We start from the raw sequence: 80,924 nt of genomic DNA, 5'->3' as shown, positions 1-80,924 counted from the left end.
CCCGCGGAGCGGGTGCCACATCGCTGCGCGATGTGCAAGCGAAACGCCTCGCTTCGCTCTGCGTGACCACGCTTCGCGTGGTCTGCCCGGCTCCGCCGGGCCAACCCCTCCGCTTCGCTCCAGGGTTGACGGCCGCCCATGCGGCGGGCTCCGCCCACCTCCAGGCGGCCCTGGGCCACTCGCTCCGCTCGGGTCCCGGCGGTGCGCTCCGCGCCCCGGACGGTTGCGGGAACAGGGAACCGGTACGGCCGGTGGTGGAGGCGGGCAACAAGCAGGCCGGCAGGGGGGGTGGCCGGCCCTGGGCCGGTGGGGGGGGTGGCCGGCCCTGGGCCGGTGGGGGGGGTGGCCGGCCCTGGGCCGGTGGGGGGGGTGGCCGGCCCTGGGCCGGTGGGGGCGGGGTTCGGGGGTGCTGGTGGATGGGGGTGGTCGGATTGGGGTGTGGGGACGGTCGGGGGTGGGCCGTGCGTGGTGGGGGCGGATCAGTTTCGGACAGTTCCGATCGTGGGGGTGATTCGGGGGTGCGTCAACTTTTGAGCTACGCTAACCTCTGGACTCAGACACCACCCCCGGAGCACACCAGCCCGGGGCAGCACATCGTCCCGGGATGGGGAGCGTCACAATCATGGTGGCGGTAGTCGAAACAGAATCAGAAGACGTAGAGATGGGATTTGATCCGCTGCCGCATCAGATTGAGGCGTCCGACGCGGCGGCGCGAAAACTCGAATTGCTGCCGGGCCAGACAATGCCCGCGCAAGGTCTGCGGACTCAGGTCATCGCGGCAACTGGTTCCGGAAAAACTTTTATGGCGGTGCTCACCGCGAAGAAGTTGCGGGCGGCCAAGGTTCTGGTTCTGGTTCCGACGTTGGACCTCCTGGCACAGATGGCGGCCGCGTGGCGGGCCGGCGGCCGCGGTGGTCCCTTCTACGGGATCTGCTCCCTGCGGGGCGATGACGCCCCGGGGCTGGCGTGCACGACGGACGTGGACGAACTGGTGGACTGGACCGCCGGCTTGGAGCAGGTGACGGTGTTCGCCACCTACGCCTCGGTGGGGCTGGGAACGCTCCAGCGAGCCCACCAGGCGGGGCTTTCGCCCTGGTCGCTGGTAGTGGTGGACGAGGCGCACCGTACAAGCGGCCGGGGCTCGAAGCCGTGGGCCGCGATCCACGACAACATCAAGGTGCCGGCCGACCGCAGGCTGTACATGACGGCGACTCCGCGGGTGTGGGAGGCCCCGGAGGCTGAGGAGGGATCGCGTTCGGCTCCGGTGCTGGTCGCGAGCATGCAAGACGACCCGGACGGCTTGTTCGGCAGCGTGGCGTACAAGCTGACTCTCTCGCAGGCCCGCAATCTTGGGCTGGTCGCGGCCTATCAGGTCGTGTGCGTGGACGTGACCGACCCGGAGCTCCAGGCGGCCGCGCTGCTGGGGATCGAGGCCAGGTCGGACAGCGTGCGCGGCTCCCGGCTCGCGACCTTGCAGACCGCCGCGGTGAAGGCCGCCGCCGACAAGGGCCTGCGCAGGATGCTGACCTTCCACTACCGGACCAGCGAGGCCGAAGCGATGTCGGCCGGGGTGCCGGCGGTGGCGCGGCGCCTGTGGGAGGACGATCCGGAGACGTACCCGGAGCCGGATCGGGTGTGGGCGGACTGGCTGTGCGGGGAGCACAAGCCGGGGCACCGCAAGGCGACGCTAGCCACCTTCGCGGACCCGGTCGGGACCCGCGTCGACGGCAACCGGGTGCCGATGCGGCTGCGGCTGCTCAGCTCTGTTCGGATTCTCGGCGAAGGGGTCGACACCCCGGGGTGTGACTCTGTGTTTTTCGGGGACGTGCGCGGCTCCGCCGTCGACATCCTCCAGATCGTCGGCCGCGCCCTGCGCATGAAACCGGGAGAGGGCAAGGTCGCCAGCTTGGTTGTGCCCGTTTTCCTGGGCAAGGACGAAGACCCGGACGCCATGCTGACCTCCAAGGGGTACGAGTCGTTGGCCCGGATTCTGGCTGCGCTCCGTAGCCACGACACGGACACCATCGAGGCCCTGGCGGAGCAGCAGTCGACCAGCCGGTACCGGAAGCGGTCGGCGGCGGAGATCATCGCAGCGGGCCGGGGCGAGGACGGGGTGACGTCGGCTCCCGCGCAGAGCCTCCTGTCGTTCTCCACCCCTCGCGATCCGGCGATCCTTGCGCAGTTCATGAGGTTGAGGATTCGCAGTCCCGAAAACACGTACTGGCGTCACGGCGTCCAGGCGGCGACCCGGTATGTGAAAGAGAACGGTGATCTGAAAGTTCCGTACAGCTTCGTCACGCCGGAGGACTGGCAGCCCGCTGACTTTCCCTTGGGGACGTGGATCGCGGATCAGCGGCGGTTTTACAACGCGGGCCAGATGAAGCCCGCGCGTGCCAAGGAACTCGAAGAGTTGCAGATGATCTGGTCGCATTGGGACGTCGCTTTTGCCGAGGGACTGTCAGCGGCGGAGGGGTGGGCGGCCGCCCACGGGCACTTCCTCCCGCCCAGCACGGCGGTCTGGAACGGGCACCCGGTAGGGGTATGGGCCAAGAATTTGAGGACGGCCGGTCGGAAGCTGGCGCAGATCGAGGCGCGGCGCGAACAGGGGCTGCCGCTCGGCTCCACCACGGGCGCGCTCACCGAAGAGCGCAGAGACGCGCTCGAGGCCATCGACCCGTCCTGGTGCCCGGCCTGGCCGGTCGCCTGGCAGCGCTGCTACAAGCTGTGCCGGGGCCTCATCGAGGCCGGCGCCCCGCTGCCCGCTCCGGGCGAGGCCACGGTGCAGGGCGAGGACCTCGGCGCGTGGGTCCAGGCGCAGCGCCTGGACTGGGACGCCCTGCTGCCCGCGCAGCAGTGGATGCTGGAGAACATGCTGCACCTCGGCCCGGCAGACCCCACCGAGAGGCCGCCGGCGGCCCGTACGCAGGCAGACAAGTGGGCGCTGAACATCCGGGCCGCCAAGGAGTTCCACGCCCGCGAGGGCAGCCTTCGGGCCGTTCCGCGCAAGGCCGTGGTCGAACTCAGCGAGCCGGACGGGACGGTGACCGCCGTGAAACTGGGGCTGTTCGTGGACAACTGCAGGCGCCGGGCCGACAAGCTGAGCGCGGAGCGGCGCGCGGAACTCGATGCGTTGGGGATGCGCTGGGCATAGGGCCGGGCTGGGTAGCGTCCCCGTGTTGGTTCGCCCCGCGACGACGGAACTGGCAGCTCGTTGAGCGAGCTGAGGACGTTGAGGTGGGGCGATGGACATCGAGAACCGGATGTCGGCAGCGGCTGTACTCGATAAGCCGATGGCCAGCGGTTTGTGGCGGATGGCTCCGCTGCGGGGAGAGATGACGCAGTCGTTCTTGGGCCGGCTGGCCGCGGGGTACGGCATGGAGTTCGGCTTTTTGCTGGCCGCCGTGGTCGATGTGGGCGGCCGGTCGAACACGATGGGGCGGGCCCGGCCGGACAGCGAGGTCTTCCTGAACCGGCAAGCGCGGGAGTGGGTAGCGGCGCTGTGCCGGGTTCCCGAGGATTATCTGGCGCGGACTTTGCCCGCCTGGACCCAGGAAGAGCCGAGGAAGCGATTCCCCGCGGGGCCGGCGGCGCAATTCCACCGCACGCCGGAGATGGTGCGGTCCTGGGGGCCGGCGTGTCCCGGGTGCGTGGCACGCCGTACACGGGTGGCGGGGTCTGCGCGCCTGTATCTGGGGCCACTGGATCGACTGTGCGGGTCGCACGGCTCATGGCTGCTGCAGGTTCCCGGCACCGTCGGTCTGGTGGTGGACGTGTCGGGGTATCGGAAGGTGGCCAGGGCGCAGCACCGTCATGCGAGGCTGCTGCGCCGGAGTCCGGTGGGGGCCGGCGCTTTCGAGGTGGCCCAGGCGGTGACCGCGTCGTGGTGGTGGCGGGCGTGGCCGCAGGAGCATCTGTGGCCGGCCCGGCTGCGGGCGCTGCGGCCTGGCACGGTGGACCGGGAGGTGTGGCGGGTGGTGGCGCGGGAGTTGGTGACGTATCCGGAGACGGTCGCGCTGGCCGTGCTGCTGGCCGACTCGGACGTGCGGCGGCGTGTCGTGGCCGGGGGTCGTGTCCCGTTCCGGCTGGGCGATGTGCCGGCGTTGCTGGCAGCTGTGGCCGGTGGTGTGGGGCGCCCATGGATGATGGAGGGCCTGGCACAGCAGACGTCGGGACCGCTGTTCGCGTGGGCGTACCAGTGCGCGCGCGCAGGAGGCGGAGGCGACGCGGGGCAGCCAATGTGGGCGGTGGCGCCGGCGCACCGCCTGGGGGGTGTGGCCGACGAGCTCGCCGAGCACGCGCAGGGCGGGCGGGGTGGCACGAAGGGCAAGCGGCGGCGGCGCGGGCACAGCCGGCAGTCCGACGACGCCTTCGCTGCTGGCCTGGCGCACGCCACCGGGTACGCCCGCGACCACGGGAGCCTCGCTGTACGGAAGGACGCCGTGGTCGGTTCCTTCAAGCTGGGGGAATGGCTCAGCAACCAGCAGGCCAGGGCCTGGGCGCTGGCCCCTGAGCGTGTGCAGGCGCTGGAGGACCTGGACCCGTGGTGGAACGTGCCGTGGCCCATGCAGTGGCAGCGCTCGTACTACCGTGCGCGTGACCACGCCGCCGTGGACGGGCCGCCCGATGCGGCTGCGGGGTTCCCTGGCACGGCGATGCTGAACGGGGAGTGGCTGTACCTGCAGTGCACCCAGTACGCGTCGCTCCATCCCGAGCAGCGGCGTCTCCTGGCGGACATCGGCATCACCGCAGCTGTGGCCCGCGCGGCCCGGCCGCGGCGGCGCAGTATCTGGGCAGGATTCGAGACTGCGTTGGAGCACGCCAGGTCCTACGTTGCCGAAAACGGCCACCTGGCGGTGACGAGAAAGATCGCCTACGAGGGGTACCCGCTGGGGACCTGGGTTGCGAGCCAGCGCAGCAAGGCACGCAAAGCGGCCGGGCCCACCGTCCGCTCCCGCGCCCTGGACGCTGTCGACCCCTGGTGGAACCCGCCTTGGCCACTGGCTTGGCACCGCACCTACGCCCACGCGCGCCGACTGGTCGACAACGGCCACCGGCTCGAGCCGGACCGCGGCTTCCCCGGTCTGGACGCGGACCTGGCCCTGTGGCTGTCGCAGCAGTGCACCGCCTACCAGACCCTGCACCCCGGCCAGCAACAGCTGCTGGCCGGCATCGGCCTCACCACCGATGCCGCCACCGCAGTGCAGATCCCGATCCCGGCGTCTGCCGCCGAGTCAGGGTGGAAAGCGGCCGCTGATCCTGGCAGAGCGGCCGGAATGTCGAGTGCTCGCTCCTTCGCCGCTGCCGCGGGCCACCTGGCGGTGCCGCACGGCCACGTGCATCACGGGTATCCGCTGGGCCAGTGGCTGGCCGAGCAGCGTGGCCAAGATCGCCGCTACCAACAAGCCCACGGCTCCGTCTCACCCCGCGGCCAGCTCCTGGCCGAGCTGGACCCCTGGTGGAACCCGCCCTGGCACTACACCTGGCAGCGGTACTACCAGCAAGCCCGCCACGAGCACAGAGAAGGCCGGCTGGTCGTGTCGCAGCCCGCCGGCCCGGCCGACCTCCACAGCTCAGACAGCGAAACCGCAGCCTGGTTGAGCCGGCAGTGCGCCCGCCACGACGCCCTGCACCCTGAACAGCAGAACCTCCTGGCCGACGTCGGCATCACCGCCACCCTCGCCCACGCCGTCAGTGCCGGCGCCCGCCACCAGCGCGTTGACACGGGGCTGGCCCACGCCCGCGCCTACGCCGCCATCCACGGGAACCTGGCCGTCCCCGGGCCCGCCCAGCACAACGGCTTCCCCCTGGGCGCCTGGCTCCTGCGCCAACGCCACCGCGCCCCCGAAGGCCGCACCAACCCCGCCCGGATCGCCGCGCTCAACGCCCTCGACCCGCACTGGAACCCGCCCTGGCCCCTGACCTGGCAACGCGCCTTCCACCGGGTGCGGACCACCACCGCGAACGGCAGCCCGACCAGGGCCGACCAGCGCTGGATCACCACCCAGACCCTGCTGTGGGACAGCCTCCACCCCGCCCAACAGCAACTCCTCACCCACCTGGGAGCAGGCCCCGCCCAGGCCCTGCCCGCTCCGGCCCCCACCTCCGCACGCCGCTACCCGGCCCCCGCCGGACTCCCCCACGCCCGCACCTACGCCACCACGTACGGGAACCTGGCCGTCCCCACACCCACCCAGCACAACGGCTTCGCCCTCGGGCGCTGGCTCCTCCAGCAACGCCGCAAAGCCCGCACCGGCCGGCTGTCCCCACGCACCCGGCAAGAACTCGCCACCCTCGACCCCTGGTGGAACCCGCCCTGGCCCTTCAACTGGCAGACCACCTACCACCAACACCACACCGCCCTAGCTGCAGGCCAGCCCATCACACCCCACCTACAACACTGGGCCCACAAACAAACCACCGCCTGGGACCAGCTCCACCCCCACCAACAAGCACTCCTGGCGGACGCTGGCATCCCCGGCGGTCCGTCCCCAAAGCGCCCGCGGTAACGATCTCCGTCTCAACACTCGGCATGCGCCGGTAGGGCGGCGGGGCGCCATGGAGCCGGGCTGAACACCTGAGGCTACTGAACCAGTCAGCATGCGCTCAGCTAGGTCGGGCGGCACTCAGGAGTGCTGATGTCAGTGGGTGGGGGAAGAATGACTACACGTGAAGGAGGGACTATGTCCATACCGGACAGAGAGCCTGCTCTGCGCATCCCAGAGCCTGGCGGATGTCGCTGGTGCGGTGTTAGCGAGCGGGATCACATGCAGCGTTGGAAGCCGCCGGTTGGATGGCATAAGTGGGAGGCGCCAACCGATGAACAGCGCAAGGAGCGCATGGTCGAGCGCCGTCGGCGGATGGCAGGGTCCGCTTCGAAACCCGCCGACAACGCTACTCGGCTAGCTTCCTGACCTGGGTAAAAACATCTCTGAGCTGCTGCGGCACCTGCAGTGGATCATTTAGTGCCAGAGCGAACCTGTACATCATGTCCGGCTTGCCACCAGGGCCGACGTCGCTTCCTGTCTGCAACATCTCTTCGACGACTTCGCTGAACTTCTTGGTCTCCCTGAGCTGTGCGAAGTCCTCGCTCGTCCACACTCCGTGGTTCTTGGGCCACACCTCGTTCGCGACTGTCGCCCACAGGTCGTCTCCGAACAGAGCCTCCAACTCCGGCACGTCGTCGGTGCCGTCGTCGCCGGTCTCGCCGATGAACTTGACATAGTCTGCGACCTTGGGCCCAAAGTGCTCGCGCAGCTTGTGATCCTTGAAGATGCTCTTGGGTAGATTGCGGCTGTCCGCATCGACTACCAGCATGAATGCTCGCTTGTGTTCGACCAGGTAGCGGGCTAGGTGAAGTGCGCCTTCGTTATTGAAACAAGCCCATAGAGCCACGCCTGCCCCCTGAAGTGACAGGGCTTCGCAGAGCCGGAACAAGATTGGGAACGCCCGCTGCTCGGTGTCCCCTTCCACGGCCAGGAAGCAGCGTTCATGGAGCAGAACCGAGTTGCGCAGCCCCAGCGATGTGGCGATCTTTCCTAGGTGCAGGTCAATGGCTGCTCCGAGGTCGTCGGCTCCGATACGCTCGCTGACAGTCCTGTGGTTTTCCAGCTTGAGGTGTACGACATCGGAGATGTCGACCCCATCGATCAGGTTCATGGAATGCGTGGCGACCATGACACTGACATGCTTGATCGCCGCCTGGCTTCGGATCAGCTGCATCACCCGACGCTGGTGGTGGTAGTCCAGGTGCGTGTCCGGCTCGTCGTAGACGACGATGGTCTGTACAGGCGGAGCTTCGGAGGCGCTAGGGTCCGACGCGGCCGGTTCGCTGGCTCCAGCTGCCTCGTCAGCTAGGAGTTCACTCGTCCACTCCCAGATAGCCAGCGAGATGCGACGGTTGCTGCCGAGCCCCGAGCGGTCAAGACTCATGGCTTCCCCCCGGACGCGGGCGATCCGCAGCGGGGCCCCGCGGAAGCCATGCTGAAACGAGACGTCCGGTTCGACGAAGACGTCAGCAAGGTCCGGGCAGCGCGTCTTGATGTGATCGCAGAGCGACTTGGCGTCGATGCGCAGACGCTCTTTCACCTCGTCCTCGACATCCCGAAGCTTGCCTTGGAGACCGGGATCCTCGATGTGCGTCTGAAATTTCTCGGCGAGCGCGGTCTTTACGGCTTGGTCGGGTCGGGCAGCCTTCCCGTCAAACACCAGCACCTTGGGCATCCTGCTACCCAACCCGGATGGTGCCGGCAGCCATCCCTCCCCTCGCGAGTTTCTCTCCCCGTATTCGCGCAGAGCCGTCTCGTAGTCCCCCTTTCGGGGCGTCCTCTCGGTGACAGGCTTGACGCCCAGTTCGGACGCCAGAGCCTTCAGCTCGGCGGCTGAATACCGAGAGAGCGATACGAGACGTTCGTCTTCGGGGAGGGCACTCCAGATCTCCAGCGAAACAGTGAGGTCCGCGTCCGCCTTGCGCCGCAGGCGGATCTCTGCCGGTAGTCCCAGGGTTTCCTGCTCCCAAGGATCGAGGAAGAAATTACCGGTCACGGTCGTTTCGGGGCATCGGTCGGCGGATTGGGCCTCAGTTGAATCGCCAGCGAGATAGCTACGGTCGTCATCCGCGATACCCCACTTCCCCAGCAGGAAGCCGAGCGCGTCCAGCAGCGCGCTCTTACCGCCGTCGTTGTGGCCAGCGATGATGGTTGGTTTGCTGACTGGGATGTCCGAGATGGCTTGCAGCGAGCGGAAGCCGCTGACAGCGAATTTCTTCAGGTGCACTGTAGGTCGACCGCTCCACGCCCTCGGGCCGCCAACCAACTTGACGGCACTGCCAGATGACGGGACACCAACATCGCCAACGGAGCGGCGGGGCGTCTCAGACACACCATCCTAGGACTTTACTGACTACCGCGCGGCCTTCCCGGAAACCGGGACACACGGCAGCACAAGACTCCAGACGACATTGGTGCTGCGAACGTGCGTCGGTACCGACGAGCTGTCGCCAACGAGCAGCACGGGCAACCTCGGTGGCCGCAACGCCGTGAGGCCCCTATTAATCGGCTCGGGGCCGGGAACGTCCAAGGCCTCCGCAGACGGGCGAGATCTCCGTCGCTGGCGGCCCGGCTCCGGCGGGTTTCCCCGCCACGGGAGTGACAGCGGCATCGGATCCCGTGTCAGGGGCTCGGCGGGCAGTTCCGGTATCGGTGGAGGGCCTGTGCGAACTGGCCGAACATTGCCGCCCGGTGAGCGCCGCGGGCACCGCGCAGGGACGCCAGCAGTCCGAGGAGCAGGAACAGCGGCCTGCCCCAGCGCGCGAGCAGGAACAGTGCCATGGCGGCAGGGGGCAGGCCGGCGAGCACGGCGGTCAAGGCGGTCGGCGTACTGACCAGCATGGTGATCGATTCCTTCCCGGCGTCGCTGTGCGCGGCGCCTGGCGCCATCTCCTCACACAGCTGGACGGCCTCCGGCTGAAACTTCGCGGGGCTGTAACCTGGGGCAGGTGACCCGCTCCGCGCCCTCCGGCGCCGATGCTGCGCTCATCGCCGCACTCGCCGACCTCGGACTGACCGTCTCCCAGGCGCAGTTGGAGCGGTGGCGGGCAGCGCACTACCTGCCGCCCCACCCCCGCGAGCACTTGGGGCGCGGCCGAGGCACCGCCTCGCACCTGCTTCCCCAAACCGTGGCCCGTGCCGCCTGGCTGGCCGCAGTCTCCCGTCAGGGCCGGGCACTGCCGGTCGCGGGGGCCTGGGCCTGCTGGGCAGCCGACGGCTCCCCGGGCGGTGTGGCCCGGCTGCGGACCGCGGTCGTGGACCAGCTCGACCGGTACGGGAAAAGGCTTGCGGCAGGCAACACCGATGATGACGACAGTTGGCAGCGGCGCCACAACGCGGCCGAGGCTGCCGCGCGCCGCGTGCCCGGCCTTGACCAGCACGCCCCGCTGCGGGCCATCGCCACCACCGCCGCCCGCGACCCGGCCGCGGTCGCGCCCCTGCCGCGCGTCGACCGCGGCCTCGCCCTCGTCCTGGGCCGGCTACTCGCCGGCGGCGGTGAAGATGTCGGCGAGGACGAACTCCTGGAAGCGCTGTGCCTGGTCTTCCCGGAGCAGGCCAGAGGACTGCGTACCGCGGCCGCGGCCCGGGACGCAGCCGGGCACGGCGGTACGTGGAAGGGCTTTCCACTGGCCGGAGGCTGGCCGGTACTGCAGGACGCGGTACAGGCCGCGCCCGACCAGGCCCTGGCCCGCGCGGTGGAACTGGTCACCGCCACCGCCGCCGCCCTCGAACTGGTCCTCGTCCGCCTCGGCCCCGCCGCCCAGGCGGGACTGCCCGCACCGCCCACTGGCCTCGATGTCGAAGCAGTCCCGGACGCCATGACCACGGCGCTGGCCGACCCCATGTGGGACGAGTGGGGCCGCCACATGCCCCTCCACGGCGACAGCCCCGCCTGGCCCACGGTCGCCGCTTTCCAGACCGCGCTCACTCTCCTTCTGCCCGGCCGGGCCGACGCCCTCGCCGGCTACCGAGAACGCACCGAACAACTCATCCGCCCGTCCAGCCGTATCCCTTCCCGGCCGCACGTCGTCCTGGGCACGCCCCGGCACCAGCGCAGGAGCAGGTGAATCATGACCGAGTCCACTCCCCCGGGCCGTGTCCCCGGCGCCAGGACGCAGGAGCGGCGCCCGGCACATACCGATCAGGCCGCCGGTCCCCGCAGCGCTGCCCAACCGGCCCTCCGGCCCGCGGTGGCCCGCGGTGCTGCGGGTCGCCCCGGTGGCCGGGGAGACAACGTGGTCGTACCTGTCCCGGATCGCCGGACGCTACGGCATGGAACCCGCCGCGCTCCTGCCCTGGTGGACCTGGACCGGCTCCCGGCCCAGGGACGATCTCGGCCCGCGCGACGACGCCGAGATCCTGCTCAACCCAGCAGGCCAGCAACGACTGGCCCAGCTCGGCGGAGTCAGCGAACGGGCCCTAGTCCAGGCGCTGCCCGCGTTCACCGGCGAACCGCTGCCACCGGCACCCGGTTCGCCGGCCCTGCGCGGCGAGGCGGCCGACTCCGGCAGACCGGCGGGCCGGTGGAAGGTCGCCTCGGCCGGGGAGCACGGGCCGGTGGCGTACGGGTGCGCGCTGTGCACGGCCGTCCGGTCCGGGCAGGACAGCGTGGTCGTGCGGTACGTCGCGCCGTGGCAACGGGTCTGTGCCCGCCACCAACGGTGGATGCTCACCGCCGGGGACAGGCACCGCCACCACCACCTGTACCTGCGCGCGGCCCCGGAGGTCGCCGCGGCGCAGCGGGCCTGGCCGAAGGTCGCCCGGACCGCGGCTGCGGCCGGGGCCGATCCGGGAAGGGTGTTCGCTCTGTCCCATGCGGTGGTGTGTGCGTGGTGGGAGCACGCCCTGGAGTGGGAGCAGGAGCAGATCTGGCCGGTTCGCCTGCACGCGCTCGCGGGCGGGGATGCCGGGCCGCGGTTCTGGTGGTGGCGGATCGTTGCCCGTGACGCGGTGGTCTTTCCCGAGACGGTGGCGCTGGCCGCCGTGCTGCTCGACCCCGGCATGCAGGAACGGATCTGGGACGACCACGGGCGCGGCGGGCCGGTTCACCCGTTCCGACCCGATGGGGCGTTCTTCCGCGAACTGGCGGTACGGCTGGGGCGGCCCTGGCTGGCCAACACCGGCCAGGCCCCGCAGACGGGGCTGGTGCTGGGCGGCCCGCTACATGCCGGGCCGCTGCTGGACTGCATGGGCGCGTTCACCCGCATACGCCGCGGGCAGCAGCACCCCAACGGGTACGGCCTGGACCCATGGTGGCTGCGCGCCGACCACCGCCCCGCCTCCGCTCGGGTCCAGCTGCGCGCCCTTGCCGAACAGGCCGGAGCCGCGCGCGGAAGCGGCAGCAACGGCGGCGGCGCGCCCATGGTCCGGCGCCTGTACCGCGACCGCCACGGCCGCGCCGCCATGGTCTCCTACCGGCGCGGGGATGGCTTCGACCTGGGCAGCCAGCTCGCCACCCGCCCTCGTGTGGCAGGTCGCGCCAGCTACTGAATGGAGGGCTGTGTCATTCGTTCGGGTGAAAGCAGCTGGACCGTGCTCGGGCGCGGTGAGCGTGGACTTGGCTGTCGGCTGTGGAGGGGAAACAGTCCGCAAGCCGAGAGGCAGAACGAGCAGGCCCCAGTGCCGCGGCCGGTGCCGGGGTGCTGCCTGGGTGGGCCGCTGACGTGGAGGCCCTGTTCGCCGGCGCGGACGGCGTGCTGGTGCAGCAGCGGTGGGAGCAGACCGCACCCGTGGTGCGGTTTGAGGATCTGCCGCCGGTGGCGGCGTTCCCGGTGGTGCCGGGGCGCAGGTGGGGGCCGGGCTGGTGGTGGTCGGCGACCACTGGCGGTCATGTGGCGCACGGATCGGTGGCGATGCGTACGCAGTTGATGGTCCTGGACCGGGACCCGGCGGTGACGGGGCTGGCGGCGCGTCCAGTGCGCATCGTGTGGCGCGATCCCGGAGACGGGAGGGTCCGTTCCTGGGTGCCGCAGTTGTTTGCCCGGTACGCCGACGGCACCGGGCTGCTCGCCGACTGCCCCGCGGCCCCGGGCTCCGGCGGTGCCCGGGCGCAGGGGGCCGCGCAGGTGCTCCAAGCGGCATGCGCGGCAGTGGGCTGGTCCTACCGGCGTCTCGCTCCGCCCGATCCGGTGACAGAGGCGAATCTGCGGTGGCTGGCCGGCTACCGCCATCCCCGCAACGCCGGCAGTCCGCAGCTGCGGGCGGCGGTGGCCGGTGCGTTCGCCGTGCCCCGGCCGCTGGCCGAGGGCGTGGCGGCAGTGGGTGATTCGCTGCAGGTGCTGCCGGCCGTGTACCACGCCCTGTGGTCGGGAAAGCTGACGATCCGACTGGACGAGCCGCTCCATGAACAGGCGCTGGCACACGCCGGTACGGGAAGCCCAGACGGTGCAACTGCCCGGCCGGCCGGTGCCGGCGGGCAGAGCAGAGGGAATGGCCGGCAGTGAGCACGATGGGGGGCGCGCCGCGGCGGGCGGCCGGTGGTGGAGGTCGGCGCGCACGTCGTCCACCTGGGGCAGACCTGGCAGGTCGCCGCGCTGCAGGGCCAGCGGGTGTACCTGCTGCGGGAGGACGGCAGCGAGAAGACGCTCCTGGCGGGCCGGCTGTTCGCCGATCCCGGCCTTGAGGTAGTGGGCGGGCGGGTCCCGGACGCGGTGCCGCAGTGGGGGTTGTTCGAGACGGTGCCGCTGACGGCGCAGCAGCGGGCGCTGGCGTGGCTGCCGCACATCCGGGAGGTGGAGACCGGCCTTCCACACCCCGCGGGCAGCCGCGAGGGCCAGAGCGGGCGGCCGGAGTACGACCCGCAGCGGTGGACGCTGGCTCAGCGGGATGAGGCCAAAGCCAGGGAGATGACCGCGCTGGGCTTCACCAGGGTGACGCGGACGACGGTGGAGCGGATGCGGCACGCCTACCGCAAGCAGGGCTTGTGGGGCCTGGTCGACAAGCGCAGTGCCAAACCCTCGAGCGCGACCGGGCGGGCGGACGAGCGGGTGGTGGCCGCGCTGTTGGAGGCGCTGCGGCGCCAGCGCGGACGGTCGAAGGGGACGGTGAAGGGCCTGCGGGTGCTGACCGGGCAGATCCTGGACCAGACCCACGGAACAGGGGTAGTGGTGCTGCCGCCGGCGTCGTCGTTCTACCGGCTGGTCAACGCACTCGCCGACCCCGCCGAACTGCCGGGCCGCCCCGCGCGCACGGCCACCGCGCCCGCCCGCGCCTCGAGCGCGCCGCTGGTGCTGCGGCCCGGCGAGCAGGTCCAGATCGACACCACCCGCCTGGACATCATGGCCGTCCTGGAAGACGGCTCCCTGGGCCGTCCGGAGCTGACCATCGCCGTCGACGTCGCCACCCGCTCCATCCTGGCCGCCGTCCTGCGCCCGCACAGCACCAAAGCCGTCGACGCCGCCCTGCTGCTCGCGGAGATGGCCGTCCCCCACCCCGCACGTCCCACCTGGCCCGACGCCCTCAAGCTGTCCCGGGCACAGGTGCCCTACCAGCGGATGCTGTCCCTGGACGAGCGCCTGGAGGGCGCGGCCGCCCGCCCCGTGATCGTGCCCGAGACGATCGTCGTCGACCGCGGAAAGATCTACCTCTCGCAAGGCTTCGTCGCCGCCTGCGAGACCCTCGGGGTGAGCGTGCAGCCCGCCCCGCCGCGGCGGCCGCAGGCCAAGGCCGTGGTGGAGCGGACCTTCGGCTCGATCAACGACCTGCTGTGCCAGCACGTCGCCGGCCACACCGGCTCCAACACCCTGCGCCGCGGCAAGGACGCGGCGGCCGAGGCACAGTGGACGATCCCGCAGTTGCAGGACTTCCTCGACGAATGGATCACCTGCGGCTGGCAGAACCGCCCCCACGACGGCCTGCGCCACCCCGTCCTGCCCAAGACCGCGATCACCCCCAACCAGATGTGGGCCGCCCTGGTCGCCCTGTGCGGCTACGTACCCCTGCCCCTGACAGCAGCGGACTACCTCGAACTGCTCCCCGTGCGCTGGCAGCCCATCACCGAACGCGGCATCCGCATCGACTACCGCACCTACGACCACAACGACCTGAACCCCCACCGCGGCCAGCGCTCCCCCGTCACCGCCAAGGACGGCCGCTGGGAGATCCACCACAACCCCCACGACCCCCGCCAGATCTGGGTCCGCCTGCCCGACGGAAAACTCCACGAAATTCCCTGGATCCACCGCGCCCACGTCCACCAGCCCTTCAACGACCAGATCTGGCACCACATCCAAAACGAAGTCGAGCAGCGTGGCGACCGCGACCAACACGAGGCCGACCTCGCCGACGCCCTCGACCAACTCCTGCGCCGCACCCGCGACACCGCCGGCAACGAACCTGGCACGAGCGGCAAGAGCGGCAAGAGCAACCGTCTCGGCCACCGCCCCAAGCAGGTAGCTGTGCTGCCCGATCTGATGGGTCTGCCCGGCCAACGGCACCCGGCTGGCCCGGAAGCCGACGCAGGATCTGACGCAGACCCTGCAGGGCCGCGGACCCGGGTGAAGGCCGGCCACGGCCCGGCAGCAGATCCGACGCCTCCCTCGCAGACCCAACCCGACGAGCCGGCGCAGTCGTGGGATCCGGGCGACAGCCTCGACGACGTCACCGGCACCGACCCGGACACCCAGAACGAGGGGAGCGGGCCAGGCCTGCAGGACAGCACAGCTCCCACCACGGCCGCGGCGGGCGGGCCTGCGCCCGGCGGATACGGACTGTGGGACGCCGAAGCGGAGGCCGAACAGTGGTGAACCCCCGACAAAGATCCGCCGCCGCACCGGCGGCCAGCCGACAGACGGCGGGCACGAACCGCCGCTCCCCCGGGCTCGCAGCGAACACGGCAGCCGTCGCGGTCAACAGCGTCGACCGCGACGGCGCTTCAAATGAAGGGACGCTCCAGGGGGCGGTGACGACCTGGGACGGCTTCGAAGCCTTCGTGACCGCTCCGGTAGCCGCCCCTCCTCTGCCCGGGGCGCCGCCCCGCACCCTGGACGAACGCCTCGCCTACCACTCGCGATTCGTGACCGTGCGCACCCCGGTCATCGAGGCGCTCGCCAGAGACGTCCGCACGCTGATGCTCCTCGGCCGGCACCAGGCGGTCACCGCCCGCCCGTCCCTGATCGTCACCGGCCCCGCCGCCGCAGGAAAAACCACCGCGCTGCTCCAGGTCGGCCGGGTCTGCCACCTCGCCCACACCCGCCGCCACGGCCCTGCGGCGGCCGGCCACGTCCCCGTCGCCTACGTCCTGGTGCCGCCCGCCGCCAGCGCCAAGACCCTGGCCGTGGAGTTCGCCCGCTACCTCGGCATCCCCGTCACCGACCGCATGTCCCAGGCACAGATCACCAACGCCGTCGTCCACACCTACACCGCCGCCCGCGTGCAACTGGTCATGATCGACGAGATCCACCGCCTCAACCCCCGCACCACCACCGGCGCCCAGACCGCCGACCTCATCAAAGACCTCACCGAACGCATCGGTGCGACCTTCGTCTACGCCGGCATCGACGTCACCGGCACACCCCTGTTCACCGGCGTCCGCGGCGCCCAACTCGCGGGCCGCGCCTCCCTCATCGACTGCGGCGCGTTCCCCGCCCGCCTCGGCCAGCACGAGCCCTTCCACGACCTGATCACCGCCATGGAAAACGCCCTCGACCTCCACCACCACACACCCGGCACCCTCCCCGCCCTGGCCGGCTACCTCCACCAGCGCACCGCAGGACGCATCGGCAGCCTCGCCCGACTCATCCGTCAAGCCTCCATCACCGCCCTGACCGACGGCACCGAACGCATCACCAAAACCACCCTCGAGACCATCCGCCTGGACCACCTCGCCGAACAGCACCACCGCCCCCGACCCCGGTGAGCAAGGGCCGGCCGGGTGCGGGGGCCGGGCAGCACAGAGGCCCGGGCGATCGCCCGGGCCTCTGTATCGGGTCTTGTGGCGGGAAGGAGCGAGGAGCACAACCTCGCCGACCCTCACCCAGCGTCCCGCGATCGAAACCGTTCTCCTGGCGGACAACTCTCGCGGCCTACCACAACTCACCCTGGAACAAGCCCCTGTGACCGCAGGGGTGAGGGGCACGACCTCTCCCCGCGGCCTCTCGGCTCGTCCTGAGAAGAAGTACAGCACGCGGAGGAGGGCGCTGCCAAGGCCATTGAGATTAGCGTCGCGTGTAGTCCCTACCTTAGCGACGGATGAAACTCGTTCCTGACCCGCTAGGTGGGCACCCTAGCGTCAGGCCTTACATACCTCAGCACCCGGCACTACAGTACTTACAGAACTAAATTCTCCTACTAACTCTAGACTGCGGGTGACCCGATGCAGGCGGAAACCTCGGCCCCAGAAACCGGGAGCCGGACGGCGGCAGCGCCGAGCGGCCGTGCGCTGAAGATGGCTGAGAGCGCCGGCAGGAGCGGGCGGCGCAGGGCACAGGTCCGCTACAGCTTTGTGGAGCGGACCTCACTCGAGAACGAGCCGCCACCGCTGGCCCGGATGCTCCGCGGAGGCGGGCGCGGCGGCCAGGTGCGCCTCAAGCTCTACCTGAGTTACCTCTGGCTCCAGCGTGAGGACCAGGCCCGTGAACTATCCATCAGGAACAGCGCCTGGGCCACCGTGCTCGATCTCCCCGACCCCGAGACCGCCGGAGCACGCCGCATCAGCGACGCCCAGGCGTGGCTGGAGGAGAACAAGTACATCAGCATTACCAGGACGGGCCGGCTCAACCTGGTGACCGTCCTGTCCGAGACCGGGAACGGTGAACCGTGGATCGCCCCCGGAGCCGCTGCCAAGAAGGAAAAGGAAGAAGGCCTTCTGGGCCTTGGGGCCGTCGTCCACCGCTACATCCAGATCCCCCAGGCGTTCTGGACCCGAGGCCATATCGCGGTGCTCTCCGGCGCCGGCGTCGCCATGTTCCTCGCCCTCCTGGCCGAGAACGGGGGCCTGGGCGGGCAGCCGCTGTGGTTCAGCCCCAGAGAAGCCGACACCCGGTTCGCCCTCAGCGAGGACACGCGAAGCAAGGGGCTACGGGAGCTGAAGGGCGCAGGGCTGATCCAGACCAAACGGCGCCCGGTCAACGAGACGGACTTCCAAGCAGAGGCCCTGCACATGCGCAACGTGCACTACCTCCAACTGGACCGCCTCAACGAGACCGCCGAGATCAAACGCCGACGCGTCGTCAAGATCACCAGAAAGAAACCGCCCACCGGCTGACAGCACCCCATGGCCCTCACAGCTCACCCCGGCCGAACCCCCACATCTGGCCCCCACCCAGCAGCCCGGCACGAGCCCGCCGGTGACCGACAGACGCACCATTACACCCGAGACAAAACCAAGATCATTCCCTCACAACTACAGAACCGCAGACCACCCATCAGAACAACCAAACCGAACACCCCACCAGCCCACGCCAACCACACCCCAACGCCGGCGCTCCCCCAGCTCCAGCTCCCAACCAAAAGACAGGACCCAAGAACAAAGCAGCCAGCCCCCTGAAGATCACTGCTCCGTCACAACACCGCAGCCAGCATCCACGGACAACTCAGGGACCGCGCCCCGGACAGCCCGCTCTTCCCCCTCATCACGGCTCAGAACGGCGAACAACTCCGCCTCACCGCAACAGGCATCCGCTACAGCCTGAAGCCCACACCGCAGAAGGCGACACCGGCGGCCCCCGTCCCCAACTGGCGGCACCCAGCCCCTGTCATCACAGCCCTGACCAGCGACAACACATCTCACGCTGTACCGACCGGCAACCAACTGACCAGCACCATCACCAAAAACGTCAGCACCAAATCAGCATCTATGTCACCACTCGAACCACTCACCGCGATCAGCTGAACAGCACGGACAGCGCACCTACCGAACTGACATCACGATGCCGAACCACCACCGACAAAACCCGCAGATCATCAGGCCCGCGCCGGGTCAGCGCACGGTGACGGGTTTTGCGGTGGCCGTTCCGTCGGTCCAGCCGTTGCGGTGGGCAGTGATCCTGAACGTGATCTTCTGGCCGCGGTCGGCCTTCACCAGGGCGTAGGCGGACTTCGTCGCACCCTTGACGGGCTTGCCGTTGCGCTTCCACTGGTACGTGTAGGAAGTGGCGGACGGCGACCAGGCGCCTCGGGCAGCGTTCAGCTTGTGACCGACCTTGACGGAGCCGGAGACCGACGGCGCGGTGGTGGCCTTCAGCGCGGGGCCGGCCTCGACCTTCCGCGCAGGTGAGGTGGAAGCGACCGAGCCCGCGCCGTTGCTGACCGTGACCCGGCAGGACACCTTGTGGGCGTAGTCGGCGGAGGTGAGGACACGGGTCTTGGCGGTGGCGCCGGAGATGACCGCGCCGTCGCGCAGCCAGGACAAGACGGCCTTGGCGTTGGTGCCCTTCCAGGCGGCGGAGCAGGTGAGGGCGGAGCCGGTTCGGGCCGTTCCGCTCACCGCGGCGCTGGCGGTGAGCTGTGGCTTGACCATCAACAGGGTCTGCGACTCGGACCACACCTGGGAGGTGTAGCCGCCGCTGGCGGCGTACTCGGCCTTGCGCCACAGCACCGTGGCCCGGCCGTCCGGTCCGGCAGCCACCTCTCCGGCGAGGGCGTCGGTGCCGGGGACGGCGGCGACGGGTGTGCTGTTCACAGCGGTGGCCCGGCTCCAGGTGCCGTCGGCGCGCACCGCCCACTCCAGGTAGTTGTCGTTGCCGTTGTCGATGCCCGGCGACTGCGGCCACACGACCTGCACGGTTCCGTCAGCGCCGATGGAGGCGTCCACCCGCCAGTTGACGTAGCCGGTGGACAGCGTCTTCGGCGCGGACCAGGTCCCGGTGCCCGCGGTGCGGGTCACGGTCTGCACAACGGGGACACCGGCGGTGGGGCTCCAGCCCGTCCACACATAGGTGACGTCACCGTTGGGCGCGGCCAACGGTTCGCTTCCGTCGCTGTAGCTGACGGCGGAAACGGCAGTCTGGGCTGCGCTCCAGCTACCCGAAGGAGCGGTGCGGGTGGCGGACTTGAGGTCGTCGGCGCCGTTGCGCCACAGCACGGTGGAGGCGTTCTTGGCGTCCATCGCCACCTGTACGTTGCTTGACGCGGCGTCGGTGCCGGGCAGCACGGAGACACTGCCCCAACCGGACCGGGCCGAGGTGCGGGTGGCGGTGGAGACCGTGTGCTCGCCGGTGAACCGGCTGAGTTCATCCCAGACCGCGGTGGCGGCGCCGCCCGGGGCCACCGCGACGTCGATGCTCCAGACGGATCCGGTCGTGGCGGAACCCAGCGTCCGGGGCGCGGACCACGCCCGGTCGCCCGGGGCGAGGACAGCGGTTCTCACATCGTAGTTCCGGTACCCGTCGCCCTGGTCCCATACCGCGGTGAAGGAGCCGTCGGCCGCCGCGGCCAGACGGGGCGTGGACATGTCCAGGCCGTCCCAGACAGCGAGGACGGCCGGAGCGGACCAGGCCGCCTGGGCCGGGTTCCAGCCGGCGGCCAGGGCGACCAGCGAACCGTCCGCACCACTGCCGTCCAGCCAGGACACCACGGCCCGTCCGTCGGCGCTCACGGCAAGGACGGCCGCGGAATTCTTGTCACGCCCGGTCGCCAGGGTGTGCGGCGCACTCCACGTCGCGGTTCCGGCAGGCCGCACGGCGGTCCGGAAGTCCCAACCGGTGGCCCCGGCGGCCTTGTCCCGCCACAGCGCGAACGCGGCGCCGTCACCGGCCGCCTGGACATCGATGAGACTCTGCTGGCCGTCCGCCCCGGTCAGGGCGACAGCCGCGCTCCACGGTCCCGCTGAGGCGGTGTACCCGGCGGCGGCCGAGGGAAGGGCGGTGCCCCACGAGACCGCGGCCACGGAGGCGGCGAGCGCCACGGCGGCAGTCTTCGGTCTGCGTATCTTCAGTGCCATTACCGCTCCTGTCTCAGGCGGGCGGGTCGTGCGCCCGGCATGCCCGCGCACATCGGAGCGGGGGGCGCAGCACCGGCGGAAGGCAAACGGCGTAGACGCCCCTGTGCGGACTACGACGGCGCCGCTCCCGCGCCGTGGTCATGATGACAGGACGGAGTAACGGACCACGATGCCGGGTGCACGTGAAGCCGGTCCCCTGGCTGGGATCGGATCCGGTTGTCAAGTTGTCTCACCCGGGCGCCCGCATCTCCGCAGGCGCCGGCCACTGGCCCTCGTGACCGTTGACCGCTCACCCGGGCAGAGCGGAATCCTCCGGTATCAGATGTCTTGCAGCGAATTTCGTGAATGCTTGAACGGCCGCAAAAATTCGTACGTACGATCGGCATTCATGAACACCGGACGACGCAGCCGATGCCGGTGAACTCCGCCTCGGGCTCCGCCGCGCGGGGGCCAGCAGCCGGTCGGAACTTCATGAGCGGTTTCCCACGGACGCCAGAGCAGTGAGGGCTTCCTGGCTGAGGTGTCTGCGGGGCAACAGCAGCGGCACCGTGCCGGTCGAGGCTGTCGCGGCGATACCGGCGGCGGCACTTCCGCCCAGTGCCGCCGCACTCATGGCTTCGTTCACGTTCAGCGGCAGCGTCTGCCGACGGCTTTGAGCAGCGGTCAGCGATCACCGGATCGATGAACGGTCACGGGTTTTGACGGCGCTTCACGTTGCAGTCGTGTCCGTCGCCAGGCAGGCCCATGACGTTCAACACGGGCTCCTCGCCCCCGGGGATCTCGAAGGTGAAGTTCGCTTGTGCCGGGATCGCCACGAGCGAGCGCTGGCCGCCGAAGGTCAGCGGCGGACAGGGCTCCCAGGAACAGCCGGCCCTGTCCAGGGCGGAAACGACGTCGGCGTGCTTGAGCCCTGCCGGGAAGATGCCGGTCCCCCCGGCAACCGACGGGGGGAGTTCGACGACGTCGCGCCAGGTCTGGATGCAGATGAGAGAGACCTTGCGGCAGCGGCAGACACTCAGTTCAAGGTCTCCGTAGGCGAAGAGCCTCGGCCACTTTCGGCTCCGGCTCATCGCCCCGATGTCCCACGGCTCGCCGAGAGCCGCGGTCACATCGCTCCACTCGGCTCCGCAGAACACCGGACCCAGCCGGCCTGTCTTCGCCATGCCGGCCAGGACATCGAGGATCTCCACAAGACGGAGAATGACAGGTGTCCTGACCAGCGGTCCAGGGGTTTCAGGGTCAGCCCGCTGCGGGCTCTTCGGTTCCGGCCCGGGTGCCGGCGAGGCGGCAGGAGTCGGTCCGTCTCGATGACCGCACCGTTGAAGGTGAAGCGGCCGACGATGGCCGCGCAGAACCGGCGACCGGTGAACGTCCCGGTCCAGCCGCCGCCCGTGACAGCACCAAGGGCTCAGTCAGCACGGCGGAGCCCTCGGCGGAGCCCTCGGCGGAGCCCTCGGCGGAGCCCTCGGCGGAGAAGGAGCCGAGAGCGAACCGGTCAGTGCCAGCCGATCACCAGATGGTGCGGCAGCACCTCGACGGCTAACCAGAAGAGCGCGCTGCCAGCCACCGCGTAGAAGGTAGCGCCGGCCTTGGAGACCGGATCCGGCAGCAACGAGCGGCGACGCGTGCTCATGCCGGCTCCTTCTCGCGCCCGGTGACCACGGTGCAGGCGTACCGGGGCATCGCCAGCACCGTCGTGGCGATCCAGACCCGGCGGGCACGGCGGCCGGGCATGTCCGCGAGGTAACCGCGCTGTTCCTCCAGCCACCCGGCACGCTCAGCCCACGGAAGCAGGAGACTCGCCAGCCGCAGCGCTCCGGTACGCCGCACCGGAGTCTTCCCGGCCGAGGGGCAGGCGGCATACTGCATGACGGTCTTCCGGGGCAGTCCAGTGTGAGGTACCGCTCTCCCGCAGACCCGCGGATCCGCAGCCTCCTCCTGCTGAGCAGGGTGACGGTCCAGGTCATATCGCCCTCGACACCGAATTTGCGGTCCGCAGCGTACGCGATGGCACGCCGGGCCACATCACTGCCTGCGGCAAGCGGGGTCTCCTTCATCGCCCACCCTCCACAAGCCCCGGAAGCATCACGCCGGCGGGGACGACAGAGGCCGCAGCGGCGGCTTCGGCGATCGACCGGGGAGCGAGTTCCGCACCCTTAGGGGTGATCTTGTAGAAGCGGCGGCGGGGCCGGCCCGCCCCTTCAGCGCTTTCGTCCTGCTCCCAGTAACGCTCGACCCAGCCGGCCTGCCGCAGACGCTCCAGAAGCGGGAACAGGGTGCCGTTGGGCAGTCCCGACAGCTTCGACAGCTCCAGGCCATACAGGCCGTCGGCGAGCACCGCCGCACGGCGCTCGCCATCACCTACCCGTCCCAGCAGTGCGTTGAGCACCGTCCGGGTGTGCGGGGTCATCCTCAGCTTCGACATGACAGCAGACTGCCTAAGCAGAAAAGATTCGTCTGCCTAGGTAGCCAAGATTACGGGATGCTCTCTTCCGGTGTCCGGCCGCGGACTTCGAGGCGGGCGAGGCCGGCACCGGGCGCCAGCCGGCCGGTTCCGACCGTCCAGCCGCGCACCGCGGCCGGCGACGCCGCCGCCGGCCGCGTCCAACCCGGCTTCCCCCCGCACCGGGCCCGGCGGAGCTGCCGTACGCGCCGACAGTCCGTGCCGCCGCGGCACTGCACGACGCCGCGGCGGATGCCCGGTGAGTCCTCGCGGCGGCCGGAGCCGATGAGGAAGACGCCCTACTCCGCCCGTACCGTGAACGCGATCCACCCGCCCGGCACCGCCGCGGCGGTGCCCTCCACGACCGGGCGCAGCCCGGAGGCGCCCGCCTGCCCGCCCGCCTGCGCCCCCGCGCCCGACAGCGGACAACCAGCCGCACAAGCCGACAGTCAACAAGACCGCTCCACGGACCAACGCAACACTGCCGCCGGAAATCCCGACGAAGGATAAAAGCCACAGTCACTCACGAACAGCCAGCCACAGAACACACGGGGCCAAAGGAAGCAGGCAGTGAGCACACCGGTCAGGAGGAAACAGGATGGCCTCCGTCACCCTCGATGACAGTACGTCCGGCATCCCCACCGCCAGGTTCTTCGACGATGGTCACATCCACCGCACCATCACCAGTGGTATCGAACTGGTAAAGATCAGGCTTGCCGTCACCAGTGGTGTCGGACATCCATACATCGGGTCTTCCGTCACCGTTCGTGTCGACACTCAGCAGAAGGTGATCCTCAGCAGGTATTCCACTCATCTCATCAGCCATAACACCCGCATGCCCCACGACCCAACCCCCACACCAACACACAACCCGCGCGCAGCCGACAGACAGACCCGCAAACACCCCACCACACCAGCACCCGGGAAGCACAGCCCAACCGCCACCGCCGCCCACGAGCAGCCCCGGCACCGGCACACCAGACCACAGACCCCCCCAGCAGCGGGGCTCCCGCCCGGACCCCGCCAACACCGGCCCCGACACCGACGGTGACGCAGACGGGAACTGCGCTGGCGACGGCGTTCACGCCGCAAGGAGCAGCGGGGCGGCAGGCTGAGGCCGGCTGTTCGGCCCCGGGCGAGGTTCTGGTGCTGTCGTGCCGGGCGGTGGCTCTGGGATCTGCCTTGGGGAGCGGGAGCCGCTCAGTCGCCCTGCCGGGCCCGGAGTCGTCGTCGCTCCTGCTGGAGGACCTCGCCAGGCGGAGGCGCTGTGCGGGGCCCTCACGGCGTCCGCCGCCCGTTGACGTACTCATGGGCCGCCCCAACCCCTGACCTGTGCAGATGCCGCGGCGCATGATGAAGCCGTGGCAGGCGACACGGCCGTGTCGCAGCTCCGTACTGACCCCGGCCCACGCCGCCCACCAGCTTCGCGGGCTACGGCCGGAAGCCCTCGGCCAGCGCACGCGCCGGACGGCGTCAGCGGGGCGGGATCGGCTGGGTGAGGTTCACCGGGTTGCCGTCGGGGTCCTGGATGTGGGCGACGCGTTGTCCCCACGGCATGTCGGCGGGGCCGCCGCGAACCGAGCCGCCCAGCGCTTCCACCCGCCCGAGCGTCTGACCGACGTCGTCGACACCGATGCTGAGCAGGATCCGCGGCGCCGCAGCCGTACCCGGGTCCGCCTTGGCTACCAGCCCGAGGTCGGTGTCGCCGATGCGCAAGCCGAGGTAGAAGGCCGGGCCTTCCGCCGGTTCCCGGAAGATCTCCTCGGCGCCGAACAATTGCGTATAGAAGCTGAGCAGAACGTCCTGGTTCGCGGTCACGATCACGGGCTGGATGGTGGACATGGCACTCCTGTCGAGAACGGTCGTGTCGCCGGGTAGACCGTTCGAGGACGGTGAACTCATCGGCAAAGCCGCCCCTCCGGACGGTCTGCGGCACGGACAGGCGTACGCGCGAGCGCCAGGACCGGCACCGGGCGGCCCTCCAGCCAGACACGGGACGGGGACAGGGCGGTGTCGAGCTCCACCAGGTCAGCGCGCAGGCCCGGACGCAGGGCGCCGCGGTCGGACAGGCCCAGCAGGCGGGCCGGGGTGGCGGACGACATGCGGACGGCGTCCGCGAGCGGCAGACCCACCGTAGTGACCGAGCGGCAGAACGCACGGGACACGAAGAGCGTCGAACCCGCCAGAACACCCGTACCGCGAAGGCGGGCCGCGCCCCCCGACACCGTCACCTCACGGTCCGCGAAACGGTACGTGCCGTCGCCCATGCCCGCCGCCGGCATCGCGTCGCTGACCAGGAGCAGGCGGTCGGCGCCTGCCGTGCGGTGGGCCAGACGCACCGTGTCCTCGGCCAGATGGTGGCCGTCGACGATCAGTTCGCAGGACAGCCGGGGGTCCAGGAGCGCCGCCGCGACCGGGCCCGGGTCCCGGTGGTCCAGCGGCGGCATCGCGTTGAACAGGTGGGTCACCGCGCGGGCGCCCGCGGCGGCCGCCCGCGCGAAGACCGCCGCGGACGCTTCGGTGTGGCCGAGGCTGATCACGAGGCGATCGGCGTACTCCCTGATCAGCTCCAGCGCGCCGGGCAGTTCCGGAGCCACCGTCATCGACACCGCATGGCCCCCGGCCGCCGTCAGCAGTCGCTCGACCACAGCACGGTCAGGCACCCGCAGCGCATCCGGGCTCTGCGCGCCGCGGCGGCCGGGCGACAGGAACGGGCCCTCGAAATGGATGCCCACCACGTTGGGCGCGGATCCGTCGTCGATGACCGAGGCGACCGCCCGCGCCGCCGCCTCCATCGCGGGCAGGGCGAGGCTGGCCACCGACGCGAGCATCGACGTGGTACCGCGGGCGAGGTGCCCGGCCGCGGCGATCCGCACATCATCGGGGTCGCCGGTGTAGACCGAACGGCCCGCCCCGCCGTGACAGTGCGGATCGACGAACCCCGGCACGACCAGCCGGCCCCGCAGATCCACCACAGGCTCCCGCACCGGCGGCGGACCACCCTCGCCCATCGCATGGATCAGACCGCCGCGGACCAGCAGCCACCCCGGCGTCACACCCCCGCCAGCCCGCGCGAACCGGCCGCCGGTCAGCAACTGCCCGCCGCCGGTCACCCGGCCGCCAGCAGCACGTCCACCGCTGCCCGCGCGCACACCCTGGAGGCGCCGAACGTCCGCACCCAGCCGCGGAATCCGCCGAAGTCGGCGCCCGGCACGCCCATGTCGACCACGACGCACTCCGGCCACCGGGCCAGAACCTCGTCCAGGACGGGCCGCTGCCAGGGGAAGCGGTGCGGGCTGCGGACCAGCAGCACGACGTCGGCGTCCGGCCCGAACTCGTCCAGGTACAGGCCGATCTCGGCCCTGATCACTCCCTCCGCGTTGTATGTGTCACCGGCCACCGCCACCGACTCCACCTCAAGGCCCGCCGCCCGCAACGGCTCCGCGATCCCCCATGACGCACCGCCCTGAGCGGGCGAATGCGTCGGATCGAGCCGGGCCACCATCACCCTCCGGCCGCGCAGCACCGGGTCACCGCAGACCTCGACCACCTCCCGCGCCAGCCGCGCGCCCACCGCGTCGTCATGCACGGCACCGGTCGCCCTGGGGCGCGTGCCGAGCCTGGCGATACGGGCGTTGGCCTCACGCAGCCGCTCCTCCGGGAGCCTGCCGTCCTCGACCGCCGCGACCAGGGCCGCCGCCGCCGCGTCCACGTCGTCCCCGAACGCCCACGCGCCCAGGCACAGCGCGTCCGCGCCCGCCGCGATCGCCCGGACCGACGCCTCGGGCAGCCCCGCCACATCGCTGATGCCGCGCATCTCCAGCGCGTCGGTGATCACGACCCCGTCGTACCCGAGCTCACCGCGCAGCAGACCCGTCAGAACCGCCGGGCTGATCGTGGCGGGCACCGTGTCGAGCCGCGTCAGCAGAACGTGGGAGACCATGATGCTGTCGACACCCGCCGCGATCGCCGCACGGAACGGGTCCAGATAATGGTCGACCAACTCCTGGCGGGAGAGGTCGACGGTCGGCGTGCCCAGGTGCGCGTCGGTCGAGCTCAGCCCGTGGCCGGGGAAATGCTTGGCGCACGCGCTCACCCCCGCCGCCTGGAGACCCGCCACCCACGCGGCGGCGTGCCGGGCCACCAGAGTCCGGTCCGCGCCGAAACAGCGGATGCCGTTCGGGCTCAGCGGATTGACCGCCGTGTCGACCGCGGGCGCCAGATCCCAGTCGATGCCGGCCGCCACCAGCGACAGCCCGATCTGGTACGCCGCCTCACGCGTCGACTCCGGATCGTCCAGCCGCCCCAGCGCGTGATTGCCGGGCACCGACGTACCCCCGTACGACTCCAGCCGGTTGACGTCACCGCCCTCCTCGTCCACCGACAGCAGCACATGCTCGCGCAGGCCGTGCAGGTCGGACGTCAACTGCCGGATCTGCTCGGCGGAGGCGATGTCCTTGCCGAACAGGACGAAGCCGCCGAGTCCCTCCTCGACACGGGCGCGGGCCCACCGGGGCACGGTCTTCCGCCCCAGCGCGGGGAACAGCACGCCATGGGCAAGGCGTGACAGCTCGGTCATGGAATCCTCACTCCTTCAATCAGTAAGCCCTACAAAGCGAAAGCCGGTCCGGTACGCGGCACGCGAGTCATCCCTTGACCGCGCCGCTGGTCATTCCGCCGACAAGACGGCGCTGCACCAGCAGGAAGAAGACCAGGACCGGCAGCGAGAAAATGGTGGAGGCGGCGATCATCGCGCCGTAATCGACGCTCTCCGACGTCTTGAACGACACCAGCCACACGGGAAGCGTGTAATTGCCCTGCGATTTCATGATCACGTAGGCGAACAGGTAGTCGTCCCACGCGTTGACGAACGCGAAGATGGAGGTGGCGACGATGCCCGGCATCAGCAGCGGCAGCAGCACCCGTACGTACATCTGGAACCGGCCGCACCCGTCGACCAGCGCCGCCTCCTCCAGTTCCACCGGGACCCCGTCCACGAAGCCGCGCAGCGTCCAGATCGTGAACGGCAGCACGAACGTCATGTACGTCAGCACCAGACCCGGTACGTAATCCAGCGCGTTGATCGAACGCAGCATCAGATACACCGGGATGACCATCGCCGCAGCCGGAATCATCTGGACCAGAACGAGAATCGCCAGCAGTACCTTTCGCCCCGCGAACCGGAAGCGGGCTATGGCGATCGCCGCGAACAGCGCGATGACCAGCGACAGCACCACCGACGACAGGGTCACCGTCAGCGAATTGCGTACGAACACCCAGAAGTGCGGTTTGGCCAGGGCCCGTTGGAAATTGCCCAGGCTGATCGGCCAGGGAATGAACTGCGGCACCGCGCTGAGGATCTTCCCGCGCGGCTTCAGCGCGGTGGCCACCATCCAGTAGACGGGGAAGAGCATCACCGCGGAGATCACCACGGCGATCGTGTTGTTGACGCCGCGGCGGCGCCGCGCCGGGCTCATGCGCATACTCATGCCGTCTCTCCCTGGTCGTCTCCCTGCTTCGCCGTCCTGCGGACGTAGGCGACGGAGAACACGGCGAGGATCAGTACGGTCACCACCGCGATCGTCGCGCCGCCGCCGTAGTCGTTGCGGCTGAAGGCGGTGATGTACGCGTACACCCCGAGCGTCGTGGTCTGCCCGTCGGGTCCGCCCTGCGTCAGCACCCAGATCGGGGTGAACGAATTCACCGACCAGATGACCTCCAGCAGGGTCAGGATCGCCAGCACCGGCCGCAGCACCGGAATCGTGATGTGCCGGAATGTCTGCAGCGTCCCCGCACCGTCCAGGCGCGCCGCCTCGTACAGCGACTCGGATATCTGCCCGCGTGCCGCGAAGAGCGTCAGCGCGACGAACGGCAGGCCCTTCCAGACCGTGAGCAGGATGACGAGCCCGAGCGCCTGGTGGGGATGGGAGAACCAGTCGTACGCGGTCAGGTCCCCGAAGACCCGCACCTTGGTCAGCAGCCAGTTCGCGACCCCGTACTGCGGCTGGTACATCCATTGCCACACCAGCGTCGCCGCGACCATCGGCATCGCCCACACCAGGACCAGCGACACGGTCGTGACCACGCGGGCCCACGCCGAGACGCCGGTCAGCAGATGCGCGATCAGGAAACCGAGCACCATCAGCAGTGCCACGCACACCACGGTGAAGACCACCGTGCGCAGCAGAACCGAGCGGAAATCCGCGTCCGAGAACAGGTGGGTGAAATTGTCGACGCCCACGAAATCGGCGTGCCCGGTGAACAGCGACCGGGGGCCGAAATCCTGCGTGGACAGCACCAGCAGCCGGATCAGGGGATACCCCTGGATCAGCAGCAGCGCGAGCGCCGCGGGGGCGATCATCGCCCACGGCAGCAGACGCCGCCGGGTGGCGCCGCCCCGGGCCCGCGGCCGGGGGCGGGCACCGGTCGGAGCGCGCCGGGCGCTCCGCTTTTCGGTCATTGCCATCGGGTTCCCCGAGGTCCTAGTGGAGCGAGTTGAATGCGTCGGTGGCGTGCTTGTCGTAGTCGGCGGACGCCTTGGCGATATCGGCGCCGCCTGCGATCTTCGAGAAGAACTGCTCGTTGTACCGCTCGGTCTCCAGCGTCGCCTCGCCCGGACTGGCCGGCAGCGGCTGGCTGATCTCCGCCGCCTTCGACGCGACGGTCAACTGCTCGGGAACACCGGTCGGGGTGAAGTCCGGCGAGATCGGCAGCAGGTTGAGCGTGAGCGCCATCTTCTGCTGGAACTGTTTGCCGGTGATGATCCGCAGCCAGTCCTGCGCGGCCTTCTTGTCGGGGCTGTTCGCCGCGATGCCGATGGTGGAGCCGGACACGATCACCGGCATGGCCTTGTCCGCGGTGTAGCCGGGCATCGCGAAGAAACCGATGTCGTCCTTGAGCGCGGGGTTCTTCTCCAGGACCGCCGCGGGCTCCCACGCCTTGACGTAGACCATCGCGGCCTTGCCGTCGGCGAAGAGCTGGTCCTGGTCGGGGCTGTCGGTGTTGACGCCGACCGAGGACTTGGTGGAGCAGGTGTTCTGGAAGGTGCGCCACGCGGCGAGACCCGCCTGGTTCGCCGGCGAGGACATCTCGGCCTTCCAGGCGCCGTCCTTCTGCGTGGCGATGGCGCCGCCCTTGCCGAACAGGAACGGCATGCCGTTGAACCAGTACTGGCCCGGCAGGTAGAAGCCGGAGAAATTCGCCGTCTTCTTGTTGGCCGCCGCCAGCTTCCCGCAGTTCTGCTGGAGTTCGGCGACCGTCGTGGGCGGCTGCTGGATGCCCGCGTCGGCGAAGAGCTTCTTGTTGTACATGACGACCTTCGTGCCGCCGTAGAGCGGTGTGGCGTAGAGCTTGCCGTCGTACTGAGACGGGCCGGACAGCCCCGCCAGCCACTTCGCCGAGTTCTCGAAGCCGGCCTTCTCGGCGGTGAGGTCGGCGAGGCCGCCGGAGTACGTCTGAAGCGGCGTCTGGGTATTGCCCATCTCCACGATGTCCGGCGGATTCCCGCTGGCCAGCGCCGTGGTGATCTTCGTGGCGATGCCGTCCCACTGCTGTATCTGGACGTCGACCCTCATGTCCGGGTGCTGCTTGGCGAACGCGGCGTTGACGTCCTTGATGAGCGCGTTGTCACCGGGGCCGCCGGTCATCATCCAGACCGTCAGCTTGCCGTCGGAAGCGGCGTCCGCGCCGCCGCTGCCGCCACAGGCCGTCAGCGCGAGCGCCATGACCGGGACCGACGTGACCGCGTACCGCCACCGTGCACGGTTCATCATTCTCACCTTTCCGCTGCTGGGGTGGGCTGGTCGCCCTGCGTGGTGCTGGTTGCGGGGCATGCGCCGAGCCGGTCGAGCACCAGGTGCCGGTCGACGTCGATGCCCGCGATGTGCTCGGCGCTGATGCCGAGCGACGTGTAGTGCCGGTCGAGGGAGGACGCCATGGCGCCGAGGAGCCCCGCGGAGTCGCCCAGGTCGGAGTGCCTGACCGCGCTGCGCACCCCGACGGTCTCCGCGACCTGGTCGCTGATGACCGTGAGCGCGTCAGCGCCGAACGACTCGGAGAACCCGCCGGTCAGCACCACGGTCTTCGGCTCGTAGGCGAGCGCGACGATCGACACGAGGTGGGCGAGGGACGCGTGCACCTCGGCGAGGAGATCGGCGTACGCCACCGGGTCGGCGAACAGTTCCTGAGCGCCGCGGACCTGGACGCCGCGGGTGCCGGCGTACGCGACCAGGTCCGCACCGGACAGCAGATCGCGCAGCCGCTCGGCGCGGCCGGGCAGCGGGAGCCGCCCGAACTCGCCCAGCAGCCCCTGCTCGCCAAGCAGGACCCGCCCGTCGATCGAGACCGCGGAGCCGAGACCGGTGCCCATCGCCAGCAGGACCGCGGTCTCCCGGTCCGGGAGGGATCCGTACTGGAGCTCACCGAGCATGGCGACGTTGGAGTCGTTACCGACGGTGAGCGGAACTCCGACGAAGTCGGAGACCGCGTCGATGAAAGCGGTGCCCTTGATCTGGCCGAGATTGTGCGACGCGAGGACGGTCGTGCCGTCGCCGCTGACCACACCGGGCAGGCCGATCGTGACCGCTCGCAAAGGCGCGTCCTCCCGGTAGCGGGTGACCAGGCCGGTGACCCGGTCGGCCACCCACCGGGCCAGCTCCTCGGCGGTCGCGCCGCGCGGGGTCGCGTCCCGGCTCCTGATCACCGCGCGGCCCAGCGCGTCGGCGACCACGACCCGGCAGTTGGTGCCACCGAGGTCGATTCCGCAGACCAGAGCCGATTCCGCGTGGAACCCGACCGCGGTGGACTGTCTGCCGGGGCCTTCGCGCACCAGTCTTTCGCCCTCGTGGACGAGCCGGTCCTCCATCAGGTCGTCGACGATCCGGAACACGGTCGCCCGGCTCAGGCCGGTGGTCGCGATCAACTGCTGACGGTCCGTCTGAGCACCCGAGAGCAGCGCCGCCAGGACCGCGCTGCGGTTGGACGCTCGGGGTAGCGAGGTAGTTGCCACAATTCCTCTCAGGCTGAGATTAATTCGATGCGCTTACTGTAGCGACCAATCGGCGAACAGATCCAGACATGCGGATCACATTCCGGTAAAGCACGAGCCGTCACGGATGGTGACGACGCGGGGGTACGGCGGAGCCACCGGTGCCGCGGAGGTGTGCGGGGTGCGTGATGGCCCCGGGGCCGCGGCGGGCCGGAATCCGGGAGGACATGCAAGGGGGTTAACCCCACCCCGAGTTGGAGGCTGGCCCCACAGACCGGTGGGGCGCGCTCTCGATAGCTTCCGGTTGCGGGGATCGCGCAGGAGACGCGGCTCCCGGACCTCGCGCGGAACGGCGCTCGCTCCTACTCGGGAAGATCTACATGAACAGCTTGGGACTTCTGCCCCGCTTGACTGCCACGCCGCGACGGCAGGCCGGGGCGCTGACCGCTTTGACCGGGGCGCTTCTGGTCGCCTTCTTCATCGCGCCGAACGCGCTCGCCCGCAGCTCGGTCAACACGGGCAACGTCAGCGACACGTTCCGCCGCGGGATGGTCGCCTACTGGGGCTCGGGCAGGGCGGGCTTCCCCGGCCAACTGGACGCGACGGTGAGCTTCTGGTTCCGCTTTCACGTGGTGAAAGCCGGTGTCTCGGCGCTGCTCCTCGCCACCGTCGTTGCTCTGGGCGTCGTCCTGTGGCGCCAGGCCAGGCAGCGGACCGGCGAGCGTACCGGGCGGCTGTCCCTCGTGGTGCCCGGGGCCGTCGTCACACTCCTCGGGCTCTTCGCCCTGGTGGCGCTGGTGGCCAACGTGCAGGGCGCGACGGCGCCGTTCGCCTCGCTGCTTCCGATGCTGACCGGGGGCGGCACGGACCGCGAACTCGACGGAACCCTGACCGCCGTACGCGGGCAACTCGCCGACTATCCCGCCGGTCAGCACTCCCCCGCGCTCACCGTCATGGTCAACGACTTCGCCGTCTACCACGCCGTCCTGGCCGCCATGGCCGCCTTCGTCGCGCTCGCGACGGCGGCCGGATGCGTGCTGCTGTGGAGGCGGTCCAGGGCGTCGGCCGACGCCCGGTCGAAGCGCACGATGAGGTTCGGCGTCGCCGCCGGCGCGGCCATGACTCTCATCGTGCTCGTCATCGCCTTCGCCAACGCCAGCAGCGCCGCGCACTCGCCCCAGGCCCTGGCAGACTTCTTCGCCGGCGGGTGGTGACCCGTCCGGGGCGACCGGCGCTGAGACCGGTCGCCCCGGACCCGCGCGCGTCACGTGCTGGTGAGTTCACCGGTGAGATTGCCGTGCATCTGGGCGCTGGCCCGGTTGAGGCCGACGATCTCCACGGTCTTGCCGCGGGCGGCGTACTTGGCGGTGACCGTGTCCAGGGCCGCGACGGAGGAGGCGTCCCAGATGTGCGCGTCGGTCAGGTCGATGACGACGGTACGGGGGTCGGCGGCGTAGTCGAAGCGGGTCACCAGGTCGTTGGAGGAGGCGAAGAAGAGCTCACCGGTCACGGCGTAGACGACGCTGTCGCCGTCCGGGTCGGTGACGGCGGTGACCTCGGTGAATCGGGCGACGCGGCGGGCGAAGATCACCATGGCGGTGACCGTGCCGACGACGACGCCGATGGACAGATTGCTGGTCGCGACGACGACCGCGACGGTCACGGCCATCACCACGGTCTCCCCCACCGGCATCCGTTTGAGGGTGGCGGGCTTGATCGAGTGCCAGTCGAACGTGCCGACCGAGACCAGGACCATGACGGCCACGAGGGCGGCCATGGGGATGTCGGAGACGACCGGGCCGAGCACGATGCACAAGATGAGCAGGAAGAACCCGGCCAGAAAGGTGGACAGGCGGGTCCGCGCGCCGTTCTTGACGTTGATCATCGTCTGGCCGATCATCGCGCAGCCGCCCATACCGCCGAAGAAGCCGGTGACGATGTTGGCGACGCCCTGCCCGATGGACTCACGGGTCTTGTTGGAGTGGGTGTCGGTCATCTCGTCCACGAGCTTGGCGGTCATCAGCGACTCCATCAGCCCCACCAGCGCCATCGCCAGCGCGTAGGGGGCGATGACGGTCAGCGTGTGGACGGTGAAGGGCACGTCAGGCAGTCCTGGCACCGGCAGCGAGGAGGGCAGTTTGCCCTTGTCCCCGACGGTGGGCACCGCGATACCGGCGGCGACGGTGACCACGGTGAGAATCACGATCGAGACCAGCGGCGCGGGCACCGCCCTGGTCAGCCGGGGGAAGAACACCATCATCACCAGACCGGCCGCGACCAGCGGATAGACCTGCCAGGGCACGTCGTGGAGGTTGGGGACCTGCGCGGCGAACAGCAGAATGCCGAGCGCGTTGACGAAGCCGACCATCACCGCGCGCGGTACGAACCGCATGAGCGTGGCCACGCCGAGCGCGCCCAGCGCGATCTGGATGATCCCGGCGAGGATCACCGTGGCGATGAGGTAGCCGAGCCCGTGCTGGCGGGCCACGGGAGCGACGACGAGCGCGACCGCGCCGGTGGAGGCGGAGATCATCGCGGGCCGCCCGCCGACGAATGCGATGACCATCGCCATCGTGCAGGCGGCGAACAGGCCGACCTTGGGGTCGACGCCCGCGATGACGGAGAACGAGATCGCCTCCGGGATCAGCGCGAGTCCGACGACCAGACCGGCCAGGACCTCGACGCGGAGGACCTTCGGGGACAGCCACGGGGGCGGGGGCAGAGCGCGCAGGCGCGCGGACGGGAACGGGAAGGAGGTCGGCAACACCGGGGTGACCTGTCGTGCTCGGGCGCGGCCGGTCGGGGCAGCGCGGTCATGGGGCGCAGGGCCGGGACGGCGGTGCGCGGATCGCCCGTCGGCGCGGGCGGAAGTCAGGGAGCGCGGCCGAGCCGCACGGCAGTTGGCGCGGGCGGCTTGAGTACGCTGGTGATGTCACGGCGGGCAGCAGGCGGCGTACGGCTGTGGCATGCGCACGCTTCGTCTCTCCTGCTCGCGAAATGAGCGGGGGCGTCGTCGGCCCCGACACGGCGGTGGGCGGACACGACGGAGCCGCGCACCGTTGGGGAACGACGCATGTCGCCCTCAACAGCAGCGACTCTACCCTAACGTTAGGGTAGAGATGGGTTCAGGGCCGCACGGGACGCGGCGGTTCACCACCGGGGCGGCGTCCCGCGACGAGAAGGGGCCGAGAAGACGGTCGTGGGCAGCACACACATGCAGATCGGCGAGGTCGCCGAACGAACCGAGCTGTCCCTTCGGACGATCCGGCACTACGAGGAGGCCGGACTGGTCACCCCCTCCGCCCGGTCCCAGGGCGGCTTCCGGCTCTACACCGAGACCGACGTCGCCCGCCTCATGGTCATCCGCCGGATGAAGCCGCTCGGCTTCACCCTGGAAGAGATGCGCGACCTCCTCGACGCCACCGACCGGCTCGACGCGCCGGACCTCGCTCCGGGCGGCGAGCGCGACGCGCTCCTGGAGCGCGTCAGGGCCTACGAGCAGGCCGCCGTCCAGAAGATCCACGACCTGCGCGTCCAGTTGGCGCGCGCCGAGGACTTCGCCGCGACCCTCCGCGTACGCCTGGACCGCGCTCCGCACCTCTCCTCGCCAAGGCCCAGGCCACGCCGTGAGACCACCGAGTAGTACGTTTGTACTTGTACATCCGTACTACTCGGGAGGCGCGCGGCGTGCCCTACGTATTGCTCGGTCTGGCCATCGTGGCGGAGGTGCTGGGCACAAGCCTGCTCAAGAGCACCGAGGGGTTCACCCGGCTGTGGCCGACGGTGGTGTGTCTGGTCGCGTACGCGGGCGCGTTCGTCGCCCTGGCGGTGGCCGTGCAGAAGGGGTTGCAGGTCAGTGTGGGGTACGCCGTGTGGTCGGGGCTGGGGACGACGCTGATCGTCATCATCGGGGCGCTCTTCCTGGGTGAGCCGGTCACGGCGGTGAAGGTGCTCGGGGTCGCCCTGGTGGTCGCCGGGGTCGCGGTGCTGAACCTCAGCGGTGCGCATTGACCGGGCGGCGCGATCCCGAGGGGCGTCGGCGGCGGATCACCGAGGCCGCGTGCCAGGTCATCGCCGAGTCCGGGGTGGATGCCGTCACGCACCGCCTCGTCGCCGCGCGCGCCGGGGTGCCGCTCGGCGCGACCACGTACTACTTCGCGAGCCTGGACGACCTCACGGCCGCCGCGCTCCGCTACGCCGCCGACCTCTCGGCGCAGGAGCTGCGCGCCTGGGAGACGGCTCTCCACGACAGCGCCGACGTCCCGGCCGCGCTGGCCGAGCTGACCGCCGCGTACCTCGCCGACCGTCCCCGCGCCCTGACCGAGATGCAGCTCTACCTCGCCGCCGCGTACCGCCCCGAACTCCGCCCCGCCGCCCGCGTCTGGGCCGACGGCCTCACCGGCATCCTCACCGCTTACGCCACCCCGCGAGCCGCGCGAGCGGCCGTCACCTACCTCGACGGCGCACTCCTCCACGCCTTCACCCGCGACGAGCCCCTGAGCACGGCTTCGCTGTCGGCGACCCTCGCCGTCCTGCTCGGCTAGGGCGTGTCCGACGGATCATGGGCGGAAGGGGTCAGGCTTCGGTGTGACCGGACCACCGGCCGAGGACGTGGCCGATGTGGCGGACCATGAGGTCTTCGCACTCGTCGGCGGAGCCCGCTTCGAGGAGGTCGAGCATCTCCAGGTGTTCGCGGGCGGATGCCTGGAGTTCTTCGGTGGCGACCAGGTCGGCGAGGCCGGTGAGGCCGGTGAGGCCGGTCTGGGCGCGGAGGTCGGCGACGATGTCGTGCAGGCGCGTGTTGCCTGCGAGCTTGAGCAGGGTGAGGTGGAAGGTCGTGTCGGCCTGGAGATAGTGGGCGAGGTCGGCGTCGCGGGCGCCGCGCTCGATCTCCTCGGCGAGGCCGCGCAGGTGGGCCAGGTCGGTGGGGGTGAGCCGGCCTGACAGGCGGCGGACCGCCGGGGCTTCGAGAAGTTGGCGGACATCGATGATCGCGCGCAGATCGTCCTCGCTCACGGCCGTGACGCGGAAGCCCTTGTTGCGCAGGATGTCGACCATGCCGCGCTTGGCGAGGTTGAGCATGGCCTCACGGACCGGGGTGGCCGAGACGCCGAAGCGGGCGGCGAGGGTCGGCGCGGAGAACACCTCGCCCGCGGGCATCTGACCGGAGACGATGGCCGCTCCACGGCGCTCGCGCGAGGAGCCGATGAGTACGGTCCCGGCCGCCGTCGACTCGACGACGCTGGGCGCCTGGAGGGCCGCGACCTCGGCGGACCAGGGTCCGGCGGCCACGGCCGTGTGCTCGGCGTCGAAGCGTCCGGCCGTGGTCGCCACACCGACGAGCCGTCCACGGTCCACGACACCGCCGAGAACGGTGACGCCCGTCGTACCCGTGCGCCGTGCCGACGGGCCGAGGCGAGCAGCGCGTCTGCCCCCGCGCGCGCGTCGTCGCGACCACCAGGCCGCCCTTCACCTCGAACTCGAGGTCGGGGAAGCCGGGCCCCAGCTCCTCCCCCAGTTCGGCGGCGAGTCCGGTCCAGAGGGGGCCGGACAGCACCGCGAGGTCGAGTTCGGCGCCGGGGCCCTTGTCGGAGACCAGGATGTTGCCCTCTCCGCTGGACGACGTCCATCCGGCGGACGCACCGCGGTCCAGGACGGTCACCCGGAAGCCGCCCATGGCCAACTTCGGGGCCACGGCGGCCCCGACGATGACGGCCCCCACGACTACGACGTCCGCACTCCGCATTTCAGTAACACGTGTCATTGATCGACGTGGTTCAGGGCAATACGCGCAGGCCACCAGGTGCGCGGTCCGGCGGGGGGATCGCGAAGAAGGCCAGGGCGGCCAGCAGCGCCGTCATCGCGGCGAGGGCCAGCGAGCAGGAGAGGGACCGGCTCGCCAGTGGTCCGGCGGTGGCCGCCCCCAGGGCGAAGGCGGTGATCTTCAGGCTGGCGCCGGTGGTGATGATCTGGCCTCGCAGGCGCGCGGGGGCCTCGCGGTGGCGGACGGCGAACAGGGCGGCGAGTTGGGGGCCTTCGCCGATTCCCGCCAGGAGGAAGGCCGCCACGAGCGCGGCCGGGTGGCCCCATACGGCCAGGGTCCAGGCGGCGGACTGGACGAGGGCCCCGGCCCAGATGATCGCGTCGGGGGCCGCCGCACGCGGAAAGCGGGCGAGCGCGGTCGTGGCCAGCAGGGCGGAGACCGCCGCGCAGGAGAGCAGGAGGGCGCCGCGGCCGGCGCCGCCCAGGGCCCGCTCGCCCAGGAGCGGGAGGCACGCGGCCACCATGCCTTGGGCGACGCAGGAGACCACCGAGGCGAGGGTCGCGCGGGCCAGTGCGGGTCGGCCGAGGATGACCCGGGTTCCGGCGGCGAGGTCGTGGAGCACGGATGCGGCCCGGACACCACGCGCCGGACTCGGGCGGCCGGGCAGCGTCCACGCGGCGGGGAGCGCCAGGGCGATGAGCGTGAGGGAGACGACCACGGCCGTCGAGGCGCCGAGCGCCACCGCCACACCGCCCGCGAGAGCCGGACCGGCCAGGCTCGCGGCGCTGAAGGTCATGGCGTCGAGGGCGTTCGCGCGGGGCAGGTGGTCGCCCGTTGCCACGCGCGGGAGTTGGGCCGTCCATCCGCCGGACAGGGCGGGTCCCAGCAGTCCGGTCGCCACGGCGATCACGATGGTGACGGGGAACGGCAGGCGGCCGAGCCCCGCGAGGATCACGCCGAGCCCGGCCGCGTAGAGGACGAGGGCCCAGGCGAGCAGGCGCCCCGGTCGTACGGCTGCGTCGAGGAGCGCTCCGAGCAGCGGCCCGCCGATCGCGGCGGAGACCGTGATGCTCGCGAGCAGCGAGGACGCGGCGGTGGTCGAACCGGCCAGGGCGAAGCCCGCCAGCATCAGCGCCGGTCCTGACATCTCGTCGCCGGTACGGGCGGCGACCGCTCCGGCGAGATAGCGGCGGAGCGCGTAACGGTTTCTCATCCCCAGAACGTTATGCAGGTAACTCAAATGTCGGCAAGATGCGTTACATTCGGCAGATGTCCTCCCACAGCGACGACTGGTCCACCCGGCACTCGGTGCTGGCCACCGCGCGGCGAACGGCCGCCCTGCTCAACGTCCTTGCCGAGGAGCGCCCCGACCCGGCCGGGGTCGCCGACACGCTCCGCGCCTACGGTGAGGCGGAGCCGATCGACCTGACCGCCGGCGACGTCGCAGCCCTGCGCGCGGCTGCCGCCCTGCTGCGGCCTGCCTTCGCCGCCGAGGACGCCGACGCCGCCGCGGCCGTCCTCAACCGCCTGCTCAAGGACCACACGGGACCGCTGCGCCTGTCCTCGCACGGCGACAGCACGCCGTGGCATCCGCACCTCGACCACGACGACGAAGCACCCTGGGACGAATGGCTCCTCGCCTCGTCGTGCATGGCCCTGACCGTCCTCGTCTGGGACCGCGAGCGCCCGCCCGGCGGGACCTGCGCCTCCCCCAGTTGCCGGAACGTCTTCCTCGCGCAGGGCAGCGGTCCCGAACGCCGCTACTGCTCCCGCCGATGTGCGACCCGCGAACGTGTCGCGGCCCATCGGCGCCTCCACGCCACCGGACAGCCGGGCGACGTCACCTAGGGCGACGTGGGCGTCGACCGGCGGAACGTCCGCGCGCTCCGGGGCGGGAGGACCGGGTCCGGGCGGGCGTCGCCCCATCTCGCCGCACATCGCGGGGAGTTGCTCGCCGAGGAGGCGACGGGGGTCGCCGAGGTCTCAGTGACCGGTCCGCTGGACCAGTTGGCGCACGAACTGGCCGATGTCGTCAGCCCTGCCGACTGGCGCCCCGGCAACGCCGACTCGCCCGTACCGGCCGGGCAGGTCAACCTCTACGCCCTACTCGCCCGGGTCTCCTAGCCGCTGGACCTCGGCGTACGAGGGGGCGGTGAGATCCGTCGGACGCCCGTCCCGGACGGCCGTCGCGGTGGAGACCGCCGAGGCCAGGGCTCCTCGGTAGAGGAGGGAGCCGAGGCTGACCCTGCGTACGCCCATCGCGGCCAGTTCGGCGAGGGGCGGTCCGCTCGGCGCGTACAGGATGTTCAGCGGTACGACGAGGAACGACGTCAGGGCGGTGATCTCGTCCGGGTCCGACAGTCCGGGGACGAACACCCCGTCCGCACCGGCCCGTTCGTAGACCGCGAGGCGGGTCGAGGTCGTGTCCTGCTCGCGGCCGAGCCAGTGGGTGTCGGTGCGTGCGTTCACGAACAGCGCCGGTACGGCGGACTTGACGGCGGCGATCTTCGCGGCGTGCAGGGCGACGGGGGCGAGCGTGCCGTCGGCGCGGCCGTCTTCGAGATTGATTCCGGCAGCGCCCGCCGCGTACAACTGCTCGGCCAGTGCGACGACTTCGGCCACGTCGTCGCTGAAGCCGCCTTCGGCGTCGACGGTGAACAGGAAAGAGCCGTGGCCGAGTCGGCGGGCCAGCGCCACGGTCGCGTCCGCGGTGGCGGCGGCGCCGTCCGGCAGACCGAGGGCTGCGGCCACGCCCAGGCTGGTGGTGCCGATGGCGGGAAATCCGCCTGCCGCCAGGGCGGCGGCGCTGGCGTAGTCCCAGGCGTTGGGCAGCAGCAGCGGGGCGGCCTGGTGGTGCAGGCGGGCGAAGGGGGTGAGCGCGTGGGCGCGGCCGGGGCAGACGCGGACGGCGGCGGACCGCAGCCACGCCACGCTCGCCCCGGCGGGACCGACATCCCCGGTCGGCGGTTCCGGTACGAGCGCCTGGTCGGCGAGCGCCGCCCGTACGTCCGCCCAGCGGTCGAACTCACGCCTCTGATGCCTCATGGCCTCGACGCTACGACCGGAACGTTTCGGCGCCGGCCGAAGCGTCCCCGCCATGCCGGGGCGCCCGCGACGGCCTGACGCGAACGCCGGCACACCACACCCGGCGGGCGCCCTGTCAGGTGGGCGCCCGCCGGGGGGATTGAGGGGCCCGGAGGCCGTGGGCGGGGTGCGGGGTGCGGGGTGCGGGTCGGGAAGCTGCTACTCCTTGACCGCGCCCGAATTCGCGCTGCGGACGAAGTGCCGTTGGAAGACGAAGAACAGCAGCGCGACCGGGATCGTCGACAGCAGGGCCGCGGTGAGCTTCAGCGGATACTGCGTACCCGCGCTGAGGCCGCCGGAGACCAGGTGGGCCAGGCCCGTGGTGAGGGTCTCGTACTGCGGGGACTGGGTGGCGACGAGGAAGTGGGTGAACTCGTTCCAGGAGCCCTGGAAGGACAGGATGGTCAGGGTGATCAGCGCGGGCCTGGCCATCGGGAGGACGACGGACCAGAAGGTGCGGAAGACGCCCGCGCCGTCGATCCGCGCCGCTTCCTCCACCTCCTTGGGCACCGACACGAAGAACTGCCGCATGATGAACACCCCGGCCGCGTCGACCAGCAGCGGCACGATCATGCCGGCGTAGCTGTCGAACATCCCGAGCTGGTTGAGCACCAGGAACTTCGGGATGAGCAGGACCACGCCGGGCACCGACATGATCGTCAGCAGCCCGTTGAACAGGAGATTGCGGCCCCGGAAGTCCAGCCGGGCCAGGGCGTATCCGGCGAGCGAGTCGAAGAAGACGCGTCCGGCGGTGATGAAGACCGTGACCACGATCGAATTCGCCAGCCAGCGGGTGAACGGCACCGCGTCGCCGCTGCCGCCGAGGCCGAACAGACGCCGGTAGGTTTCCAGCGAGAACGGGTTCGGCAGCAGCGACAGCGGATGGGCCGCCGCGTCCGGGTCCGTCTTGAGCGAGGTCGCGATCTGTACGAAGAACGGCAGGACGTACAGCAGGCCCATGCCGATCAGCAGCCCGTACACCACGATCCGCAGCACCCGGCTGCCGGACGACTGGCGGCCCGGACGGCCTCCTCCGGACCGGCCGGAGGCGCGTCGTTCCATCGTCCCGGCGCTCATGACGTCCTCCCTCGCACCAGCCGCGCCCGCAGGCGGCTGAATCGTGTGACCGCGTCGCGGTCGCGCAGCAGGACGCGCTGCACCAGCGTCATCACCAAGATGATCGCCAGCAGCAGGAAGGCGATGGCCGCCGCGCGCCCGTAGTCGGCGTCCTGGAATCCCGCGGTGTACGACAGGTAGGCGGGTGTGAGCGTCGTGTTGGCGGGTGCGCCCTGGCTCATCACGTACACCGCGTCGAAGACCTGCCAGGTGCCGATCAGTCCGAGGGTGACGACGAGGAAGAGCACCGGGCGCAGCGCGGGCAGCGTCACGTTGCGGAACGACTGCCAGCGGTTGGCGCCGTCGAGCAGCGCGGCCTCCTCCAGCTCCGCGGGTACGTCCTGGAGCGCGGCGAGGAAGATCAGCATGTATGTGCCCGAGCTGGTCCAGATCGCCAGGATGATGATGGTGCACATCGCGATGGAGGGTCCGGCCAGCCAGTCCCACCAGGACAGTCCGAGGAATCCGTGCGCGGCGAGCACGGGCACGGGCTTGTCCGGGTCGACGATGCCGAGGCCGCCGAGCGCGGTCCACACCAGGCCGTGCGCGTCGGTGAACCACTTCGGTCCGGTGATGCCCACCCACTTCAGCAGCGCGTTGACCGCGCCGCTGCCCTGGAAGAGGAAGAGGAACACCGTGGATATGGCGATCGAGCTGGTCACGGACGGGAAGTAGAAGACCGTGCGGAACAGGCTCTTGCCCTTGACGCGGCGGCTGTTGACCGCCACGGCCAAGGCCAGGGCCAGGGCCGTCTGGACGGGGACGACCAGCAGGACGTAGTACAGATTGTTGCGGATCGACGTCATGAAGAGCTGTCGGTCCTGACCCGGCCGGGTCAGCAGATCGGAGTAGTTGCGCACCCCGACGAAGTCGGCGGCGCCGCTGAAGGGGTTCGACTGCCCGTTCCAGTGCAGCAGGCTGACCCACAGCGCCATGCCGATGGGCAGGAGCAGGAAGAGGCCGAGCACGACCACCATCGGGCTGACGAACAGCCAGCCCCACAGGCCCTGATGCCCCTTGATCGCCCGGTCGCGGCGCCCGCCGCCGAAGCGGGGACCGCGGCGCGTACCGGCGCCCGCCGTCCCGCCGCCGCGGGCGCTCCGTGTGCCCGTGCCTCCCGGCGGGGCTCCCGACCCCGCCGGTACGGCGACGGCGCCGCTGCCGTGCTGGCTCATCTCTTTCTCCTCCTGCTCCTGCCCCCGCGGTGCTGCCCGGCCGGTACGGTCAGTTGTCGCTCGTGAGCACCTGGTCGCCGTTGGTCTGGAGGCTGGACAGGATCTTCTTCGGATCGCCGGTGGCGAGCCCGGACAGGTCGGTGTCGAACTGGGCCAGGACCTTGGTGAAGCCCGGGACGGTCACCGGACCCTGCGCGTACGCGGTGCCGTCCGCGAACGCCACGCTCGCCGGGTGCTTCTCCTTGAACGTCGCCAGCGCGCTGTCGCGCGAGGGCAGCACACCGATGGCGTCGGCGAAGGACAACTGCTGGTCGACGGTGGTGAACGCCTTCACCAGGTCGACGGCGGCGTCGTGGTGGGCGCTCTTGTTGGCCACGCCCCAGCAGTTGCTGAAGGACAGCGTGCCCTTGCCCTTGGGACCCTCGGGCAGCGGGACGACCTTGTAGCCGACCTTCGGGTAGTCCGCGGTCATCGCGCCGGTCAGCCAGTTGCCCTCGATGGTCATCGCGGCCTTCTGGGTGCCCAGTGCCTCACCGCCCCAGCCGGCGTCGACCTGCTTGGGGAACTTCATCACGCCGTCGTTGAGCAGCTTCTTCACATACGTCAGCGCCTCGACGTTCGCGGGGCTGTCCGCGGTGACCTTGCTCTGGTCGGCGTTGGTGACCCAGCCGCCGGCCTGCTTCATGAAGGGGCCGAGCTGGTTGTACGAGGCGTTCACGACCAGACCGGTGGTCTTCTTCGTCGTGAGCTTCTTGGCGACCTTCTCCAGGTCGTCCCACGTCGTGGGGTAGTCCGCGTCGGTGAGCCCGGCGTCCTTCCACATGGCCGTGTTGACCGCGAGCGCCAGCGTGGAGCTGTCCTTGGGCGCGCAGACGAACTTGTTGTCGTAGGTGAAGGACGCGCGCAGCGCGCTGTTGAAGTCGTCCTTGTCGGAGAGCTGGTCACCGTAGGCGTACAGCGAGTTGCCCTTGGCGTAGTTGGCGAAGACGCTGGAGCCGACGTAGAAGACGTCCGGCGGCTTGCCGCCCGCCAGCGCCTGGCCGAGCTGCTGGTCGAGGTTCTGGGCGGCGATCACCGAGACGGTGTTGCCGGTCTTCTTCGCCCACGCGGTGGCGGCCTGCTTCACGGCGTTGGTCTCGTTGTCGCCCGAGGAGCCGATCATCACCGTGAGGCTCTGCTTGCCGCCCGAGTCCTGCTTGCCGCTGCTGTCGCTGCCGAAGTTGGACGAACACCCGGCGACCAAGAACACCCCGCACACGGCGGTGGCGGTCGCGGCTCTGCGTACTGTCATCGTTTCTCTCCAGGACTGTCCGGATCATCCGGAACCTACGGAACTCCGCGAGCCGGGCGATGAGGGCGCCCGATGGCGGCGGGCCTGCGTGGCCGTGCCGCTTTGTCGCTTTGTAGCTTTATGGCGTGACAGACGTGTCCGGTCTGTCAGGTCGGGACCGTGGGGCGCGGTCCATGTCACCCCACGGTCCTTCAACCCTTCGGACCAGGCGGTCCGTCGGGAGTCAGGGGGCGGGCGGCCGGTCGTCGGGCGACCGCGCGGCGGACGGTCCCGCCGCGGAGCTCTCCCGGACGACCAGCTCCGGCGTCAGCAGCACATGCTCGGGATCGGCCTCCGGGGCGCCGATCCTCGCCATGAGCAGCCGGGTGCAGACCCGGCCGACCTCCTCCAGCGGCTGACGGACGCTGCTGAGGCCAGGGCTGAGCAGACCGGCCGCCGGGGAGTCGTCGAAGCCGACCACCGCCACGTCCCGGCCGGGGGTCCGGCCGCTGTCCCGCAGCGCCCGGTAGCAGCCCAGTGCCAGGGTGTCGCTGGCCGTGACGACCGCGGTCACGCGGGGCAGGACCCGCGCCACCGCGTCCCGCGCCGTGTTCACGTCACCCACCGAGGAGACCCGCAGGTCACGTACCGGCAGGTCGTGGCGTCGCATCGCCTCTCGCCAGCCCGTGGCCCGGTCGTCACCGACGCCCGAGCCGCGCGGCCAGCCGAGGAAGGCGATCCGGGTGTGTCCGGCGGCCACGAGCTGGTCGACGGCCGCCGACGTACCGGACGCGCCGTCCACGTCGACCCAGTCGCCGGTGTCACGCGCCGACCAGGACCGGCCGAACGCCACGAAGGGTACGCCACGTTTGTGCAGCCACGCCGGGCGCCGGTCGCCGCGGTGGGTGTTGCTCAGCACGAACGCGTCGACCGAGTGGTCGCGCAGCAGCGCGTCGTAGCGGTCGACCTCGTCGTCCGCGCCGGACCGCGCCGCGAACAGCAGCACACGGTACCCCGCCGTGTCCGCGGAGTCCGACAGCGCGTGCAGGAAGTCGTCGAGCACGGGGGTGGACTCCCCCGCGAACGTCGGCTGGATGGCATAGCCGATCAGCCGGCTGGACCGGGTGCGCAGCGAGCGGGCGGCCTGATGCGGCCGGTAGTCCAGCTCACTGATCGCCTCACGGACCCGCTCCAGCGTGCGGGGTGCCAGCAGGTCGGGCGAGTTCAGCGCGTTGGACACGGTCTGTACGGACACCCCAGCGCGCTGGGCGACCAGAGCCAGGGTCACCGGCTTGTTGTTGCGCCCGCCTGAGCTGGTCGTACGCGGCACCACGGCCTCCGTTGTCCATGCGCCGCACCACTCGAAATGCGGCGCTGCATCTTCGATGGATCGATAAAACTCCCTTTCACTGCTGGTTGGCAAGGGTTAGAGTGAATTTTGATCGATCCAAATTCTGAGCACCATCTCGGTCCACCGACGAGAGGCACCACCCTGTGAACACGGCCGTCCAAGGGCACAGCACCGCGAACCCGTCTCCCACGGACGTCGTCACCGAGGGCTTGCAGCCCTTCCTGCACGACGCCTGCACCACGCTCTACGCGCCCAGCCTGGTGCTGTCCCGACCAGGCGGGGACATCTCCGCCGGTGCGGACGGCTTCTTCCACGGCGACCGCCGGGTGCTGTCGAGCCTGGCGGTCCGGGTCGAGGGCGTCCCCCTGATCCCGGTCGGCCACACCCTCGGCCCCGCCGACAGGACCGCCTTCCGCGCGATCCTGCGCGGTGTCGGGGAACACACCGCCGACCCCGCCGTCACGCTGCGCCGGGTCCGATCGGTGGCGCCGGGCACGCTCCGCGAGGAGCTGGAGATCGTCAACGCGGGGCTGCGGCGGATCCGTCTCGACGTGGTGGTCGCCGCGGGCACGGATCTGGCCCGGATGACCGACGTCAAGTCCGGGCGCACGGTCGCCGCGCTCCCCGCGAGGGCCGAGGACACCGGGCTGACCTGGGGCGACGACGAGCTGACCGTACGGCTGCGGCCGGTGTCGGTGGCCGTGACCGCAGCCGGTGCCGGAGTCGGTGCCGGTACGGCGTCGGGCTCGGCGTCCGGCCGCGCGCCGATGCCGGGACAGGTCTCCGGCAACGGTTCCGGACCACGCGAGCCGCTGGTCGACGCCGACAGCGGTGAGCTGCGTTACACCGTGGAACTGCCGTCGGGCGGCACCTGGCGGGCGACGGTCGAGTGCGGTGTCAGCGACGCGGAGCCGGACCAGTTCCCGGCCGTCGCGCGGGACGCCGTACCGTGGTCGCCCACCGAACTGCACAGCGCCGACGGCCGGCTGGACCGGCTGCTGGCCCGGTCGGTGGGCGATCTGGAGCGGCTGCTCCTGTCGGACCCGCTGCATCCCGAGGACCGTTTCCTGGCCGCCGGGTCGCCGTGGTTCCTGACGCTGTTCGGCCGGGACTCGCTGTGGGCGGCGCGGATGCTGCTGCCGCTGGGCACGGACCTGGCCGCGGGGACGCTGCGCACGCTGGCCCGCCGCCAGGGCGCCGTCACCGATCCCCGTACCGAGGAGCAGCCCGGCAAGATCCTGCACGAGGTGCGCCGCGAGGCCCTCCACCTGGCCGAGGGCGCGAAGCTCCCGCCGGTGTACTTCGGTACCGTGGACGCCACCCCGCTGTGGGTGATCCTGCTGCACGACGCGTGGCGCTGGGGGCTCGACCCGCGGCAGGTGCGCGAGCTGCTGCCGCACGCCGAGGCCGCCCTGGAGTGGCTGGCCACGTACGGCGACGCGGACGGCGACGGGCTGCTGGAGTACATCGACACCACCGGCACCGGGCTCGCCAACCAGGGCTGGAAGGACTCCGGCGACTCGATCCGCTGGCGCGACGGCCGGCTCGCCGAGGCGCCGATCGCGCTCTGCGAGGTCCAGGCATACGGCTACGAGGCGGCGATGGCGGGCGCGGCGCTGCTGCGGGCCTTCGACCGGCCGGGCACCGAGCGCTGGGAGCAGTGGGCGGACCGGCTGCGCGGCCGGTTCCGGGAGAGCTTCTGGGTGGAGGACGAGCAGGGCCGCTACCCGGCCGTCGCGCTCGACGCCGACAAGCGTCCGGTGGACGCCGTGACCTCCGGCTTCGGGCACCTGCTGGGCACGGGGCTGCTGGATCCGCAGGAGAGCGCCCTGCTGGCCGCCCGGATCGCCGGACCCGAGCTGGACTGCGGCTTCGGGCTGCGCACCCTGAGTACGGACTCCACCGGTTTCAACCCGTTCGGCTACCACATCGGCTCGGTCTGGCCGCACGACACCGCCATCGCGGTGCACGGCCTGGTGCGCGCCGGATTCCCCCGCGAGGCCGCCAAACTGGCCGAGGGTCTGATCGCCGCGTCCGCCGGTTTCGACGGACGGCTGCCGGAGCTCTTCGCCGGGCACGGCTCCGAGCTGGACAGCGCGCCCGCCCCGTATCCGGCGGCCTGCCGTCCGCAGGCGTGGTCGGCGGCCTCCGCCGTCCTGCTCGTCCAGGCCGCGCTCGGGCTCGAGGCCGATGTGCCCGGCGGGTCGCTGCGGCTGTCCCCGCTCGCGGCGGGCCGTCTCGGCCCCCTGACCATGAGCGGTCTGCGGGTCGGCGAACAGCCGCTGGCCGTACGGCTCGACGCGGACGGCAGGGCAGGGGTCGACGCTCCTGACACCCTGACGGTGGAGGGCGCGGACCGCTTCGGCGCGGCGACCTGAGCGCCGCCGCGCCCGCGGTGACCCACGGCTAGCCGTGAGCAGTCGCGCTTCCCGCGGTCACTGCCCCCGGTCGGTGGGCGTCAGTCCTGATCCGGGGTCGGTGATCTCTGATCCGGGGTCGGGGTTCCCGGCGGTCCGGGCGGGGACAGGGGTCCAGGCGGCGTCGTTCTCGGCGCTGCGCTGGACCGCGTCCAGGGCGAGCTGGACCTCCAGGGCGTCCGCGAAGGACGGCTCGGGGTCGCACTCCTCGGCGATGGCGTGACCAGGTCGCGCGCTTGGTGGGTGAAGGCGTGTTCGTAGCCGAGTCCGTGGCCCGGCGGCTGGGTGGCGTCGCGGAACTCCAGTGCGTTGAGGCGTTCCAGGTCGAAGGCGGCCGAGCCGAGGGAGCCGTTGATCTCGATCCGCAGGGCGTTCTTGCGGCCGGTGGCGAACCGGGTCGCCTCGAAGGTGGCCAGCCGGTGCGCGGAGCGCGAGGTGAAAGGGCGGAGCGCGGGGTGAAGGGAAGGGGAGCCGCCGGGGTCAGAAGCCCAGCGGCAGGTAGTCCGCCACATTGGACGTGGTGATGGTCTCCGAGGCGAGCCGCAGTTCCTTGGGCACGCCCAGCTCCGTCAGGTCGGCCATGCCGCGGTTGTTGGCCAGCAGCCGGGCGAGCGAGACGGCCGAGCCCGCCATCGTCGGGCTGTAGGTGACGGTCGCCTTGAGCACGGTGTCGTCGTCGCGGATCTGTTCCATGACCTTGCGCGAGCCCGCCCCGCCGACCATGAAGAACTCGTCGCGCCCGGCCTGCTTGACCGCGGCGAGCACGCCCACGCCCTGGTCGTCGTCGTGGTTCCACACCGCGTCCAGCTTCGGTGCCGCCTGGAGCAGGTCGGAGGTGACCTGGTGGCCCGAGTCGATGGTGAACTGCGCCGAGACGCGGTGCTTGACGCTCAGCCCGTACGTAGCCAGGGCCTCCTTGAAGCCGCGGCTGCGGTCCTGGGTCAGCGGCAGATTGTCGATCCCGGCGATCTCGGCGATCGTCGCGTTGGTCTTCCCGTCCGCCTTGAGGCGGCTGCCGATGAAGTGGCCCGCGGCCACGCCCATGCCGTAGTTGTCGCCCTTGATCAGGACCCGGAACGCCTGTTCGTCGGAGAACTGCCGGTCGAGGTTGACCACCGGGATACCGGCCTGCATGGCCTTGCGTCCGGTGGCGGTGAGCTGGGCGCCGTCGAAGGGCAGCACGACGATGACGTCGGGCTTGGACTGGATCAGCGTCTCCATCGCGGCGCGCTGGGCGGTGGCGTCCTCGCCCGCCTCCACGGCCTTGAAGGTGACCTCGGAGAACTGCTTGGCGCGGCTCTGCGCGTTGGTGGTGATGGCCGCGAGCCAGCCGTGGTCGGCGGCGGGGGCGGAGAAGCCGATGGTGATGGCCTTGCCGGGCGCGCCGCTGTCCACGGGCGCGGCCGGGGCGGAGGTCTGCGTGGACGGCTCGTCCTGACTGTTGGAGGTACAGGAGGCGACCAGGGCGGTGGCGCCGACGGCCGCGCCGCTGAAGAGGATGTTTCTGCGGGTGACACGAGAGCTTCTTGACTGTTCGGACATTTCGTCCTCCGCGAGGGTGGGTGGTGCCGTGCGCGTGGCGTACGGCTTACGGCGGGCGGCTGGGAGAGACCGGAAGGAGGGGAGCGCCGGTGGCCGGTCAGAGGCGGCGGCGCAGCAGCAGCCTGCTCGGCTGGAACTGCTGGACCAGGACGGCGCCCGCGATGATGGCGCCCTTGACGATGTTCTGCACTTCGGCCGGCAGATTGTTGAGGATGAACAGATTGGTGATGGTGGTGAAGACCACCACGCCGAGCAGCGAGCCGACGACGGTGCCCCGGCCGCCGGTCAGTACGGTCCCGCCGATGATGACGGCGGCGATGGCGTCGAGTTCGTACAGGTCGCCCTGGCCCGAGGAGCCGGCGTTGGCCTGGGCGACGACCATGATCGCGGCGATGCCGCAGCACACACCGGACAGCGCGTACAGATAGACCGTCTGGCGGCGGACGTTGATGCCCGCCAGCCGGGCCGCTTCCGCGTTGCCGCCGACGGCGACGGTGCGGCGGCCGAAGGCGGTGCGGTTGAGCAGCACCCAGCCGACGGCGGCGACGGCCGCGAACAGCCAGACCAGCAGCGGGATGCCGAGGAGCTTGTTCTCGGCGAAGCGGTTGACGGCGCCGACGTCGACCTCCTGGGTCTTCTTGTCGGAGATCTTCGCTGCCAGACCGCGGGCGCTGACCATCATGGCGAGGGTGGCGATGAAGGGGACGAGGCGCCCGTACGCGATCAGCAGGCCGTTGACCGTACCGGCGACGGCGCCGACGATCACGGCGGTGAAGACCATGCCGGGCACGCCGAAGTCCTGGGTCGCGACCGTCGTGCACCACACGGCGGCCAGCGCGGTGAGCGCCCCGACGGACAGGTCGATGCCGCCGCCGATGATCACGAAGGTCATCCCGATGGCGATCACGCCGATCGCCGACGCCTGGGTGAGCACGTTGAGGATGTTGCCACTGGTCAGGAAGCGGTCGTTGGCGCTGATCAGGCCGATCACCACGAGCGCGGCCAGGACCGCGGTGAGTCCGAGATTGCGCCGTACGGGCTCGGCCGCGTCCCGTCTCCACCAACTCGTCGGCTCGGTCTTCGTCGCCGGCGGCGAGGTGAGGTCGCTCGTCACTGGTCCGTCCCTTCCAGCAGTGCCCCCGCCATGACCAGGTCGAGGACCAGGTGTTCGTCCAACTCCCGCGCCGGGGCCTCCCGTACGATCCGGCCCTCGCGCATGACCAGGACCCGGTCGGCCAGGCCCAGCACCTCGGGGACCTCGCTGGAGACCAGCAGCACCCCCACGCCTTCGTCTGCCAGGTCCCTGATCACCCGGTACAGCTCGGCGCGGGCTCCGACGTCCACGCCTCGGGTGGGTTCGTCGAGCAGCAGCAGGCGGGTGCCGCCGAGCAGCCAGCGGCCGACGACGACCTTCTGCTGGTTGCCGCCGGACAGGGTGCCGGCCTTGCGTCCGACGTCGCGCGGGCGCAGGTCGAGCCGGTCGGCGATACCGCGCGCGGCGGTACGTTCGGCGCCGCCGCGGACGAAGCCCGCGGTGGTGTGCCGGGGCAACGAGGCCAGGCCGATGTTGCGTTGGACGGCCTCGTCCAACAACAGCGCCTGGCTCTTGCGCTCCTCCGGCGCGAGACCGAGTCCGGCGCGCACGGCGGCGGGGACGCTGCCGGGCCGGAGCCGCCGCCCCCGTACGAGGACGTGGCCGTGGTCGGGGCGACGCGCGCCGAAGACCGTCTCCAGCAGTTCCGAGCGGCCGGACCCGACGAGTCCCGCGATGCCGACGATCTCGCCGGGCGCGACGGTGAGCGAGACGTCGGCGAACTCCCCCTGACGGCTGAGGTGTTCCACCCGCAGCAGTTCGGTCTCCGGCCCCTGACGGTCGGCGCGTTCGGCGGCCGACCGCTTGGAGAAGGTGGGGCGGCGCGGGAAGACGTACTCCAGGGAGCGGCCGGTCATCAGGCCGACGAGTTCCCTGGTGGGGGTCGAGGCGGGCAGGTCGGCGGCCGTGGTGCGGCCGTCCTTGAGCACGGTGACGCGGTCGCAGATCTCGCGGATCTCGTCGAGCCTGTGCGAGATGTAGATGACCGCGATGCCCTGGCCGCGCAATTCGCGGATGATCCGGAAGAGGTTGGCGACCTCGTCGTGGGCGAGGACCGCGCTCGGCTCATCCATGACCAGCAGCCTGGCCTCACGTGACAGGGCGCGGCCCATGCTGACGATCTGCCGTGCGGCGGCGGGCAGTTTGTCGACCGTGCGGTTGACGGGTATCTCGGGGTGGCCGAGGCGGCCGAGCACGGCGCGGGCCTGCTCGCGCATACCGGGCCTGCGGACGAATCCCGCGGTGCGCGGTTCGTGGCCGAGCAGCACGTTCTCGGCCACGGTCATGTGCGGGACGAGGTCGAGTTCCTGGTAGATGGTGGCGATCCCGGCGCGCATGGCCGCCTGGGGGTCGGCGAAGGTGACCGGTCTCCCCCGCCACTCGATACGGCCCGAGTCGGGCCGGTGCACTCCGGAGAGCACTTTGATCAGGGTGGACTTGCCCGCGCCGTTCTGGCCCAGCAGGCAGTGCACCTCCCCCGGCCGAACCGCCAGCTCGACGCCGTCCAGGGCCCGGACCCCGGGGAACGTCTTGACGACCCGGTCGAGGCGGAGAATCGGTTCCCGGACGAGGTGCGGACTCGCGGACGCGGGGGAACGGGCGGGTGGGCTGGGAGGGTTGGCGGTCATAGCTGTCTCCCGTAGTGGAGTTCGCTGGCCAGCAGCGCGGCGCCGACGACCCCGGCCCGTGGGCCGAGCTCCGACAGGACGATCGCCAGATTGCCGGTGGCCAGCGGCGGCGAACGTTTGTAGACCACGCTGCGGATCTCGGCGAGCAGGAGGTGGCCGAGTCCGGCCAGGCCGCCGCCGATGACGATCATCGACGGGTTCATGAGGCTGACCAGGTGGGTGAGGACCTGTCCGACGCGGTGGCCGCCGTCCCTGACGAGGCTGAGGCAGACGAGGTCGCCGCCCGCCGCGCACTGGGCGACGTCCGCGGCGGTCACCGCGCCGTGGGCGGCGAGCCGTCCGGCCAGGGCCTCGGAGCGTCCGGCGCGGGCGGCAGCGGTGGCGTCCCTGGCGAGGGCGACACCGCCGAAGTGCGCTTCGAGACAGCCGGTGTTGCCGCAGGAGCAGGGCAGGCCCGCCGCCTCGACCTGGATGTGTCCGATGTCGCCCGCCGAGCCTTCCGAGCCCCGGTAGATCTGGCCGTGCACCTGGACACCACAGCCGATACCGCTGCCGATCTTCACGAACAGGAGGTTGTCGACGGAGCGGGCGACGCCGCCGTGGTGTTCGCCGAGCGCCATCAGATTCACGTCGTTGTCGACGACGACCGGGCAACCGTGCTCGCTGGTCAGGGTGGAACGCACCGGGAAGCGGTCCCAGCCGGGCATGATCGGCGGGGAGACGGAGACGCCGTCCCGGAAGCTGACCGGTCCCGGCAGGCCGATCCCGATGGTGTCGAGCCGGGCGCCGCGGCTCTGCGCGCCCAGTTTGCGCAGGAGTTCGCTGACCCGGTCGAGCACGGGCCCCGGTCCCTGGCGGATGTCGGCGCTCTCGGAGTACGAGGCGACCGCGGCCAGGCGGCCGTCGGTGATCTCGATGTCGATGGAGCTCGCACCCAGGTCGACCGCGGCGAAGCGCAGTTCCGGGTCGAGTCGGACGAGGGTGGAGCGGCGACCGCCGCGCGAGGCCGCGGGTCCCGCCTCCAGGATCGTGCCGCTCGCGATCATCCGGTCGAGTTCGGCCACCAGCCGTGGGCGCGGCATCTCCAACTCGTCGGAGAGCTGCGCCCGGGACAGCGGCCCGAGGTCACGCAGGCGGCTCAGTACGCGGTACTGGATGTTCACGGGCCCCCACTTCCTCCGATGGCGTCAGAAGTTGTGACGGAACGTTAGAACTGTGCCAAGCGCCGGTCTAGAGCTTTCACAGAGATTGCTAAAAGTTGTTATAGAAATGACAAAAGAACTGGACTGGCAGAACTGAAGGTGGATCACTTCCGGCCACGTGGACCGGCGTTGGCCTCCATGCGTGCGCGGGCCCCGCCGGAAGGGGGAGTTCCGACGGGGCCGTTCGGGAGGGCGCGGGAGGTCAGAGCGCCGCGGGCTCCTTCTTGACCAGGGCGCCCTCGGGCGCGCTCTGATCGAGCGCGGGCTGATCGGGCGCGGGCTGTCCCGGAACGGGCGACGGCGCGTGGGCGTCGTCCTCGTCGGACAGGGTCGACTCGTCGAAGGGCAGCTCTCCCGCGAAGACCCGCTGCGCGCGGTCGCGGTCGAACTCCTTCGTCCAGGTGCCGATCAGGACAGTGGCGACGGCGTTGCCCGCGAAGTTGGTCACAGCGCGGGCCTCGCTCATGAAGCGGTCGATGCCGACGATCAGACCGATGCCGTCGACCAGCGCGGGGCGGTGCGACTGGAGTCCGCTGGCGAGCACGGCCATGCCGGAGCCCGAGACCCCGGCCGCGCCCTTGGAGGCGATCATCATGAACAGCAGCAGAGAGATCTGCTGGCCGAGGGAGAGCGGCTGGTCCATCGCGTCGGCGATGAACAGCGACGCCATCGTCAGATAGATCATCGTGCCGTCGAGGTTGAAGGAGTAACCGGTCGGGACCGTGATGCCGACGACGGGCCGGCTCACCCCGAGGTGTTCCATCTTGGCGATCAGCCGCGGCAGCGCCGACTCCGACGACGACGTGGAGACGATCAGCAGGAACTCGCGCGCGAGGTAACGCAGCAGGTGGAAGAGGTTGACCTTGGCGAACAGCCACAGCACCGCGCCGAGGATGACCACGACGAAGATCAGGCAGGTCACGTAGAAGCCGATCATGATCGTGGCCAGCGCCTTGAGCGCGTCCACGCCCGCGGAGCCGACGACGGCGGCGATCGCGCCGAACGCTCCGACGGGGGCGGCCCACATGATCATCGACAGGACGCGGAAGACCAGTTTCTGGAGGTGCCCGACGCCGCGCAGCACGGGCGCCCCGACCGGTCCCATGGCCTGGAGGGCGAAGCCGACGAGCAGCGCCACCAGCAGCGTTTGCAGCACCTGGCCTTGCGTGAAGGCGGACACCAGGGTGGTCGGGATGATGCCGAGGACGAAGTCCACGCCTTCGGTGGGGGCGTCGGTGGCCTGGGCCTGGCCCGCGTTCTTCAGCGCCTCGGTCAGGTGCAGCCCGCTGCCGGGGTGCAGGATGTTGCCGACGAGCAGGCCGATGGCGAGCGCGGCGAACGACATGGTGACGAAGTAGCCGAGCGCGAGGCCGCCGACCTTGCCGACCTTGGCGGCGTTGCGGACGGATCCGATGCCGAGCACGAGTGTGCAGAAGATGATGGGCGAGATCATCATCTTGATGAGATTCACGAAGCCGGTGCCGATCGGCTTCAGTTCGACGGCCACACCGGGCGCGACGAGGCCCAGCACGGCGCCCGCGATCGTCGCCAGGATGACGGCGGTGTAGAGGTAGTGGGTATGGTCTCGACGGCTCGTGACGTCGCTGGGGGCCTGGGCTGACACCTTCGTCTCCCTCGGTCCGCGGGCGCCGTCCCGAGCGCCCGCGATCGGACAGGTCCCGGTGACTATGCGCTCGGGGCGTGAGCCAGGTCACGTTTGCGTTCATTGAGTTCGCGAGACTGCGTGCACACTGTTGTGCATGCCCGCCATACCCCCCACGTCGAGCACGGCGGCCGGACTGAGCCGCTTCCGCCGCTCTCGGACCCGGCCGCGCAGCCTGGCCGGTCAGCTCTTCGCCGTGCAGGTGGTGATCGTGGCCCTGGTGGTCGGCGGCTGCGCCGTGCTGGCGTACGTCAACGCGGGCAGCCGGGCCGAGGACGCGGCCCGTGACCGGGTCTCCGCCGCGGCCACCGCCGTCGCGGACTCCGACACCGTGGTGCGCGCGGCCCGCTCCGCCGATCCCACCGCGGCCCTCCAGCCGTACGCCGACCGCGTCACCGCGGACGCGGGCGTGGACTTCGTGACGATCATGGACACCCACGGCATCCGCTGGACCCACCCCGACAAGTCGCTGATCGGGAAGCACTTCCTCGGCCACATCGCCCCGGCCCTGCGCGGGCAGACGTTCACCGAGACGTACACCGGTTCGCTCGGCGCCTCGGTACGCGTCGTGACGCCGGTCCGCTCCGGCGACCGGATCGTCGCGCTGGTGAGCGTCGGCATCAAGGTCGACACCATCAGCCAGCAGGTCCGCAAACAGCTCACCGCCCTGGTCGCGGTGGCGCTGGCCGCACTCGTCGTCGGCGGCCTCGGCACGTATGTGGCCAACCGGCGGCTGCGCACGCACACCCACGGGATGGCCGCGACCGAGCTGAGCCGGATGTACGACTATCACCAGGCGACACTGCACGCGCTGCGCGAGGGCCTGATCCTGCTCGACGCCGACCGCAGGGTCGCGCTGTGCAACGACGCGGCGCGCGAGCTGCTGAGCCTCGGCGAGCAGGACGTCGTCGGCCGGTACGTGGACACCCTCGGCCTGCCCGTATCGCTGACCGGCGCGTTGCTGGCCGCCGAGCCGCGGGTCGACGAGGTGCACCTGACGTCCGAGCGGGTCGTGGTCGTGAACACCTCGCCGGTACGGGGCGGCGAGCGGCGCGGCACCGTGGTCACCCTGCGCGACCACACCGATCTCCAGGCGCTGACCGGGGAGCTGGACTCGGTGCGCGGCTTCGCCGAGGCGCTGCGCTCCCAGGCCCACGAGTCGTCCAACCGGCTGCACACCGTCGTGTCGCTGATCGAACTGGGCCGTGCGCAGGAGGCGGTGGACTTCGCTACCTCCGAGCTGGAACTCGCGCAGGCGCTCACCGACCGGGTGGTGGCGGCGGTCGGCGAACCGGTGCTCGCGGCGCTGCTGCTCGGCAAGGCCGCCGAGAGCCACGAGCGCGGGGTTGAGCTGACCGTCACCGAGGACAGCCGGATCGACGACGGCGTCCTGCCGCCCGCGCTCACCGCCCGCGACCTGGTCACCGTGCTGGGAAACCTGATAGACAACGCGATCGACGCGGCCATCGAGGGCGCTGCCCGCGGCGGCGGCCGGCCGTCGGTCACCGTACGGGCCAAGGTCGAGGAGGACGAGCTGCTGCTGAAGGTCACGGACTCCGGGCGCGGTGTCGACCCCGCCACCATCCGCGAGGTGTTCCGGCGCGGGTGGACCACCAAGAGCGAGGGCCACGGTCTCGGCCTCGCCCTGGTCGAGCAGGCCGCGCGCCGCGCGGGCGGCACGGTCGGCCTCGACCGCGCCGAGGGCGGCGGCGCGGCGTTCACCGTACGGCTGCCGCTGGGGCAGGAGGCACGCGCGTGATCAGGGTCCTGGTCGTCGAGGACGATCCCGTGGCGGCCGACGCGCACCGGATGTACGTCGAGCGGCTGCCCGGCTTCTCGGTGGCGGCCGTCGTCCACACCGGCGGCGCCGCGCTGCGCCTGCTGGGCCGGGAGCCGGTGGACCTGGTGCTGCTCGACCTCAATCTGCCCGACGGCCACGGTCTCGACCTGGTACGACGGATGCGCAGCGCGGGGCAGAGCGCCGATGTGGTGGCGGTGACCTCGGCGCGGGATCTCACGGTCGTACGGCAGGCGGTCTCACTCGGGGTCGTGCAGTATCTGCTCAAGCCGTTCACCTTCCCCTCGCTGCGGGACCGGCTGGAGCGCTGGGCGCGCTACCGCAGTGACGCGGCCGGCGGTGAGGCGTCCGGGCAGGACGAGGTGGACCGGGTGCTGGGCGCGCTGCGCAGTCCGCAGGCCACCGTGCTGCCGAAGGGGCTGAGCGGTCCGACCCTCGAAGCGGTGACCTCGGCGCTGCGGGCGGCGGCGGACAGCGGCTTGTCGGCGGCTGCGGCGGCCCAGGCGGCAGGGGTCTCGCGCATCACGGCCCGCCGCTATCTGGAACACCTGGTCGACACCGGGCTCGCGGTCCGCAGCCCCCAGTACGGGCAGGTCGGCCGCCCGGAGCTGTGTTACCGCTGGTCGGACGGGGCGAAGCCGTAGGCCGGTGCGGCGGGCGGCACGGGCCAGGCCGGTCCAGGACGGTACGGGACGCTCCAGGCGCGTGCGGGCCGGGCCGGTGCGGCGGGTGACGGGCGCGGCGGCGGGCGACGTACGGTGATCATGCGGGTGGGCGGGACGTCGCGGGAGTACGCCCGCGTCGCACAGCCGCAGCCGTCCTCGTCGTAGCAGTCGTAGTCATCGTGCAGTCGCAGTCGTCCCACGGTCAGGAGCCGTCGCATGGTCACGCAGCCGCCGCCGTCGCTCGCCGACGTACCCCACCGGATCGGCCTCGGCCTGGCCGCTCTCGGGCGGCCCGGATACATCAATCTCGGCCGGGAGCGGGATCTGCCGCCGGGCCGGGACGTGGCGGCGATGCGACGGCGTACGCACGAGGTGCTGGACTTCGCCTACGCGCATGGCGTCCGCTACTTCGACGCGGCGCGCTCGTACGGCCGGGCCGAGGAGTTCCTGGCCGAGTGGCTGGACGCGGGCGGTGACCGGCCGGGGGTCATGGTCGGCAGCAAGTGGGGTTACACCTATACGGCGGACTGGCGGGTCGACGCGGAGACCCATGAGATCAAGGACCACGGGGTCGGCGTCTACGACCGTCAACTGGCCGAGACGCGCGCGCTGTTCGGCGACCGGCTCGACCTCTACCAGGTGCATTCGGTGACACCGGACAGCCCGGCTCTCACCGATCCCGTCCTGCACCGGCGGCTGGTCGCGCTCGCCGGTCAGGGGGTGGCCGTGGGCATCTCGACCAGCGGGCCCCGGCAGGGTGACGCGATCCGCGCGGCCCTCGATGTCAGCGTGGACGGCCGTCCGGTGTTCGGCAGCGTCCAGTCCACCTGGAACGTCCTGGAGCCGTCGGCGGGCCCCGCGCTGGCGGAGGCGCACGAGGCGGGTCGTACCGTCATCATCAAGGAAGGTCTCGCCAACGGGCGTCTCGCCGAACGCGGCCCGCGGCTGGACGCGGTGCTGGCTCCGGTCGCCGAGGCGACCGGGGCTTCCTACGACGCTCTGGCGCTGGCCGCCGCGCTGCGTCAGCCGTGGGTCGACGTGGTGCTGTCGGGAGCGGCGACCGAGGACCAACTGGCCTCGAATCTGCGCGCGGCCGACGTCCGTCTCAACGGCTCGCAACTCGGCTTGCTCGCCACAGAGTTGGCGCAGTCCCCGGTCGCGTACTGGGATCATCGCTCGCGCATGCCGTGGAACTGACGGTGAGCTGACGGTGAGCTGAGGGGAACTGACGGGGTCACACATCGGCGGCCGGCAGCCGGAGTTCGAAGCGGGCACCGCCGCTCTGCGCGGCGCCGACGGTGAGCGAGCCGCCGTGCCGGTGCGCCACGTCGCGGGCGATGGCCAGGCCGAGCCCGGCCCCGCCGTCGTCCCGGCTGCGGGCCTCGTCGAGCCGTACGAACCGCTCGAATATCCGCTCGCGCTCGGCTTCCGATACGCCTTCGCCATCGTCGGCGACCGCAAGCACGATCCACCCGTCCCCGCGGCGTACGGACACGGTGACCTCGGTGCGCGCGTGCCGTTGGGCGTTGTCGAGCAGATTGCGGACGAGCCGGGCCAACTGGCCCCGTGACCCGTTGACTTCGGCCCTCAAGGCGGCGTCCTGAGCGATGTCGACGGTGACCGGCGTACGGTCGGCGGCCCGCCCCTCGGCCTCCTCGCGCACCAACGCGGCCAGATCGACCGCCCGTTGCGTCGGGGTCTCCCCCGCGTCGAGGCGGGCGAGCAGCAGCAGGTCGGCCGCGAGGTGCTGGAGTCGCACGGTGTCCTTGACCGCGCCGGGGACGTCGAGCAACCGCGGGTGAGCGGAGCCGACTTCGAGCTGTGTGCGCAGGGAGGCGATCGGGCTGCGCAGTTCGTGCGAGGCGTCGGCCACGAAGCGGCGCTGCCGTTCGACGGACGCTTCGAGGGCGGTGAGCGTTTCGTTGGTGGTACGGGCCAGCCGGGCCACCTCGTCGTGCGCCGCGGGCTCCGGCACCCGCCGGGAGAGGTCTTCCGAGGCGGTGATGGCGGCCATCTCGCGGCGGATGCCCGCGACCGGGGCCAGTGCGCGGCGGGTGACCAGCCAGGTCACGCCGCCGACGACCGCCAGCAGGACGGGCAGTCCCGCCAGCATGACCACGGTGGTGGTCCGCACGGCGCTCTCGCGCGCCGCGAGCGAGGCGCCCGCGTGGACCAGGACCGTCTGCCCCGCGAGGTCGGTGGCCTTGACCGTCGCGAAGCGGTAGGCGGCGGCGCGGCCGTCCAACGTGGCGTGCCCCGCGCCCTCTTGGACGGTGCCGCTGATCTCGCCGACCACGGGGTCGGCGGTGCCGGTGGGCGTGGCGTGGTCGTCGCTCCCCCTGCTGCTGGGGCTCGCATCCTCCGCGCTGTCGTCCCGGCCGCCCCGGCCCCTGCCGCGCCCACCGCCGCCTCCGTGGTCCTCGGTCGCTGTTGGCGTTGGTGTCAGGCTGGGGGTGGGCGTCGGTGCGGGGCTCAAGGTGGGGCTCGGCACGGGCTTCGGGCGCACGTCCGCGACTCCCGTGCCGCTGACCTTGTCCAGGGTCCTGCTCGCCGCGAGCAACCGTCCGTCCGTGGTGGTCACTTGGACGGGCGCGTCGTCGGGGAGGGCGAGCCCGGAGTAGAGCGCGGTGTCCGCCTTGCGGGTCGCGACGGTCACGGCGACGCGGCGTGCGGTGTCGTTGGCCTGGCTCTGGGCCTGCTCGGTGAGGTTGGCGCCGAGCGAGAGGAGGACCGCGATCCCGGCGGCCACCATCGCCACGGTCACCACCGCGGTCGCGCCCAGCACCGTCTTGGCCTGCACGGACCCGAGCGGGCGGCGCCTCATGACGTGGCCAGGCGGTAACCGGCGCCGCGTACCGTCTGGATGGTGGCCGCGCCCAGCTTGCGGCGCAGCGCGCTGATGTAGACCTCGATGATGTTGGGGTCGCCGTCGTAGGCGAAGTCCCAGACGTGCTCCAGGATCTCCGGCTTGCCGACCACCTGGCCCGCCCGGACGGCGAGTTGTTCGAGGACCGCGAACTCCTTCGCGGTGAGCGCCACTTCGTCCTCGCCGCGGAACACCCGCCGTGCGGAGATGTCGACGGCGAGGCCGCCGACCCGCAGGACCGGCGAGGCGCCGGGCGAGGCCCGGCGGCGCAGCAGTGCCTTCACCCGCGCGACGAGCACGACGTAGGAGAACGGCTTGGTCAGATAGTCGTCCGCGCCGGTGTCCAGGCCCTCGGCCTCGTCGTACTCGCCGTCCTTGGCCGTGAGCATCAGGATCGGTACGTCGTTGCCCGCGGCGCGCAGTGCGGCGCACACGCGGTAGCCGTTCATGCCGGGCAGCATGATGTCGAGGACGACGAGGTCGTAGGCGCGGTCTCCGGCCAGGTGCAGTCCCGAGAGTCCGTCGTGGACGACGTCCACGGCGAAGCCCTCGGCCGTCAGTCCCCTGGCCAGGGAGACGGCGAGTCTCTTCTCGTCCTCCACGATCAGCAAGCGCATGGGCCCATCCTCCCCAATCGAACCTGAAGCGATCTTCAGGTCGCTTCAGGCTGCCTTCAGCTTGCTCCGGCCATCGTGTTGGCACGGACACAGCAACGACACAGGCCGGGTACAGCCCGGCCGGGGAGGCTCCTCATGAAGCGCAACATCACCGTCGCCGCCGTCGCCGCGGCGGCCCTGCTCGCCGGTGGCGGCTACACCGCCCTCGCCGCGGACGACCACGGTGGCCGTGCGGCGGCCGTACCGAGCGCCACGTCCCCGCACGACGCGGGCGACGACCACGGCGGCAACCGCCGTACGCCGTCGGCGGGGGCCCCGACGGGCGTCCCGCGCACAGGCACTCCGACCCCCGGCAGCACCGGCCTCACGGCGGCCGGGGCCGTGACCGCCGCGCTCAAGCCGTATCCGGGGACGGTCGTCTCCGTCGAGCGTTCCGGCACGGACTTCTGGGAGGTCAGGGTGCTCGGAAAGGACGGCGTCCTGCGCGAGTTGACGGTGAACGCGACCTCCGGCGCCGTCAGTCTGGACGGCCACGGCCGCGGCGGCGGCCGGGGCGCGGCGACTCCCCGCCCGACCCGCTCCCCCGGAGGTGACGACCACGGCCGCGACCACGGCAATGGCACCCCGAGCCCGACCCGCTCCCCCGGAGCCGACGACCACGGCGGCGACCGGTCGGGCGACGGTCACGGAAACGGGCACGGAAACGGGCACGGAAACGGGCACGGGAGCGGTCACGGCGCGGACGACGGCGGTCAGCACCGGGGCCGGGGCGGCGACGACTCCTGAGCCGTGGGCGCGGCGGGTACGAAAAGCGGGTCGCGGTGCCGCCGCCGTACCCGCCTCCCCCGGCGCCGTCGTGACCGGGCGTCAGTTGCCGGAACGCCTCCGGGCGGGTCCGGTGCTGTGGCGCACGATGAGGTCGGGGCGCAGGAGGTGAAGGGTGGCGGTCTGCGGGCCGGTGCGGGGAATGGCGCGCAGGAGGAGTTCGACGGCCTGCCGGGCCATCTGACGTTTGGGGATGGCGACCGTCGTGAGGGCCGGTCGGCAGAGCCGGACTTCGGCGTTGTCGTCGTGGCCGACGACCGAGAGATCGTCCGGGACGGAGCGGCCGAGAGCTCTGGCGGCCTCCAGCGCCCCGAGTGCGAGAACGTCGTGGGTGGCGAAGACGCCGGTCACGCGGGGGTCGGCGGTGAGAGCGGCGGTCGCGGCGGCGAAGCCGCCCTCGGGGGTCGGTTCCGGGGCGAGGAAGACGGCGGTGTCGGGGACGGCGAGGCCGTCGGCGGCGAAGGCGCGGCGGAAGCCCGCGACCCGGACGGTGTGCGCGGGGCTGGCGACGACGGCGACCCGCTCGTGGCCGAGGCCGCGCAGGTACCGTCCCGCGAGGTGACCGGCGCCCTCGTAGTCGATGGTGACGACGGGGAACAGCTCAGGGGCCTCGTTCTCCCAGGCGCAGAGCACGACGGGGAAGCGCGCGTCGGCCAGCAGCGGGAGGTGGTCGATGAGGTCGCGGTCGCCCGCTATCAGCAGGGCGTCGACCGAGCGGCTGGACAGACCGGCGAGGTGGCGCCGGGCGCGTTCGCCGTCGAGCCGGGTGGTGCACAGCAGCAGGTGGTAGCCGTGCCGCTCCAGGACGTCCTCGACCTCCTCGACGATCTCGGAGTAGAAGGAGCTGGCCACGGTGGGGACGAACAGGCCGACGGTCATCGTGGTGCCGGTGGCGAGCGACCTGGCCACCAGGTTCGGGGTGTAGCCCAGCTCCTCGATCGCCGCGCGCACGCGCGCCGCGGTCACCGGCCGCACCCGTACCCGGCCGGTGACGACGTTGGAGACGGTCTGTTTGGTGACTCCGGCGCGCTCGGCCACGTCCTGCATCGTCACCATGCGTCCCCCTGGGCATCGACCGTCACTCGGCATGGACCGTTCACAGGAGGGCGTGGCGTGGTCCTGCGCCGGACCGCACCGCGCCCAGCAGGAAGTATGCCCGCGGGCCGCACCGTCGGGCGGCCGTATGCGGCGGACAGCCGTACGCATGGCCGGAGTTGTGTGCCTCGCCCTCTTGTTTTACCGGTCAAATGAGCCCTACTCTCCTGCCCGGTCCCCCACCGGATTCGCCGGGCGCTCCCGGCCCGGCCGTCCGCCGAGAAGAAGGAGTCCTCGTGTCAGCTCCTCGCCCAGCACCTCGTAGAAGACTCGTCGCCGCGGTCGTCGCCCTGGCCCTGGCCGCTTTCGGCGGCGCGCTGGCGACCGCCCCGGCGTCGGCCGCCCCGCCCGCCGCCACGTACACGATCTCCGTCGGGTCGACGGCGTCCTACGCCTATCCGACCGACACCCCGGCCAGCGCGTACGTCGACAAGGACGGCACCTTCTACTTCCAGCAGTCGGCCTCGCTGTACGGCGCGAACGACCCGCGGGTCTGGGACTTCTACACCGGTAAGGACTTCGACGGCGCCTCCCGTTCGGCCGCGATCAGCAACGCGGTGAATCCGGCCAACTCCAGTGACAAGAACAACGACACGACGTGGCGCTGCGACAACAGCCCGACCGGCCTCCAGGCGACGTCCGCGGGGCCGGGCTCCGGCTACTCACAGCGCAACTTCTGCGACCTCGTCGGGGTGTGGGTCGATCCGGACACCGGCGACTGGTACGGCCTGGTGCACAACGAGTTCACACCGCAGCCCTTCGGCGACGGCCTGCACTACGACTCGATCGACTACGCCCGGTCCACGAACCAGGGCAAGGTCTGGACGATCCTCGGCCACGCGATCACCTCGCCGTACAGCACCGCGCGCAGCGACAGCGCCGCCTTCCCGAACCAGACGTACGACTACGGAGACGGCGACCCCCGGCTGTACGTGGACACCGCTTCGGGCTACTTCTACGTCTACTACGGCTCTCGGATCATCCCCAAGGCGGGTGTGGGCGGCGGCAACGGCGGCCTCGCGCATGTCGCCCGCGCTCCCCTGTCGGGGAAGATGGCGGCCGGTACGTGGTCCAAGTGGTACGACGGCTCCTGGTCGCAGCCCGGTGTGGGCGGCCGGGAGAGCAACATGGCGCCGGTGACGTCGTCGCACCCGACGGGTTACACACCGGTCGCGGACGACTACGACCCGGCCACCACCGGCAGCGTGGACCAGCAGGTCGCGGCGGGCCAACTGCCCGCGAAATCGGACCTGTTCATTATGAACATCACCTACGACGCCTATCTCGGCCTGTACATCGGCGAGCCGGAGGTCGTGTCGGGCACGGCGCCGCAGCGCTTCTACGTCACCGACGACCTCGCGACGCAGAAGTGGTATCCGATCGGCGACTCCGGCAGCTACACCTCAGGGTCGTGGTACCGCTGGTTCGTGGACGGCGCCAACAGGACCAACTCCACGATCGTCGGCAAGACCTTCCGGTCGTACTGCTCGATCGCCTGCGCGAAGTCCAGCGGCGAGTACGCGAACATCACCGTCGGTTCGACCGCACCGGCCGCACCGGCCTTCGACCCGGCCAAGACGTACCGGATCGGCGCCGGGAACGGCCGTCTGCTCGCCCAGGTGTCGGGCGGCGCCGCGACGACCTCGCTGGCGAGCGCCACCGGATCGAGCCTGGAGACCTGGGCGTTCGCGGGCAACGGCGACGGGTCCTTCCGGATCGTCAACGCCTCCAGCGGCGCGCTGCTGGGCGTCAACTCCGTTGCCACCGCGGGCCGGGCATGGGGCGCGGCGCCGACCGTGACCGCGGCGGGAACGGGCGGACCCACCGTCGGGCAGCAGTGGTTCGTCGTCCCCGGCGCGTCGCCGGACGGCGCGAAGTCCGGCGCGTACCGGCTGGTCAACCGCTACAGCGGCCTGGTCCTCGGCCTGTCGGCGGCCTCCGGGCGGCTCACCGAGACCACACCCGCCCGCTACTGGACCAACGGTACGGGCAACGCCGTGGGCGGGGCACGGACCGCCGCCGAGCAGACACTGACCATGACGCCGGTCGGTACGGCACCGGGCGGGCTGAACGGTCCGCACGCGCTGGTCACCGGGGGCAGGGCGCTGGACGATCCGGGCCACAGCACCACGGCCGGCACCCAGCTCCTCACCTGGACCGGCAACGGCGGCGCCAATCAGACCTGGCGGTTCACCCAGCAGGCCGACGGCTCCTATCAGCTCGTCAACGGCGAGTCGGGGCTGTGCGCCGATGTCAGCGACGGCTCGACCAGCGCCGGGGCGAAGGTCGTTCAGTGGACGTGCACCGGGGGCAGCAATCAGCACTGGACGGTGACCAAGCAGGCCAGTGGCGCGTACACCGTGGCCTCGGTGAAGAGCGGGCTGCTGCTGACCGCCGCGTCGGCGGCCGACGGCGCGCTGGTCACACAGCAGGCGAAGACCGACGCGGCCCTCCAGCAGTGGACGATCAACTGACCGCCGTGGGCTGACGCGTGTCGCCCGCGCCGTTGGAGGGTGGCCCTCCGCTCCTCCGGCCGCCCGCCAACGGCGCCTTTCCGTATGCCGGTTGCCCCTCAGGGGTGTGGAGGCTTGCGCCAGACCAACACCTCGGTGCTCGGCTGGCGCTCGGAGAAACGGCCGGACGGGGAGGCGTTCTCGAGCAGCCGGTCGAGGTCGGCCGCGAAGGCGTCCCGGCGGTCCCCGAACAGGTGCGGCGCGGAGGACGACAGGGAGAACACCCAGGCGGCCACGTCGTCGCCGGTGCGCTTCAGCGCCTCGCCGCCCGGTACGACCAGCCGGCGCGGACCGACGAATCCGGCCCTGGCCAGCACCGCGGTCTCGTCCCCTGGTGTGCCGTGCCGCAGCACTCCCTGTCCGGCCCGCCGCTCGGGGCCGAGGTGTTCCCTGACGAGCGCGTCGACCCCGTCGTACGGGACGGCGGGATACGGCAGGCCCCGCGCGGTCCGGCGTTCGTTCTTCAGATCCGCGATCTGGAGGAAGGCGCCGCCGGGCGCCAGCATGGCCCGCACCGTCGCGGCCACCTTGTCGCGGTCCATCCAGTGGAAGGACTGGCCGAAGGTCACGACGGTGAACGTGCCGAGATCCAGGGGCAGTTCCTCGGCGCGGGCCTGGATCCACCGAGTGCGATCCGACACGTCCGCGGCCACGGACTGGCACCGCGCCTCGGTGAGCATCGCGCCGTCCGGGTCCACTCCCACGACGTCGGCGAACAGGTCCGCGAGACCGAGCGCGACCGTGCCGGGACCGCAGCCCACATCGAGCAGGCGCCCCCGCCCGTCGAGGCCCAGCTCCCGCGCGAGGACGTCCGCGAGTCCCGGCGCGTACGGCAGCCGCCCGCGCCGGTAGTAGCGGGCCGAGCCCAGGAACAAGGTCTCGTCCCACTCCCAGCCCTCGGGCATGGCGCTCTCCGTTCTCCTCCGGCCGGATCGGTCACCCCATGATCGCCTGTCCGCGAGGGTTCGCCGCTCACGGTGTGGCGGCGGGCCGGTGTGGCGGCGGGCCGGTGTGCGGGTCGCGACCAGCGGGTCTCGGTAGGGTTCCGGGATGACCGAGAGCTGGGACCCGTCGGACGACGGGATCGTACGGTTTCCGTCGGGTGTGCTGGTGCGCGGACGCGGCCTGCGCCAAGCGCTTCCGGCGGGGCCGACGCCGTCCTTCGGCGTCTATCTCCTCGGCGGCGAGCCGCCGTTGACCCGGTGGGACGCGCGGTGGGTGCGCTGGCCGGATTTCCGGCTGCCCTCGGACCGGCGGCAGGCGCGGGCTGCCTTCGAGGAGGCGCTGGCCCGCGCGGCGGACGAGCGGGTGGAGGTCGCGTGCGGCGGCGGCATCGGGCGGACCGGAACCGCCCTCGCCTGCATGGCTGTTCTGGACGGGGTCCCGGCGCACGAGGCCGTCGCCTTCGTCCGCCGGCACTATCACCACCGCGCCGTGGAGACGCCGTGGCAGCGGCGCTTCATCCGCCGCTTCGACCGCGCGGAGCGCTGAGCGCGCGCCTGCGGAGATCCCCCACACGCCACGCCGGTACGGGAATCCGTCATCGCTCGTTCGCTGACCGTAACGCGGGCGACATGCCGGTTTGATGTTCTGTCCTGTCACAGAACGGCCCGGTCCCCGGCCTCTTCGTGAGGGCCGTACCGGAGGCGCTCAGGGCCGGGCGGCTCCGGCGGGCGCAGCGGGTCCAGCGGGAGGGGGACGGCCCGGATGGCGATGGACAGCGGGTCGGCGACATGGGCGAACGGACCTCAGCCGCCGAGCGGCCGATGTCTGGTCAGTGTCGAACTCGGCGTCGAATTCCCCGTCGAACTCGCCCTCGCGCAAAGGGACATACCCACGGCCTCGGTGGCCGACCGACCGGCGCCCGCGCTCTCGCTTGCCGTACGGACGCCGGGGCGGCAGGCCGTCCTCTCGGCCGCCCCCGGCCCGGCCCTGCCGGGTGAACACCGCGTCCTGGACGAGCACTTCGTGGTCGACGCGGACACCCACGAGGCGCCGAAGTGGCGGCAGCTCGCCGATGTGCTCTACGGCAGCAGGTCGCGCTCGGCAGGGGACGCGAGCCGCTGGCTGCTGGCCGTCGCCGCGGCGCACGACACCTGCCGGATTGCGGCCGTTCCCCTGGTCAGGGACGGCGGTTGGGCGGTGCTCGACACCACGGACCGGCAGATCACCTTCGTACCGGTGACGACATCGCTGCGGCCGTGGTTACTGCCGTCGTGCCTGCTCGGCTGGCTGACGGCGGGCGGCACACTCCAGGAACTGGCCGACGCCCGGCTGGACTGCTTCCCCGCCGAGTCGGACGGCCCGCGACCCGCAGAGGGCTGAGCCCCGGTCCGGCTCTGCCGCCGAGGTCGGTGACGACACGCCCGCTCCGTGTTCCCGGCCGCCGCGACCGGTGGCCCGGAAAACGGTTCGACGGCTCCGCCGCGTCCTGGCACCGTGGCGACCATGACGACCCTCGAGCTGCTGACCGCCGCGGACGTACAGCTCATGCAGGAGATGGCGCAGCGCGTCACCGCCGCGCGCCCTGACCTGGTGAACACCGACGCCTCGTACGGCGAGCTGGCGTGGAACTGGGGCAAGGGGCACGCCGTCGGCGGCGCGAACTGGCCGCGGCGGCTGTGGTTCTCCGGCGGGCAGCCGGTCGCGTGGGGCTGGGCCCAGCTTCCGCACCGGCTGCGGCGCAGCGACGGTTCCGTGCGGGACGCGACCGGCGCCTATCTGGCGTATCAGGTCCACCCCGACCACGCGAGGCTGGTCGACGAGGTGATCGACTGGTTCCACGCCACGACGCCGGACGTCGAACGGACGGTGGTGCCGAGCGGCGCCGACGCGTTCGGCCTGACGCGGTGGGCGGCGCGCGGCTACGAGCCCGATCCGGCCTCGCTCGGTGAGAAGGGGTCCTGGACGCAGCTCAACGCGCGGGAGCTGACCGACGTCGAGGAGCCGCTGCTGCCGGACGGATTCCGGTTCCGCACCGCCGAGGAGGCAGGACCGCGGGCCGCTTTCCAGGCTCACGTGGACGCGTGGGCGCCCTCGACGTACACGGCCGAGAGCTACGAGGGTGTCCGGCGGGCGACGGGCTACCGCGCGGATCTGCACCTCCTGGTGGAGGCGCCGGACGGGGCGATGGCGTCCTCGGCCGTCATGTGGCTCGACGAGGCCAACGCGACCGTCGAGTTCGAACCGGTCGGCACCCATCCGGCCTACCGGCGTCTGGGGCTGGCCAGGGCGATGCTTCTGCACGGCATGCGTCGCGCGCGGTCCGCCGGGGCCACGCACGCGACCGTCGCCTGCCTGGGCGCGCCGGGCTATCCGGCGGCGCGCGCCCTGTACTACGGCGTCGGATTCCGGGAATTCTCGCGGGACGCGCCGCTGATCAGGGTCCGCGCCTCCGGCTGAGCGGCCCGCGCAGGGCACCGCCGGATCAGCGCGGCGATCGGCGAACCGACCGCCGCGCGTGACCTCCGCGACTCCCTGGCGGGCTCAGAACAGGGCGTCGCCCTCGGACAGGCTCACGCGCGCGCCGGTGTCGAAGACGCCCTCCGACGTACCCGCCGAGTACACGCGCATCTGCCCCGTGGTGGCGGCCACGAGATCGGGCAGCAGATCACCGGTCAGGTCGCCGATGCCGAGGAGCGTGGTGAAGGGCGTCCAGCCGCCGGTGCCCGCCAGGACGCGGGCGCCGAGGCGTCCGTGGCCGTCGCCCGGATAGAGCCACAGCTTGCCCGTGGACAGCTCGGTCACGACGAGGTCGGGACGGCCGTCGCCGGTCAGGTCGCCGGGGGCGGCGAAAGCGCCCATCACGTTCCATCCGGGGCCGACGAGCAGGCGGGTGCCGAAGGTGCCGTCGCCCCGGCCGGGGTACATCCACAACTGGCCGGTGGTGTCGCGCGCCAGCAGATCGCCCTTGCCGTCGCCGTCGAGGTCTCCGGCGGCGGTGACGGCGGTCATCGTGTTCCAGCCGGGACCCACCAGGAGCCGGGCGCCGAAGGTGCCGCGGCCGGTACCCGGATACATCCACAGCCGGCCGGTGGTGTCGCGCGCCAGCAGGTCCTCCGTGCCGTCGCCGTTGAGATCGCCGTGCCGGGTCAGCGCCGACATGGAGTTCCAGCCGGAGCCCTCAAGACCCGCGCTGCCGTCGCCGGGCAGCCGCCACAGCTTTCCGGAGTACGTACGCAGCAGCAGGTCCTGGCGGCCGTCGCCGTTGAGATCGCCGAACGGCTGGGCCGGGCGTTTGAAGACTCCGTACGGCGCGATCCACGGCAGGTACTCGGGACCTCCCTGGCACTCCCGCATGGTGTGTGCCCAGCGGAAGGAGCTGAGATTGTGGTCGAGGGTGGCGCCGGGGCTGGTGAACCGCGACAGCTCCCAGCGGTCGTCGCCGGTGCCGGTGGTGTCGGCCTCGACGTCGTGGACGGCGTCGAGGTACTGGTAGTCGGCCAGGCTGTACATGCACAGGGCGTGGTAGCCGGTGCGGTTGTAGACCGAGGACGCCTTGTCGTCCCAGGCGCCGAGCGTCGGCTGCGCGGCGGTGTAGGACGTCATGGTCCCCTGGCCGCCGGGCTGGTCGAACAGACACAGGGCGCCCTGCGGGCAGCGGTCGTAGCCGGTCGCGGCTTGCGCGGGGGCGACTCCCCCGGCCACGAGTCCGAGCGCGACAGCGGTGGTCAGTAAGGTGGCGCGCAGCGAGGCGCGCGGTGAGATACGCATGATGGTCCCCCCAAGGAACATCCGGCCCGCCGGGCGGGTGCGGGCCGGGCACACCTTAGTCGCGCCCGGCCCGGCGTGTACGGCACTCGGCGGTACCGTTCCCCGCCCGGGAGGGGTGGACGGGGAACGGCGGTCATGGTCCGGCGGGTCCGTCCGCCGGGCGGACCCTAGGTGACGGTCAGGGCGAAGACGTGCAGTCGGGTGCCCGCCTGATCGCCGGTGACCGTGGTCGGCAGGGTGACGTACGCCAGCGTCCTGCCCGGAGCCAGGGGGACCTTGGTGGCGTACAGGCTGACGGCGGTGTCGGCCGGATAGCCGCTGTTCGGGGGACGGTTCCAGCGGGGTGCGGTGACGACGGGTTCGTCCTCGGGGAGCGGCGTGCTCGGGGTCCAGTTGGTGAGGGCGAGGGTGAAAGGGGCGGTGCTTCCGTCGGTGTACGTGAGGGTGCCGATGCCCGATCCGCTGCCGTTGTTCGCGGCGCCGAGGAGCCACAGGGCGGATCCGTTCTTGTCCACCGCGATGTGCTGACCGGCCGCGACCACGTTGTCCGCGCCGCCCGGTGCCGGGTCCGGCCAGGTGAAGGTGGCCTGGCCGTGTGCGACGGGCTGCCCCGGCGTGACGCCGACGTCGGCGAGGGCCTGGGCGGAGTAGCTGAATCCCGCGCCGTCGAAGTCGGCCGCGCCGGGCGCGGTCTCGTCGCCGACCCCGGTGTTGTCGTAGGCGGCGGCGAGCGATCCGTACAGCAGGGGCAGTGCGAGCGATCCGCCGTCGAGCGGGTGGTCGTGGCGGGCCACGGTGACGGTGCCGGTGAGGTCGAGCGCCGCGGAGGTGGCTTTCGCTCCGACGGTGACGGTCAGCTCGGCGGTGCCGGTGGCGCGTGGGCGCAGGGTCACCGCGGCCTTGGCCGGTGTGACGGTGACTCCGGTCGGTGCCGTGATGTCGGCGGCGACGGTGACGGTCTGGTCGGTCGCGTTGCGCAGGGTGAGGGTCGCGGGGAATGCGGTGCCGGTGCGTGCCAGCTTGGTGGCGGAGGTCAGTCGCGCGTCCACCAGCGGCGCGGTGGTCACCTGTTGGCCGCCGGAGACGCCGAATCCGCCGGACGCCGTAGCCGTCGCGGTCAGCCGCCACAGGCGGTTCTGCGCGTCGGCGGGCGGGGTCACCAGCCATGAGGTGTGCGGGCGGGTGCGGGGGTCGACACGGTTGAAGGTGGCGGGCGTCAGGGCCCGTACGGTCCATCCGGCGGGTACGCCGAGGCCGAGCCGGACGTGCTGGAGCGTCCGCGTGCCGCCCGCGGTGAGGGTGGTCGTGACCACGTTGCCGTGAACGGGGTCGAGCGCGGCGGGGGCCTGTGTGGTGACGGTACGGGCTCCGGTGGTCGTGGTGAGGGTGTGGGCGCCGGTCAGCGGCAGATCACGGGAGGAGTTTCCGACGTAGATCCGGTACGTGCCCGGAATCGTCGTCCACGCGTGGGCCGTGGAGTCCCAGGTCCGCAGGTCGTCAGGCGCGAGGGTGAAGGTGACGCGTCGCGACTGTCCGGCCCGGAGGGTGACGCGCTGGAATCCCTTGAGCTGCTTGGGGGGTTCACCCGCGCCCGCCGGGGCGCCGACGTAGAGCTGGGCGACCTCGGAGGCGGTACGGGTGCCGGTGTTCTTCACCGTCGCGGAGACCTTCACCGGCCCGGTCGTGCCGGTGACGCCCGGTGAGACGGTGAGTCCGCTGAACGAGAAGGACGAGTAGGTCAGGCCGTAGCCGAACGGGAAGAGCGGGGTGAGGTGGTGGGCGTCGTACCAGCGGTAGCCGACCTCGAGTCCCTCGCTGTAGTGGTAGTTGGTGGTGTTGGTGGCGACATCGACGGCGCCCGGGTAACGGGACGGGTCGGCGGTCGGCAGTTGCGCCATGCTCGCGGGCCAGGTCTGGGGCAGCTTGCCCGAGGGGTTGACGTCGCCGAACAGGACGGAGGCCAGTGCGGCGCCGTTCTGCTGGCCGCCGTACCAGGACTCCAGGACGCCGTCGACCTTGTCGAGCCACGGCATGAGCACGGGCGCGCCGGTGTTGAGGACGACGATCGTGTGCGGGTTGGCCGCGGCGACGGCGGCGACGAGGTCGTCCTGCGCGCCGGGCAGGGTGAGATTCTGCCGGTCGCCGTCCTCGCTCTCGTCGTCGTTGACGACGACCACGGCGACGCTGTCCTGCCTGGCGGCAGCCGCCGCGGCGGCGATGGCCGCGGTGTCGGGCACCTGCCAGCCCAGGGTGACCGAGCCGTTGCTCGGCGGGCTGGTCGGCGTCCCGGCGACCGGTCCCGTGGGGCCGTTGACCGGCTGGTAGTTCTCGACCGTGATCGACGTCCGCACGCCGCCCTTGAGGCGGATCGCGGACACGCCGGGGCCGTACTGCGCCCAGTCCTGGAAGACCGGCTGCCCGTCGACGGTCATCCGGATGCCGCCGGTGTTGGCCATCGAGAAGGTGTACGTGCCGGTGACCGGCGCCGTCAGATAGCCCTTCCACCGCACGGAGAATCCGGCCGGGTTGACGCCGGGGCCGGGCGCGGCCGTGTAGTGGTCGTCGATGTCCGGCTCGACGCGGGTGAGCGCGGGGGCGCCGGACAGGTCGAGGTTGTTGAAGTACGTTGTGGTCAGGCCGGGTTGGCCGTCGCCGGTGGTGAAGGTCGCGGCCGGTACGGTCGGCAGCTTGTCGGTCACGCCGGGGACGCCGACTCCGGTCCTGCCGATGGCGACCTGGGCGCCGGTGCCGTCCGCGCCGAAGGCGGTCAGTTCGGCGATCGACCACCAACTGTCGGCGGTGCCGGTCTGTTCGATCCTGATGTAACGGGCCTGCCGGGCGGTGAAGGTCGCGGTGACGACCTGTCCGGTGCCGGCGCCCTCGGCGACCGGGTCGCCCCATGCGGCGCCGTCCGAGGAGAGCAGGACGCGGTAACCACGGGCGTAGTCGGTGCTGTTGCCCGCGTCCAGAGTGACCCGGTCGATGCTGTGCGAGGCGCCCATGTCGACGCTGACCCACTGGCCGTCGGCCATCGGCGCGCCGCTGGACCAGCGGGTGCCCGCGTTGCCGTCGACCATGTTGCGCGGCTGGTCTGAGGGGCCGGCGGAGGAGGACGCCTGTGCGGCCCAGGAGCCGAGGTAGTCGACGCGGCCCTTCGTGCCGAGCCGTTGGGCGATGCCGTCGGCGACGGTGACGACGGACGAGGCGTCCACGGGTACGTGCGAACTGCCGCCGCCACCGGTGATCGGCGCGTCCTTGGCGGCGGCGCCGATCACGGCGACCGTGGGCGTCCTGGCGGGGTCGAGCGGGAGCAGCCGGCCCGCGTTCTTCATCAGGACGGTGCCCCGCGCCGCGATGTCGCGCGCGGTGGCGACGTGCGCGGGGGTGGTCGCGGTCGCGGCGGGCGAGCCGGGCGTGGTGTCGAAGAGGCCGTAGGCGAATTCCTCGGTGAGCAGCCGGACGACCTTGTCGTTGAGCACGGGCATGCCGACCTGCCCGGAGCGGACGGCGTCGGCGAGCGGCTGTCCGAAGTTGCCGGGGGCGGGCATGGTGAGGTCGAGACCGGCGTTGGCGGCCTGGACGGTGCTGCGGGCGCCGTCCCAGTCGGTGACGACGAATCCGTCGAAGCCCCAGTCCTGCTTGGCGGTCCGGTTCAGCAGATACGCGTCCTCGTTGGAGTGGACGCCGTTGACCAGGCTGGTGGCGGCCATGACGGAGGCGGCGTCGCCCTGCTGGACGGCCTGTTTGAACGCCGGGTAGTAGATCTCGTTCAGGGTGCGTTCGTCGACGATCGCGTTGCCGTTGTTGCGGTTCTGCTCGGTGTCGTTGGCCGCGAGGTGCTTGAGGTCGGCCATCACGCCCTGGGACTGGACGCCTTGGACGTACCTTGTGGCCATCGCGCCGGACAGGTAGGGGTCTTCACCGGCCATCTCGAAGACGCGCCCGCCGCGCGGGTCGCGCTCCAGGTTCACATCGGGTCCGAGGTTGACGCTGACGCCCTTGGTCTTCGCCTCGGCGCCGACGACCTGTCCGTAGGCGGTCTCCACGGCCGGGTCCCAGGTGGCGGCGGCCGCGACCGGAGCGGGCATGGCCGTCGTGCCGCCCATCACCACGCCCGCTCCCCCGTCGTTGAGGTTCAGCGCGGGAACGCACAGCCGGGGTATGGGGGCCACCACGCCCGCGTAGCCGGGGAGTTGGCTGCCGTGGGTCATCGACAGCTTCTCGTCGGTGGTCATCCGCGCGAGCACCTGCGCGGCCCGCTGTTCAGGAGCGGCCTTGGAGTGCAGCCAGGGGCAGGAGGCCGGGCCGCTGTCGGCCGCGGCCTGTCCGGTGACGGCGGGCAGCAGTCCGGTGGCCGAGGTGAGCAGCAGGGCGGCGGTCAACGCCCGTACGAGCCCGGCCGGTCGGGCTCGTACGGGCCGTCCGCCGTCGGGCCGCGCTGCGGTGTGTGCGGTCATCGGTGTCCCCTCTGGAGTACGTCGCGCGGTGCGCGGCCGAGATGCGGCGCTGCCTGCGCGGTCAATCGATTCAGTCCGCCGTCGCGCCGGACGGGCCCGTCTCACAGGGGTGCTGGGCGGTCGGTTTCCGGGCGCGGGCCACGGGGAGGCGCCGTACCCGAAGCGGAGCAGACCATTTAACGATTCAACATGAGCCGTGGAGAACCTAAGTCCATCTCAGCAGCGGGTCAATAGGCGTGTGCTCGGAATTGCACCAAAGACCAAGACCGGGAAATTGAAACGTCTTTCAATGTCGACAACGATGTCTGCTCCGATGGATGGGGCGCGCACCTCCGGATGGCCGCAGCACGGAACCGGTCCGCGTCATACGTATTGACGCCCCGCCACCCGCTCTCATACGTTTCTCACGCCCCAATGGAGTGAATCGTTTCACTCACTGCAAGGAGTCCGATGTCCGGTTTTGCGCGGGAAAAACTGTCGTACGGGATCGCCGTCGCGGCCCTGGTGACGTCCCTGTCCCTGGGCGGCGCGCCCTTCGGTCATCCCTCGGCCGCGCAGGCCGCGTCCGGCGGAGTCTTTGTGGGTGAGCTGACCGCTGACGCCACGACGGATCCGCTGGGCATCGACGATCCGCGTCCCGCGCTCGGCTGGAAACTGCGCGCCGCGGCCAACGGCCAGCGGCAGAGCGCCTATCGGGTGCTGGTGGCGAGCAGCGCGGCCCGGCTGAACTCCCCGAAGGCGGACGTCTGGGACAGCGGCCGGGTGGCGACGGACGATTCGACCGGCGTGCCCTACGGCGGTCCCGGGCTGGAGTCCTCCCGCACCTACTACTGGAAGGTGCAGGTCTGGGACGCGTACGGCCGGGCGTCGGCCTGGAGTCCGGTCGGGCACTGGGAGATGGGCCTGCTCAACTCGGCGGACTGGAAGGGCGCGCGGTGGATCACTCCGGACACCGGCGCCGCCGCCTCCTGGTCGGATTTCACCCTGGACACGGACTTCACCATCAAGGCGGGCGCGGCAAGCGTCCTGTTCCGCGTCAAGGACAGCCGCGACTACTACATGTGGCAGATCAACGCGGCCTCGACGCCCGGCAAGGTGCTGCTGCGCCCGCACGTCCAGAAGGACGGCTCCTTCGCCACCCTCGGTGAGGTCGACCTCAGCCCGGTGATCACCACGGCGAACGCCGGCGCGCCCCACCACCTGACCGTCAGGGCGGACGGCGGCACGATCACCACCTCGGTCGACGGCACGCGGGTGGACACCCGGACCGACACCACCTTCACCGCCGGAACCCTGGGCTTCCGCACCTCGACCACCGGCAATGTCGCCGAGGACGCCCTGTACGACAACATCGTGGTGCGCGGCCTGGACGGAGCCACGCTGTTCTCCGACGACTTCTCCGCCTCGCCCGACCCGTACTTCCCCGACTCGGCGATCACCGACGGGCAGCTCGAACCCAAGGGCGACCCGACGCTGCTCGACCCGAACCCCGCGGCGCCCCTGCTGCGCAAGGGCTTCACCCTCGACAGCCGGAAGAAGGTCACCAGGGCGCGGGCGTACGTCTACGGCCTCGGCTTCTACGAAATGCACCTCAACGGCGCGAAGGTCGGCGACCGGGTGCTCGCACCGGCGAGCACGCCGTACGACCAGCGTGATCTGTACGCCACCTACGACATCACCAGCTCGCTCAAGCAGGGCGCCAACACGGTGGGCCTCTGGCTGGGGAACGGATACGGGCCGCGGTTCAGCCCGTACGGCTTCCGCTGGACCGGGCCGAAGCAGGCCGTCGTGATGCTCGATGTCAGCTACTCCGACGGCACCCGACAGAGCGTCGTCAGCGACGACTCCTGGAAGTGGTCGACCGGCGCGATCACCGCCAATGACCTCTACGCGGGCGAGAGCTACAACGCGCGGCTGGACAAGCCGGGTTGGGACCGCGCCGGGTCCGACGACTCCGGCTGGCAGCCGGTGCGGACGGTGGCGGCGCCCTCCGACAAGCTCGTCGCGGACACCATGCCGCCGGTCAGGGTGACGGACACGCTGCGCGCGGTGAAGCTGACGCAGCCTCAGCCCGGCGTCTACGTCTACGACTTCGGGCAGAACATCGCGGGCTGGGAGCGGCTGCGGGTGACGGGCCCCGCCGGGACGACAGTGAAGATGCGGACGGCGGAGGAGGTCGGCGCGGACGGGATGCTGGACACGGCCACCAACAGGTCGGCGGCGTCGACCGACTCCTACACCCTGGCGGGCACCCGTACGGCGGAGACGTACGAGCCCCGCTTCACCTACCACGGCTTCCGCTACGTCGAGGTCACCGGCTTCCCCGGCAAGCCGGCCCTGAGCAGTCTGGACGCGCGCGTGGTGCACGCCGACGTGGCCTCGACGGGCGCCTTCTCCTCCTCCGACGCGCTGCTGAACCAGATCTGGCGGAACAACCGGTGGAGCGTCCTCAACAACTCGATGAGCGTCCCGACCGACAATCCGGTCCGCGACGAGCGGACGCCTCCCGGCATGGACGTGCAGGCGTATCACGACGCGTCCACCCGTGAGTTCGGCATGGACCGCTACTACGCCAAGTACCTCCAGGACATGCCGCCCGGCACGGCTCTGCCGAACGACGCGGGCAACGCGCAGCAGCCCGACATGGGCGGCAACCAGGTCACGCTGGCGTGGACGCTGTACGAGCAGTACGGCGACCGGGCGACGCTGGCGGCCACGTATCCGGCGATGAAGGCGTTCGTCGACACGAACGCCGCCGAGGTGCCGGGGCATGTCTGGCCGAGCGACCGGGGCTTCGGCGACTGGTGTCCGCCGGACCGCGGTGCCAACGCCAACGGCGGGCGCGGCGGGCCGAACGCGGGCGCCTGCACCAGCGAGGTGTCGGTGGTGAACACGGCGCTGTCGTACCTCCAGGCGGTGGATGTCGCCAAGTCGGCGACGGCGCTGGGCCACAGCGCGGACGCCGCCCGCTACGGGACGCTGGCGCAGGACATCAAGGACGCGTTCAACGCCGCGTTCCTCAACGCGGCGGGCGACACCTACGGGGACGGCCGGCAGACCACGAGCGTGCTGCCGCTGGCCTTCGGCATGGTGCCCGCCGCGAATGTGGCGGCCGTCGGACGGCAACTGGTCGCCACCATCACCGAGAAGGACGGCGGACACCTCGACACCGGCATCTTCGGCACCCGGTACCTGATGGACGCGCTCGCCGCGATCGACCGGATCGATGTGGCGATGACGGTGCTGGACCAGCGCACCTACCCCGGCTTCGGGTACGAGATCGGCCAGGGCGCGACGAGTTCGTGGGAGCAGTGGACGTACTACTCCAACATGGAGACCCACGACCACGCGATGTTCGCCGGTATCAACGCCTCGCTCTACACGCGGTTGGCGGGCATCCAGCCGACCGGGCCGGCCTACCGTACGGTGACGGTCGCGCCGCGGATCCCGGCGGGGATGCGGCACGCCGTGGCCTCGATCGCCACCCCGCTCGGCACGGTCGCCAGTTCCTGGACCGTCGCGAACGGCCGGACCACGCTCGACGTCACGGTGCCGGTCGGCTCGACCGCGACCGTCCGTGTGCCGCTGCCCGACGCACGGCATCCGCGGTTCGAGGCCACGCACGGTGCCCGACTGCTGCACAGCGACGGCCAGGAGGCGGTCTACGCGATCGGTTCCGGCCACTGGCGGTTCACCGCGACGCAGCGGTGAGCCGGTCGCGGGCCGGAGCGTGACAGTCACGCCGATTCCCGCACGGAGCGAGGACTTTGGGGACCATTGCGCGGCCGTCCCGAATTCGGCATGCTGAGCGCCGGATCACGTGTGATCCACCGCGTTCCACGTCACGTGACGTATGTCGCAGCCGAATTCGGGGAGACCGCAGATGACCGCGTATGTCCTGCTGGAAATCCAAGTGACCGACATGGCCGCCATGGCGGACTACCGGGAGATCGCGCAGAAGGCCGTGGCCGAATTCGGCGGCGAGTACCTGATGATCAATGCCAGGCCCGAGGCCGTCGAGGGCACGTGGGACGGCGCCAAGGGACTGACGCTGCTGTCGTTCAGCAGCGTGGAACAGGCGCGGGCCTGGTACGACTCGGACACCTACGCGCCCGGCATCGAGATCGCCAAGAAGGCGACCGTACGGCGCCTCGCCATTCTTCCCGGCTTCGGCGAAACGGTCTGACCGGTTCGGCGCCGTATACGGTCGGCGCGGATCAGGGCAGTTCGAGCATCGGCTCGCCGCAGGACTGGCATTCGGCGTACACATCGAGGTCGTTGAGGATCTCGGCGTATTCGCCGTGTCCCTTGAGCGCGGCCGTGGCCGCGAGCAGATAGCCGGTGGTGACCTGGTCGTGCTCGCCCGCCACCAGCGTCTCGCCGAGGAGGGCCAGCGACTCGGGGAGCGCCTGCCGGTACGCCTGCGCGAGGTCGTCGGGCAGGCCGTCCCAAACCTGTCCGTACTCGCCAGAGCACATGGCGACGAGCCCGATCACGTACAGGTAGTCGTCCCTCTCGGCCGCCGGGAGGCCGCGTGCGATGGCGACGATGTGCGGCACGGCGGCGTACGCGGCGGGCCAGGCGGTGCCCTCGGAGCAGAGGTACGGCCACAGGTCGCCGAAGCGTTCGCGGTCGGCGGGGTGGTCGAGCAGATGGCGCAGTTCGTCGGGCACGTAGGGGGCGTCGGAACCGCCCTTGCCGTTCGACCAGTCGCGGTGGTCGAGGGTGGGCCAGCGGGGGTCGTCCAGAGGCAGCATGGCCAGGAGTGTAGGGGCCGGCACGGGGCGCGAAAGCGCCTAGGTGCGGCTGCCCGCCGTGCCCTAGCGTCGTGACCGCCCGCATGCCGTACGCGCCCGTGAGCACGGAAGCAGAGGACGTATCGTGACCGTCATACCGCAGCCGCCCGACATCCTCTCGCCGCAGTTCGCGGCCGACCCGTATCCGGCCTACCGGGTCCTGCGGGAGCACTACCCGGTCGTCTTCCACGAGGGCACCGGCAGTTGGCTGCTGTCGCGGTACGAGGACGTCGAACGGGCTTTCCGGGACCCGGTGTTCACCACCGACAACTACGCCTGGCAGCTCGAACCGGTGCACGGCGGGCGGACCATCGTGCAGATGAGCGGGCGGGAGCACTCCGTCCACCGGGCGCTGGTGGCACCGGCCTTCCGCGGCCGGGAGTTACGGGAGCGGTTCCTGCCGGTGATCGAGCGCAACGCGCGCGATCTGATCGACGCCTTCCGCGACGCCGAACAGGCGGACCTGGTCGACCAGTTCGCCACCCGCTTCCCGGTCAATGTGATCGTCGACATGCTCGGGCTCGACCGCGAGGACCACGACCGCTTCCACGCCTGGTACGCCGCCGTGGTCGGCTTCTTCGCCAATCTCGCGCAGGACCCCGAGGTCGCCGACGCCGGGATGCGCGCGAGCCGGGAACTGGCCGCGTATCTGGTGCCGATCATCCACCGGCGGCGGGCCGAGCCGGGTGAGGACCTGCTGTCGTCGCTGTGCACGGCGGAGATCGACGGCACGGTGATGACGGACCAAGACATCACCTCGTTCGTGAGCCTGCTGCTGTCCGCGGGCGGTGAGACCACCGACAAGGCGATCTCCGGGATGTTCCGCAATCTGCTCGCCAGCCCGGAGCAGTTGGAGGCCGTGCGGGCCGACCGCGACCTGGTGCCCGCGGCCTTCGCGGAGTCCTTGCGGTTCACTCCCCCGCTCCAGATGATCATGCGGCAGCCGGCGCAGGACGTCACGCTCCACGGCGTCACCATCCCGGCGGGCGCGACGGTCACCTGTCTGATCGGCGCGGCCAACCGGGACGAGCGGCACTACGAAAGGCCCGACACCTTCGACATCCACCGCACGGACCTGACCACCGCGAACGCCTTCAGCGCCGCCGCCGACCACCTGGCGTTCGCGCTCGGGCGGCACTTCTGCGTGGGCGCGCTGCTGGCGAAGGCCGAGGTGGAGGTCGGCGCCAACCAACTCCTCGACGCCTTCGCCGAGATGGGCTTCGCCGACGGCACCCCGGCACCGGACAGCGGGGTGTTCGTCCGCGGTCCGCTGCGGCTCGACCTGAGCCTCACGCCCGCGGCGACCTGACCCGCGGCGCCGGACGCGGGCCGAACGGGCCGCGGCCCTGTCGCAGGGTCGCGGCGGCCCGCGCCGGGCGCAGGATGCCCGCCTGGAGGCGGCGGGCCGCGTCGATGTGGTC

General features: G+C 71.2%; 62 protein-coding genes and 2 pseudogenes. 26 read left to right on the top strand and 38 right to left on the bottom strand.

Features of this window, described 5'->3' with window-relative positions; translation table 11 throughout:
• Positions 1 to 622 precede the first annotated feature (622 nt).
• On the top strand, positions 623 to 3,151 hold the full coding sequence (locus BGM09_RS19230) for a DEAD/DEAH box helicase (RefSeq protein WP_223187252.1): 2,529 nt from the start codon (positions 623 to 625) through the stop codon (positions 3,149 to 3,151).
• 685 nt (positions 3,152 to 3,836) lie between these two features.
• A complete protein-coding gene (locus tag BGM09_RS38530) occupies positions 3,837 to 6,506 on the top strand; it encodes a helicase associated domain-containing protein (protein ID WP_317452782.1) in 2,670 nt (889 codons plus the stop codon).
• A 385-nt stretch (positions 6,507 to 6,891) separates the two neighbouring features.
• On the opposite strand, the gene BGM09_RS19220 is transcribed toward BGM09_RS38530, so the two are convergent.
• Together BGM09_RS19220 and BGM09_RS19215 are read right to left on the bottom strand one after the other, a co-directional pair.
• Positions 6,892 to 8,772, bottom strand: coding sequence for an ATP-dependent nuclease (locus BGM09_RS19220; protein ID WP_188282869.1), 1,881 nt, complete (start codon positions 8,770 to 8,772; stop codon positions 6,892 to 6,894).
• A gap of 395 nt (positions 8,773 to 9,167) precedes the next feature.
• Positions 9,168 to 9,386, bottom strand: coding sequence for a hypothetical protein (locus BGM09_RS19215; RefSeq protein WP_188282868.1), 219 nt, complete (start codon positions 9,384 to 9,386; stop codon positions 9,168 to 9,170).
• A 107-nt stretch (positions 9,387 to 9,493) separates the two neighbouring features.
• On the opposite strand from BGM09_RS19215, the gene BGM09_RS19210 reads away from it, so the two are divergent.
• The 6 genes from BGM09_RS19210 to BGM09_RS19185 all read left to right on the top strand — a co-directional run bounded on the left by BGM09_RS19210 (position 9,494) and on the right by BGM09_RS19185 (position 17,748).
• A complete protein-coding gene (locus BGM09_RS19210) occupies positions 9,494 to 10,612 on the top strand; it encodes a hypothetical protein (RefSeq protein WP_188282867.1) in 1,119 nt (372 codons plus the stop codon).
• A 28-nt stretch (positions 10,613 to 10,640) separates the two neighbouring features.
• On the top strand, positions 10,641 to 12,035 hold the full coding sequence (locus BGM09_RS19205; RefSeq protein ID WP_188282866.1) for a TniQ family protein: 1,395 nt from the start codon (positions 10,641 to 10,643) through the stop codon (positions 12,033 to 12,035).
• A gap of 173 nt (positions 12,036 to 12,208) precedes the next feature.
• The gene (locus BGM09_RS19200; protein WP_317452781.1) at positions 12,209 to 12,988 is read left to right on the top strand and encodes a TnsA-like heteromeric transposase endonuclease subunit; all 780 of its coding nucleotides are present in this window, start codon (positions 12,209 to 12,211) and stop codon (positions 12,986 to 12,988) included.
• A 33-nt stretch (positions 12,989 to 13,021) separates the two neighbouring features.
• Complete coding sequence (locus BGM09_RS19195; protein WP_188282864.1) at positions 13,022 to 15,289, top strand: Mu transposase C-terminal domain-containing protein; 2,268 nt, start codon at positions 13,022 to 13,024, stop codon at positions 15,287 to 15,289.
• A 155-nt stretch (positions 15,290 to 15,444) separates the two neighbouring features.
• On the top strand, positions 15,445 to 16,401 hold the full coding sequence (locus tag BGM09_RS19190) for a TniB family NTP-binding protein (protein WP_188282863.1): 957 nt from the start codon (positions 15,445 to 15,447) through the stop codon (positions 16,399 to 16,401).
• A 528-nt stretch (positions 16,402 to 16,929) separates the two neighbouring features.
• Entirely contained in the window at positions 16,930 to 17,748 is an 819-nt protein-coding gene (locus BGM09_RS19185; protein ID WP_188282862.1) for a hypothetical protein, read from the top strand.
• A 714-nt stretch (positions 17,749 to 18,462) separates the two neighbouring features.
• On the opposite strand, the gene BGM09_RS19180 is transcribed toward BGM09_RS19185, so the two are convergent.
• The 13 genes from BGM09_RS19180 to BGM09_RS19120 all read right to left on the bottom strand — a co-directional run bounded on the left by BGM09_RS19180 (position 18,463) and on the right by BGM09_RS19120 (position 31,874).
• Entirely contained in the window at positions 18,463 to 20,424 is a 1,962-nt protein-coding gene (locus BGM09_RS19180; RefSeq protein WP_188282861.1) for a hypothetical protein, read from the bottom strand.
• A 689-nt stretch (positions 20,425 to 21,113) separates the two neighbouring features.
• Positions 21,114 to 21,614 (bottom strand): hypothetical protein, encoded by a 501-nt coding sequence (locus BGM09_RS19175; RefSeq protein ID WP_188282860.1) that lies wholly within the window; start codon positions 21,612 to 21,614, stop codon positions 21,114 to 21,116.
• 305 nt (positions 21,615 to 21,919) lie between these two features.
• Positions 21,920 to 22,057 carry a hypothetical protein gene (locus BGM09_RS19170; protein ID WP_188282859.1) on the bottom strand — a complete coding sequence of 46 codons (138 nt, stop codon included), beginning with the start codon at positions 22,055 to 22,057 and terminating at the stop codon, positions 21,920 to 21,922.
• On the bottom strand, positions 22,054 to 22,293 hold the full coding sequence (locus BGM09_RS19165) for a hypothetical protein (protein ID WP_188282858.1): 240 nt from the start codon (positions 22,291 to 22,293) through the stop codon (positions 22,054 to 22,056). Before BGM09_RS19165 ends, BGM09_RS19170 begins: the two co-directional genes overlap by 4 nt.
• 184 nt (positions 22,294 to 22,477) lie before the next feature.
• A complete protein-coding gene (locus BGM09_RS19160) occupies positions 22,478 to 22,849 on the bottom strand; it encodes a PadR family transcriptional regulator (RefSeq protein ID WP_188282857.1) in 372 nt (123 codons plus the stop codon).
• Between the two features lie 601 nt (positions 22,850 to 23,450).
• On the bottom strand, positions 23,451 to 23,693 hold the full coding sequence (locus BGM09_RS19155; RefSeq protein WP_188282856.1) for a hypothetical protein: 243 nt from the start codon (positions 23,691 to 23,693) through the stop codon (positions 23,451 to 23,453).
• Positions 23,694 to 24,340: 647 nt separating this feature from the next.
• Positions 24,341 to 24,709, bottom strand: coding sequence for a VOC family protein (locus BGM09_RS19150; RefSeq protein ID WP_188282855.1), 369 nt, complete (start codon positions 24,707 to 24,709; stop codon positions 24,341 to 24,343).
• A 56-nt stretch (positions 24,710 to 24,765) separates the two neighbouring features.
• Complete coding sequence (nagA, locus tag BGM09_RS19145; RefSeq protein WP_188282854.1) at positions 24,766 to 25,839, bottom strand: N-acetylglucosamine-6-phosphate deacetylase; 1,074 nt, start codon at positions 25,837 to 25,839, stop codon at positions 24,766 to 24,768.
• A gap of 137 nt (positions 25,840 to 25,976) precedes the next feature.
• Positions 25,977 to 27,446 carry a glycoside hydrolase family 3 protein gene (locus BGM09_RS19140; protein WP_188282853.1) on the bottom strand — a complete coding sequence of 490 codons (1,470 nt, stop codon included), beginning with the start codon at positions 27,444 to 27,446 and terminating at the stop codon, positions 25,977 to 25,979.
• 67 nt (positions 27,447 to 27,513) lie between these two features.
• Positions 27,514 to 28,356, bottom strand: a complete 843-nt coding sequence (locus BGM09_RS19135) for a carbohydrate ABC transporter permease (protein ID WP_223187251.1) — start codon at positions 28,354 to 28,356, stop codon at positions 27,514 to 27,516.
• Positions 28,353 to 29,327 (bottom strand): carbohydrate ABC transporter permease, encoded by a 975-nt coding sequence (locus BGM09_RS19130; RefSeq protein ID WP_188282852.1) that lies wholly within the window; start codon positions 29,325 to 29,327, stop codon positions 28,353 to 28,355. The genes BGM09_RS19135 and BGM09_RS19130 overlap by 4 nt, the downstream gene beginning before the upstream one ends.
• Before the next feature lie 22 nt (positions 29,328 to 29,349).
• A complete protein-coding gene (locus BGM09_RS19125) occupies positions 29,350 to 30,636 on the bottom strand; it encodes an extracellular solute-binding protein (protein WP_188282851.1) in 1,287 nt (428 codons plus the stop codon).
• A gap of 5 nt (positions 30,637 to 30,641) precedes the next feature.
• Positions 30,642 to 31,874, bottom strand: a complete 1,233-nt coding sequence (locus BGM09_RS19120) for an ROK family protein (RefSeq protein ID WP_188282850.1) — start codon at positions 31,872 to 31,874, stop codon at positions 30,642 to 30,644.
• A gap of 386 nt (positions 31,875 to 32,260) precedes the next feature.
• On the opposite strand from BGM09_RS19120, the gene BGM09_RS19115 reads away from it, so the two are divergent.
• Complete coding sequence (locus BGM09_RS19115; RefSeq protein ID WP_223187250.1) at positions 32,261 to 33,067, top strand: tat (twin-arginine translocation) pathway signal sequence; 807 nt, start codon at positions 32,261 to 32,263, stop codon at positions 33,065 to 33,067.
• 50 nt (positions 33,068 to 33,117) lie between these two features.
• Here the strand turns inward: BGM09_RS19115 and BGM09_RS19110 are convergent, their stop codons facing one another.
• The gene (locus BGM09_RS19110) at positions 33,118 to 34,620 is read right to left on the bottom strand and encodes a SulP family inorganic anion transporter (RefSeq protein WP_188282848.1); all 1,503 of its coding nucleotides are present in this window, start codon (positions 34,618 to 34,620) and stop codon (positions 33,118 to 33,120) included.
• 432 nt (positions 34,621 to 35,052) lie between these two features.
• On the opposite strand from BGM09_RS19110, the gene BGM09_RS19105 reads away from it, so the two are divergent.
• From BGM09_RS19105 to BGM09_RS19095, 3 genes are read left to right on the top strand one after another with little or no spacing between them, the layout of a single operon-like run.
• Positions 35,053 to 35,496 (top strand): MerR family transcriptional regulator, encoded by a 444-nt coding sequence (locus BGM09_RS19105; RefSeq protein ID WP_188282847.1) that lies wholly within the window; start codon positions 35,053 to 35,055, stop codon positions 35,494 to 35,496.
• 44 nt (positions 35,497 to 35,540) lie between these two features.
• Positions 35,541 to 35,864 carry a DMT family transporter gene (locus BGM09_RS19100; RefSeq protein WP_188282846.1) on the top strand — a complete coding sequence of 108 codons (324 nt, stop codon included), beginning with the start codon at positions 35,541 to 35,543 and terminating at the stop codon, positions 35,862 to 35,864.
• On the top strand, positions 35,861 to 36,397 hold the full coding sequence (locus BGM09_RS19095) for a TetR/AcrR family transcriptional regulator (protein ID WP_188282845.1): 537 nt from the start codon (positions 35,861 to 35,863) through the stop codon (positions 36,395 to 36,397). Before BGM09_RS19100 ends, BGM09_RS19095 begins: the two co-directional genes overlap by 4 nt.
• A gap of 31 nt (positions 36,398 to 36,428) precedes the next feature.
• Here the strand turns inward: BGM09_RS19095 and BGM09_RS38895 are convergent, their stop codons facing one another.
• The 3 genes and pseudogenes from BGM09_RS38895 to BGM09_RS19080 form a co-directional block, all read right to left on the bottom strand.
• Positions 36,429 to 37,211 (bottom strand): GntR family transcriptional regulator, encoded by a 783-nt coding sequence (locus BGM09_RS38895; protein WP_317452780.1) that lies wholly within the window; start codon positions 37,209 to 37,211, stop codon positions 36,429 to 36,431.
• A gap of 88 nt (positions 37,212 to 37,299) precedes the next feature.
• Positions 37,300 to 37,599 (bottom strand): annotated as a pseudogene (locus BGM09_RS37820) (FAD-dependent oxidoreductase); the annotation flags it as partial.
• 31 nt (positions 37,600 to 37,630) lie between these two features.
• Positions 37,631 to 38,830, bottom strand: a complete 1,200-nt coding sequence (locus BGM09_RS19080; RefSeq protein ID WP_188282843.1) for an MFS transporter — start codon at positions 38,828 to 38,830, stop codon at positions 37,631 to 37,633.
• A 56-nt stretch (positions 38,831 to 38,886) separates the two neighbouring features.
• Between BGM09_RS19080 and BGM09_RS19075 the strand changes: the two genes are divergently transcribed.
• On the top strand, positions 38,887 to 39,465 hold the full coding sequence (locus BGM09_RS19075) for a CGNR zinc finger domain-containing protein (RefSeq protein ID WP_223187249.1): 579 nt from the start codon (positions 38,887 to 38,889) through the stop codon (positions 39,463 to 39,465).
• Between the two features lie 6 nt (positions 39,466 to 39,471).
• A complete protein-coding gene (locus tag BGM09_RS19070; protein WP_188282876.1) occupies positions 39,472 to 39,741 on the top strand; it encodes a hypothetical protein in 270 nt (89 codons plus the stop codon).
• Here BGM09_RS19070 and BGM09_RS19065 read toward each other — a convergent pair.
• From BGM09_RS19065 to BGM09_RS19045, 5 genes are all read right to left on the bottom strand, one after another.
• On the bottom strand, positions 39,721 to 40,662 hold the full coding sequence (locus tag BGM09_RS19065; protein WP_188282841.1) for an isocitrate lyase/phosphoenolpyruvate mutase family protein: 942 nt from the start codon (positions 40,660 to 40,662) through the stop codon (positions 39,721 to 39,723). The two genes, BGM09_RS19070 and BGM09_RS19065, sit on opposite strands and share 21 nt — an antisense overlap.
• Positions 40,663 to 40,860: 198 nt before the next feature.
• The gene (locus BGM09_RS19060) at positions 40,861 to 41,778 is read right to left on the bottom strand and encodes a carbohydrate ABC transporter permease (protein ID WP_188282840.1); all 918 of its coding nucleotides are present in this window, start codon (positions 41,776 to 41,778) and stop codon (positions 40,861 to 40,863) included.
• A complete protein-coding gene (locus BGM09_RS19055) occupies positions 41,775 to 42,992 on the bottom strand; it encodes a carbohydrate ABC transporter permease (RefSeq protein ID WP_223187248.1) in 1,218 nt (405 codons plus the stop codon). The genes BGM09_RS19060 and BGM09_RS19055 overlap by 4 nt, the downstream gene beginning before the upstream one ends.
• 49 nt (positions 42,993 to 43,041) lie before the next feature.
• Entirely contained in the window at positions 43,042 to 44,283 is a 1,242-nt protein-coding gene (locus BGM09_RS19050) for an extracellular solute-binding protein (protein ID WP_188282839.1), read from the bottom strand.
• Positions 44,284 to 44,506: 223 nt separating this feature from the next.
• Positions 44,507 to 45,592 (bottom strand): LacI family DNA-binding transcriptional regulator, encoded by a 1,086-nt coding sequence (locus tag BGM09_RS19045; RefSeq protein WP_188282838.1) that lies wholly within the window; start codon positions 45,590 to 45,592, stop codon positions 44,507 to 44,509.
• A 164-nt stretch (positions 45,593 to 45,756) separates the two neighbouring features.
• Between BGM09_RS19045 and BGM09_RS19040 the strand changes: the two genes are divergently transcribed.
• Complete coding sequence (locus BGM09_RS19040; RefSeq protein ID WP_188282837.1) at positions 45,757 to 47,991, top strand: glycogen debranching N-terminal domain-containing protein; 2,235 nt, start codon at positions 45,757 to 45,759, stop codon at positions 47,989 to 47,991.
• A 57-nt stretch (positions 47,992 to 48,048) separates the two neighbouring features.
• Here the strand turns inward: BGM09_RS19040 and BGM09_RS37815 are convergent.
• From BGM09_RS37815 to BGM09_RS19015, 6 genes and pseudogenes are all read right to left on the bottom strand, one after another.
• A pseudogene (locus BGM09_RS37815) lies at positions 48,049 to 48,470 on the bottom strand (hypothetical protein); the annotation flags it as partial.
• 40 nt (positions 48,471 to 48,510) lie between these two features.
• Complete coding sequence (locus tag BGM09_RS19035) at positions 48,511 to 49,572, bottom strand: substrate-binding domain-containing protein (protein WP_188282836.1); 1,062 nt, start codon at positions 49,570 to 49,572, stop codon at positions 48,511 to 48,513.
• A 97-nt stretch (positions 49,573 to 49,669) separates the two neighbouring features.
• Positions 49,670 to 50,686 (bottom strand): ABC transporter permease, encoded by a 1,017-nt coding sequence (locus BGM09_RS19030; RefSeq protein WP_188282835.1) that lies wholly within the window; start codon positions 50,684 to 50,686, stop codon positions 49,670 to 49,672.
• Complete coding sequence (locus BGM09_RS19025; RefSeq protein ID WP_188282834.1) at positions 50,683 to 52,293, bottom strand: sugar ABC transporter ATP-binding protein; 1,611 nt, start codon at positions 52,291 to 52,293, stop codon at positions 50,683 to 50,685. Before BGM09_RS19025 ends, BGM09_RS19030 begins: the two co-directional genes overlap by 4 nt.
• Complete coding sequence (locus BGM09_RS19020; protein ID WP_317452779.1) at positions 52,290 to 53,456, bottom strand: ROK family transcriptional regulator; 1,167 nt, start codon at positions 53,454 to 53,456, stop codon at positions 52,290 to 52,292. The genes BGM09_RS19025 and BGM09_RS19020 overlap by 4 nt, the downstream gene beginning before the upstream one ends.
• Positions 53,457 to 53,697: 241 nt before the next feature.
• On the bottom strand, positions 53,698 to 55,119 hold the full coding sequence (locus BGM09_RS19015; RefSeq protein ID WP_188282833.1) for a cation:dicarboxylate symporter family transporter: 1,422 nt from the start codon (positions 55,117 to 55,119) through the stop codon (positions 53,698 to 53,700).
• Between the two features lie 136 nt (positions 55,120 to 55,255).
• Here BGM09_RS19015 and BGM09_RS19010 point away from each other — a divergent pair, with 136 nt between their 5' ends.
• Both BGM09_RS19010 and BGM09_RS19005 read left to right on the top strand, forming a co-directional pair.
• Positions 55,256 to 56,917 (top strand): sensor histidine kinase, encoded by a 1,662-nt coding sequence (locus tag BGM09_RS19010; RefSeq protein ID WP_188282832.1) that lies wholly within the window; start codon positions 55,256 to 55,258, stop codon positions 56,915 to 56,917.
• Positions 56,914 to 57,600 (top strand): response regulator, encoded by a 687-nt coding sequence (locus tag BGM09_RS19005; RefSeq protein ID WP_188282831.1) that lies wholly within the window; start codon positions 56,914 to 56,916, stop codon positions 57,598 to 57,600. The genes BGM09_RS19010 and BGM09_RS19005 overlap by 4 nt, the downstream gene beginning before the upstream one ends.
• On the opposite strand, the gene BGM09_RS19000 is transcribed toward BGM09_RS19005, so the two are convergent.
• Positions 57,570 to 57,821: a hypothetical protein gene (locus tag BGM09_RS19000; RefSeq protein WP_188282830.1), complete on the bottom strand. Its 252-nt coding sequence runs from the start codon at positions 57,819 to 57,821 to the stop codon at positions 57,570 to 57,572. The two genes, BGM09_RS19005 and BGM09_RS19000, sit on opposite strands and share 31 nt — an antisense overlap.
• A gap of 16 nt (positions 57,822 to 57,837) precedes the next feature.
• On the opposite strand from BGM09_RS19000, the gene BGM09_RS18995 reads away from it, so the two are divergent.
• Positions 57,838 to 58,818, top strand: coding sequence for an aldo/keto reductase (locus BGM09_RS18995; RefSeq protein WP_188282829.1), 981 nt, complete (start codon positions 57,838 to 57,840; stop codon positions 58,816 to 58,818).
• Between the two features lie 37 nt (positions 58,819 to 58,855).
• Here the strand turns inward: BGM09_RS18995 and BGM09_RS18990 are convergent, their stop codons facing one another.
• Together BGM09_RS18990 and BGM09_RS18985 are read right to left on the bottom strand one after the other, a co-directional pair.
• Positions 58,856 to 60,373 (bottom strand): sensor histidine kinase, encoded by a 1,518-nt coding sequence (locus BGM09_RS18990; RefSeq protein WP_411158333.1) that lies wholly within the window; start codon positions 60,371 to 60,373, stop codon positions 58,856 to 58,858.
• A gap of 68 nt (positions 60,374 to 60,441) precedes the next feature.
• On the bottom strand, positions 60,442 to 61,104 hold the full coding sequence (locus BGM09_RS18985) for a response regulator transcription factor (protein WP_188282827.1): 663 nt from the start codon (positions 61,102 to 61,104) through the stop codon (positions 60,442 to 60,444).
• Positions 61,105 to 61,239: 135 nt separating this feature from the next.
• Between BGM09_RS18985 and BGM09_RS18980 the strand changes: the two genes are divergently transcribed.
• Positions 61,240 to 61,890 (top strand): PepSY domain-containing protein, encoded by a 651-nt coding sequence (locus tag BGM09_RS18980; RefSeq protein WP_188282826.1) that lies wholly within the window; start codon positions 61,240 to 61,242, stop codon positions 61,888 to 61,890.
• Between the two features lie 81 nt (positions 61,891 to 61,971).
• Here the strand turns inward: BGM09_RS18980 and BGM09_RS18975 are convergent, their stop codons facing one another.
• The gene (locus BGM09_RS18975; protein WP_188282825.1) at positions 61,972 to 62,985 is read right to left on the bottom strand and encodes a LacI family DNA-binding transcriptional regulator; all 1,014 of its coding nucleotides are present in this window, start codon (positions 62,983 to 62,985) and stop codon (positions 61,972 to 61,974) included.
• Positions 62,986 to 63,260: 275 nt separating this feature from the next.
• Between BGM09_RS18975 and BGM09_RS18970 the strand changes: the two genes are divergently transcribed.
• Positions 63,261 to 65,498, top strand: a complete 2,238-nt coding sequence (locus BGM09_RS18970; protein ID WP_317452778.1) for an RICIN domain-containing protein — start codon at positions 63,261 to 63,263, stop codon at positions 65,496 to 65,498.
• A 98-nt stretch (positions 65,499 to 65,596) separates the two neighbouring features.
• Here the strand turns inward: BGM09_RS18970 and BGM09_RS18965 are convergent, their stop codons facing one another.
• Positions 65,597 to 66,442 carry a class I SAM-dependent methyltransferase gene (locus tag BGM09_RS18965; protein ID WP_188282823.1) on the bottom strand — a complete coding sequence of 282 codons (846 nt, stop codon included), beginning with the start codon at positions 66,440 to 66,442 and terminating at the stop codon, positions 65,597 to 65,599.
• 145 nt (positions 66,443 to 66,587) lie between these two features.
• Between BGM09_RS18965 and BGM09_RS18960 the strand changes: the two genes are divergently transcribed.
• From BGM09_RS18960 to BGM09_RS18950, 3 genes are all read left to right on the top strand, one after another.
• A complete protein-coding gene (locus BGM09_RS18960; RefSeq protein WP_188282822.1) occupies positions 66,588 to 67,028 on the top strand; it encodes a protein-tyrosine phosphatase family protein in 441 nt (146 codons plus the stop codon).
• Between the two features lie 216 nt (positions 67,029 to 67,244).
• Complete coding sequence (locus tag BGM09_RS18955; protein WP_188282821.1) at positions 67,245 to 67,862, top strand: hypothetical protein; 618 nt, start codon at positions 67,245 to 67,247, stop codon at positions 67,860 to 67,862.
• 123 nt (positions 67,863 to 67,985) lie between these two features.
• Positions 67,986 to 68,939, top strand: a complete 954-nt coding sequence (locus tag BGM09_RS18950; RefSeq protein WP_188282820.1) for a GNAT family N-acetyltransferase — start codon at positions 67,986 to 67,988, stop codon at positions 68,937 to 68,939.
• Between the two features lie 84 nt (positions 68,940 to 69,023).
• Here BGM09_RS18950 and BGM09_RS18945 read toward each other — a convergent pair whose 3' ends face one another.
• Positions 69,024 to 70,250: an FG-GAP-like repeat-containing protein gene (locus tag BGM09_RS18945; protein ID WP_188282819.1), complete on the bottom strand. Its 1,227-nt coding sequence runs from the start codon at positions 70,248 to 70,250 to the stop codon at positions 69,024 to 69,026.
• A gap of 167 nt (positions 70,251 to 70,417) precedes the next feature.
• On the bottom strand, positions 70,418 to 74,707 hold the full coding sequence (locus tag BGM09_RS18940; RefSeq protein ID WP_188282818.1) for a glycoside hydrolase family 3 C-terminal domain-containing protein: 4,290 nt from the start codon (positions 74,705 to 74,707) through the stop codon (positions 70,418 to 70,420).
• Positions 74,708 to 75,157: 450 nt separating this feature from the next.
• On the opposite strand from BGM09_RS18940, the gene BGM09_RS18935 reads away from it, so the two are divergent.
• Positions 75,158 to 78,418 carry a family 78 glycoside hydrolase catalytic domain gene (locus BGM09_RS18935; protein ID WP_188282817.1) on the top strand — a complete coding sequence of 1,087 codons (3,261 nt, stop codon included), beginning with the start codon at positions 75,158 to 75,160 and terminating at the stop codon, positions 78,416 to 78,418.
• Between the two features lie 172 nt (positions 78,419 to 78,590).
• Complete coding sequence (locus BGM09_RS18930; RefSeq protein ID WP_188282816.1) at positions 78,591 to 78,893, top strand: DUF1330 domain-containing protein; 303 nt, start codon at positions 78,591 to 78,593, stop codon at positions 78,891 to 78,893.
• A gap of 31 nt (positions 78,894 to 78,924) precedes the next feature.
• Here the strand turns inward: BGM09_RS18930 and BGM09_RS18925 are convergent, their stop codons facing one another.
• Positions 78,925 to 79,464 (bottom strand): hypothetical protein, encoded by a 540-nt coding sequence (locus BGM09_RS18925; protein WP_188282815.1) that lies wholly within the window; start codon positions 79,462 to 79,464, stop codon positions 78,925 to 78,927.
• 124 nt (positions 79,465 to 79,588) lie between these two features.
• On the opposite strand from BGM09_RS18925, the gene BGM09_RS18920 reads away from it, so the two are divergent.
• Positions 79,589 to 80,812 carry a cytochrome P450 gene (locus BGM09_RS18920; protein ID WP_188282814.1) on the top strand — a complete coding sequence of 408 codons (1,224 nt, stop codon included), beginning with the start codon at positions 79,589 to 79,591 and terminating at the stop codon, positions 80,810 to 80,812.
• Positions 80,813 to 80,924: the final 112 nt, after the last annotated feature.

The organism is Streptomyces sp. CBMA29 (assembly GCF_014596445.1).
Classification (GTDB): domain Bacteria; phylum Actinomycetota; class Actinomycetes; order Streptomycetales; family Streptomycetaceae; genus Actinacidiphila.
This window is presented reverse-complemented; position numbering and strand designations above follow the sequence as displayed.

Excerpts from the sequence above, each read along its gene's own strand:
- BGM09_RS19230 (WP_223187252.1), top strand. The coding sequence starts at position 623 with ATGGTGGCGGTAGTCGAAACAGAATCAGAAGACGTAGAGATGGGATTT.
- BGM09_RS19215 (WP_188282868.1), bottom strand. The coding sequence starts at position 9,386 with ATGCTGGTCAGTACGCCGACCGCCTTGACCGCCGTGCTCGCCGGCCTG.
- BGM09_RS19185 (WP_188282862.1), top strand. The coding sequence starts at position 16,930 with ATGGCTGAGAGCGCCGGCAGGAGCGGGCGGCGCAGGGCACAGGTCCGC.
- BGM09_RS19180 (WP_188282861.1), bottom strand. The coding sequence starts at position 20,424 with ATGGCACTGAAGATACGCAGACCGAAGACTGCCGCCGTGGCGCTCGCC.
- BGM09_RS19170 (WP_188282859.1), bottom strand. The coding sequence starts at position 22,057 with ATGAGCACGCGTCGCCGCTCGTTGCTGCCGGATCCGGTCTCCAAGGCC.
- BGM09_RS19165 (WP_188282858.1), bottom strand. The coding sequence starts at position 22,293 with ATGCAGTATGCCGCCTGCCCCTCGGCCGGGAAGACTCCGGTGCGGCGT.
- BGM09_RS19160 (WP_188282857.1), bottom strand. The coding sequence starts at position 22,849 with ATGTCGAAGCTGAGGATGACCCCGCACACCCGGACGGTGCTCAACGCA.
- BGM09_RS19155 (WP_188282856.1), bottom strand. The coding sequence starts at position 23,693 with ATGGCTGATGAGATGAGTGGAATACCTGCTGAGGATCACCTTCTGCTG.
- BGM09_RS19150 (WP_188282855.1), bottom strand. The coding sequence starts at position 24,709 with ATGTCCACCATCCAGCCCGTGATCGTGACCGCGAACCAGGACGTTCTG.
- BGM09_RS19140 (WP_188282853.1), bottom strand. The coding sequence starts at position 27,446 with ATGACCGAGCTGTCACGCCTTGCCCATGGCGTGCTGTTCCCCGCGCTG.
- BGM09_RS19135 (WP_223187251.1), bottom strand. The coding sequence starts at position 28,356 with ATGAGTATGCGCATGAGCCCGGCGCGGCGCCGCCGCGGCGTCAACAAC.
- BGM09_RS19130 (WP_188282852.1), bottom strand. The coding sequence starts at position 29,327 with ATGACCGAAAAGCGGAGCGCCCGGCGCGCTCCGACCGGTGCCCGCCCC.
- BGM09_RS19125 (WP_188282851.1), bottom strand. The coding sequence starts at position 30,636 with ATGAACCGTGCACGGTGGCGGTACGCGGTCACGTCGGTCCCGGTCATG.
- BGM09_RS19080 (WP_188282843.1), bottom strand. The coding sequence starts at position 38,830 with ATGAGAAACCGTTACGCGCTCCGCCGCTATCTCGCCGGAGCGGTCGCC.
- BGM09_RS19075 (WP_223187249.1), top strand. The coding sequence starts at position 38,887 with ATGTCCTCCCACAGCGACGACTGGTCCACCCGGCACTCGGTGCTGGCC.
- BGM09_RS19065 (WP_188282841.1), bottom strand. The coding sequence starts at position 40,662 with ATGAGGCATCAGAGGCGTGAGTTCGACCGCTGGGCGGACGTACGGGCG.
- BGM09_RS19060 (WP_188282840.1), bottom strand. The coding sequence starts at position 41,778 with ATGAGCGCCGGGACGATGGAACGACGCGCCTCCGGCCGGTCCGGAGGA.
- BGM09_RS19055 (WP_223187248.1), bottom strand. The coding sequence starts at position 42,992 with ATGAGCCAGCACGGCAGCGGCGCCGTCGCCGTACCGGCGGGGTCGGGA.
- BGM09_RS19050 (WP_188282839.1), bottom strand. The coding sequence starts at position 44,283 with ATGACAGTACGCAGAGCCGCGACCGCCACCGCCGTGTGCGGGGTGTTC.
- BGM09_RS19035 (WP_188282836.1), bottom strand. The coding sequence starts at position 49,572 with ATGTCCGAACAGTCAAGAAGCTCTCGTGTCACCCGCAGAAACATCCTC.
- BGM09_RS19025 (WP_188282834.1), bottom strand. The coding sequence starts at position 52,293 with ATGACCGCCAACCCTCCCAGCCCACCCGCCCGTTCCCCCGCGTCCGCG.
- BGM09_RS19010 (WP_188282832.1), top strand. The coding sequence starts at position 55,256 with ATGCCCGCCATACCCCCCACGTCGAGCACGGCGGCCGGACTGAGCCGC.
- BGM09_RS18995 (WP_188282829.1), top strand. The coding sequence starts at position 57,838 with ATGGTCACGCAGCCGCCGCCGTCGCTCGCCGACGTACCCCACCGGATC.
- BGM09_RS18990 (WP_411158333.1), bottom strand. The coding sequence starts at position 60,373 with ATGGTGGCCGCCGGGATCGCGGTCCTCCTCTCGCTCGGCGCCAACCTC.
- BGM09_RS18985 (WP_188282827.1), bottom strand. The coding sequence starts at position 61,104 with ATGCGCTTGCTGATCGTGGAGGACGAGAAGAGACTCGCCGTCTCCCTG.
- BGM09_RS18980 (WP_188282826.1), top strand. The coding sequence starts at position 61,240 with ATGAAGCGCAACATCACCGTCGCCGCCGTCGCCGCGGCGGCCCTGCTC.
- BGM09_RS18975 (WP_188282825.1), bottom strand. The coding sequence starts at position 62,985 with ATGGTGACGATGCAGGACGTGGCCGAGCGCGCCGGAGTCACCAAACAG.
- BGM09_RS18965 (WP_188282823.1), bottom strand. The coding sequence starts at position 66,442 with ATGCCCGAGGGCTGGGAGTGGGACGAGACCTTGTTCCTGGGCTCGGCC.
- BGM09_RS18960 (WP_188282822.1), top strand. The coding sequence starts at position 66,588 with ATGACCGAGAGCTGGGACCCGTCGGACGACGGGATCGTACGGTTTCCG.
- BGM09_RS18955 (WP_188282821.1), top strand. The coding sequence starts at position 67,245 with ATGGCGATGGACAGCGGGTCGGCGACATGGGCGAACGGACCTCAGCCG.
- BGM09_RS18950 (WP_188282820.1), top strand. The coding sequence starts at position 67,986 with ATGACGACCCTCGAGCTGCTGACCGCCGCGGACGTACAGCTCATGCAG.
- BGM09_RS18945 (WP_188282819.1), bottom strand. The coding sequence starts at position 70,250 with ATGCGTATCTCACCGCGCGCCTCGCTGCGCGCCACCTTACTGACCACC.
- BGM09_RS18940 (WP_188282818.1), bottom strand. The coding sequence starts at position 74,707 with ATGACCGCACACACCGCAGCGCGGCCCGACGGCGGACGGCCCGTACGA.
- BGM09_RS18935 (WP_188282817.1), top strand. The coding sequence starts at position 75,158 with ATGTCCGGTTTTGCGCGGGAAAAACTGTCGTACGGGATCGCCGTCGCG.
- BGM09_RS18930 (WP_188282816.1), top strand. The coding sequence starts at position 78,591 with ATGACCGCGTATGTCCTGCTGGAAATCCAAGTGACCGACATGGCCGCC.
- BGM09_RS18925 (WP_188282815.1), bottom strand. The coding sequence starts at position 79,464 with ATGCTGCCTCTGGACGACCCCCGCTGGCCCACCCTCGACCACCGCGAC.